Origin of the sequence: Cupriavidus sp. IK-TO18 (assembly GCF_015549295.1) — a bacterium.
GTDB classification, from domain to species: domain Bacteria; phylum Pseudomonadota; class Gammaproteobacteria; order Burkholderiales; family Burkholderiaceae; genus Cupriavidus; species Cupriavidus oxalaticus_A.
In genome coordinates this window covers 334,613-445,908 of the sequence record NZ_JADGMP010000007.1, presented here as the reverse complement: position 1 = coordinate 445,908, position 111,296 = coordinate 334,613, and the positions used below count along the sequence as shown (strand labels likewise).

At 66.1% G+C, this 111,296-nt stretch carries 112 protein-coding genes and 3 pseudogenes (2 of these 115 running past the window's edge); 36 read left to right on the top strand and 79 right to left on the bottom strand.

All coding sequences use genetic code 11. The features are described from left to right. From tadA to IPF36_RS07430, 4 genes are all read right to left on the bottom strand, one after another. Positions 1–48, bottom strand: partial view of a tRNA adenosine(34) deaminase TadA gene (tadA, locus tag IPF36_RS07445; RefSeq protein ID WP_195427664.1) — the 5' portion only. The gene continues 615 nt to the left of window position 1, outside the view; only the first 48 of its 663 coding nucleotides appear in the window; the start codon lies at positions 46–48; the stop codon falls past the left edge of the window. An 8-nt stretch (positions 49–56) separates the two neighbouring features. Further along, positions 57–533, bottom strand: a complete 477-nt coding sequence (queD, locus tag IPF36_RS07440; protein ID WP_135705302.1) for a 6-carboxytetrahydropterin synthase QueD — start codon at positions 531–533, stop codon at positions 57–59. Positions 534–662: 129 nt separating this feature from the next. Next, on the bottom strand, positions 663–1,310 hold the full coding sequence (queE, locus tag IPF36_RS07435) for a 7-carboxy-7-deazaguanine synthase (protein WP_195427663.1): 648 nt from the start codon (positions 1,308–1,310) through the stop codon (positions 663–665). Between the two features lie 344 nt (positions 1,311–1,654). Beyond that, positions 1,655–2,161: a DUF1993 family protein gene (locus IPF36_RS07430; RefSeq protein WP_133096210.1), complete on the bottom strand. Its 507-nt coding sequence runs from the start codon at positions 2,159–2,161 to the stop codon at positions 1,655–1,657. Between the two features lie 254 nt (positions 2,162–2,415). Here IPF36_RS07430 and IPF36_RS07425 point away from each other — a divergent pair, with 254 nt between their 5' ends. Beyond that, positions 2,416–2,817 carry a hypothetical protein gene (locus IPF36_RS07425; protein WP_133096211.1) on the top strand — a complete coding sequence of 134 codons (402 nt, stop codon included), beginning with the start codon at positions 2,416–2,418 and terminating at the stop codon, positions 2,815–2,817. A 57-nt stretch (positions 2,818–2,874) separates the two neighbouring features. Here IPF36_RS07425 and ppk1 read toward each other — a convergent pair whose 3' ends face one another. Next, positions 2,875–5,010 (bottom strand): polyphosphate kinase 1, encoded by a 2,136-nt coding sequence (gene ppk1, locus IPF36_RS07420; protein WP_133096212.1) that lies wholly within the window; start codon positions 5,008–5,010, stop codon positions 2,875–2,877. A gap of 147 nt (positions 5,011–5,157) precedes the next feature. Here ppk1 and IPF36_RS07415 point away from each other — a divergent pair, with 147 nt between their 5' ends. Beyond that, positions 5,158–5,463, top strand: a complete 306-nt coding sequence (locus IPF36_RS07415) for a hypothetical protein (protein WP_133096213.1) — start codon at positions 5,158–5,160, stop codon at positions 5,461–5,463. 99 nt (positions 5,464–5,562) lie between these two features. On the opposite strand, the gene IPF36_RS07410 is transcribed toward IPF36_RS07415, so the two are convergent. Further along, a complete protein-coding gene (locus IPF36_RS07410) occupies positions 5,563–7,008 on the bottom strand; it encodes an efflux transporter outer membrane subunit (RefSeq protein ID WP_195427662.1) in 1,446 nt (481 codons plus the stop codon). Positions 7,009–7,101: 93 nt separating this feature from the next. Here IPF36_RS07410 and IPF36_RS07405 point away from each other — a divergent pair, with 93 nt between their 5' ends. The 3 genes from IPF36_RS07405 (at position 7,102) to IPF36_RS07395 (ending at position 12,115) form a co-directional block, all read left to right on the top strand. After that, complete coding sequence (locus tag IPF36_RS07405) at positions 7,102–7,719, top strand: TetR/AcrR family transcriptional regulator (RefSeq protein ID WP_133096215.1); 618 nt, start codon at positions 7,102–7,104, stop codon at positions 7,717–7,719. A gap of 125 nt (positions 7,720–7,844) precedes the next feature. Then, positions 7,845–8,972, top strand: a complete 1,128-nt coding sequence (locus tag IPF36_RS07400; RefSeq protein WP_195427661.1) for an efflux RND transporter periplasmic adaptor subunit — start codon at positions 7,845–7,847, stop codon at positions 8,970–8,972. Next, on the top strand, positions 8,969–12,115 hold the full coding sequence (locus IPF36_RS07395) for an efflux RND transporter permease subunit (RefSeq protein ID WP_243736950.1): 3,147 nt from the start codon (positions 8,969–8,971) through the stop codon (positions 12,113–12,115). Before IPF36_RS07400 ends, IPF36_RS07395 begins: the two co-directional genes overlap by 4 nt. Before the next feature lie 125 nt (positions 12,116–12,240). Here IPF36_RS07395 and IPF36_RS07390 read toward each other — a convergent pair whose 3' ends face one another. Beyond that, on the bottom strand, positions 12,241–13,608 hold the full coding sequence (locus tag IPF36_RS07390; RefSeq protein ID WP_135705307.1) for an MFS transporter: 1,368 nt from the start codon (positions 13,606–13,608) through the stop codon (positions 12,241–12,243). Positions 13,609–13,944: 336 nt separating this feature from the next. On the opposite strand from IPF36_RS07390, the gene IPF36_RS07385 reads away from it, so the two are divergent. From IPF36_RS07385 to IPF36_RS07375, 3 genes are all read left to right on the top strand, one after another. Further along, positions 13,945–14,508 carry a TetR/AcrR family transcriptional regulator gene (locus tag IPF36_RS07385; RefSeq protein WP_133096218.1) on the top strand — a complete coding sequence of 188 codons (564 nt, stop codon included), beginning with the start codon at positions 13,945–13,947 and terminating at the stop codon, positions 14,506–14,508. A gap of 27 nt (positions 14,509–14,535) precedes the next feature. Then, a complete protein-coding gene (locus tag IPF36_RS07380) occupies positions 14,536–14,982 on the top strand; it encodes a helix-turn-helix domain-containing protein (protein ID WP_133096219.1) in 447 nt (148 codons plus the stop codon). A gap of 123 nt (positions 14,983–15,105) precedes the next feature. Continuing rightward, the gene (locus IPF36_RS07375; RefSeq protein ID WP_133096220.1) at positions 15,106–15,816 is read left to right on the top strand and encodes a TetR/AcrR family transcriptional regulator; all 711 of its coding nucleotides are present in this window, start codon (positions 15,106–15,108) and stop codon (positions 15,814–15,816) included. 17 nt (positions 15,817–15,833) lie between these two features. Here the strand turns inward: IPF36_RS07375 and IPF36_RS07370 are convergent, their stop codons facing one another. The 4 genes from IPF36_RS07370 to IPF36_RS07355 form a co-directional block, all read right to left on the bottom strand. Beyond that, on the bottom strand, positions 15,834–16,700 hold the full coding sequence (locus IPF36_RS07370) for a xanthine dehydrogenase family protein subunit M (RefSeq protein ID WP_133096221.1): 867 nt from the start codon (positions 16,698–16,700) through the stop codon (positions 15,834–15,836). Next, complete coding sequence (locus tag IPF36_RS07365) at positions 16,697–19,069, bottom strand: xanthine dehydrogenase family protein molybdopterin-binding subunit (RefSeq protein WP_135705309.1); 2,373 nt, start codon at positions 19,067–19,069, stop codon at positions 16,697–16,699. Before IPF36_RS07365 ends, IPF36_RS07370 begins: the two co-directional genes overlap by 4 nt. Continuing rightward, positions 19,066–19,563 carry a (2Fe-2S)-binding protein gene (locus IPF36_RS07360; protein ID WP_368671121.1) on the bottom strand — a complete coding sequence of 166 codons (498 nt, stop codon included), beginning with the start codon at positions 19,561–19,563 and terminating at the stop codon, positions 19,066–19,068. Before IPF36_RS07360 ends, IPF36_RS07365 begins: the two co-directional genes overlap by 4 nt. A gap of 121 nt (positions 19,564–19,684) precedes the next feature. Beyond that, positions 19,685–20,164 carry a carbon monoxide dehydrogenase subunit G gene (locus IPF36_RS07355; RefSeq protein WP_195427660.1) on the bottom strand — a complete coding sequence of 160 codons (480 nt, stop codon included), beginning with the start codon at positions 20,162–20,164 and terminating at the stop codon, positions 19,685–19,687. Between the two features lie 425 nt (positions 20,165–20,589). On the opposite strand from IPF36_RS07355, the gene IPF36_RS07350 reads away from it, so the two are divergent. From IPF36_RS07350 to IPF36_RS07335, 4 genes are all read left to right on the top strand, one after another. Beyond that, positions 20,590–21,774 (top strand): acetyl-CoA C-acyltransferase, encoded by a 1,185-nt coding sequence (locus tag IPF36_RS07350; RefSeq protein ID WP_195427659.1) that lies wholly within the window; start codon positions 20,590–20,592, stop codon positions 21,772–21,774. Positions 21,775–21,802: 28 nt separating this feature from the next. After that, positions 21,803–22,594 carry an enoyl-CoA hydratase/isomerase family protein gene (locus IPF36_RS07345; RefSeq protein ID WP_135705312.1) on the top strand — a complete coding sequence of 264 codons (792 nt, stop codon included), beginning with the start codon at positions 21,803–21,805 and terminating at the stop codon, positions 22,592–22,594. Positions 22,595–22,596: 2 nt separating this feature from the next. Continuing rightward, on the top strand, positions 22,597–24,534 hold the full coding sequence (locus IPF36_RS07340; protein ID WP_195427658.1) for an acyl-CoA synthetase: 1,938 nt from the start codon (positions 22,597–22,599) through the stop codon (positions 24,532–24,534). 102 nt (positions 24,535–24,636) lie between these two features. Then, positions 24,637–25,638 carry a tripartite tricarboxylate transporter substrate binding protein gene (locus IPF36_RS07335; protein ID WP_195427657.1) on the top strand — a complete coding sequence of 334 codons (1,002 nt, stop codon included), beginning with the start codon at positions 24,637–24,639 and terminating at the stop codon, positions 25,636–25,638. A gap of 48 nt (positions 25,639–25,686) precedes the next feature. Here IPF36_RS07335 and IPF36_RS07330 read toward each other — a convergent pair whose 3' ends face one another. The 7 genes from IPF36_RS07330 to IPF36_RS07300 form a co-directional block, all read right to left on the bottom strand. Then, positions 25,687–26,496: an oxepin-CoA hydrolase, alternative type gene (locus tag IPF36_RS07330; RefSeq protein ID WP_195427656.1), complete on the bottom strand. Its 810-nt coding sequence runs from the start codon at positions 26,494–26,496 to the stop codon at positions 25,687–25,689. A 37-nt stretch (positions 26,497–26,533) separates the two neighbouring features. Then, positions 26,534–27,472: a 2-dehydropantoate 2-reductase gene (locus tag IPF36_RS07325; RefSeq protein WP_135705316.1), complete on the bottom strand. Its 939-nt coding sequence runs from the start codon at positions 27,470–27,472 to the stop codon at positions 26,534–26,536. Positions 27,473–27,484: 12 nt separating this feature from the next. Further along, complete coding sequence (locus IPF36_RS07320) at positions 27,485–27,943, bottom strand: MaoC family dehydratase (protein WP_133096231.1); 459 nt, start codon at positions 27,941–27,943, stop codon at positions 27,485–27,487. A 42-nt stretch (positions 27,944–27,985) separates the two neighbouring features. Beyond that, positions 27,986–29,173 carry a thiolase family protein gene (locus IPF36_RS07315; protein WP_195427655.1) on the bottom strand — a complete coding sequence of 396 codons (1,188 nt, stop codon included), beginning with the start codon at positions 29,171–29,173 and terminating at the stop codon, positions 27,986–27,988. A 240-nt stretch (positions 29,174–29,413) separates the two neighbouring features. Then, the gene (locus tag IPF36_RS07310) at positions 29,414–31,015 is read right to left on the bottom strand and encodes a DHA2 family efflux MFS transporter permease subunit (RefSeq protein WP_195427654.1); all 1,602 of its coding nucleotides are present in this window, start codon (positions 31,013–31,015) and stop codon (positions 29,414–29,416) included. Next, positions 31,015–32,142, bottom strand: a complete 1,128-nt coding sequence (locus IPF36_RS07305) for an HlyD family secretion protein (protein ID WP_195427653.1) — start codon at positions 32,140–32,142, stop codon at positions 31,015–31,017. The genes IPF36_RS07310 and IPF36_RS07305 overlap by 1 nt, the downstream gene beginning before the upstream one ends. 107 nt (positions 32,143–32,249) lie before the next feature. Beyond that, the gene (locus IPF36_RS07300) at positions 32,250–32,738 is read right to left on the bottom strand and encodes a helix-turn-helix domain-containing protein (protein ID WP_133096236.1); all 489 of its coding nucleotides are present in this window, start codon (positions 32,736–32,738) and stop codon (positions 32,250–32,252) included. A gap of 143 nt (positions 32,739–32,881) precedes the next feature. On the opposite strand from IPF36_RS07300, the gene IPF36_RS07295 reads away from it, so the two are divergent. Continuing rightward, positions 32,882–34,372 carry an efflux transporter outer membrane subunit gene (locus IPF36_RS07295; protein WP_255519698.1) on the top strand — a complete coding sequence of 497 codons (1,491 nt, stop codon included), beginning with the start codon at positions 32,882–32,884 and terminating at the stop codon, positions 34,370–34,372. Between the two features lie 24 nt (positions 34,373–34,396). Here IPF36_RS07295 and IPF36_RS07290 read toward each other — a convergent pair whose 3' ends face one another. Together IPF36_RS07290 and IPF36_RS07285 are read right to left on the bottom strand one after the other, a co-directional pair. Further along, positions 34,397–35,698 (bottom strand): ATP-binding protein, encoded by a 1,302-nt coding sequence (locus IPF36_RS07290; RefSeq protein ID WP_133096238.1) that lies wholly within the window; start codon positions 35,696–35,698, stop codon positions 34,397–34,399. After that, positions 35,695–36,438 (bottom strand): response regulator, encoded by a 744-nt coding sequence (locus IPF36_RS07285; protein WP_133096239.1) that lies wholly within the window; start codon positions 36,436–36,438, stop codon positions 35,695–35,697. The genes IPF36_RS07290 and IPF36_RS07285 overlap by 4 nt, the downstream gene beginning before the upstream one ends. A gap of 303 nt (positions 36,439–36,741) precedes the next feature. Here IPF36_RS07285 and IPF36_RS07280 point away from each other — a divergent pair, with 303 nt between their 5' ends. From IPF36_RS07280 to IPF36_RS07270, 3 genes and pseudogenes are all read left to right on the top strand, one after another. After that, on the top strand, positions 36,742–37,545 hold the full coding sequence (locus IPF36_RS07280; RefSeq protein ID WP_195427652.1) for an SDR family oxidoreductase: 804 nt from the start codon (positions 36,742–36,744) through the stop codon (positions 37,543–37,545). A 118-nt stretch (positions 37,546–37,663) separates the two neighbouring features. Next, the gene (locus tag IPF36_RS07275) at positions 37,664–37,936 is read left to right on the top strand and encodes a DUF4148 domain-containing protein (protein WP_135705322.1); all 273 of its coding nucleotides are present in this window, start codon (positions 37,664–37,666) and stop codon (positions 37,934–37,936) included. Positions 37,937–38,096: 160 nt separating this feature from the next. Beyond that, a pseudogene (locus IPF36_RS07270) lies at positions 38,097–38,874 on the top strand (enoyl-CoA hydratase). A gap of 42 nt (positions 38,875–38,916) precedes the next feature. Here the strand turns inward: IPF36_RS07270 and IPF36_RS07265 are convergent. The 6 genes from IPF36_RS07265 to IPF36_RS07240 form a co-directional block, all read right to left on the bottom strand. Next, entirely contained in the window at positions 38,917–39,351 is a 435-nt protein-coding gene (locus IPF36_RS07265; RefSeq protein ID WP_195427707.1) for a MarR family winged helix-turn-helix transcriptional regulator, read from the bottom strand. Between the two features lie 176 nt (positions 39,352–39,527). Then, a complete protein-coding gene (locus tag IPF36_RS07260; RefSeq protein WP_135705324.1) occupies positions 39,528–40,028 on the bottom strand; it encodes a DUF1097 domain-containing protein in 501 nt (166 codons plus the stop codon). Positions 40,029–40,086: 58 nt separating this feature from the next. Continuing rightward, on the bottom strand, positions 40,087–40,506 hold the full coding sequence (locus IPF36_RS07255) for an organic hydroperoxide resistance protein (RefSeq protein WP_133096242.1): 420 nt from the start codon (positions 40,504–40,506) through the stop codon (positions 40,087–40,089). Between the two features lie 33 nt (positions 40,507–40,539). Continuing rightward, complete coding sequence (locus IPF36_RS07250) at positions 40,540–40,860, bottom strand: hydroxyquinol 1,2-dioxygenase (RefSeq protein WP_133096243.1); 321 nt, start codon at positions 40,858–40,860, stop codon at positions 40,540–40,542. A 313-nt stretch (positions 40,861–41,173) separates the two neighbouring features. Then, positions 41,174–42,238 (bottom strand): VWA domain-containing protein, encoded by a 1,065-nt coding sequence (locus IPF36_RS07245; RefSeq protein ID WP_135705326.1) that lies wholly within the window; start codon positions 42,236–42,238, stop codon positions 41,174–41,176. A gap of 159 nt (positions 42,239–42,397) precedes the next feature. Then, positions 42,398–42,868 carry a hypothetical protein gene (locus IPF36_RS07240; protein WP_195427651.1) on the bottom strand — a complete coding sequence of 157 codons (471 nt, stop codon included), beginning with the start codon at positions 42,866–42,868 and terminating at the stop codon, positions 42,398–42,400. 347 nt (positions 42,869–43,215) lie between these two features. Here IPF36_RS07240 and IPF36_RS07235 point away from each other — a divergent pair, with 347 nt between their 5' ends. Then, a complete protein-coding gene (locus IPF36_RS07235; protein ID WP_195427650.1) occupies positions 43,216–44,373 on the top strand; it encodes a porin in 1,158 nt (385 codons plus the stop codon). A 142-nt stretch (positions 44,374–44,515) separates the two neighbouring features. On the opposite strand, the gene IPF36_RS07230 is transcribed toward IPF36_RS07235, so the two are convergent. The 5 genes from IPF36_RS07230 to IPF36_RS07210 form a co-directional block, all read right to left on the bottom strand. Further along, positions 44,516–45,262 (bottom strand): SDR family NAD(P)-dependent oxidoreductase, encoded by a 747-nt coding sequence (locus IPF36_RS07230; protein WP_135705329.1) that lies wholly within the window; start codon positions 45,260–45,262, stop codon positions 44,516–44,518. A gap of 108 nt (positions 45,263–45,370) precedes the next feature. Further along, positions 45,371–46,306 carry a 3-keto-5-aminohexanoate cleavage protein gene (locus IPF36_RS07225; protein ID WP_133096248.1) on the bottom strand — a complete coding sequence of 312 codons (936 nt, stop codon included), beginning with the start codon at positions 46,304–46,306 and terminating at the stop codon, positions 45,371–45,373. Between the two features lie 166 nt (positions 46,307–46,472). After that, positions 46,473–47,042, bottom strand: a complete 570-nt coding sequence (locus IPF36_RS07220; RefSeq protein WP_133096249.1) for an alpha/beta hydrolase — start codon at positions 47,040–47,042, stop codon at positions 46,473–46,475. A gap of 103 nt (positions 47,043–47,145) precedes the next feature. Next, the gene (locus IPF36_RS07215; RefSeq protein WP_133096250.1) at positions 47,146–47,991 is read right to left on the bottom strand and encodes a TauD/TfdA family dioxygenase; all 846 of its coding nucleotides are present in this window, start codon (positions 47,989–47,991) and stop codon (positions 47,146–47,148) included. 5 nt (positions 47,992–47,996) lie between these two features. Continuing rightward, complete coding sequence (locus IPF36_RS07210) at positions 47,997–48,248, bottom strand: hypothetical protein (protein ID WP_135705331.1); 252 nt, start codon at positions 48,246–48,248, stop codon at positions 47,997–47,999. A 104-nt stretch (positions 48,249–48,352) separates the two neighbouring features. Here IPF36_RS07210 and IPF36_RS07205 point away from each other — a divergent pair, with 104 nt between their 5' ends. Beyond that, the gene (locus tag IPF36_RS07205; protein ID WP_195427649.1) at positions 48,353–49,405 is read left to right on the top strand and encodes an AraC family transcriptional regulator; all 1,053 of its coding nucleotides are present in this window, start codon (positions 48,353–48,355) and stop codon (positions 49,403–49,405) included. 98 nt (positions 49,406–49,503) lie between these two features. On the opposite strand, the gene IPF36_RS07200 is transcribed toward IPF36_RS07205, so the two are convergent. The 3 genes from IPF36_RS07200 to IPF36_RS07190 form a co-directional block, all read right to left on the bottom strand. Then, the gene (locus tag IPF36_RS07200) at positions 49,504–50,493 is read right to left on the bottom strand and encodes a tripartite tricarboxylate transporter substrate binding protein (protein WP_195427648.1); all 990 of its coding nucleotides are present in this window, start codon (positions 50,491–50,493) and stop codon (positions 49,504–49,506) included. Between the two features lie 153 nt (positions 50,494–50,646). After that, positions 50,647–51,708: a 3-keto-5-aminohexanoate cleavage protein gene (locus IPF36_RS07195; protein ID WP_133096253.1), complete on the bottom strand. Its 1,062-nt coding sequence runs from the start codon at positions 51,706–51,708 to the stop codon at positions 50,647–50,649. A 71-nt stretch (positions 51,709–51,779) separates the two neighbouring features. After that, a complete protein-coding gene (locus IPF36_RS07190; RefSeq protein WP_195427647.1) occupies positions 51,780–52,760 on the bottom strand; it encodes a quinone oxidoreductase in 981 nt (326 codons plus the stop codon). Between the two features lie 275 nt (positions 52,761–53,035). Between IPF36_RS07190 and IPF36_RS07185 the strand changes: the two genes are divergently transcribed. Together IPF36_RS07185 and IPF36_RS07180 are read left to right on the top strand one after the other, a co-directional pair. Beyond that, the gene (locus tag IPF36_RS07185; protein ID WP_195427646.1) at positions 53,036–53,884 is read left to right on the top strand and encodes a class I SAM-dependent methyltransferase; all 849 of its coding nucleotides are present in this window, start codon (positions 53,036–53,038) and stop codon (positions 53,882–53,884) included. Between the two features lie 166 nt (positions 53,885–54,050). Beyond that, complete coding sequence (locus tag IPF36_RS07180) at positions 54,051–55,016, top strand: LysR family transcriptional regulator (RefSeq protein WP_195427645.1); 966 nt, start codon at positions 54,051–54,053, stop codon at positions 55,014–55,016. Here IPF36_RS07180 and IPF36_RS35065 read toward each other — a convergent pair. From IPF36_RS35065 to IPF36_RS07105, 15 genes and pseudogenes are all read right to left on the bottom strand, one after another. Then, positions 54,939–55,112 (bottom strand): annotated as a pseudogene (locus tag IPF36_RS35065) (hypothetical protein); the annotation flags it as partial. The gene IPF36_RS07180 and the pseudogene IPF36_RS35065 sit on opposite strands and share 78 nt — an antisense overlap. 43 nt (positions 55,113–55,155) lie before the next feature. Beyond that, positions 55,156–55,449, bottom strand: a complete 294-nt coding sequence (locus tag IPF36_RS07170; RefSeq protein ID WP_195427644.1) for a YciI family protein — start codon at positions 55,447–55,449, stop codon at positions 55,156–55,158. 10 nt (positions 55,450–55,459) lie between these two features. Next, positions 55,460–55,864, bottom strand: a complete 405-nt coding sequence (locus tag IPF36_RS07165; protein ID WP_195427643.1) for a nuclear transport factor 2 family protein — start codon at positions 55,862–55,864, stop codon at positions 55,460–55,462. Between the two features lie 43 nt (positions 55,865–55,907). After that, the gene (locus IPF36_RS07160) at positions 55,908–56,627 is read right to left on the bottom strand and encodes an ABC transporter ATP-binding protein (protein WP_135705339.1); all 720 of its coding nucleotides are present in this window, start codon (positions 56,625–56,627) and stop codon (positions 55,908–55,910) included. Positions 56,628–56,629: 2 nt separating this feature from the next. Next, a complete protein-coding gene (locus tag IPF36_RS07155; RefSeq protein ID WP_195427642.1) occupies positions 56,630–57,436 on the bottom strand; it encodes an ABC transporter ATP-binding protein in 807 nt (268 codons plus the stop codon). Then, positions 57,433–58,422: a branched-chain amino acid ABC transporter permease gene (locus tag IPF36_RS07150; RefSeq protein WP_135705341.1), complete on the bottom strand. Its 990-nt coding sequence runs from the start codon at positions 58,420–58,422 to the stop codon at positions 57,433–57,435. Before IPF36_RS07150 ends, IPF36_RS07155 begins: the two co-directional genes overlap by 4 nt. Before the next feature lie 2 nt (positions 58,423–58,424). Then, complete coding sequence (locus tag IPF36_RS07145) at positions 58,425–59,312, bottom strand: branched-chain amino acid ABC transporter permease (protein ID WP_195427641.1); 888 nt, start codon at positions 59,310–59,312, stop codon at positions 58,425–58,427. A gap of 39 nt (positions 59,313–59,351) precedes the next feature. After that, positions 59,352–60,512: an ABC transporter substrate-binding protein gene (locus tag IPF36_RS07140; RefSeq protein WP_133096264.1), complete on the bottom strand. Its 1,161-nt coding sequence runs from the start codon at positions 60,510–60,512 to the stop codon at positions 59,352–59,354. Between the two features lie 70 nt (positions 60,513–60,582). Beyond that, positions 60,583–61,506, bottom strand: a complete 924-nt coding sequence (locus IPF36_RS07135; protein WP_195427640.1) for an NAD(P)-dependent oxidoreductase — start codon at positions 61,504–61,506, stop codon at positions 60,583–60,585. 16 nt (positions 61,507–61,522) lie between these two features. Continuing rightward, entirely contained in the window at positions 61,523–62,518 is a 996-nt protein-coding gene (locus tag IPF36_RS07130; protein WP_240745870.1) for a tripartite tricarboxylate transporter substrate binding protein, read from the bottom strand. A gap of 51 nt (positions 62,519–62,569) precedes the next feature. Continuing rightward, positions 62,570–63,208 (bottom strand): 3-isopropylmalate dehydratase small subunit, encoded by a 639-nt coding sequence (gene leuD / locus IPF36_RS07125; protein WP_195427639.1) that lies wholly within the window; start codon positions 63,206–63,208, stop codon positions 62,570–62,572. Between the two features lie 19 nt (positions 63,209–63,227). Then, the gene (gene leuC, locus IPF36_RS07120) at positions 63,228–64,643 is read right to left on the bottom strand and encodes a 3-isopropylmalate dehydratase large subunit (protein ID WP_195427638.1); all 1,416 of its coding nucleotides are present in this window, start codon (positions 64,641–64,643) and stop codon (positions 63,228–63,230) included. A 28-nt stretch (positions 64,644–64,671) separates the two neighbouring features. After that, on the bottom strand, positions 64,672–65,634 hold the full coding sequence (locus IPF36_RS07115; RefSeq protein WP_255519697.1) for a hydroxymethylglutaryl-CoA lyase: 963 nt from the start codon (positions 65,632–65,634) through the stop codon (positions 64,672–64,674). A 29-nt stretch (positions 65,635–65,663) separates the two neighbouring features. After that, on the bottom strand, positions 65,664–66,875 hold the full coding sequence (locus IPF36_RS07110; RefSeq protein ID WP_135705346.1) for a CaiB/BaiF CoA-transferase family protein: 1,212 nt from the start codon (positions 66,873–66,875) through the stop codon (positions 65,664–65,666). A 123-nt stretch (positions 66,876–66,998) separates the two neighbouring features. After that, a complete protein-coding gene (locus IPF36_RS07105; protein WP_195427637.1) occupies positions 66,999–67,886 on the bottom strand; it encodes a LysR substrate-binding domain-containing protein in 888 nt (295 codons plus the stop codon). A 77-nt stretch (positions 67,887–67,963) separates the two neighbouring features. Here IPF36_RS07105 and IPF36_RS07100 point away from each other — a divergent pair, with 77 nt between their 5' ends. Continuing rightward, complete coding sequence (locus IPF36_RS07100) at positions 67,964–68,818, top strand: IclR family transcriptional regulator C-terminal domain-containing protein (RefSeq protein ID WP_195427636.1); 855 nt, start codon at positions 67,964–67,966, stop codon at positions 68,816–68,818. A gap of 12 nt (positions 68,819–68,830) precedes the next feature. Here the strand turns inward: IPF36_RS07100 and IPF36_RS07095 are convergent, their stop codons facing one another. The 4 genes from IPF36_RS07095 to IPF36_RS07080 all read right to left on the bottom strand — a co-directional run bounded on the left by IPF36_RS07095 (position 68,831) and on the right by IPF36_RS07080 (position 72,595). Then, positions 68,831–69,679 (bottom strand): dioxygenase, encoded by an 849-nt coding sequence (locus IPF36_RS07095; protein WP_135705348.1) that lies wholly within the window; start codon positions 69,677–69,679, stop codon positions 68,831–68,833. Between the two features lie 22 nt (positions 69,680–69,701). Further along, positions 69,702–71,345 (bottom strand): class I adenylate-forming enzyme family protein, encoded by a 1,644-nt coding sequence (locus tag IPF36_RS07090; protein WP_195427635.1) that lies wholly within the window; start codon positions 71,343–71,345, stop codon positions 69,702–69,704. After that, positions 71,342–72,139, bottom strand: a complete 798-nt coding sequence (locus IPF36_RS07085; protein ID WP_195427634.1) for a citryl-CoA lyase — start codon at positions 72,137–72,139, stop codon at positions 71,342–71,344. The genes IPF36_RS07090 and IPF36_RS07085 overlap by 4 nt, the downstream gene beginning before the upstream one ends. A gap of 147 nt (positions 72,140–72,286) precedes the next feature. Then, complete coding sequence (locus IPF36_RS07080) at positions 72,287–72,595, bottom strand: hypothetical protein (RefSeq protein ID WP_195427633.1); 309 nt, start codon at positions 72,593–72,595, stop codon at positions 72,287–72,289. A gap of 247 nt (positions 72,596–72,842) precedes the next feature. Between IPF36_RS07080 and IPF36_RS07075 the strand changes: the two genes are divergently transcribed. Further along, complete coding sequence (locus IPF36_RS07075; RefSeq protein WP_240745872.1) at positions 72,843–73,517, top strand: TetR/AcrR family transcriptional regulator; 675 nt, start codon at positions 72,843–72,845, stop codon at positions 73,515–73,517. Here the strand turns inward: IPF36_RS07075 and IPF36_RS07070 are convergent. Together IPF36_RS07070 and IPF36_RS07065 are read right to left on the bottom strand one after the other, a co-directional pair. After that, positions 73,505–73,969 carry an acyloxyacyl hydrolase gene (locus tag IPF36_RS07070; protein WP_195427632.1) on the bottom strand — a complete coding sequence of 155 codons (465 nt, stop codon included), beginning with the start codon at positions 73,967–73,969 and terminating at the stop codon, positions 73,505–73,507. The two genes, IPF36_RS07075 and IPF36_RS07070, sit on opposite strands and share 13 nt — an antisense overlap. Positions 73,970–73,984: 15 nt before the next feature. Then, the gene (locus tag IPF36_RS07065) at positions 73,985–74,281 is read right to left on the bottom strand and encodes a putative quinol monooxygenase (protein ID WP_195427631.1); all 297 of its coding nucleotides are present in this window, start codon (positions 74,279–74,281) and stop codon (positions 73,985–73,987) included. 343 nt (positions 74,282–74,624) lie between these two features. On the opposite strand from IPF36_RS07065, the gene IPF36_RS07060 reads away from it, so the two are divergent. Continuing rightward, positions 74,625–75,263, top strand: a complete 639-nt coding sequence (locus IPF36_RS07060; protein ID WP_135705353.1) for a hydrolase — start codon at positions 74,625–74,627, stop codon at positions 75,261–75,263. Positions 75,264–75,478: 215 nt separating this feature from the next. Here the strand turns inward: IPF36_RS07060 and IPF36_RS34550 are convergent. After that, positions 75,479–75,598 (bottom strand): annotated as a pseudogene (locus tag IPF36_RS34550) (LysR family transcriptional regulator); the annotation flags it as partial. Between the two features lie 111 nt (positions 75,599–75,709). On the opposite strand from IPF36_RS34550, the gene IPF36_RS07055 reads away from it, so the two are divergent. The 9 genes from IPF36_RS07055 (at position 75,710) to IPF36_RS07015 (ending at position 83,573) form a co-directional block, all read left to right on the top strand. Continuing rightward, positions 75,710–76,765, top strand: a complete 1,056-nt coding sequence (locus IPF36_RS07055; protein WP_135706280.1) for a LacI family DNA-binding transcriptional regulator — start codon at positions 75,710–75,712, stop codon at positions 76,763–76,765. Between the two features lie 237 nt (positions 76,766–77,002). Continuing rightward, positions 77,003–77,806: a transporter substrate-binding domain-containing protein gene (locus tag IPF36_RS07050; protein WP_133096279.1), complete on the top strand. Its 804-nt coding sequence runs from the start codon at positions 77,003–77,005 to the stop codon at positions 77,804–77,806. A gap of 55 nt (positions 77,807–77,861) precedes the next feature. Next, on the top strand, positions 77,862–78,620 hold the full coding sequence (locus tag IPF36_RS07045; RefSeq protein WP_133096280.1) for an amino acid ABC transporter permease: 759 nt from the start codon (positions 77,862–77,864) through the stop codon (positions 78,618–78,620). After that, the gene (locus tag IPF36_RS07040) at positions 78,617–79,267 is read left to right on the top strand and encodes an amino acid ABC transporter permease (RefSeq protein WP_042879405.1); all 651 of its coding nucleotides are present in this window, start codon (positions 78,617–78,619) and stop codon (positions 79,265–79,267) included. The genes IPF36_RS07045 and IPF36_RS07040 overlap by 4 nt, the downstream gene beginning before the upstream one ends. Further along, on the top strand, positions 79,254–79,988 hold the full coding sequence (locus IPF36_RS07035) for an amino acid ABC transporter ATP-binding protein (protein ID WP_133096281.1): 735 nt from the start codon (positions 79,254–79,256) through the stop codon (positions 79,986–79,988). Before IPF36_RS07040 ends, IPF36_RS07035 begins: the two co-directional genes overlap by 14 nt. Next, positions 79,985–80,782, top strand: a complete 798-nt coding sequence (locus IPF36_RS07030) for a sugar phosphate isomerase/epimerase (protein WP_135705356.1) — start codon at positions 79,985–79,987, stop codon at positions 80,780–80,782. The genes IPF36_RS07035 and IPF36_RS07030 overlap by 4 nt, the downstream gene beginning before the upstream one ends. Beyond that, entirely contained in the window at positions 80,779–81,723 is a 945-nt protein-coding gene (locus IPF36_RS07025) for a sugar kinase (RefSeq protein ID WP_135705357.1), read from the top strand. Before IPF36_RS07030 ends, IPF36_RS07025 begins: the two co-directional genes overlap by 4 nt. A 20-nt stretch (positions 81,724–81,743) precedes the next feature. Beyond that, a complete protein-coding gene (locus tag IPF36_RS07020; RefSeq protein WP_195427630.1) occupies positions 81,744–82,733 on the top strand; it encodes a D-glycerate dehydrogenase in 990 nt (329 codons plus the stop codon). Positions 82,734–82,757: 24 nt separating this feature from the next. Next, on the top strand, positions 82,758–83,573 hold the full coding sequence (locus tag IPF36_RS07015; protein ID WP_133096285.1) for a shikimate dehydrogenase: 816 nt from the start codon (positions 82,758–82,760) through the stop codon (positions 83,571–83,573). Positions 83,574–83,612: 39 nt separating this feature from the next. On the opposite strand, the gene IPF36_RS07010 is transcribed toward IPF36_RS07015, so the two are convergent. The 4 genes from IPF36_RS07010 to guaB all read right to left on the bottom strand — a co-directional run bounded on the left by IPF36_RS07010 (position 83,613) and on the right by guaB (position 88,885). Then, complete coding sequence (locus IPF36_RS07010; protein ID WP_255519696.1) at positions 83,613–84,599, bottom strand: tripartite tricarboxylate transporter substrate binding protein; 987 nt, start codon at positions 84,597–84,599, stop codon at positions 83,613–83,615. A 416-nt stretch (positions 84,600–85,015) separates the two neighbouring features. Next, positions 85,016–86,635, bottom strand: a complete 1,620-nt coding sequence (gene guaA, locus IPF36_RS07005) for a glutamine-hydrolyzing GMP synthase (protein WP_135705361.1) — start codon at positions 86,633–86,635, stop codon at positions 85,016–85,018. Beyond that, entirely contained in the window at positions 86,610–87,218 is a 609-nt protein-coding gene (locus IPF36_RS07000; RefSeq protein ID WP_133096288.1) for a hypothetical protein, read from the bottom strand. The genes guaA and IPF36_RS07000 overlap by 26 nt, the downstream gene beginning before the upstream one ends. A gap of 203 nt (positions 87,219–87,421) precedes the next feature. After that, complete coding sequence (gene guaB, locus IPF36_RS06995) at positions 87,422–88,885, bottom strand: IMP dehydrogenase (protein ID WP_133096289.1); 1,464 nt, start codon at positions 88,883–88,885, stop codon at positions 87,422–87,424. Positions 88,886–89,008: 123 nt separating this feature from the next. On the opposite strand from guaB, the gene IPF36_RS06990 reads away from it, so the two are divergent. Continuing rightward, positions 89,009–89,968, top strand: coding sequence for a DMT family transporter (locus tag IPF36_RS06990; protein WP_133096290.1), 960 nt, complete (start codon positions 89,009–89,011; stop codon positions 89,966–89,968). 193 nt (positions 89,969–90,161) lie between these two features. Beyond that, complete coding sequence (locus IPF36_RS06985) at positions 90,162–90,692, top strand: DUF4124 domain-containing protein (RefSeq protein ID WP_195427629.1); 531 nt, start codon at positions 90,162–90,164, stop codon at positions 90,690–90,692. 72 nt (positions 90,693–90,764) lie between these two features. On the opposite strand, the gene IPF36_RS06980 is transcribed toward IPF36_RS06985, so the two are convergent. Both IPF36_RS06980 and IPF36_RS06975 read right to left on the bottom strand, forming a co-directional pair. Continuing rightward, entirely contained in the window at positions 90,765–91,109 is a 345-nt protein-coding gene (locus tag IPF36_RS06980) for an RnfH family protein (protein WP_133096292.1), read from the bottom strand. Beyond that, a complete protein-coding gene (locus IPF36_RS06975; RefSeq protein WP_135705364.1) occupies positions 91,096–91,533 on the bottom strand; it encodes a type II toxin-antitoxin system RatA family toxin in 438 nt (145 codons plus the stop codon). Before IPF36_RS06975 ends, IPF36_RS06980 begins: the two co-directional genes overlap by 14 nt. A gap of 178 nt (positions 91,534–91,711) precedes the next feature. Between IPF36_RS06975 and smpB the strand changes: the two genes are divergently transcribed. Further along, a complete protein-coding gene (gene smpB, locus IPF36_RS06970) occupies positions 91,712–92,164 on the top strand; it encodes an SsrA-binding protein SmpB (protein WP_133096294.1) in 453 nt (150 codons plus the stop codon). Positions 92,165–92,188: 24 nt separating this feature from the next. Here smpB and IPF36_RS06965 read toward each other — a convergent pair whose 3' ends face one another. From IPF36_RS06965 to ppsA, 3 genes are all read right to left on the bottom strand, one after another. Beyond that, entirely contained in the window at positions 92,189–93,121 is a 933-nt protein-coding gene (locus tag IPF36_RS06965; protein ID WP_029045868.1) for an SPFH domain-containing protein, read from the bottom strand. A 98-nt stretch (positions 93,122–93,219) separates the two neighbouring features. Further along, entirely contained in the window at positions 93,220–93,642 is a 423-nt protein-coding gene (locus IPF36_RS06960) for an NfeD family protein (RefSeq protein WP_133096295.1), read from the bottom strand. Between the two features lie 180 nt (positions 93,643–93,822). After that, entirely contained in the window at positions 93,823–96,207 is a 2,385-nt protein-coding gene (ppsA, locus tag IPF36_RS06955) for a phosphoenolpyruvate synthase (protein WP_135705366.1), read from the bottom strand. A 430-nt stretch (positions 96,208–96,637) separates the two neighbouring features. Here ppsA and IPF36_RS06950 point away from each other — a divergent pair, with 430 nt between their 5' ends. Beyond that, entirely contained in the window at positions 96,638–97,450 is an 813-nt protein-coding gene (locus IPF36_RS06950; RefSeq protein WP_063237857.1) for a pyruvate, water dikinase regulatory protein, read from the top strand. Between the two features lie 34 nt (positions 97,451–97,484). Here the strand turns inward: IPF36_RS06950 and IPF36_RS06945 are convergent, their stop codons facing one another. From IPF36_RS06945 to pyrH, 14 genes are all read right to left on the bottom strand, one after another. Then, positions 97,485–98,261: an RNA methyltransferase gene (locus IPF36_RS06945; protein WP_115703349.1), complete on the bottom strand. Its 777-nt coding sequence runs from the start codon at positions 98,259–98,261 to the stop codon at positions 97,485–97,487. Continuing rightward, positions 98,258–99,016, bottom strand: a complete 759-nt coding sequence (rnhB, locus tag IPF36_RS06940) for a ribonuclease HII (protein WP_195427628.1) — start codon at positions 99,014–99,016, stop codon at positions 98,258–98,260. The genes IPF36_RS06945 and rnhB overlap by 4 nt, the downstream gene beginning before the upstream one ends. Next, positions 99,016–100,224, bottom strand: a complete 1,209-nt coding sequence (lpxB, locus tag IPF36_RS06935; RefSeq protein ID WP_195427627.1) for a lipid-A-disaccharide synthase — start codon at positions 100,222–100,224, stop codon at positions 99,016–99,018. The genes rnhB and lpxB overlap by 1 nt, the downstream gene beginning before the upstream one ends. 13 nt (positions 100,225–100,237) lie before the next feature. Beyond that, positions 100,238–101,041: an acyl-ACP--UDP-N-acetylglucosamine O-acyltransferase gene (gene lpxA, locus IPF36_RS06930; RefSeq protein ID WP_133096299.1), complete on the bottom strand. Its 804-nt coding sequence runs from the start codon at positions 101,039–101,041 to the stop codon at positions 100,238–100,240. 100 nt (positions 101,042–101,141) lie between these two features. Continuing rightward, on the bottom strand, positions 101,142–101,591 hold the full coding sequence (fabZ, locus tag IPF36_RS06925) for a 3-hydroxyacyl-ACP dehydratase FabZ (RefSeq protein WP_010809590.1): 450 nt from the start codon (positions 101,589–101,591) through the stop codon (positions 101,142–101,144). 11 nt (positions 101,592–101,602) lie between these two features. Then, the gene (gene lpxD, locus IPF36_RS06920; RefSeq protein WP_135705367.1) at positions 101,603–102,694 is read right to left on the bottom strand and encodes a UDP-3-O-(3-hydroxymyristoyl)glucosamine N-acyltransferase; all 1,092 of its coding nucleotides are present in this window, start codon (positions 102,692–102,694) and stop codon (positions 101,603–101,605) included. A gap of 43 nt (positions 102,695–102,737) precedes the next feature. Next, positions 102,738–103,265 carry an OmpH family outer membrane protein gene (locus IPF36_RS06915; RefSeq protein WP_133096301.1) on the bottom strand — a complete coding sequence of 176 codons (528 nt, stop codon included), beginning with the start codon at positions 103,263–103,265 and terminating at the stop codon, positions 102,738–102,740. Positions 103,266–103,287: 22 nt separating this feature from the next. Continuing rightward, on the bottom strand, positions 103,288–105,621 hold the full coding sequence (bamA, locus tag IPF36_RS06910) for an outer membrane protein assembly factor BamA (protein ID WP_240745874.1): 2,334 nt from the start codon (positions 105,619–105,621) through the stop codon (positions 103,288–103,290). 96 nt (positions 105,622–105,717) lie between these two features. Further along, a complete protein-coding gene (gene rseP / locus IPF36_RS06905) occupies positions 105,718–107,121 on the bottom strand; it encodes an RIP metalloprotease RseP (protein ID WP_135705369.1) in 1,404 nt (467 codons plus the stop codon). Positions 107,122–107,236: 115 nt separating this feature from the next. After that, the gene (gene ispC, locus IPF36_RS06900) at positions 107,237–108,418 is read right to left on the bottom strand and encodes a 1-deoxy-D-xylulose-5-phosphate reductoisomerase (RefSeq protein ID WP_195427626.1); all 1,182 of its coding nucleotides are present in this window, start codon (positions 108,416–108,418) and stop codon (positions 107,237–107,239) included. Between the two features lie 23 nt (positions 108,419–108,441). After that, positions 108,442–109,263: a phosphatidate cytidylyltransferase gene (locus tag IPF36_RS06895; RefSeq protein WP_133096305.1), complete on the bottom strand. Its 822-nt coding sequence runs from the start codon at positions 109,261–109,263 to the stop codon at positions 108,442–108,444. A 50-nt stretch (positions 109,264–109,313) separates the two neighbouring features. Further along, entirely contained in the window at positions 109,314–110,084 is a 771-nt protein-coding gene (locus IPF36_RS06890) for an isoprenyl transferase (protein WP_135705370.1), read from the bottom strand. A 44-nt stretch (positions 110,085–110,128) separates the two neighbouring features. Next, positions 110,129–110,689, bottom strand: coding sequence for a ribosome recycling factor (frr, locus tag IPF36_RS06885; RefSeq protein WP_133096307.1), 561 nt, complete (start codon positions 110,687–110,689; stop codon positions 110,129–110,131). A 117-nt stretch (positions 110,690–110,806) separates the two neighbouring features. Next, positions 110,807–111,296: the 3' portion of a UMP kinase gene (gene pyrH / locus IPF36_RS06880; protein ID WP_063237869.1), read on the bottom strand. The gene runs 221 nt beyond the window's last position; the window shows 490 of its 711 coding nt (coding positions 222–711); the start codon falls outside the window, past its right edge — the gene reads right to left on this strand; it ends in the stop codon at positions 110,807–110,809.

Below are 111,296 nucleotides of genomic sequence, written 5' to 3'. Positions count from 1 at the left end.
GCGCGGGGCCCTCAGTGGCATCGGCGGCAGCGGCGGCGTCTCTGGCATCGGCAGGCTCAGTCTTGCGCCGGCAGCACTGCCGGGGCGCTGACTTCGGCCCAGCAATTGGGGGTTTCGAACAGCACCAGCCTGGTCAACTGCAGGTGGTGGCCGAAGCAATCCTTGAACACCGGCGCCAGGATATCGAAGGCGACCTGGGCCAGGTTCTCGACGGTGGGGATGGCATCCAGCACCACTGTCTTGTGCCCTTCCATCGATTGCAGGAAGTTCAGCAGCGCGGTGTCGCCGCGGTAGATCAGGAAGGCGTGGTCCCACTTGTTGACCAGGTGCTCGTTGGCGAGCGCCTTGATATCGCCGAAGTCCAGGATCATGCCGTCATCCGAGGCACCTTCGCGATGCAGCACCTCGCCCGACAGCGTCAGGTCCAGCCGGTAGCGGTGGCCGTGGATATTGCGGCACTGGCCGCCGTGGTTCGGGATGCGGTGGCCGGAGTCGAACTCCAGCCGGCGGGTAATGGAAACTTGTTTGCTCATGTGTAGCGGCGCCCTTTCCGTGGTCCAGGCCGCCTGCGTTGGACGGGCGCCGCGCGTGCGCCCGAAGCCTCTATTGTGTACGTTTGCCCAGCGTTGAGCAAAACCCGGGGCAAAACCCCGGAGCCGCGCTCAACGAATGCCCAGCAGCTTGTGGGTCTGCAGCGACAGCCGCCAGCGCGGATGGCGCTGGCAGAAGTCCACCGCGGCGGCCGTATTCTCGCGCTGCAGCGGGCCGTCCATGGGCTGCACCAGGAAATGCTCGAAATCAAGCTGCTCGTATGCGGCAAAGTCCTGGCCCGCCTGCGGGATCACGACCTTGAGCTCGTCGCCGCCCCTGACCACCAGCTCGGAACCCATCTTGGGACTCACGCAAACCCAGTCGATGCCGGGCGGCACGGCAATGGTGCCGTTGGTCTCGATCGCGATCTCGAAGCCCTGCTCATGCAGCGCATCGATCAGCGGCGAGTCGAGCTGCAGCAGCGGCTCGCCCCCGGTGCACACCACCAGCGGCTTGCCCAGCGGCCTGCCACCAGCGCCCTGCGGCCATTCCGAGGCGACCACCGCGGCCAGCTCCCCGGCGGTGCGGTACTTGCCGCCGCGGGTGCCATCGGTGCCGACGAAATCGGTGTCGCAGAACTGGCATACCGCGCTGGCGCGATCCTCTTCGCGGCCGCTCCACAGGTTGCAGCCGGCAAAGCGGCAGAACACCGCGGCGCGGCCGGCGTTGGCGCCCTCGCCCTGCAGCGTATAGAAGATTTCCTTGACGGCGTAAGTCATGCGTGAGGTCTCTCTGGGACCGTAAACGGATTATGGCAGCGGAATATCGGCAGCCTTCGGGCTGGCCGGGTGTATTGGTATGGTTGGGCTCGGCCAGGGGCCAGTCTTGGCGGATCGATCGGCGGGACCGATGCCGTCCAGGGCGGGCGCACGATCGTGGCTATCGCTGGCAGCGCGGGCGGGAAGCACCGGGTTCCGGCGCAGGGGTCGAATCCGCCCCGTGGCCTGTCGCAGGCTGCGTCCGGCCGCTCCGGACACGGCTCGGACAACATCTAAGTATACCAGAGGGCTAAGGGTTTTTGCCTAGGGCCGGCGTGACGCGCGCGTCGCCCGCCAGCCGCACCTTACTTGAGCCCGAGGTAGTCGCGCTTGCCGATCTGCACGCCCTTGTGGCGCAGGATGTCGTAGCCCGTGGTCACGTGGAAATAGAAGTTGGGCAGCGCAAACCCCAGCAGGTACGACTTGCCGTCGAACGTCACCGGCCCCTGCCGCAATTTCAGTTCGATCACGCGCTGTTCGCTGCCCTCGAGCTGCGCCGGCGTGATCTGCTCCAGGAACACGATGGTGCGCGCGATGCGGTCCTGCAGCTCGGCGAACGAGGTTTCGGTGTCGGCGAACGATGGCACCTCGATCCCCGCCAGCCGCGCCGCGGCGCCCTTGGCGGCGTCGCTGGCGCGCTGGACCTGCGCCGACAGCGGATCCATGTCGGCGATCAGCCGGGTCTGGATCAAGTCGGCCGGATCCATGCCCTGCGCCTGCGCGTGCGCGGCGCCCTTGTCGAGGATCGCGGCAAGGTTGCCGAGGGCGCGGATAAACGGCGGGATCGATACGTCGTACATCGAAAGTGCCATGGGGTCTCCTGGTGTGGCGTGTGTGGTCGCGGTTGTAGTGATTGCCGGGGGTCGGCAGGCTGTCCTGGCAACCTGCCGCGAGCATAGAACGGATTGGCCTTTGCCGCAGAACCTGCCACCGATTCTTGCAGCAGTGCCGGCGTCTCTTGCCGCATCCGAGGGCAACGCAACGGTTCGAGCGCCGCAGGCGGGCAACCTGATTTAACATATCTGGCCATCGCCCCGGAATCCGGCGGAGCCACCGCCGCGCCCCCATGAACGCGCCGTTCCCCCTTCGCACGGAGTGCCCGCCGGGCGCCTGCATCTGCGGGCGCGAAGCGCTGTTGAGTGATCCCGGCGCCGACCTGCGCGTGCTGCGGCTCACCCGCGCCGAGGAAAAGCGCCTGGTCGAGCGGCTCGAGAATCTGACCAGCCTGGCCGAACTGCGCCGCATGGAGGGCCTGATGCAGGCCCAGCTGAATATCGTGCTGACCATCACGCCCAGCGCGCGCGGCGTGAAGACGGTGCGCGGCATCAATATCCAGGTGCAGGAACAGCCGGGCCTGTGCCGCAAGATCCGCCAGTCCATTCCCGCGGCCATCCGGCGCAGCATGGAGCAGCATCCGGAGATCGCCTATGCGATCGTCGATGCGCACGACCTGCTGGGTGGGGCCTGAAGCGCGCGGGACGCCCCATTTCACCCCGCCCTGTTCGTCGAACCGTCGAACGGGCACTCAGGTCAGCGCCGACAGCAACATGTTCTGCGCTGCCTCGCCGTCCTGTGCAAGCTGACGTTCATAGGTCCCGCCAGGCGTCATCACCCACGTGTCGCGCCGGTCGGAAAGGTACGGCTTCAGCCCTTCGGCAATGACCCTCCCCTTCAGCCGGGGATCCAGGATGGGAAAACAGATCTCGATCCGCCGGGACAGGCTTCGTTCCATCCATTCGCCGCTGGACAGCATGACCTTCTCCGCCCCGCCGTCGTGAAAGTAGAAGATGCGCGAGTGCTCGAGAAACCGGCCCATGACCGATTTCACTGCGATGTGCTCCGACAGGCCGGCAACGCCCGGCCGCAGTGCGCAGGCGCCCCTGACGATCAGGTCGATACGCACGCCTTCACGCGAGGCATCGTATAGCGCCTGGATCAGTTCCGGCTCCAGCAGTGCATTCATCTTGGCGATAATCCTTCCCTTGCGCCCGGCCTTGGCGTGCTCGGCTTCGCATCGGATCGCCGCCAGCAACTGCTTCTTCATGGTAAACGGCGATTGCCAGATATGGGTCATGCTGTGCGTCTGCCCGCGCCCGGTCAGCTGGCTGAAGACTTGTGCCACGTCCTGCGTCAGCGCTTCGTTGCAGGTCAGCAATCCAAAATCCGTATAAGCGCGCGAGGTCTCGAGGTGATAGTTTCCCGTGCCGAGATGGACATAGCGCCTGAGCTTCCCCCCCTCCCGGCGCAACACCATGACCATCTTGGCGTGTGCCTTGAAACCGACGACGCCATAGACGACATGCGCGCCGACTGCCTCCAGTTGCGCCGCCCAGCCGATATTCGCCTCCTCGTCGAAGCGGGCCAGCAATTCCACCACGGCGGTGACTTCCTTGCCGTTGCGCGCAGCCTCGATGAGTGCCGACAACAGGACCGAGTCGTGCCCGGCGCGATACACGGTGTGGCTGATCGCCACGACATCGGGATCCTGTGCCGCCTGCCTGACGAAATCGACAACCGGTGCAAATGACTGGAACGGATGGTGCAGCAGGATGTCGCCGTCGCGCATGGCGCGGAAGACGTCGGCATGCTCCCTCAATATCTTCGGCACGCCGGGCCGGAAAGGCGTGTATTTCAGCTCCGGCCTGTCGACCTGGTCCGGCACCTGCATCAGGCGAACCAGGTTGACCGGCCCGTTGACCGAAAATACTTCGCCCGGCGCCAGCCCGAACTGTTCCTGCAGGAATGTCGTCATTGCCGGGGTGCAGTTGTCCGCGACTTCCAGCCGGACTGCGTCGCCAAGATGGCGGTGCGGCAGTTCGCCTTGCAGCGCCTCGCGCAGGTTCTTGACTTCTTCCTCGTCCACGAACAATTCGCTGTTCCGGGTCACACGGAACTGATAGCAGCCCCGTATCGACATACCGCTGAAAAGCTCGCCGACATGGGCGTGAAGGATGGACGAGAGAAAGACAAAGCCATGCTCGCACCCCGAAACGTCAGCGGGCAGTGCGATGACACGTGGCAGCGCCCGTGGCGCCTGCACGATCGCATTGCCGGAGTTGCGGCCGAACGCATCCTTGCCCTCCAGCTCAACCGCGAAGTTCAGGCTCTTGTTGAGAATGCGCGGGAACGGATGCGCGGGATCCAGCCCGATGGGTGTCAGGACCGGCATCAGCTCGGCGAAGAAGAAATCGCGAATCCAGGCCTGCTGCACGGCGTTCCACGATGGCCGTCGCAAAAAGCAGATCTGCTGCTCTGCCATGGCTGGGATCAACACGTCATTGAATAGGCGATACTGCTGATCGACCAATTCACGCACCCGCTGGTTGACCGCGGCATAGACGACCTGCGGCGTAAGCCCGTCGGGGCCGACTACCGGCGACTGAAGCGCGCACTGTTCCTTCAGGCCCGCCACGCGGATTTCGTAGAACTCATCCAGGTTGCTGCTGAAGGTGCACAGCGCACGCAGGCGCTCGAGCAGCGGAATGGCGGGATCGGCCGCCTGCTGCAGGACGCGGCTGAAAAATTCCAGCTGGCTGAGTTCGCGGTTGATATAGAACTCATTGCCATTGGGCAAGCTCTCCTCATCCACCAGAGGGCCCGGGCGCCCCGCGCCCCGAGCACCCGGCGACCCGTGCTGCATGAAGCTGGATTCGCGTTTCATGATTCCGTGCCGAAGAGAGTTCTTTCCAGATTCTAGCTGGCGTATCGAGCATATCGGCGCGATTCTGATTCTGGCGTTCGCGAAAAATGCAATCCCTGCGCAGCAGCCTCGTCCTAGAATAATCCGACCTGCCCAATGGAGTTGCCAATGACACAGGAAATATCATATGCGAGCGAGACCACGCCAGAAGGCCTGGCGAGATTAATCGAGCACATCAGGCATGCCGTGGGGCAAGGTGATCTTGACCCCGAGTTTGTCCACAAACTGGCCAAGCGGATCTGCAAGGAGTTTCAGGAGATGAAGGCCGCCAGGCCGGGAGCTACTGAACTGACAGACCTCGAGTCGAGCATCGAAACGCTGCTGCTGGCCGCGGACAGCGGGCATGGCGCCAGGCTGACCAGGTCCTTGCAAAAGTTGCGTGAAACTGAGGGCGCGAGTCCGGCTTCTCACTAGCGGCCGTATTAATGATTTCGCCGGGGCTTTTTCTTTATGTTGTTAATTCAGGAATCCCAGGCGTTGCCTGCTTGCCGGAATCCGTGCTGCAGTTATGCCTTACAAGGCGGTTGCCGGCTCCCAACCGCCGCCCAGCGCCTTGAATGCCGCCACGGCGGCGCGGGCGGATTCGGTCTGCGCCTGCGCCCTGGCATCGGACGTCCGCAGCAGGCTCTCGTCGGCTAGCAGCACCTCGATCAGGCGTACGACACCCTTCTGGTAGGCGGCAAGCGAGGCGTTTCGCGCCTGCGTCAGCGAGGCTTCGCCCTGCGCCAGCGTGCCGGCCTGGTCTTCACGCCTGACCAGGGCGGAGAAGGCATTTTCGACATCTTCGGTCGCACGCAGCACGGCCTGCCGGTATGCCGCCAGCGCTTCCGCCTCCTGGCCGCGGGCCAGGTCGATCTGGGCGTTGATGCGGCCAAAATCGAACAGGCGCCAGCGCAAGCCCAGCACGCCCGCCGCCTGGCTCGCGCCCGCGGAAAACAGGTTGCCGCCGGCCACGGTCGTGGCGCTGCCCAACAGGGCGCTGAGCGAGAACCTGGGGTAGTACTCGGCAATGGCGACACCGATGCGAGCGTTGGCCGCCGCCAGCCGGCGCTCCGCGACAATGAGGTCCGGCCTGCGTCGCAGCAGGTCCGCCGGCGAACCCGTACCGGCGAGCTGCGGCGCTGCGGGAATCGTTCCGGCACCGCCGAGTTCGGCGCGGTACGTGCCCGGCGGAACACCCAGCATCACGTCGAGCGCGTTCAACGCCGCATCGAGCCCTGTTTCCAGCACCGGCACGGTGGCGCTGACCTGGGCCAGCGCGCCTTCGGCCTGCCGGACTTCCAGCCCGGCGGCAAGGCCCTTGCCGAACAGCAGCCCAACCGTGGAGAGCAATTTCTGCTGGGTCTCCATTTGCCGCCTGGCGATGCCGAGACGGGTCTGCAATCCACGCACAGTGATGTAGAGATCCGCCGTCTGCGCGGCCACCGCGAGGCGCGTCGCGGCCGCGCCCGCGGTCGAGGCCTGGTACTCCGCCAGCGCGGCTTCGCGCCCGCGGCGCAGTCCGCCGAAGACGTCCAGTTCCCAGCCGGCGCCGAGGTTTGCCTCGTAGAGGTTGCCATACCTGTCAAAGCCCGGCGTGGCATTCAGCAGCTTGCCAAGCGGCGTCTCGACCGACTGGTAGCTCCGCCCCGCCTGCGCGCTGACGCTGCCGGACGGCAGCAAGGCCGCAGTAGCCGTGCCGAGTCCCGCGCGTGCCTGGGCGACGCGCGCCGATGCCTGCGCCAGGTCCAGGTTCTGCGCTAACGCCAGCGACACCAGGCGGGTCAGCACGGGGTCGCCGAAACCTTCCCACCACGTCGTCAGCTCGGCCGGCGGCGAGGCCTGCCTCTGTTCGACGCCGGGCTGGCCCAGGTAGCGTTCCGAAACCGGCACGTCCGGCTTTCTGTAGTCAGGGCCGACAGCGCAACCCGCCATGACGCCGGCACTCAGCAGCAGGGTTAGAGAGCGAGGAAAAAGCATGGAGGTTGGGTACTCGGAAACAATCGGAGATGTGACTATATTATAAAATGGTCACTAGTTGTCAATGATCATCTGCCACGGTAAGCTGACCGAATGACCGAAACCACACCCTCTGCCCTGCCTTCCCGCGGTCCCGCAGACCACAATGTCCGCTCCCAGATCCTTGAGGCGGCTACCGAGCACTTCAGCCTCTATGGCTACGAGAAGACGACGGTTTCCGACCTCGCCAAGGCGATCGGGTTCTCCAAGGCGTACATCTACAAGTTCTTCGGTTCCAAGCAGGCGATCGGTGAAGTGATCTGCGCCAACTGCCTGGGCGCGATCACCACCGAGGTCGACGAGACCCTTGCTGCCGTGCCGACAGCGTCGGAATGCTTGCGGCGGCTGTTCAAGACGCTGGTCGATGCAGGCGTGCGCCTGTTCTTCCAGGACCGCAAGCTCTACGCGATTGCCGCGGCGGCCGCGCAGGAGCGGTGGCAGCCGGTTCTCGCCTATGAGGACCACATCCGGGCTCTCGTGATGCGGATCATCCTGGAGGGGCGGAAATCCGGGGAGTTCGAGCGCAAGACACCGCTGGACGAGACCGTCAACGGCATCTACCTCGTCATGCGTCCCTACATCGATCCGCTGCTGCTGCAGCACAACCTCGACGTTGCCGCAGAGGCTCACGCGCAGCTTTCCAGCCTGATACTGCGCAGCCTGGCTCCGTAAGCGGCGTAAAAAAATCTCCCCAAGCGGCGTCGTCGCCGCTCCATCATTGCGACCGCTTTGTGACTATTGACTAAAGTGGTCACACGACCAATAATTCAGGTCCAGTCTCGCGTAGAGAGGACCTTATGCTTCAGCGCCGAATCGCTTCATCCGCCGCCGCGTGCGTGTTGCCACTTGTTCTAGCTGCTTGCGGCGGGCCGCCGGCGCCCGATCCCCGCGTCCAGCCCCCGCTGGTCCGGGTCGGAGTCGTCCAGGACCCGGCCGCCGCGACGCGTTCTTTCACCGGGACCGTTGCCGCGCGGGTCCAGGGCGACCTGGGCTTTCGAGTCTCCGGCAAAGTCCTGGAGCGGCTTGTCGATACGGGTCAGGCCGTCAAGCGCGGCCAGCCGCTGATGCGCATCGACCCGAACGACCTGAAGCTGGCAGCACACGCGCAGCAGGAGACGGTAGTTGCCGCGCGCGCACGGGCCAGGCAAACGGCGGAGGACGAAGCCCGCTATCGCGACCTGGTCGGGACCGGCGCGGTATCGGCCTCGGCCTACGACCAGATCAGGGCCGCGGCGGAATCGGCCAGGGCCCAGCTCAAGGCAGCGGAAGCCCAGGCCGACGTGGCAAGGAATGCCACCGGCTACGCGGTCCTGGCCGCTGACGCCGACGGCGTTGTCGTGGAAACGCTGGCCGATGCCGGGCAGGTCGTCAATGCCGGCCAGGTGGTGGTGCGCGTGGCGCATGCGGGGCGGCGCGAGGCCGTCGTCCACCTCCCGGAAACCCTGCTGCCGCCGGTGGGCTCGGTCGGCGAGGCGACCCTCTACGGCAATGACACGCTGACGGTGCCGGCAAGGCTGCGGCAGCTTTCCAGCGCGGCGGACCGGCAAACCCGCACCTACGAAGCGAGGTACGTGCTCGAAGGCGCGCTGGCCGAGGCCCCGCTCGGAGCGACCGTGATCCTCCGGATCCCGGAAGTCCGCCGCGCTGCGACGCAGGCCGACCTGCAGGTACCGATCGGCGCGATCTTCGATCCGGGCAAGGGCCCGGGCGTGTGGGTGCTGAACGGAAAGTCCAATCGCGTCAGCTGGCGCCCGGTCAAGGTACGCAGCCTGGACGACGATGCCGCGCGCGTGGCGGGCGACCTCCGGGCCGGCGACCGGATCATTGCGCTGGGTGCCCACCTGCTGCGCGAGGGCGAGCAGGTACGGATCGCGGCAATCGGGCCCCGCGCCACGCAGGCTTCGGGCGAGGGAGCGCAGCAATGAGTGGTTTCAACCTTTCTGCGCTCGCGGTGCGCGAGCGATCGGTCACGCTGTTCCTGATCATCCTTGTGTCGGTGGCAGGCGTCATCGCCTTTTTCCAGCTCGGCCGCGCGGAAGATCCCGCCTTCACGGTGAAGACCATGACCGTCATCACGGCGTGGCCGGGAGCGACGGCGCAGGAGATGCAGGACCAGGTGGCCGAACGGCTGGAAAAGCGCATGCAGGAATTGCGCTGGTACGACCGCACGGAGACCTACACGCGGCCCGGCCTGGCGTTCACCACCGTAACGCTGCTCGACAGCACCCCGCCAGCGGAGGTCCAGGAAGAGTTTTACCAGGCGCGCAAGAAAATCCGGGATGAGTCCGCCGCGCTGCCTGCCGGCGTGATCGGCCCGCTCGTCAACGACGAATATTCGGACGTGACCTTCGCGCTGTTCGCATTGAAGGCAAAGGGCGAACCGCAGCGGGCCCTGGTGCGCGACGCCGAAGCCTTGCGCCAGCGCCTGCTGCACGTCGCGGGCGTGAAGAAGGTGAACATCATCGGCGAACAGTCCGAGCGCATCTTCGTCAGCTTTTCCCATGACCGCCTGGCCACGCTGGGCATCTCGCCGCAGGACATCTTCGCGGCGCTGAACAGCCAGAACGCGCTTACCCCCGCCGGGTCGATCGACACCGCGGGTCCGCAGGTCTTCATCCGCCTCGACGGCGCCTTCGACAAGCTGCAGAAGATCCGCGACACGCCGGTGGTGGCGCAGGGCCGCACCCTCAAGCTTTCGGATGTCGCCACGGTGGAACGCGGCTATGAGGACCCGGCGACCTTCCTCGTCCGCAACAACGGCGAACCCGCGCTGCTGCTGGGCGTCGTGATGCGCGACGGCTGGAACGGCCTGGACCTCGGCAAGGCGCTGGATGCGGAAGTGTCGGCGATCAATGAAGCCTTGCCGCTGGGCATGAGCCTGGCCAAGGTGACCGACCAGTCCGTCAACATCAGCGCATCGGTCGACGAGTTCATGGTCAAGTTCTTCGTCGCGCTGCTGGTGGTGCTGGTAGTGTGCTTCGCGAGCATGGGCTGGCGCGTCGGCATCGTCGTGGCGGCCGCCGTGCCGCTGACGCTGGCCGCGGTGTTCGTCGTCATGGCGGCCACGGGCAAGAACTTCGACCGCATTACCCTGGGCGCGCTGATCCTGGCGCTGGGCCTGCTGGTGGACGACGCCATCATCGCGATCGAGATGATGGTGGTCAAGATGGAGGAAGGCTACAGCCGCATTGCCGCCTCCGCCTATGCCTGGAGCCACACCGCCGCGCCGATGCTGTCCGGCACGCTGGTCACGGCGGTGGGCTTCATGCCCAACGGCTTTGCGCGCTCCACGGCCGGCGAATACACCAGCAACATGTTCTGGATCGTGGGCATTGCCCTGGTCGTTTCCTGGATCGTCGCCGTCGCCTTTACGCCCTACCTGGGCGTCAAGCTGCTGCCCGAGATCGGCAAGGCCGAAGGCGGCCACGATGCCATCTATGGCACGCCGAACTACAACCGTTTCCGGCGCCTGCTGGGGCGCGTCATCCGGCGCAAGTGGATCGTGGCCGCGGTGGTGGTGGGCGGCTTCGTAGTGTCGGTGCTGGGCATGGACATCGTGAAGAAGCAGTTCTTCCCGACCTCCGACCGCCCCGAGGTGCTGGTCGAAGTACAGATGCCCTATGGCACCGCGATTGCCCGGACCAGCGCGGCCACGGCCAAGGTGGAAGCCTGGCTCGCCCGCCAGCCGGAGGCGAAGATCGTGACGGCCTACGTGGGCCAGGGCGCGCCCCGCTTCTATCTCGCCATGTCGCCGGAACTGCCGGATCCCTCCTTTGCAAAGCTCGTGGTGCGGACCGACAGCCAGGCCGAACGCGAAGCGCTGAAGGCCCGCCTGCGCCAGGCCATTGCCGACGGGCTGGCCCCCGAGGCGCGCGTGCGCGTCAGCCAGTTGGTATTCGGCCCTTACTCGCCCTTCCCGGTGGCATTCCGCGTCGCAGGGCCGGATCCGGACAAGCTGCGTGCGATTGCGGCGGACGTGCGCCGCGTGATGGAGAACAGTCCGCAGATGAGAACCGTCAATACCGACTGGGGATCGCGTGCGCCGGCCTTGCACTTCACGCTGCAGCAGGATCGCTTGCAGGCCGTAGGCCTGACTTCCAGCGGCGTCGCGCAGCAATTGCAGCTTCTCCTCAACGGCTTGCCGGTCACTGAAGTGCGCGAGGACATCCGCTCGGTGCAGGTGCTGGCGCGCGCCGCGGGAGACATACGCCTGGATCCGGCGAAGATCTCCGGCTTCACGCTGACCGGCGCGGCAGGACAGCGCATTCCGCTGTCCCAGGTTGGCACCGTCGACGTGCGCATGGAAGATCCGATCCTGCGCCGCCGCGACCGTACGCCGACGATCACGGTACGCGGCGATATCGCCGAGGGATTGCAGCCGCCCGATGTGTCCGCGTCGATCCGGCAGCAACTGGAGCCGATCCTCGCAAAGCTGCCGGCAGGCTACCGGATCGAGCAGGCAGGCGCCATCGAGGAATCCGACAAGGCCACCAAGGCGTTGCTGCCGCTGTTCCCCATCATGCTGGCCCTGACCTTGCTGATCATCATCCTGCAGGTGCGTTCGATCTCCGCCATGGTCATGGTGCTTGCCACCAGCCCGCTCGGACTGATCGGCGTCGTGCCGACCTTGCTGCTGTTCCGGCAGCCGTTCGGGATCAACGCCCTGGTGGGGCTGATCGCGCTGTCCGGCATCCTGATGCGCAACACGCTGATCCTGATCGGACAGATCCACCAGAACAAGCAGGCGGGCATGGCGCCGTTCGACGCGGTCGTCGAAGCGACGGTGCAGCGTACCCGTCCGGTGCTTTTGACCGCGCTGGCCGCAATCCTGGCCTTCATTCCGCTGACCCAGTCGGTGTTCTGGGGAACGCTGGCCTACACGCTGATCGGCGGCACCTTTGCCGGCACGGCGCTGACGCTGGTGTTCCTGCCGGCGATGTATGCCATCTGGTACCGGATCAGGGTGCCTGCCGATGCCAGCGAGAGGGATCCCGGCAAGCCTGCGATCGCGCTGCATCGCGCGGATATTGACGACGGTGGCGCGGGCACTCCCGCGAGCACCGCATGACCCGGGCGGCCGCGACCGTCATGGCGCGGCCGCAGGGCCGGGAGCCCGCGCCCGCCGCCCCCGGGCAAGCGGGGCAGGCCCATGTCTGTCATGCCTGGATCAATCCCCGGGGGCCAACAGACGGGTCATGCCTCGTTGGCAACAGCCGCCTGCTGCGATGGCTTCGCGTCCGCCGCCATGCCCTTGGCCGCGACGGCGATGGCCGCGAGCACGGATGGCACGGCCAGGATGCTCAGGATCGCGCTCATGCCCAGGCCCAGCTGCAACAGCGTGCCGCCGGCAACGGCGCCGAGGATGCCGCCAAAGCGCCCGATGCCGAGCATCCAGCCGACGCCGCAGGCGCGGCCCTGCGTTGGATAGAACGAGGCGGCCAGCGCCGGCATCGAAACCAGGCCCGCCCCCATGAACAGCCCGGCGACCGGCGTCAGCATCGTCAGGTATGAGCCACTGCTGGCGTGGCCCATTGCCAGCGTAAACACGCCGGCAAAAAAATAGGCCACACCGATCACGCGGTGCGGATCGATGCGGTCCATCAGCCAGCCACATGCCATGGCGCCCAGCGTGCCACCCAGCGGAAACAGTGCCGCGATCAGCGCCGCCTCGGCCGGGGTCGCGCCGGTTTCGTTGACCAGCGTCGGCATCCAGCTCGTCACCAGGTAGAAGACCAGCACGCCCATGAAATAGGTCGTCCAGAGCATGAAGGTGCCCATCCGGTATTTCTGCGACAGGATCAGCCCGAGCGGCGAGCGCAGCTTGTCGGCGTGGTCATCCGGCAAGGTGAAGCGCGATGCCTGGAATTGCGCGGAACCTGCGATGCGCCGCAACACCGAACCGATGCGCTGCGCCGGCCAGTCGCGCAGCACCATGAACCGGATCGATTCCGGCAACGCCAGCACCATGACGGCAAGGACCAGCGGCACCACGCCGCCAACGACAAAGACGCTGCGCCAGCCGAATTCCGGAATCATCACCGCGGCAAGGAAGCCGCCGCCCGCAGCACCCAGCGTGAACCCGCAAAACATGCTGTTCACCAGGAATGCGCGGCGCCTGGCGGGCGCATATTCGGCCAGCAGTGTCGTCGCGTTGGGAATGGCTGCGCCCAGCCCCATGCCCGTCAGGAAGCGCCAGCCGGACAGCTCGACCGCGGAAGCCGCCGTCGCGGTGGCCAGGCTGAACAGGCCGAAGACCGCCACCGATACGCCCAGCACGGGCTTGCGCCCGAACCGGTCGGCAAAGGGCCCGGCGATCAGCGCGCCAAGCGCAAGCCCAACCAGCGAAGCGCTCAGCACATTGCCCATCGCCAGCTTTGAAACGCCCCACTCCCTGGTCAGCGACGGCGCCACATAGCCGATCGCGGCGGTGTCGAAGCCATCCGCCACCACCACCAGGAAGCAGACGATAAGAATCATCCATTGGTAGGGAGAGAATCTCTGGCTGTCGATGAACGCCTGGACGTCAACCGTCCCCGGCGAGCTGGATTGCTGTGGTTTCATGCGCGTTGTCTCCGTTGTCTGTCATGCAATGATGCTCGTCATATCAAAGGGCGAACGATCGCAGCGGCCATGACGTTCCCCACGCCGTTCGCCGCGAAATTCCTGCATGCCCCCGCTGATGTATCCAGCGTCTACATGCTAGTCAGGCGATGCGGCAGGGTCAAGGACGATCACCCCGCCACGGCGTTGGTGCTATCCCTAGTGAAGGAGGTGGCGTGAGTCCCTCGGCAGCCACATTTCCCGGCGCGGCGGGCAGACTTCGGGAAGCACCCGATGCAATGACGATCGTAATGCTATATATTGCAGAGACTCACCTGCCGTTGCCGTCTCCCGATCATGCGCTACTCGCTCGACCAGAAAGCTGAAACCCACAAGCACATCGTGAAGGCCGCCTCGACGCAATTCCGCAAGCATGGCGTCAACGGCATCGGCGTTGCGCAGCTGATGAAAAGCGCCGGCCTCACGCATGGCGGCTTCTACGCGCACTTCGAATCCAAGGACGCGCTGGTGGCCGAGGCCATCGACGCGGCCTTCGACCAGACCATGGATTTCCTGAAGGATGCGACCTCGGTGGCCTCTTCCCGGCAGCGCAGGCAAGCCGTCGTCCAGGCGTATGTGAACAGGAAGCACCGCGACAACCCCGGAGCGGGCTGCGCCATCGCGGCGCTCGGTGCCGATGTGTCGCGGCTTGACGCGAAGACGCGCAAGCGCTTCGAGGCGCGCGTGACAGCGCTGGTCGATGCCATCGCCGGGAGCGATGACGAAGCTGCGCGCAAGGACGCCATCGTTACGCTGGCGGCCATGGTCGGCGGGATGGTGCTGGCGCGTTCGGTCAGGTCGGAAGCGCTGTCCGGCGAAATCCTGGATGCAGTCCAGGCCGGGCTCCACGCCGGCCTGTAGGCGAGCGCCTACAGCACCCGAGCCGACATGAGCCAAGCCCGCTTCCTCGCGATGCCCTGTCCCGTGGCACATGCATCGGCAGTATTGGGCGAGCGCTGGGTCATCCTGATCCTGCGCGAAGCGTATTACGGGTCGACACGGTTCGAGGAGTTCCAGCGCCGGCTCGGCATCGCTTCCAACATCCTGAGCGCCAGGCTGCAGGCGATGACCGATCATGGCCTGCTGGAGCGCAGGAGGCTCGAGGGCAGCACGCGTTGCGCCTATTTCCTGACCGACAGCGCGCGCGATTTCCTGCCGACGTACCTGAGCCTCAAGGCGTGGGCGGAGCGATGGGTCGCGGAACCCAAGCGGCGCGCCAAGCGCTTCGTCGACAAGCAGACCGGCAGCGAGATCGTGGCGCCGCCGTTGTCGCGCGCCGATGGCTCGCCGATCGTCTTCGATGACATCCAGGTCATCGACGCCCAGGTACGTTAGCGGCCCCTCTGCGGTCCTTTTGCAGCCCGCCCGGTAGCTGGCACGCCTGCGCGCCGCAACAAGCGAACACGCGACGGGTTGGCGCTAATATTGAGGCCTGACGAAACCGCGACCCGCATTTTCATGACCACCACCACCAAGCGCCCGGCCCGCCAGAGCTATCACCATGGCAACCTGCGGGAAGAAATGATCCGTTGCGGCCGCGAGATCCTCGCCAGCCAGGGCGTCCATGGATTGACGCTTCGCTCCGCGGCCAAGCTCGCCGGGGTCTCGCACGGCGCGCCGCGCAACCAGTTTTCCGACAAGGAGGGCCTGCTGGCCGCGATCGCTACAGAAGGGTTCCGGGAGCTGGTCGCGGTGCGGCGCGCCCGCCTGTCGCCCGAGATGGGCGCCGAGGCCCGGCTGCTGACGATCATGGATGGCTACATCGAGTTCGCCGTCAAGCATCCCGCGCTGTTCTACCTGATGTTCGGGCCGCAGATCGAGGATAAGGAGCGGTATCCGGAACTGCTGGAAGCAGGCAGCGCTTCTTACCAGTTGTTGTCGGGAGCCGTCCAGGACTACTTCCGCGAGAACGGTCTTGCCGAGCAGTTCGACGACATGATGGTGCGCTGCGCCTGGTCGGCCATGCATGGCGTCAGCATGTTCTTCAGTGCCAGGCCAACGGGGCCCAGCCCGCGCCCGCGCGTGGCGCTGGCCCAATGGCGGCAGAGCGTGCAGCAGTTCGTGCTGACCGGCCTGCTGGCAGCGGGCCATAAGAAAAAAGCCGCGGCGGCCGACGAGGCCGCCGCAAGCAAACCGAAGGCGAGGTCACGCAGCGCCGCGCAGACGTGACCTCTCCCTCGGGAGACTCAGGTTGTGCCCGGCGCCTTCAGCGCATCGGCAAGCGCGCGCTTCAGCATCACCCGGCCCAGTTGCAGCCGGTATGCCCCATCGGCAAAGTTGTCCTCCAGCGGGGGCACGTTGGCGAACGCGGCTTCGACGATGTCGTCGACCTTGTCCGGCAGGTCCGCGAAGCTGCCTTCCAGCAACGCCCCGGCCTCCCAGGCGCGGAATGCGGTATCGGCAACGCCGGTGATGGCAATCCTCCCCCAGGTATAGCCGTCCTTGCCGATGTTGATCGCAACGGCCGCCGCGGCCACCGCATAGCCCGACGACGGATGGCGGAATTTGCGGTAGCCAACCCGTGCCGGCGCCGGCAATGGCACATGGATGCGCGTCAGGATTTCGTCCGGCGCGACCGCAGTCGCCATGAAGCCGGCAAAGAACTCCGGCGCCGGAATGCGCCGGCTCCCGTGTGCGCCGACGACTTCCATCTCGGCGTCCATGGCAAGCACGACAGCCGGCCAGTCCGCCGACGGATCCGCGTGCACCAGCGCGCCGCCGATGGTGCCGCGGTTCCTGACGGTCGGATCGGCTATCACCGCGGCGGCCAGCGGGAACAACGGCGCCAGCTGCTTCAGTTCCGCGCTCGCCTCGAGTTCGGCGTGCGTCGTGGCGCTGCCGATGGAAATGGTTTCCTCATGGACCGCGATCCCACGCAGCTCGGGCAGTCGGCCGATGTCCACCAGCAGTGCGGGCCGCGCCAGCCTGAGCTTCATCATCGGCAGCAGCGTGTGGCCTCCGGCCAGGATCTTCGCCTCGGGATTCTGGACCAGCAGGGAGAGTGCCTGCTGCACGCTGCCGGCCCTGAGGTATTCGACTTCGTAGGGAATCATGTCGCGCTCCGGCTTTGTTGGATGGCACGCCAGACCTTCGGCGGCGTCAGCGGCATATCGAGATGGGATATGCCGAATGGCTTCAGTGCATCGCAAACCGCCGCCACCACCGCGGGCGGCGCACCGACGCAGCCCGCCTCGCCGATGCCCTTGACGCCGATCGGATTCGACGGCGCCGGCGAGACATGGAAGCCGGTGCGCATGCGGGGGATCTGCTCGATGCGCGGAAAGCCGTAGTCGAGCAGCGAACCGGACAGCAACTGCCCGGCATCGTCGTAGCTGGCTTCCTCATACAGCGCCTGGCCGATACCCTGTGCGATGCCGCCGTGCATCTGGCCGTGGCAAAGCATCGGATTGATCAGGACCCCGACGTCGTCGACCGCCACATAGTCGAGGATCGTCACGACGCCCGTCTCGGCATCGACTTCCACAACCACGGCATGGCAGCCATTCGGCGCTCCCAGGGCGACCGGCTCATAGAAGACGCGTTCATCCAGCCCTGCTTCAAAATCGCGGGGCAGCTTGTGCGCAAGGTATGCCATTCTTGCAACCTGCGAGAACGGGATAACGGTGGGATTGGCTGCGCTCGAGAAACGGCCATCTGCATAGTTCACTTCCTCTTCCGGGACTTCCAGCATGAAGGCGGCGATGCGCCTGGCCCTGGCCAGGATCTTGCCCGCTGCCATGTAGGCGGCACTGCCGCCCACGGGCATCGAGCGTGAGTTGAACGTGCCGTGGCCAGCCAGCACGCGGTCGGTGTCGCCCTGCACGACGTCGATATCTGCCATCGGCAGCTGCAAGGCATCCGCGACGATCTGCGCGAAACTGGTGGCATGGCCGTGGCCCTGCGGCATCGAGCCGCTGAACAGCGTGACCTTGCCATCGGAGTGCACGCGGATATGCGCGCTTTCCCAGCCGCCGCGGTTGAACCCGACCTTTTCCAGCATCGGCGAAATGCCCATGCCGACCAGCTCCAGATAGCAGATCACGCCAATGCCGATATATCTGCCCTGCTCGCGCAGCGCCGCCTGCTGCTCGCGCCAGCGCCGGTAGCCGATCAGCTCGGTTGCCTGGTTCAGGCAGGCTTCGTAATCGCCGGAGTCCCATTTGCCGCGCGCGCCGTCGTGCGGCAGATATGGGAACTGGTCGGGTTGCACCAGGTTGCGGCGCCGCAGTTCGACCGGGTCCAGGTCCAGTTCGCCCGCCACGGCGTCCATCAGCCGCTCGATGATGTATGCGGCTTCCGGCCGGCCGGCGCCGCGGTAGGCGTCGACCGGCGTGGTATTGGTCGTCACCAGGTTCACTTCCACGTCGACCGAGGTAATCCGGTAGTTTCCCGTGATGTAGTTGGCCGTGTTGACGGTAGGGATGCCCGTCGCCATGTTCGACAGGTAGGCGCCGAGGTTGGCGTACGAGCGCAAGCGGATCCCCAGCACCTTGCCGTCGCTGGTGACGGGGGCTTCCACATACTCGGTATGCGCACGGCCATGGGTGGTCGCGACGAAGTTCTCGCTGCGCGTCTCGGTCCAGCTCACCGGGAGCCCGAAATGCCTGGAAGCGAACGCCACCAACACCTCTTCCGCATAGAAGTGCATCTTCGCGCCGAATCCGCCGCCGATATCGGGTGCCACGATCCGGACCCGGTGCTCGGGCCAGCGCAGGGTTTCCGCCAGCCAGCGTCGCGACATGTGCGGGACCTGGGTCGGGACGATAAACGTGAGGCGCTCGTCGGCCGGGTCGAAGTTTGCGCACAGGGCGCGGGGTTCGAGCGGGCTGGGTATCAGCCGCTGGTTGACCAGCCGGATCGATACGACGCGGTCGGCCCGTTTCAATGCGTCCTCGTAGCTGCCGCCCTTGAGCCGGAAAGTGCCGATGTGATTGCCCGGCACGTTATCGTGGAGCTGGGGCGCGGAGTCCGCCAGCGCGGCTTCCGCATCGACGACCGGCGGCAATTCCTCGTAGCTCACCGAGACGAGTTCGGCCGCATCCGCCGCGATTTCCCGGCTCCCGGCAACCACCATCGCCACGGCTTCGCCGACGTACCGCACGCGCTCCGCCGCGAGGGCCGGATGAGGCGGCACCCTGGAATTGCCCACCACCCAGTTCGGCCGGATGTCGCCGACCTTGCCCTCGATATCCGCGTAGGTCAGCACGCCAACCACGCCGGGAAGCGCGCGCGCGGCCGAGGTGTCGATGCCGGTGACGCTGGCGTGGGCATATGGCGACCTGACAAAGGCGGCGTAGACCATGCCAGGGAACCGGTGGTCGTCGGTAAACCTGCCCTGGCCACTCATCAGCCGCTTGTCTTCCCGTCGCGTGACCGACTTGCCGATATACCGGGTCGTGCTGCCGTTCAGTGCTTCGCTCATCTGGAGGCCTCCACTTGCATCACGGCCTGCGCTTCCCGCAGCCTGGTCGCGGCGAGCAGCACCGCATCGACGATGTTCTGGTACCCGGTGCAGCGGCACAGGTTGCCATGCAGCGCCTCCCTGACATCGGCCTCGGCCGGCTCCGGCTGGTGCCCGAGCAGCGCGCGCGCCGCCAGCAGCATTCCCGGCGTGCAGAAACCGCACTGCAAGCCATGCAGTTCGTTGAAGGCCTGCTTGAGGGCCTCCGTCGTGCGCTCATGCTCCATTCCCTCGATCGTGCGCAGTTCGCAGCCGTCGGTTTGCGCGGCCAGCACCGTGCATGACTTCACGGTCGAGCCGTCCAGCAGGACCGTGCAGGCGCCGCATTGCGACGTATCGCAACCGATATGGACGCCGGTCAGGTGCTTCTGGTCCCGCAGCATATGCACCAGCAGCCGCCTTGGCTCGATCTCGGTCACACCGGTCACGCCATTGATGGTGTTTTCAATTTTCACGGTCGCCTCTGTGTCTCCGTTATCACCTTCAGCATCAGTCGACGCGATGCGTATAGTATTACGATCATCATACTAAAGGTCAAAAAATTTTTGGTGCACTACGCTCCATCCGGAAGCTTGCTTAGGAAGACGCTTCAAGGGAGGAGGCACTTCGCTCCATCTCCTGCGTGACCAGTCGCTCAAAGCGGGAAAAGAACTCCGCGAGGAACTTGTTCGCCACGGAACCCACCAGGCGAGATCCGATCTGTGCGAGCTTTCCGCCGATCTGGGCCACGGCCACGTAGTGCAGCGAGGTCCCGCCATCGGCGTCTTCCAGCCGGACATCGGCGCCCAGCTTGCCGTATCCCGCGACGCCACCGCTGCCGTTGCCTTCGATGTGATAGCCGATGCCTTCTTCGTGGCCGGAAAAGCGGACGGTTCCCTTGAAGCGGGCCTTGATCGGCCCGACTGCCGCGACGATGACCGCGTCATAGCTGCCATCCTCCGCTTGCCCGTACTGCTCGCATCCCGGCAGGCACTGCTGCAACGTCGCGGGATCATTCAACCGCTTCCAGACCTCTGCCCTGGAAGCATTGATTACCTGTGTGCCAGTGAATTCCAATATCTGCTCCTTTCGGCTGCTGCGATGCCGTCACCGCATGGCCGGACGCTCAATGTATCCAGCGTCTATATCGTAGGGAGCGCATCGGCCAGCGTCAAGGAACGGGACGCCATTTGCCCCTAGTGCTAACCCCTAGCGCTCCCAATCGGCTGGCGCCGCGATGCCAACGCTTTGACGGGGTGGTAAACCCGAGCTTGCCCAACGACTCCTTGACGCCGTTGCAACGGCAATCCTAGGATGTAGACAGTGGATACACTGAGTGCCCGCGCCTGACCGCACTGGCGCAACCAGGCAAGCGAAGCATCCGGCCTCTCACGCTTCCGATTGCGGTCCGACGCAACCACAGGCGCCCCAATCTATCCACTGTCTATATTCGATCCGGCGGGCCGTCAACGCCCCCTTCCATCCACTCCAAAGGAGAATCCATGTCGCGTGCAGTGATCGTTTCGTTTGCCCGCACCCCGATCGGCAAAGCCACCCGGGGCGCATTCAACATGACCCATGGCGCAACCATGGCGGGCCATGCCATCCAGCATGCCGTCCAGCGCGCGGGAATCGACGGCGCTGAAGTCGAGGACATCATCTTCGGCTGCGGCCAGCCCATCGCCGCAACCGGCGGCAACGTTGCCCGGCAAGGCGGCATCCGCGCCGGCCTGCCGGTCTCCGTCAGCGGCACCACCCTGACCCGCTTCTGCGCCTCCGGCCTGCAGGCGGTCGCGTTTGCCGCGCAGCGCGTGCTGATCGACAAGGTGCCGGTGATGGTGGCGGGCGGCGTCGAATCCATCAGCCTGTCGCAGCCGGTCACGCTGAAGGTCGCCCAGCAGGAGGCGTGGCTGGCGAAGCATCGCCCCGACGTCTACCTGCATATGATCGATACGGCCGAAATCCTGGCCGAGCGCTATGGCATGTCGCGCGAGCGCTCCGACGAGTTCGCCCTGCGCAGCCAGCAGCTCACCGTCGAAGCACAGAAGGCAGGCCGCTACGCCGAGGAAATCGTCCCGCTGGCAACGGTGAAGGCGGTGAAGGACAAGGTGACCGGCGAGACGTCGACGGTGGAATGCCTGCTCGAGGCCGACGAAGGGGTCCGTCCCGACACCACGGTGGCGGGCCTGGGTGCGCTGCCCGCCGTGAAGGGCGAGGGCTACCAGGTGACGGCCGGCAACTCCAGCCAGCTGTCCGATGGCGCCGCCGCGCTGGTGGTGATGTCCGAGCGTGAGGCCGAACGCCGCGGCCTGGAACCGCTCGGCTACTTTGTCAGCCTGGCCACCGCCGGCGTGGAACCGGACGAAATGGGCGTCGGCCCGGTGCGCGCGGTGCCGCGCCTGCTGGAGCGCAACGAGCTTTCCATCGACGACATCGACCTGTGGGAGCTCAACGAAGCCTTTGCCTGCCAGGCGCTGTACTGCATCGACAAGCTCGGCCTGCCGCTGGAGCGCGTCAACGTCAATGGCGGCGCCATCGCCATCGGCCACCCCTATGGCATGACCGGCGCGCGCCAGACCGGCCACATCCTGCTCGAAGGCCGCCGCCGCAAGGCCAAATATGGCGTGGTGACCATGTGCGCCGCCGGCGGCATGGGCGCAGCCGGCCTGTTCGAGTTCATCCACTAAGCACCCCATAGCGATAACGGAGACACCGATGACCGATATCACCGAGTACGACACCGTCTTCATCGACCGCGACGGCCCCTGCGCCGTCGTCACCATGAACCGGCTGGAGAAGTACAACGCGCTGAACACGGGACTGCGCAGCGACCTTTACGCGGCGCTGTCGTCGCTGATGGCGGACCGGACGGTCCGCGGCATCGTCCTCTGGGGCGGCACCAAGGCCTTCGTGGCGGGCGGCGACATTCCCGAAATGCTCGCGCGCCGCCCGATCGAAGCCTTCGTGCCGACCAGCGGCGCGCCCGACCTGTGGGCGCTGATCCATCACAGCACCATCCCCGTGATCGCGGCCATCGCCGGACCGTGCTTTGGCGGCGGCCTGGAGCTCGCGATGGCGTGCGACCTGCGCGTCGCCGCAGACAATGCCCTGATGGGCCAGACCGAGACCAACGTCGGCCTGATCCCGGGACGCGGGGGCACGCAGCGGCTGACCCGGCTGGTCGGCGCGACACGCGCCAAGGAAATGATCTTTACCGGCGAAATCATCAAGCCCGACGAGGCCTACCGCATCGGCCTGGTCAACAAGGTGGTGCCCGCGGACGAACTGCTGGCGGAAGCCAAAGCCTACGTGCACCGCATTGCCGAGAAGTCGCCGCACTCGATCGCGATGGCCAAGCTGATGATCAACAACGGCCAGGACGCCACGCTGGATACCGCGCTGATGCTGGAACAGCTGGCCTTTGCCACGCTGTTCAGCACCGAAGACATGCATGAAGGCGGCGAAGCATTCCTCAACAAGCGCCGTCCGGTCTATCGCGGAGTCTGATCATGACGCAGCTCACTACACGCGTGCAGGCAGCCGCCAACCTGGTGCAGCCAGACCCCTACCGGCCGAGGCTGACGGTGACGGCGCTTGCCGATATCCGCCGCTTCGAGCAGACACCGCTGGCCGAGCGCCGCCTGCCCGACAGCACCTATGAGTTGCTGCGGCTGGCGCGCGACCGCGCGCCGGAGGCGCCCGCCCTGCACTACTTCACCTCCGGCGACGAACTGGCGAAGTCGGTCACCATCACCCATGCGCAGATGTTCGGGCGCATCACGCAGACCGCCAACCTGCTGCACTCGCTCGGCCTCGGCGCCGGTGACGTGATCGGGGTGCTGATGCCGGTAACGCCGGAATCGCAGTACGCGATCTGGGGCAGCGAGGCCACCGGCATCGCCTGCCCGGTCAACTGGATGCTCGAGCCCGAGATCATCGCGGCGCTGCTGCGCAACGCCGGCGCCAAGGCGGTGATCGCCTACGGTCCCGACCCGGATATCGAAGCCTGGAACAAGGCCATGCTGGTGCGCCGCGAATTGCCCGGCGTGCAGCACTGGATCAAGGCGGGCGGCGGCAAGGCGAGCGAGCCGGGCATCGTCGACCTGGACGCCGCGCTCGAGCGCTTCGACGGCGACTCGCTCGACAGCCAGCGCGTGTTCTCCCCGGCGGACACCGCTTCGATGTTCCATACCGGCGGCACCACCGGCACGCCCAAGCTGGCGCTGCACACGCATGGCAATGAAGTGGCGATGGCGTGGATCAGCGCGATGCAGATCGACGTGCAGCCCGAGGATGTCCGCGTCTGCGGCGTGCCGATGTTCCACGTCACCGGCGTGCTGACCAATTGCCTGATGCCGCTGGCCCGCGGCGCCTCGGTGGTGATGCTGACGTCCAGCGGCTGGCGCGATCCCTCTGTCATCCGCAACCTCTGGCAGATCGTCGAACACTTCGGCGTCACCGCGCTCGGCATGGTGCCGAGCGTGGTCAACATGGCGCTGAATATCCCGGTCGGCGACGCCGACATCAGCTCGCTCAAGGCGGCCAGCTGCGGCACCGCGCCGTTGTCGGTGGCCGTTGCCGAAGCCTTCGAACGACTGACCGGCGCGCTGATCTTCGAGGGCTACGGCCTGACCGAAGGGACCGCGCTCAGCGCCACCAACCCGCGCTATGGCCAGCGCCGCATCGGCTCCATCGGCCTGCCGATGGCCTACCAGGAGATGAAGGTCGTCAAGGTGGCGGACGGGCGCATCCAGCGCGACTGCGCGCCGGGGGAACCCGGCATCGTGGTGGTGCGCGGTCCCAACATCTTCGCGGGCTACCTGAATCCCGAGCAGAACAAGGGCATCTGGTTCGACGGCGGCTGGTTCAATACCGGCGACCTGGGTTATGCGGATGAGGACGGCTACTTCTGGCTGACGGGGCGGGCCAAGGACCTGATTATCCGCGGGGGCAACAATATCGACCCGCGCATGATCGAAGAGGCGCTGTATCGCCATCCCGAGGTCTTCGATGCCGCCGCGGTCGGCCTGCCTGACGCACACGCCGGGGAGCTGCCGGTGGCGTATGTCGCGCTCAAGCCGGGCAGCACCTACCCGCTCGGCCGGATCAAGCACTACGCTTATGAGGTGATCCCGGAACGCGCCGCCGTGCCCAAGCAGTTCTACCTGGTCGATGCCATTCCCAAGACCGCGGTCGGCAAGATCCAGAAGAATGCGCTGCGCAGCGACGCCGTGCTGCGGGCGCAACGGCAGATGCTTGCCGAGGTCAATGCGCAGTCGCCCGTGCCGCTTGTCGATATCCGCATCGACGACCGGGGCGATCAGGGGCTGCTGTCCACGCTGGTGCTGCCGTCCGCGCTGAGCGCCGAAGAGCGGGAGGCCGCGGTCGCGAGCATCGACAAGGCCTTCACGACGCTGACGATCAAGTACGCGGTGGTCTACGAATAGTCCGCAGTCCGCCCGGCAGCTCTCACCAGAAGCAGTGCCTGCCGGCAGCCGCCCCATCGCGGGATGCGCTGCCGGCCAGCACAATCCATAGAGGAGACAACCATGACTATCCAGCTATCGCGCCGGCGCCTGCTGCAAACGGCCTGCGGCGCCGTGCCGGCCATGCTCGCGCCATCCTGGCTGCGCGCCGAAGGAACCTATCCGGGCAAGCCCGTTGTGATCAAGGTAGCATTTCCCGCCGGCGGTCCGGCCGATGAGTCGATCCGCGCGGCAGCCGTCGTGATGAAGCGAAGCCTTGGACAGAACGTCATTGCCGACAACCTGCCGGGGGCGAGCGGCTCGATCTGTGCCATGAACGTGCTGCGCGCCGCCAACGACGGCTACACCCTGCTGGGAACGACCGGCATCGACTTCCTGGTCGCGCCGCTGACCATCGCATCGGCCAGGTATGCGCCGGAGAAGTTCAAGCTGGCGGGCTTCAGCGGGATTTCCGACTTCATCCTGGTGTCGAATCCCACGTTGTCGTTCAGAAACGTCGACGAGGTCATCGCCTACGCGAAGAACCCGAAGAACCGCCCGTTGTCGCTGGCGCACTGGGGCCCAGGCTCGGCACCCCACCTGGTCGGCGCCGACTTCCAGGCCCGTACCGGCGTGCGCTTCCTGGAAGTCCCGTACAAGGGCGCGGCGCCGGTCACCAGCGATATCGCGGGTGCGCAGGTAGACCTGACCTTCATTCCGATGGGCGGCCCGACCTACGGCATGATCAAGTCCGGCCGCTTCCGGCCGATCGGCGTCGCCAGCAAGGCACGGCATCCGTCGCTGCCCGATGTGCCGGCGCTGTCGGAAACCAGGGAACTTGCCGACTTCGAGTACAGCCAGTGGGCAGGGGTGCTGGCGCCGCCGGACACCCCGGACCCCGTGGCGGCACGGCTGGTGGAAGCCATGAATGCCTGGGTGGGCAGCCCGGAAAACCGCACCCGGCGCTCCGTCAACCTGCAGCGCGCGATCGAGCCGATGACGATGGCGCAGGCACAAGCCTTCCTGAGCACCGAACACGCCAAGCTGACCCGTATCGCCAGGAGCCTGAAGCTCGCCGGCCAGTAGGTCGGACAGTAATGCCCGGCGGCAATGCCGGGCAGCCGTGCGCCGCGGCTATGCCGGATCGCCGCGGCGCAAGCGGGCAAAGTCCACGGGACGCTTCTCCAGGAAGGCGGCGATGCCCTCCGCGGCTTCTGCGCCGCCCTGGGCCACGGCCATCGATACCCGTTCCGCTTCGAGCTGGTCATCGAGCGTGCGTTCGTGCGCATGCCGGCACAGCGCCTTGATCGAAGCCAGCGCCTGCTGCGGGCCCTGGGCAAGCCGCGCCGCCAGCGCGATCGCCGCCGCGCCGGCCTGCCCCGCCTCCACCAGCTGGTTGACCACGCCGAACTGCTGCAACTGCTCGGCCGTGATCCGGTCGCCGCTCAACGCGAGCTGCGTCAGCACCTGCCGCGACAGGCTCTGCGCCAGCAGGCCCGTGATGCCGCCATCGGGTGTCAGCCCCACTTTTACATAGGCAATCGAGAAGGCCGCGCCGGCGGATGCCACCAGCAGGTCGCAGGCCAGTGCCAGCGAGAAGCCCGCGCCCGCCGCGCCGCCCTCCACCGCTGCGACGATCGGCTTGGGAAAGTCGCGCAGCTTGCATACGACGTCGTGCAGGTGCCCCAGCTTCTCGATGCGCTCGCCGTAAGTCAGTTCGCGCCGCTTGCTGATCAATGTCAGGTCGCCGCCCGCACAGAAGTAGTCGCCGGCGCCGGTCAGCACGATAGCGCCGATCGCCGGATCGTCCGCGGCGGCGGCCAGAGCGGCGCGGATGTTGTCATAAAGATCCGCCGCGATGGCGTTGCGCTTGCCCGGGTTGTTGATGGTGAGCACGCGCACGCTGCCTTCGGTGCGTTGCAACAGGGAGGAAAAATTCGTCATGTCGTGATTCTTGATGGCTTGAGTGGGCGGACGCGGTTCAGGCAGTAGCCTGGCTGGCAGCGCGCTGGCGCTCGTAGACCTGCAGGTGGCAATAGGCCGTGCGGCTCAACGGCAGCTCGTTCCCGTGGGCGGCGGCGCGCCGGATCAGGTCGCCGACGATGGCGTCGGCTTCGATGCGTGGCGCGCCCTGCGCAATGTCCCGCATCATCGACGCGGCCCAGGTCGAGGTTTCGTCCAGCAGCCGTGACTGCATGGCGGCCGCAACGGGTTCGGGAATGGCATGGCCGCACAGTCGCGCCACCGTGCGGCATTCGGCCATTGCATCGAGCATCAGCCGGCGGCCATCCTGCGTCTTCATGATGTCCGCCACCGAGCCGCGCATCAGGCATGTCATCACTGCCCCGGCGGCGATCATGGCCCATTTGTTCCAGAGTTCCTGCCCGATGGCGCCCGATATTTCACGCGTGCCCGCCGCTCGCGACAGCAGCGCGTGGAATTCCGCGGCAATTGCCGACGCCTGCGCGGCACGCGACCCGATCACGAGCCGGTCCATGCGGCCGGCGTGCATGACGGTTCCGTCCGCCGCCAGCGTGGTCGCAATGTAGGCGACCCCACCCAGCACGCGTTCCCTGCCAAAGCACTGGTCGAGCGAGTCATAGGCGCCGAGCCCGTTGAGCAAGGGCAGCACCGCGGTGTCCCGGCCCACGGCGGGACTGACCGCCCGGATCGCGTCGGCCAGGTCGTAGGTCTTGCATGCCAGCAGGATGAGGTCGTACTGCGCGTCTACCTGGCCCGCCAGCGCGGTCCTGACCGGGCGATGGAAGTCGCCGAGTTCGCTGCGTATGGCAAGGCCGTGGCGTTCCAGCGCCTGTGCGCGGCCGGGCCGCACCAGGAAGGTGACGTCCGCGCCCGCCTCGATCAGCCGCGCGCCGTAGTAGCCGCCCATGGCGCCGGCGCCGAGTACCAGTATCTTCATGGTGCCTCCCGACTACGCCGTGCCGCCGGGACGGCACTGCACCACCAGGTTGACGACGCCGGCCTGCACCGCTTCGTCATGCTGGTTGAAGGTCGTGATGCGCACCTTGACGATGCCCTGGTCAGGACGCGATTTGGACGTCCGCACCTCCAGGATCTCGCTCTCGACACGCAGTGCATCGCCGGGCCGCACCGGCCTGGGCCAGCGCAGCTCCTCGAAGCCCGCGCCGATGATGCCGCCCGCGGGCCGGAGCTCGCCGTCGACCAGCAGGCGCATGGTCAGCGCCGCCGTGTGCCAGCCGCTCGCGGCCAGGCCGCGGAACAGCGTGTCGCGGGCAGCGGCTTCATCGAGGTGGAACGGCTGCGGGTCGAACTCGGCAGCGAAGGACTTGATCCGCTCGGGCTCGACGGTCAGCCGCCCCGAACCATATTTCTGGCCTGGCGCCAGATCCTCGATAAATTGGATGTTCATGGTTTGCTCCTCCAGGTGTTGATTGCGACGGCAACCGACGGATCAGGCCAGGGCCTCGAGCGCCAGCGCGATTCCTTGTCCTCCGCCGATGCACAGCGTGACGATGCCGCGCCGGATGCCGTCCGCGCGCATCGCATGCAGCAGGCGCGTCGTCAGCACCGCGCCGGTCGCGCCGATCGGGTGGCCGTGGGCGATCGCGCCGCCGTCGACATTGATAATGTCGTGGGGCAAGCCCAGTTCCGCCGCCACGGCCAGCGGCACGGCGGCAAAGGCTTCGTTGATCTCGATGCGCTCGATGTCGCCCAGCGCCCAGCCGGCGCGCTGCAACGCCTGCCGCACCGCCGGGACGGGACCCAGGCCGAACATGCCGGGCTCGACGGCGCCGACCCCGTAGGCCGCCAGCCGGCCAAGCGGCTCCAGCCCGCGGGCTTCGGCCAGCGAACGCTCCGCCACGATCATGGCCGCGGCGCCGCTGTTGAGCCCGGGAGCATTGCCGGCGGTGATGGTGCCGTCGGGGCGGAACGCCGGCTTGAGCCGGCCGAGCGCCTCCAGCGTGGTATCGGGCCGGTTGGCTTCATCCACCTCGAAAGACGTCGTACCGCCCTTGCCCTTGACCGCCACGCCGGCGATCTGGCCGGCGAACCGGCCGTTCGCCTGTGCCCGCGCGAAATTGCGCTGCGAACGTTCGGCCCAGCGATCCTGCGCCTCGCGGCTGAGCTCATAGCGGGCGGCAAGGTCCTCGGTATGCCATCCGGAATGCTCGCCCGAGAAGGCGTCGTGCAGTCCGTCGTACAGCATGCTGTCACGCAGCACGGCATCGCCCATGCGCTGGCCCCAGCGGCCGGACGTCATCAGGTAAGGCGCGCGGTCCATGTTCTCCATGCCGCCGGCGACGGCGATGTCGACATAGCCGAGGCGCACCTCGTCGGCGGCCGTGGCGATCGCCTGCGCGCCCGAGCCGCAGACGCGGTTCACGGTCATCGCCGGAACCGACACCGGCAGCCCCGCGCCGATGGCGGCCTGCCGTGCCGGATTCATCCGGTTGCCGGCCTGGATCACATTGCCGAACACCACGCTGCCGACCTCGCCCGGATCGATACCCGCGCGTTCCACGCTGGCCCGGATCGCCGCGGCGCCGAGTTCGGTTGCCGCAATGGACTTCAATGAGCCGTTGTAGGCGCCAATGGCGGTCCGCACCGGCTGACACAGCACGACATCTCTTGCATGCATTGCTTTCTCCCTGCCAAAAAACCAATGATCAATCGGTCACACGCGCTTCAGTCGTGGCGCCCTGCGGCAAACGCCCGGCGGCCGGCTCCTGAAGGTTGCAATACGTATTGCCTGCCCGCGAACAGGCCACGCCGGTGTCACGCGGGCGCTCATTGCCAGCGTAAGCCAACGTCGCCCCGCCCGCGATCAGCGCGGCACACAGCACTCGTCTGAACAGAACGGCTTTCATCGCTGCCCCCATCAATGCGCATCCGCCGACGGGCCCTTCGGCGCCCCGACCTTGCGCATCAGCGGCACCATCGCCGTGGCGATGACGAAGCAGACCAGGATCACCAGGAACGCATCGCCGAAGGTCTGCGTCTGGGCCTCGCGCCAGGCCAGCCCCCACAGTTGCCTGAGCGCGGCGGTATGCGCATCGAGGGCATCGTGCCCGGCCGCCACGAACTGGTCGGTGAGCCCTTGCAGCACGCTTCCCATGGCTTCATTGCGGATATTCAGGTGCTCCGCCTCGCGCAGGAAATGCATGTTGCCGCGGTCGTTGAGCACGGTTGCGCACGCCGCGATGCCAATGGCGCCGCCCAGGTTGCGCATCAGGTTGAACAGGCCGGAGGCCAGCTTGAGCCGCTCCGGCGGCAGGCTGCCCAGCGTCAGGGTCACGGTGGGCGCCACGGCAAATTGCTGTGCCATGCCGCGCAGCGCCTGCGGCAGCAGTAGCTGCGCGGCGCCCCAGTCGTGGGTGATGGGCGCAAAGAACCACATCGATACCGCGAACATCGCCAGCCCGGCCATCATCAGCCAGCGCAGGTCGACGCGGTTGGCGAGGAAGGCATAGAACGGGATCGAAGCCATCTGGAACACGCCGGTGGAGAACACCGCCAGCCCGATGTCCAGCGCGCTGAAGCCGCGCACCCGCCCCAGGAACAGCGGCGTCAGGTAGATGGTGGCAAAGATGCCGATGCCGGTAACGAAGGAAAAGAAGCAGCCAAGTGCGAAGTTGCGATCCTTGAGCGCCCGCAGGTCGACGATCGGGTTGGCGTAGATCAGCGTGCGCCAGATGAAGGCCACGCCCGACACGCCGGCGATCCACGCCGTCGTCAGGATCACGTCATCGTCGAACCAGTCCCAGCGCGGGCCTTCCTCCAGCGTGTATTCCAGGCAGCCCAGGAACAGCGCCATCATCACGATGCCAAGGTAATCGGCTCCGCGCACCAGCGACCAGTTCGGCCGGTCGACCTTGACCAGCAGCGGCACCGCGATGGTGACGAAGATGCCCGGCACCAGGTTGATGAAGAACAGCCAGTGCCACGAGAAATGATCGGTGATCCAGCCGCCCACCGTGGGCCCGAGCGTGGGCGCCAGCGAAGCCAGCCCGCCGACGGTGGCCGCGGCGATCACGCGCTGCGGGCCGGTGAAGAACGCGAAAGCCGTGGTGAACACCATCGGGATCATCGAGCCGCCCAGGAACCCCTGCAACGCGCGGAACACGATCATGCTGTGGATATCCCACGCCACCCCGCACAGCAGGCTGGTCACGGTGAAGCCGGCCGCCGAGGCGGCGAACAGCCAGCGCGTCGACATCACGCGCGACAGCCAGCCGGACAGCGGAATGACGATGATCTCGGCGATCAGGTAGCTGGTCTGCACCCATACCGTTTCATCGGCGCCGGCCGACAACGCGCCGCCGATATCGCGCAGCGACGCGGAAACGATCTGGATGTCCAGCAAGGCGATAAACATGCCCACGCACATGGTGCCGAAGGCGAAGACCTTGGCGCCGGTGGACATCGCGTCCGGCGTCGTCGCCACGGCGGCCGCAGGGGTGGTCACGCTGGCCGTCGTCATCACTGCACCCGCGGGGTGGTCTGCGTGGCGGGATTGGCGGGATTGGTATCGACCTGCGCGATGACCGACAGGCCCGGGCGCAAGACCCCCAGCCGGGCGTCCTGGTCGTCGAGGCGGATCCGCACCGGTACGCGCTGGACGATCTTGGTGAAGTTGCCCGTAGCGTTCTCCGCCGGCAGCACGCTGAACTGCGCTCCGGTGGCGGGCGCCAGGCTCGCGACCCGGCCATGGAAGACGCGTCCGGGCAGGATATCGGCCTCCACTTCGACCGGCATGCCAGGGCGCATATGGGCCAGCTGCCCTTCCTTGAAGTTCGCGTCCACCCACAGCCCGTTGGCCGGAACGATGGAAAGCAGCTGGCTGCCCGCACCGGCAAAGGCACCGACACGTGCGCGGCGGTTGCCGACGGTGCCGTCCACCGGGGCGCGCAGCTCCGTATAGCTGAGATTGAGCCTGGCGATATCGCGCTCGGCGCTCGCCTGCGCCAGCGCGGCCTCGGCCTGCTGCTTCTGCGTGCCGATGACCTCAAGCTGGCGCTGGGCCGCCAGCAGCGCAGCGCGCGCCTTGTCGCCATTGGCCTGCGCCTGCTTGTAGTCGGAGTCGGCTTTCTGCGAGCTCTGGATCGAGACGGCTGCCTTGGCCACCAGGCTGGCGTAGCGGACCTGGTCGTCGTGCGCCCGCACCGTGTCGGCATTGGCCGCCGTGATGCCCGCCCTGGCCTGCGCGATCACCGCCTCCTGCAGCCGCGCGGTGGCATCCAGGTTGGCCAGCAGCGCCTTCTGTGCTGCCACGGCGCCTTCGGCCCTGGCCAGCGCCGCGCGATAGTCGCGGTCGTCGATGCGCACCAGCACGTCGCCGGCGTGGACCGACTGGTTGTCGGTCACCGCGACTTCGGCAATATAGCCCCCGACCTTGGCACCGATCACCGTGACATCGCCGCCGACGTAGGCATCGTCGGTGCTCTGCAGGTAACGGCCCGACGTCCACCAGTGGTGGCCATAGCCGATGGCCGCCAGACCCGCGACAACCAGCGCGCCGGCCGCCAGCAGGCGCTTGGGACTGGCTTTGGATTTCGGCTCGGGAACGGGTTCGGCACCCGCCCGGTCAGTCAGCGTATTGCTACTCATGGCACTTCCTTTCTGCTCTCTGCTCGTTGCTGTCGGGGGTCTGCGCCGCCTGTGGCGCGGCTGGGTCGGGAAATCGGGTGGTCGGAAAACTGGAAAGGGGAACGGGATCAGGCTTCGGCCGAGCGGCTCAGCCGCTGGCGCACGCGCTCGCTGGCGGCGGGGCCAGGCGTAATGTGGTAGTCGGCGCCGGTGACCGGGCTGCCGGTGGCAGGGTCGACCAGCAGGGGTTCCACGCGAGCGCCGGTGCGCCGGTCCGCCAGCTGCACGCTTTCGCCTTCGGGCGCGAGATGCTTGTTACCCCACGCCAGCATGGCCAGCAGCACCTGGCGGAAATCACGCCCGCGTTCGGTCAGGATGTATTCGGAACGCGGCGGCCGGTCGCAGTACTGGCGACGCTCCAGCATCCCTTCCTCGACCAGCGAGTTCAGCCGGCGCGTGAGCATATTGGGAGCGATCGCCAGGTTCTGCTGGAACTCGTCAAAACGGGTCACGCCATAGAAGGCCTCGCGCAGGATCAGCACGCTCCAGCTGTCGGCAACGCGGGCCACGGTGCGTGCAATGGGACATGGCATTTGATCAAGGGGCTTTTTCGGCATGATCGGCGTCCTCTGAGAATCTAGTTGCTTTCAATTTGAAAGTTAGTCTAGAGTAGTCACTATCATCATGCAAGTTAGTTTTTCGGTTGTGCAGTATCCGCCGCTGTCGAGTCGTTGAAGGTCGCCGTTGAAAGGTGTTAGCAATGCCGCAAGATCCCTCCCGTTCTGCCATCCATCCCACCACGCGCTCCCGTCTGCAGCGCCCCGGCGCCGGCATCGCCCGCGCCGTGCCGCTGCTGCTGGCGGCCGCGCTCGCCGCCTGCGCGGTGGGGCCCGACTACCAGACTCCGTCGTCGGATCTGCCGGCCGCCTACCCGCACGCCGCGGCATTGGAAGCCCGCGAAGCCACCCGCGAAGCGCCGGCGCTCGACAGTTGGTGGCAGGGCTTTGACGACCCCGCGTTGACCCGGGTGATCCGGCGTGCGCTGGAACAGAACCTCGACCTGGCAGCCGCCATCGCGCGCGTCGACCAGGCGCGCGCGGCGGCGCAGTACGCCGGCGCCGCGCTGCTGCCCGAAGGGTCGCTGTCGGGCAGCGTTGTCAAACAGCACCAATCGCTGGAAGGACCGCTGGGCAGCCTTGCCAACAGCCGGCCGGGCTTTGACCGCAACAGCACGGTGTACAGCGTGGGCGCCGGTGCGAGCTGGGAGATCGATGTGGCGGGCGGCCTGCGGCGCGGCGCCGAGGCGGCCAGCGCGGAAGCGCAGGCCGCCGAAGCCGAGCACATGGGCGTGCGCGTGCTGGTGGCCGCGGAAGCCGCCGATGCGTACTTCCGCGTGCGCGGCGCGCAGCAGCGCATCGCGATCGCGCAGCAGCAGGTGCGGACCAATGCCAGGCTGCTGGAACTGGTGCAGTTCCGTCTCGCCGACGGCGTTGGCGCGGAACGCGAACGAGCGCAGGCCGAAGCACAGCTCGCACAGACCCGCGTGACCATCCCGCCGCTGCAGATCGAGCTGGAGACGCAGCTGAACCGCCTCGACGTATTGATGGGCGCGCATCCGGGCACGTATGCAGCCGAACTGCTCGCGCCCGTCGAACGCGCCACGGTCCCGCAGATTTCCGTGGCGCAAGGCCCCGCCAACCTGCTGCAACGCCGCCCCGACGTGATTGCCGCCGAACGCCGGCTGGCAGCATCGAGCGCCCGCATCGGCGTGGCCACTGCCGAGTACTACCCGAAGCTGTCGCTGTCGGCGCTGCTCGGGTTCGAAAGCCTTTCCGCCGGCAAGCTGTTCACCGCCGCCGCGTTCCAGCCTGCCGCTGCCGCGGGGCTGCGCTGGCGGCTGTTCGACTTCGGGCGGGTGGACGCCGAGGTAGCGCAGGCCAGGGGCGCCAACGCCGAGGCGCTGGCCACCTACCGCAAGGCGATGCTGCGCGCCACCGAGGACGTGGAAAACGCGATCATCGCCCTGACCCAGCTGGAATTGCAGAGCAAGGACCTAGCCGTGGAAGTGGCCGCGCACGCGCGCGCCCGCGGCGCGGCCGAGGATGCCTACAAGGGCGGCGCCGTCAGCCTGTTCGAAGTGCTCGAAGAAGATCGCCTGCTGCTGGCCGCGCGCGACCAGCAGGCGCGTGTGCGCGCCGACAATGCCCGCGCGGCGGTGGCAACGTTCCGCGCGCTGGGTGGCGGCTGGTAGTTTGCATGTCCCGGCCTCACCGCCTCAGCCGAGCCTGAGCTGCGCCTCCAGCCCGCCGCCCTCGCGATTGCGCAGCGTCAGCGAACCGCCGATCGCCAGCGCCAGCTGGTGCGCAATGGCCAGGCCCAGGCCGGTGCCGCCGGTCTCGCGGTTGCGCGATTCCTCGAGCCTGACAAACGGCTGCACCACGGATTCAAGCTTCTCCGCCGGGATGCCGGGGCCGCGATCGAGCACGCCGATCACCACCACCGCGCCATCGCGCCGCACGCTCAGCTCCGCCGCCCCGCCGAACTTGATCGCGTTGTCGGTCAGGTTGGTCAGGATGCGGCGCAGCGCATGCGGCCGCGTCATGATGGCGCCGCCGATGTTCTGCAGGATCGTGACGGCCTTGCCGGTGTCCTGGTAGTCGTAGACCAGGCTCTCGACAAATGACCCGATGTCGATCCGCGATGCCTTCTCGCCGTCGCCATGCATGGCGCGCGCATAGGCCAGCCCCTCTTTCACCAGCGTCTCGATCTCGGCGAGGTCGTGCACCAGCTTGCGCTTGTCTTCGGAGTCCTCCGCCATCTCGGCGCGCAGCCTCATGCGCGTGATCGGCGTCTGCAGGTCGTGCGAGATCGCCGCCAGGATCTGCACGCGTTCCTCGACAAAGCGTGCGATGCGCTCGCGCATGGCGTTGAACGCGCGCGCCGCACGCACCAGTTCCGTCGGACCGGTCTCGGCCAGCGGCTTGCCCGCGGCGTTCGGGTCGAGCGCGTCGGCGGCATTGGCCAGCGCCACCACGGGACGCAGCGACAGCCGAACGGCCAGCCAGCAGCACAGCACCAGCAGCAAGAGCTGCAGCACCAGCACATAGGGCAGCCATTGCGCGACGGGTGGCGGCTTCGGATGCACGTCGATGGTCAGGGGGCTGCCATCGCTGAGGGTGAGGTGCGCCTGCAGGCGTTTGCCTTGCCCCGGGATCGACTCGACCCTGACGGGAAAGCGGCCGCCGCTCGCCTCGGTGATGCGATCGGCGATCTCCTGGGCCTGCTCGCTCATCTCCGGCATGCCTGGCAGACCCGGCCCCAACACATATTGGTAGTTGCCGCGATTGACGTACCGTAGCCACTGCGGCCGCTCCGCCGCGGGCAAGCGGTCGAGGATGGCGATCGACGTGGACACGTCGGTTTCCAGCGTGCCGAGCATCACCTGGCGCGCGGTGATGTAGCGCTCCCCAAACAGCACGCCGAACGACAGCCCATGGGCCACCACGAGCCCGGCCAGCAAGATCAGGAACAGCCGCGAGCCCAGCGTGCGGGGCCACGGCAAGGCGCGGAGATTCACTGCCGGGCCTCCCGGATCTCGACCGGCACCGAGAACACGTAGCCCTCGCTGCGCACGGTCTTGATGTAGCGGGGCTCGCGCGCATCGTCCCGGAGATGCTGGCGCAAGCGGCTGACCAGCAGGTCGACCGAGCGTTCGAACATTTCCGCCTCGCGGCCTTGCGTGAGGCTGAGCAGCTGGTCGCGGTTGAGCACGCGCTGCGGATGGTCGACAAACACGCGCAGCAAGCGGTATTCCGCGCCACTGAGCGCGACGATGATGCCATCGCGGTCGATCAAGTGCCGCGCCGTGGTGTCCAGCTGCCAGTCGCCGAACGCCAGCAGCTGGCCCGCTTCGGTGATCTGCAGGTTGGGCGGCAGCATGCGCGTCCTGCGCAGCACCGCCTTGATGCGGGCCAGCAACTCGCGCGCCGCGAAAGGCTTGGGGAGATAGTCGTCGGCACCCATTTCGAGGCCGAGAATGCGATCGGTCTCGTCGCTGCGCGCGGTCAGCATCAGGATCGGGGTGGTCTTGTGCTTGCCGGCTCGCAGTTCACGACACAGCACCAGGCCATCGTCGCCGGGCATCATCACGTCCAGCACGATCAGGTCGACGGCGTTGGCTTCCAGGATCGAGCGCATTTGCCGGCCATCCTGCGCTACGGTCACGCGCAGGCCATTCTTGGTCAGGTAGGTCGATACCAGCTCGCGGATTTCCCGGTCGTCATCGACAACCAGGACATGGTCGACGTGTGCATCCATCTCTATCCCCTCAGAAAAGTCAGGTGAACCGCCAGTCTGCGTCGACGCCATTGTATGGGTGGCGGCAATTCTCCGTGTATCTCACTGTATCCGGCGCAGCACACGCCACAATCCGGTACATATCCCGTTGCCTCCCGTACCGCACCCTCCCTCCCTGCATGAGCGCGCCGCCGGTGGCGATGGCAGAAAAGGTTGCATATATGACATTGGCGCCATGCCATTGTGCCCCTACTCTTCAGTTCACGCAGCCGGCCATTCCGGCCACGGCTTCCACCCTCCTCCCCAGCACCCCGGAGCTCAGACATGACGACTCACATCCACGCCGGCACCGCCGTCATCACCGGCGCCTCGTCCGGCATCGGCGCGATCTATGCGGATCGCCTCGCGCGCCGCGGCCACGATCTCATCCTGGTGGCGCGCAATCGCTCCCGCCTCGAAGCGCTGGCCCGCCGCATCAGCGACGACACCGGCCGCTCGGTCGAGATCGTGACCGCGGACCTTGGCCAGGCTGCCGATGTCCGCCGCATCGAAGAACTGTTGCGCAGCGATGCCAGCATCAACACCCTGGTCAACAATGCCGGCGTCGGCGCCGCGGCACCGCTGGAGGTCTCGGACGTCGACAAGATGCAGGCGATGATCGAGCTCAACGTCACGGCCCTGACCCGCCTGACTTATGCCGCCGCGCCGGCATTCGTGGCGCGCGGCGAAGGCACCATCATCAATATCGCGTCGATCGTCGCGGTGGCGCCCGAGATCCTGAATGGCGTCTATGGCGGCACGAAAGCGTTCGTGCTGGCCTTTACCCAGTCGTTGCAGCATGAGCTTGCCGGCAAGGGCGTGCGCGTGCAGGCCGTGCTTCCCGGCGCCACGCGGACCGAGTTCTGGGACACCGCCGGCCATTCGGTCGAAAACCTGCCGCAAGGCATCGTGATGAGCGGCGACGACCTGGTCGATGCCGCGCTGGCCGGGCTTGACCTGGGTGAAGTGATTACCGTGCCATCGCTGCCCGACGACGCGGACTGGAAGGCGTTCGAGGCTGCACGTGCCGCGCTCGGTCCCAATCTGTCACGTGACCGGCCCGCGGCCCGGTACGGCGTGGCGCGGTAGTTCACTGGCAGTTCTCTGGCAGTTATCCCGGGGCGCCGGATCGGCGCTCCCCGGCTGAGAAGGCTGGAGGCGGGTGTCACAGGCGACGCCCGGTACGTTTGAACAGGTCTCAAATGCTATGAAACTCATCACGATTTCTTTGCTCGCTGCAGCGCTGATGGCTTCGAGCCTCGCTTTCCCGACGCATGCGCAAGCAGCCGATACGAACGCCACCAGCCGCGCCCTGACCCGTGAAGCCGTGCGCGCCGATCTCGAAGCCTGGCACCGCGCCGGGCTGTCGGAGTACCGGCTTGGCGACCGCGCTTCCAACTTCGAAAACGCCGAGTATCAGAAGCGCCTCGCGCTGTATCAGCGCCTTCAGGCCGAACAGGCGACCGCCACGGCTCGGTGAGCCTGCGACGCACGGCGCCCAGGGCTTGCGGTTATGGACAGCGCACCTAGCCTTCATCCTTTTACTTCGCATGCGAATTATATATATACTTCGCATGCGAACTTCATTGCGATGCTTGCACGGCATCCTGCCATCCCGCAACTCACCCGGAGACCGACCAATGACCCCCGAAATCCGCATTGACCTCACCGGCGGCGTGCTGACCATGACGCTTGCCCGGCCCGACAAGAAGAACGCCCTGACGAACGACATGTATGGCGCACTCGCCGACACGATCGAGCAGGCGCAACAGGACCGGCGTATCCGGGTCCTGCTGGTCCAGGGAGACGGGGACATGTTCACCGCCGGCAACGACATCGGCGAATTCGCCGCGATCGCGGCGGGAAAGCACGGCGGCGAACGCCACGTGCATCGCTTCCTGCACGCCCTTGCCAACTCGACGGTACCGACTGTCGCCGCCGTCAACGGCAAGGCCGTCGGCGTCGGAACTACCATGCTGCTGCATTGCGACTACGTCGTGCTCGGCCAGGATTCGCAGTTGATCACGCCTTTCGTCAACCTGGCGCTGGTTCCCGAGGCGGCATCGAGCCATCTGCTCCCGCTGCGGATCGGCCACGTCAGGGCCTTCGAGATGTTCGCGCTGGGCGAGCCGCTCGACGCGCAGACCGCGGTGGCCTGGGGCATCGCGAACAAGGTCGTCGGCAATGACCAGTTGCGGCCGGAGGCGCGCCGCATGGCCGAGAAGCTTGCCACCCGGCCGCCGGGCTCGCTGAGCGCCATGAAAAAATTGATGCGCGATGCGTGAAAAACTGGTGTCGCAGATGCACAGCGAAAGCGCCAGGTTCGAGGAGCGGCTGGCCAGTGCGGAAGCCAGGGAAGCCTTCCAGGCTTTCGCCGAAAAGCGCAAGCCGGACTTCACCAGGCTCGACGGGCAGTAAGCCGGCTGCCTCGCGTCCTCGATTCGGCGCCGCTGCCCCGGGTTACTCCTGATCCTCGTCGGCGGCCGGAAATTTCGTCTGCAAACTGCCCAGCCAGCGCGCCACTACGTCGATCTCGTCCGGGGTGAAGCCCTCGGTCAGCCTGGCATTCAATACCTTCATGCTGGCCTTGGAGCGCAGGCGCGCCTTGCGCCCCGCTTCCGTCAGCCACAGGCGCGATGCACGGCGATCGCTATCGTCCGGCCGGCGCTCGATCAGGCCGGCCCGTTCGGTCCGGTCGGCCAGCCCGCTCATCCCGGGTGCGCCCAGATCGAGTGCCGCGGCGGCCTCGCTCATCAGCGCGCCATCATTCCTGCCCAGAAAGAACAGCAGCCCGGCCTGGGCGGATGTCACGCCACCGGAGGCAATGCGCGCTTGAGACCACCGCTGCAGGCGCCGCTGGCCCACGTTCAACAGGTAGACGAGGCGAGGTTCCATGTGTTCGGCGGCATTGTGAATTTGTTCGCATGCGAATATATAATGGGCCCGCCCGGCAACGGCGTAGCCGGCCGGAAGGCGCACGCGACCGCATCCGGCGCAAACCGGATACGATCGGATGCGATTGCGATGCCATCACGGCATTTCCGCACTCGCCGTGATTGCGGGTAGCAGCGCTAGCGCGCCAGGCGTCCCTGCAGCACATTGCTGATGCCACCGCCCAGCGCGCCGAGCACCCCCGCCGCGACCAGTCCGGCCAGCAACGACGGAGTCGGAGGCTGGCTCGCGGCAAAGAAGCTGATCAGCCCCAGAAAGTAGGCAAGCGGGTTGTTGATGCCGGGCAAGGCCCGCAAGCTGAGCACGAGCACCACATCGGCGAATACAGCAAGCGGCGTAGCAAGGTTCCCGACGTGCGGGGACAGCCATCCGATCAGCAGTGCCGTCCCGGCGCCAAACACGATGCCGAGCAGGAGTGCCACAAGATTCGCCAGGCCTTCGCGCACCGTCTGGCCGCGCGAGTTGTAGCCGACCCAGCCAAGGAACATGGCCCAGGCCGGCAACGCCGCGGCGAGCGTCACGAAAGTTGTCACTGCGGCCACCACGGCCCCGACCAGCGTAATGCCATGGAACGTGCCCGGCGAAATTGCCATGGCGGCAGGAGTGCTGGTGTTCGACATGGATTTCCTCCTTCGGTGAGTGGGACCGCCTGGCGAACGCAGGCGGATCCCCGGGTCTTCAGATCAGTTTGGTTTCGACATGGATGTTGCCGCGCAGGGCCTTCGAATACGGGCAAGTCTGGTGCGCGGTATCCACCAGTGCCTGGGCCACGTCGCGCTCGATGCCGGGAATCCGGACATTGAGGCGGGCCTGCAGCAGGTAGGCTTCGCCGGCCGTGCCCAGGTCGACTTCCGCGTCGACGGACAGGTCCGACGGCAGCCTGACCTTCATCTTGCCGGCAGCCAGTCCGATCGCGCCGATAAAGCATGCCGACCATCCCGTCGCCAGCAATTGCTCCGGGTTCGTGCCGGATCCGCTGGACCCCGGCGACGACAACTGCAGGTTCAGGCGGCCGTCATCGCTACGGGCTTCGCCGTTGCGGCCACCCGCGGTGATATGGACCTTGCCGGTGTACAGCACATTTTCGATGCGGGTCATGATTTGCTCCTTGATAGACGGTGATGGCGTGGGTCAGGCGTGTGCGCCGTCGAGATAGGGGTCGGCACTGCGCGCCGGTGCCGCGGAGACGCCGGTACGGTCCAGGCCGGCCAGCGTCCGTGCGCCATCGGTGAAGGGATCGAAGCTGCGGGCGCCGTCGCTGTACGCGCTGCGCGGCTCCTGCACCGAACGCGCCCCTTCGCTGTACGGGTCGCGCGCATCCAGCACCGAGCGGGCGCCGTCGGTGTACGGGTCACGCGCGCCCACATGGGACAGGCTCGCGGCCTGGGCACCTGCCGCTGCGGCGGTCAAGGCGATGGCCAGTACGAAACGGCGGGCGATGTTGGTAGTCATGATTGGTTTCCTCAAGAATCGACGTTGAACTGTGAGCGCCCGGTGCTTGCTTTCGCTGGATTTCGGCGCCGGGCCACGGAACGTATTTAAGGAGACCGGTGTATCGCGCGTGTAGTGCAGGGAGGCCGATGCTGTCACCAAGCGTATCGCCCCGGCTGCGCAATACAAAGACATACAAAATCGCTGTCAGGTCCTGATCTGGCCTGGGCCTGATGCGCCCACTGGTAGCGGGTGCCGATGCCGCCCAACGAAGTCGTCCACGACCGCTGTTGTCGCCCCGGCGCCATCCCGGCGCCGGCAGAGGTCTTTCAGTTCAGCGCCGGAACCACAGCAGCGACAGCCCGCACGCCGCCGCCAGCAGCACGGCCGAGGCCGCCGCCAGCAAGGCGCCGATCTCGATTGCCCTGCGCTCGAGCACGAAACGGGCGCTCAGCCGGCGATACACCTGCGTCAGGTCCGCGGCCGAGCCTGCCTGGAAGTACTCGCCGTCAGTGAGCGCCGCGACCGCGCGCAAGGTGGGCTCGTCCAGCTGCATGTAGAAAGACAGGCCAGACACTGCCGCACCCCCGTCCTGCGGCATGCCGAAGCCCACGGTGTAGACGCGAACGCCGCGCTGGGCCGCCATGCGCGCGGCGTCCAGGGGGTCCGGGCCGGTGGTGCGGCGGCCGTCGCTGAGGAGGATCACCGCACCGTGCCGGTAAGAGCCCGGCAGCGCCGCCGGCTGCTCCAGGTCGCGCTTGCGGACGGCGTCCGCCGCCGCGGCCTCTGTCATCGATCTGCCACCCGGCCCGGGCGCGAGCGACTCGCCACTGAAGAGGATCGCTTCCAGGTCGATGCCATCGTCGGGAAACAGCATCGCCAGCGCCTGGATCAGCCCGCTGCCTGTCGCCGTGCCGCGCTGGAGCTGGAAGCGGTCGATCGCGTCGATCATGTCCTGCCGGTTGTCGGTCGGGGGCAGCACCACGGTCGCCGTGGCGGCAAAAGAGACAATGCCCAGGCGCACGCTGGCCGGCAGCCCGACGATAAGATCCCGCGCAGCCTGCTGGGCCGCGCTGATCCGGGTGGGCGCGACGTCGGTGGCCTCCATGCTGCGGGAAGTATCCATGGCCAGCACCAGGGTGATGGTGTCGGACGGCAGCGTGACGGTCGCCGTAGGACGGGCGCAAGCCAGCAGCGCCGCGCCCAGCGCGAGCAGGAAGAGCAGCGGCGGGATATGACGCCGCAGCCGTTGCCTGCGGCCCAGCGCGGCGCGCGGCAGCGCAAGGCTGGAATACAACAGGGCGATTTTCTTGCGCCGCGCAAGCAGGTACAGGTAGGCGGCTGCCAGCAGTGGGAGCAAGAGCAGCAGCCATAGCATTTGCGGCCAGAGAAACTGCATGCCCTGCTCCTTGGCGCGTGGGTAGGACGATGTTACTACTGTAGCTTCCCGGGCGGACCGGATCCCCGAGCGATCAGACCGGGTAACCGGCAAATGCCATTTACCGCACAATTTCATCCACGGCAAGGCTCACGCGCCCGCCAGGCATCCAGGCGCTGGCTAACGACCCCACCCGCAGAATCGCTCGAGCAGTTCCGCCTCGGTTTCATGGACTTCAACCGGCAGGCTGCTTGCGCCGGCAAACGCCAGATAGCGGGCGCGATGCTGGCCGTTTCGAAACGACACCACGCCTTCACTGGCAATGCCGATCAGCCCGGATAGCGTACGGCGGCGCCGGGTTGTGAACGTTACATAGGGGACTTCCGGAATCCGCTCCTGGCCGGGCGCCAGGAACTCGCAAATGCCGCGCACCTTGCCCGCATGCCAGTACTGCGCAGCCTGAAGGACATAGTCCGTGGTATCGCGGTCGGCGCAAGCGAGCAGTTTCGCCAGGTTGATCACGACCACCTTGTGGCGCGAGTCGGGGGCATCGAAACCGCATTTCATGCGGGTGAACGTGTAAGGACTGTGACCGGGGATAGGAACTATCCAGTTCCCGTCAGGACCCCGTTGCACCTGATCTTCTGACAAGGCGACTCCGATTTCTTGTTATCCCGGCGCTTCGCCGGGGCCGGATTCGATGCGGCGCGGCTTCAACCGCCGCTGCCGTGCTATCCGTATGCCCTGGGATTATGCGTCAGCGCCAGGCCCTTGTGAACTCGCCAGTCACACGCCCCGCATCAGCGTCCGCAACGTCTGCCGCTTGCCGGGTAGGGGTATGCCCCAACGTGTCGCCAATCAGCAATTCAAAGTCGCAGCAACACAAGCGCGACGCGCCCAAGGCATCAGACACTCGCCCAGCACCCTGATCCTGCATGTCAGGGTTGCCGAGCATCACAAGAATGAAACCAGAACATGGGCCAAGGAGGAACGAGTAGATGAAAAGAACGATGATCGCCCTCGCCGCGATGGTTGCGTGTGGCGCAGTCAAAGCGCAATCCAGCGTAACGCTCTACGGCGTGATGGACGTGAACGTCGAGTACGTTAATCACGTTGGTGCCGTGCCGCAGGCGAGTAACGGATTCAATCCGGGCACGGGCGGCAAAGCATTCAGACAGGACGCCGGCGGCTACTCCGGCTCGCGCTGGGGCCTTCGCGGCAAGGAAGACCTGGGCGGCGGGCTGAAATCGGTTTTCGTTCTGGAGAGCGGCTTCTCGAGCGATACCGGTACCCTGCAACAGGGTGGCCGGATATTTGGCCGCCAGGCCTTTGTTGGCGTTGAGTCGCCATATGGCCAGATTACTTTCGGCCGGCAATACCATTCGTTGTTCTCCACGCTAGCCAACTTTGTCCCGGCGCGATATGCCAGCCAGTATGAGCCTACCGGCGTGATTGCCGGTGCCAACTTCCGCCAGGACAACGCGGTGAAGTACACCGGCGTGTTCGGGGGGCTCACGGCCATGGCAAACTGGTCGTTTGGCGTGGGCACAACACTTCCGCAAGTCGCTCCCACCCTCCCGACTGCTGGTGGCAACGGTGAAGTGCCAGGGCAGTTCCGCCGGGACACAAGCTATGGAGCAGGGCTGAACTATCTTGCCGGGCCTTTCGGGGTGGGCGTCGGCTATGACCAATGGAATCCGACGATCGGCACTGGCCACGGTACCTATAAGAAGGCTGCTGTCATGGCCAGCTACGCTCTCAATGGAACGGCGAAGGTAATGGGCGGTTATCGCTGGGGTCAGAACAAGAATCAAAATGGCACGTTGATTCAACGTGACGATTTCTACTGGATTGGCGGTCAATACCGGTTCTCACCGACTCTCGATTTCACGCTCGAGTACAACTACCAGGACGTGAAGAACCTGGGAGGGAACACTCACATTGCCAACCCCTGGCAGATTGCGCTGATTGCAGACTACGTGCTCTCCAAGCGTACCGACATCTACCTGACCACGGCCTATTCAAAGAACGCTGGCCTGGCCATGGAATCGGCGGCAAGCAATTTCGCCACCAGTCTTACGTTGAATAGTTACGCGCTCCCCAATGGCCAGACCTCGATGTTTGGCGTTGCCGTGGGTATCCGTCACGTCTTCTGAGGCCCGCATAGTGGCGACGTGTCATGCTTCTGTCGAAGTGATGGGTGGCACGTCGCCCCCCTGTCGCCCCCCTCCCGCGCCTGAACCGGATCAAGTGCGCGACTACAGCCGCGCCTGGGGGAGCGCAGGAATGCCATGAAAGCTACGCGGCTGTCTTCCCGCCGTTCACGTGAAGGATCTGGCCCGTGATGTACGTGGACTGGCCGGATGCCAGGAAGATAATCGCCTCAGCGACTTCTTCCGGTGTGCCGACGCGTCCGGCTGGGATCGTTGCGGCGACAGCTGCGACCCGATCCGCGCCGCCGGCAATGCGTCCGAGCATTTCCGTTTCAATCGGGCCCGGCGCCACGGCGTTGACGCGGACATTCGATTTGATGGCATCCAGCGCCGCCGACTTGGTGAAGCCCTCGATCGCGTGCTTGCTTGCCACATACATGGGATTGCGCGGGTTACCGCGGCTGCCCATCGTGGAAGAGAGGTTGACGACCGCCCCACGCTTCTGCGAGATCATCGCGCGCAGCTCGTGCTTCATGCAAAGGAATGTCCCAAGGACATTCGCATCGAAAATCGTCGTGTACGACTCGACGGTCTGCTCGACGATCGATCCCGGGGTTCCTTCCGTTCCGGCACTGTTCACTGCGATATCAAGGCATCCAAAGCGCTCGACGGCATGGCCGACAAGACGGATGACATCGTCTTCACGGCTGATATCGGCCGCGACGAAGTCCGCTTCCGCGCCCATCTGCCGAAGTTCCGAGATGAGGGCATCTCCGGCAGCGGCGTTCCGACCCGAGCAGACCAGTCGTGCACCTTTGGCTGCAAAGGCAAGCGCCGTCGCGCGGCCGATGCCTGCCGTCGCACCGGTAATCAAGACAACAGCATGAGACATGAGAATTTCCTTCGGGGGAGTGAAGAGGAGCTATTCGAGAGCCTGGGGAAGATGTTCAAGACGCGCGCATGCCCGGATGCTCAACTGGCCGGCACAACATTCGCACTGTCAGAATGCGACAGCGTTCCTGCCCTTCAGTTGAAGCATGTCACGCGCCTCGTCCGGCGTAGCCACCTCGAGGTTCAGCGATTCCAGAACACCAACGACGCGCCTGACCTGGTCGGCATTGCTCTTCGACAGGCGGCCCGGGCCGTCCCAGAGCGAGTCCTCCAGCCCCACGCGGACGTTTCCGCCCATGGCGGCGGCCATCGAGGCAATCGGCATCTGGCTGCGGCCGGCGCCGAGCACCGACCAGTAGTAGTCCTTGCCGAACAGCCGCTCGGCGGTGCGGCGCATGTGCATGACGTCCTCGGGATGCGAGCCGATGCCGCCGAGCAGGCCGAACACCGACTGGATGAAGAACGGCGCCTTGAGTATGCCGCGGTCAGCGAAGTGGGCGGCGGTATAGAGATGACTGGTGTCGTAGCATTCGACTTCGAAGCGAGTGCCATTGTCGGCGCACGACTCCAGGATGTAGCGGATCTCCTTGAACGTGTTGCGGAAGACGCGGTCCTCGGAACCCTCCAGGTAAGGACGCTCCCAGTCGTGCTTGAACTCCTTGTGCCGGGCGAGCATCGGGTACAAGCCGAAGTTCATTGAACCCATGTTCAGCGAGGCCACTTCCGGCTTGAGCTGCAACGCCGGCTGGAGGCGCTCCTCGACCAGCATGTTGGGGGCGCCGCCGGTCGTGAGGTTGATCACCACGTCGGAGCGCGCCGCGATGCGCGGAAGGAATTCACGAAAGAGCGCGGGGTCCTGGGACGGCTGGCCATTCTCCGGCTTGCGGGCATGCAGATGGACGATCGAGGCGCCTGCCTCGGCCGCGGCAACAGCCTCGTCTTCGATTTCCTGCGCGGTAATGGGGAGATAAGGCGACATCGTCGGAGTGTGGATGCCACCGGTCACGGCGCACGTGACAATAACCTTGCTCTGGGGAGCTGCCATGGTAGATTTCCTTCGTTCTCTGGCTGGGGAATGAACTGCTTCATGCGACGCCGCAAATGCTCGGGAACTTTGCCGTCGCCGGCTGTGACCACGCCCTGAATGTCGCCAATTGGAAAGTAGATGTTCCGGCAAGATATGCGTGGAAGCCGGCAGGAGACGTAGCCACTCAGAGTTGCTGAATCAGTTCCTCTGCCAGCGGCCACGGTCCATAGCCATCTGCCGGTCCGAGATGGCCCACTTCCCCGGCATCGACGAAACGGCTGCCCCAGGCCTGCGCCAGGTCGCGGATTCGTTCGAACTTCCCGAGCGGATCATTTCGGCTCGCCACTACGATGCTCGGGAATTGCAGAGGCCGCCGCGGGATAGGGATCCATCCTTCCTCTGCCAGCGCCTGCGGATCCTTGTATCCGGCCGGCAACGGACTGTCGTAGTCGGTCGGCCCGGCAAGTAGCACGCCCTGCACGGCGCGCGCCGTCTCCTGTGCCCAGTGAACCGTGATCAGGCAGCCAACACTATGTGCAACCAGGATGACCGGCCCTGCAATGCTGCTTACGACACGGTCAAGGTTGGCCACCCTGGCACTGCGCAACCGCTTGTCCTGATCAATCTGGGGCACAATGCGCACCGCTCGTCCCTGCTGCTGCAAACGCTCTGCCAGCAGCGATTGCCAGTGCTCCGGCATGTGATCGCGAAAGCCGGGAACAATCACAACCGTTGGCTGATTTCCGGATGTCATGGGATTCATTTTCCTCGCTTGATTTGATGATTCGCCAGCGCAGCCTGGTCCGTCGGCGAGTACGGCCGATGGTCGGAAGTGATTCTCCCGGCCCGCTTGCGGCTTAGCAGGGGATATCGCCCACGATGCCGGCGCGCTCGAGCTTGCGCGGTGCCGGGTAGTAGTCGTTGACGGCGTAGTGCTGCGTGCTGCGGTTGTCCCAGACCGCAACGTCGCCCTCCTGCCATGCCCAGCGCACCTGGTATTCGGGAATGGTGGCGCGGCTGGTCAGGTAATTGAGCAGCAGCGAGGCGCCGGGCGACTTGTCGATGCCGTAGCGCACGTTGTCCGGGGTGCTGTAATTGGTGAAGTGCGTCGTGAACGAGGCGCCGACGAACAGGATCTTCTCGCCGGTCTCAGGGTGGGTGCGTACCACCGGATGCTCCACCGGCGGATGATCCTGGGCCAGCTTTGCGCGGTCTTCCGGGGTCATGACCGCACCGAAGCTGTGCTCGATGCTGGCCCTGGCGCGCAGGCCGTCGATCTTCCTTTTGATCTCCTCCGGCAGCTCTTCGTATGCCTTGACCATGTTGACCCAGATGGTGTCGCCGCCGATCTCCGGGCATTCGATGCAGCGCAGGACTGCGCCCATGGCCGGATTGGGACGCCACAGGCCGTCGCAGTGGTAGCTGTTCTCGTAGCTGTGCGGGTTGTCGCTGCGGTAGACCTTCACGAGGCCCGGATACCCGGGAACACTGCCGACCACCGGATGGTCTTCCAGCTTGCCGAAGCCGCTGGCGAAGGCCACGTGATCGGCGCGCGTGATCTCCTGCTTGCGAAAGAAGAGCACTCTGTGCTTGAGCAGCGCCGCGCGGATCTCGGCGAAGCGCGCAGGATCGCGCGCCGCCTCGCCAAGGTTGACGCCAGAAATCTCGGCCCCGATGGCGGGGGTGATTTGCCTGATCTTCATTATTTCTACGTCTCCTGCAGGTGGATGAATCTGCGAACGGGTTCAGAGTCCGGCTGCTTGCGGATGAGCATCCGGCGTTCCAGGCTTTCCGGCGGCGCCGTCGCGAAGGAAGTCAAGTCGCGTTCACGTGACAATTCTCGATAATGACCGCTGACGCATATCATCGTGCCTGGCGACACTTCCCGCTTTGCCTTGCGCGCCTTGAACTTGGCAATTGACGACAACCATCCAATTGCACAGGAAGCCAGAGGATTCAACGCTTCTCCGCAACCTTGAGAGGATGAACGTCGCGGGTCATTCTCGCTTGACAGTACGTGACAGCGATTTATCATGAGCTGTCCATTTTCAGCCTCATTTCCCGATGTCGTTACTTGTCCGCGCTGCAGCCCTGACCAACTACAGCGAGGTCGCTCGTGCCGCCGGACTGGATCCGGTGCGGCTGATGTCTGACGCAGGAATTAGTCCGAGCGTACTTCGCGAGCCGGACCTCATGATTCCAGTCGAGCGTTTCGGACGCCTGCTCCAGGCCTCCGCAGACCTGTCGGGCAACGAGAGTTTCGGGTTGTGCATGGCCGAGTCACGCCAGTTGTCCAATCTCGGGGCGGTAGGCATGCTGATCCGCGACCAGGCGACGCTGCGCGACTCGCTTGGCACGCTGATGCGCTACCAACCGATGCTCAACGGTGCGCAGTCACTGGCAGTCGAGGAATGCGGCGAACTGGTCATCATCCGCGAGGCGCTGATCGCCGGCAGCGCGCATCAGCCAACCCGCCAAAGGGTTGAACTGGCCCTGGGGGTCATGGTGCGGTTGATACGCCAGCTTCTCAAGCCCGACTGGCAGCCGCAGCGCGTATGCTTCGAGCACCCGGCGCCGCGCGACCTGAGCGCACACCAGCGGTTTTTTGGCCCTCGCATCGAATTCGATTGTGACTTCAACGGGATCCTCTGCGCGCGGGCCGACCTCGATGCGCGCAATCCGTGGGCCGATCCGGCCATGGTGCGCTATGCGCAGCAGCTGGTCGACAAGTCCGCCATGCCGCATCGGGCGACAATGCATGAGGACGTGCGGCGCACCATCCTGCTGCTATTGCCCAGTGGGCGCTGCAGCATCGAACGGGTAGCTGATAGCCTGGGCGTGGTGTGCCGCACGGTTCAGCGCCGGCTGGCGGAAGAGGGTCAGAGCTTCTCGTCGATCGTGAACGAAGTCCGCACGGAGCTCGCGACCCGTCATGTCATCGAGAGCGATCGTCCGTTGACTGAAGTGGCGACACTGCTCGGCTTTTCCGCGCTAAGCGGATTCTCGCGCTGGTATCACGTGCAATTCGGTTGCAGCCCCAAGGAGAGCCGGGCCGCAAGCGGCAGCGTGCGCCGACAGGCAGCCCCTTCGCAGGCAAGCGCTGCCGACCGGATTTGATCATGATTCCGACCTGGCACGGATCCCGGGGGAGCCTCACCTGCCGCAGTCTTGCCTCGCCATCGGCAAGGTGAGAACGCCCCCGGTCACAACACGTTTCATTCATCGAGCCGGATCTTTGCATCGCCTGCGATCTTCGACCAGGCCTGCAGATCGTTGCTGACAGTCTCGCCGAACTGCACCGAGGTCTTCACCGGCGGCGGCCCAAAGTTCATGCTCTTCATCATCGCTGCGAGATCAGGGGACGCCTGCACCTTGTTGACTTCATCGGCCAGCCTCTTCACGATCGCCGGGTTGGTTCCCGCTGGAGCAAACATGCCGAACCACCCCACCATATCGAACTTATAGCCCTGTTCACCCATGGTCTTGACATCAGGCAGCTGCGGCGCACGCACATTGCCGGTAATGGCAATGGCGCGGACCTTTCCGGAACGCAGGAAGGGAACGGGCGCGGCCGGATCGGTCCAGCCGATTTTCACGACACCTGAGGAAAGGTCAGTCAATAGCTGATTCGAGGTCCGATATGCGACGTGATCGGTCTTCATGCCGGTCTGCTTCTTGAGCCATTCCATCGTCAGCTGCCCTGAAGAGCCGGTGGCCCAGGAAGCGTAGCTGTATTTGTCCGGATTCGCCTTCACCAACTGGATAAGCTCCTGCAGGTTGTGGACCGGCAGATCATTGCTCACCAGCAACATCACGCCACCCTCGGCCGTCTCGGCGATTGGGACAAGGCTCTTCTTAGGATCATACGGGATGGTCTTCAGAACGGCCGGGGCGATGACCTGGTTCGATGCCGTGGTGTAAAGAATCGTGTATCCGTCGGCCGGCGCCTTGACTACAGCGCTTGTCCCAATGACTCCACTGCCGCCCGGCCGGTTTTCAACAACGACTGGCTGCTTCAGGGATGCCGACAGGCGTTGCGCCATCACCCGTGCCAGGGCATCGGTTCCTGATCCTGCCGACGAGGCCACGATCATCTGAATCGGGCGCGCGGGCCAGGCTTCCTGCGCCTGCCCTGAAGCGCACAACGCCAGAAGCGCTGCGGTGCCCAGCGTGACCGCAACCAGCTTTTGAATTCGCAATGCCATTGTCTACCTCCATGTACTTGTTTTGTTGACGATTGGTCAAGCTGCGCGCCTTCCATGTGCGTCGCCCTGGCAGCAGGCGCGACGCACATGGCGGCATGAGCAACGCTGGCATCGCCAATACCGCAAATGCTGTCAAGTTCCCCCAAGGGCTACTTACATGCATTCGGCCTTGCGCAGGAAGCCCTGGTGGCCACCGTTACGATTGGGAGCGAAGCCATTCTTCTGCAGCGTCTCTTCCACCGTGTCGTAGAAGACCCCAAGCTGCAAGATCTCGCGGGTCTGCTGCGCGGTCGCGATGGGCCGACCAAATTCGCCGGCAATACGCACCAATTGCTTGATCTGCTCGACCGTGCTCATCTTTCCGGTGCGGGTCTGGTTCCAGAGTACGTCCTCGATGCCGCACCGCACATGCAGGCCCAAAGCCATGCCGATCATGTTGATGGGCAGCACGTTCAGCACCGAACTCTCCACCGTTACCACGGCTCCGTCCGGCACGGCACGCAGAATGTTGGCCAGGTTGTAGATGTTCGCCTGATCCATGCCGCCGCTGATCGCCACCCAGTTCATCACCAGCGGGCCCTTGTAGACACCGCGGCGAATCATCCGCTCAATCGTTTCAAAGCTGTTGATGTTGTAGCACTGAAACTCGCTTTGAATACCGGCGGCCGTCAGGCGTCGAACGTGCTCCTCGAACCAGCTGGGATTCGAGGGAACGACCATGTCCTTGTAGGTTTCGTAGAGGTGCGCGAACCCCCGCGAAACTCCCTTGAAATCATCCACACTGGCGTGCTCCGTCACATTCATCTGCGAAGTGTTGACGGTCACCGTCACCTGGTCCGGCTTCGGATCGAGTTCGGCCAGCATGTGCCGCGTGTCATCGCTAAGCCATTTGGCGGCCTGTCCCTCTTCAGGCGCGAAGCTGATAGAGCCGCCCACCTGGATGACCATTTCCGGACAGGCCTTGCGCACGCCGGCGATCAGTTCGTTGAACTTGGACAGCCGCTTGCTGCCCTTGCCATCCTCTTCGCGCACATGCAGGTGCAGCACTCTCGCACCAGCTTCGTAGCAATCCACCGCCTTCTGAATCTGATCCGCCATGGTGACAGGGATGTCTTCCGGGAAGTCTGACGGGATCCAGCCTGGCGCATAGGGAGCGGCGGTGATGATCAGGGGCTGCTGGTTCTCGGGATACAGGTGGCCGTCAAGGAAGTTCATATCGATGGATCTCCGGGTTGAGGTTTGAATCTTGGGAACGTCGAACTAGATGGGATGGCTGCTTCGCGCTGTCAAATCACGAAAATGGACGAGCCGGTGGTCTTTCGGGACTCGAGGTCCCGATGTGCCTGCGTGGCATCTTCCAGGGCATAGCGCTGATTGATCCCGATGTGGATGCGGCCCGCCGCCACGTGGCCGAACAGCTCGCTCACCAGTTCCGCCTTCTCGGCAGGATCGGCGATATAGTCGGCCAGGCCCGGGCGCGTCAGGAATGCCGAGCCTTTGCGGGCCAGGATCGCAGGATCGAACCCGGTGACCGGGCCGGAGGCGAAACCCACGCACACCAGCAGGCCGCGGCGCTTGAGGGAGTCCAGCGAGGCCATGAAGGTGTCCTTGCCCACGCTGTCGAAGACCACGTTCACGCCCACGCCATCCGTCAACTCCCGCACGCGCGTGGCCACGTCCTCATGGCTGTAATTGATCGTGTGGTCGCAGCCATGGGCGCGCGCGATTTCGGCCTTGGCATCGGTAGAAACCGTTCCGATCACCGTCAGTCCCTGCAGCTTGGCCCATTGCGAAATGATCAGGCCGACACCGCCTGCCGCGGCATGCAGCAGGATGGAGTCGCCCGCCTTGAAGGGGTAGATCCGGCGCATCAGGTAGGCCGCTGACAGGCCCCGCATGGTCATGGCAGCCGCGATTTCGCAACTGATCGTCTCCGGCAGCTTGATCAGCGGTGCGGCGGAGATCAACCGCTCCGTGCTGTAGGCGCCCAGCGTGTTGGTAAAGCCCGTATAGGTCACACGGTCGCCGACCGCCAGATGGGTGACGCCGGCACCGACGGCCTGGATAACGCCGGCGGCTTCGTTGCCGATGCCGCTGGGCAGCGGGACCTTATAGGTACCGCTGCGGAAGTAAGTGTCGGCAAAATTCAGACCTGCGGCCACGTGACGGACACGAACCTCCCCTGGCCCCGGATCACCCACATGCGCGTCCTCAAAACGAAGGACGTCGGGTCCGCCTGTCTCGTAAATCTTAACGACTTTCGCCATGTGGTCTCCTGTTCTTGAGTAGATGTCACGGCTTGCCTGGGGCTTGCCGCCTGGGCTCGCCGATGGACAAAATGGACAAGCCGGTGCTGGTGTGACTCAGACGGGTTGATGTCCGAGTGCACTTTGCATGACCGAATCATCGAGCCTGGCGCCGCTTTCCGCTTTCCCTTGCGTGCCTTTAACTTTTCTCTTTATGACAAGGATCCGCCGGCTCATGAGTGATGGAAATACAATGCTTCTGTACAGGCGGCGGTGGATCCTGAGGGAGTCTCCAGATGACCGACAACGGAGTGAAATCCAGTCTTCGCAATACGTGGGAGTCGGCAGCACCCGGCTGGGCGAAGTGGGAGAATGTGTTCGCCACCACTCTTTCTGGCGCCACGGACACGCTCATTGATATGGCCGGTGTCCGGCCGGGCATGCGCGTTCTCGATCTGGCTTGCGGTGCCGGCAGCCAGAGCCTCCAGGCAGCGATGCGAGTGGGTGCCGACGGCGAAGTGGTCGCCAGTGATATATCGGGCACCATGCTGGAGCATGTCCGCCGAAATGCCGCCCGTGCCGGCCTTCAGAATATCGAAACGCTGGAATGCGCAGCAGACGAATTGGACGAGACACTGGCCCCGTTCGACGCGGCGATGTGCCGATTGGGACTAATGCTTTTTCCGTCGCCTGGTGAGGCATTGAAATCTGTCCAGCGCGCACTCAAGCCTGGCGCGCGTTTCGCGGCGCTGGTCTTCACGACGCCCGCCGCCAATCCCTTTATGGCTCAGCCGATGGCGATCCTTCTACGCCACGCGGGCAAGTCTCCTCCCGCGCCCGGACAACCCGGAATCTTTGCACTGGGAGGCGATGGCGTGCTGGAACGCCTGATGCACGACAGCGGTCTTGGCGATGTGAGAACACGCCACGTCCGAGCGCAGCTCGTCTTGCCGAGCGCGTCCGATGCGCTGCAACTGATGCAGGAAGCCGCCGGGGCATACCGGGCGGTGGTAGCGGACCTCGACGTCGCGGCCAGGGTGAGGGCCTGGAACGATGTTTATGAATGCCTAAAGCAGTTCGACGTCGATGAAGGCTTCAAGACCGAGCTTGAACTCATCATCGGCTCGGGCGCGAAGCCAGGATAGTTTTCGCCCCCGTTCGAGCCTAGCGGAACGGCATAAGCGGCAAGCCGATATGGGGCTTTGTACTCCCGCCAACTGGAAGGGCCCTGACAAGGCTTCCAACCATTGCTCCTGTACAGTACCGCCCGGTATCCTTCGTGCCGAGAGCAACGAAATATGGAAGACCAGCATGCAACTCAAGACCGAGGAGATCGAGGCATACCTGCTGGTGGTGGAGTCAGGGAGCGTGAGCCGTGCCGCGCGCCACCTGGCACTGTCGAAGTCCGTTGTCAGCAAACGTATCAGCGACCTGGAGCGCAGCCTTGGCGTGACCTTGCTGCAGCGTTCCACGCGCAGCGTGCAGCCCACCGAAAGCGGCAGGCATTTCTACGAACAGGCCCGTGCTGCGATGGCGCAACTGACGCATGCGGCGGAAAGCATTTCCGAGACATCGCAGCAGCTATGCGGCGAGTTGCGCATCCTGGCGCCGATGAGCTTCGGCACGCTCTGGCTGTCGCCGATGATCGCCGAGTTTGCCAGCGCCCACCCGCGCCTGCATGTCGTGATGGAGCTGGATGACCGCTTGGCCGATACCGGCCACGAGCGCTACGACGTTGCCATCCGCATCACCCGGCTGGGCGACAGCGCGCTGATCGCGCGCCGGCTGGCGCTGAGCCGGCGCATCGCATGCTGCAGCCCGGCCTACGCCGCGCGCGCCGGGCTGCCGGCCAGCCTCGCCGACATCTCGCAGCATGCCTGCCTGTCGTACAGCAACTCCGCGCCCGGCCAGGTGTGGGCGTTCCGTGGCGCGACCCCGCAGGCCGCGCCGAAGGTCATCGCCCCGCGCGGGGTCTTCACCGCCAACAACGGCGAAGTGCTGCGCGACGCGGCACTGGCCGGCCATGGCATTGCGGTATTGCCCTTGTTCATTATCTCGGCGGACCTGGCGGCGGGCCGCCTGGTCCAGGTGCTGCCGCACGAGGTTCCGCTCGACGACGGCATCTTCGCGATCTATCCGCGCAGCAACTTCACCTCGCAGAAAGTGCGGACCCTGGTGCAATACCTGCAGCAGGCAATGTCACCGCCGCCGTGGGAGGCCCGCGCCGCGGGCGGCAGCCAGGTGCCTGAGCCGGCGCCCCTGCTGCGGCACGGTTGAGCCGCGGTCATTCATCACCGTGAGGTAGTAGTACACATCCTCCTGCTCCTGCATCATGCGGCGCAGGCCGTCCTGGATGATCACGGCGAGCTCGCAGGCAAAGTCGGGTCATAGCTGATGCAGTTATCATCGCGTCCGTTCAGTCGGGATCGCGGTTGTCTACCCGCAGCAGGAACGGATGAATCTGCACCTCCTTCCACACGCCGGCCTGCTGGAAGGGATCGCCCCTGGTGAAGTCGATGACCTGCCGCTTGTCCTGCGCACGCACCAGGAACAGGCTGCCGATCATGCGGCCGCCGTCATCGGACATCAACGGCCCGCACATGACGCACCGGACCTCCGCGGCAGCCAGGTAGGCGCGATGTGCGTCGTAGCTGTCGAGCCGGCGCTGCTGCGCATCGGCGTGGTCAAGGCAATGAATGATGAAGTCCATATCAATATATCTATTGAAATGCCTGGCCTGGGACAGCAGCAACCGGCGCGGGGATCGGCGTCGAGGCCCACGCCAGCATCTGCCACGCGCCCTCCCGCCGCTTCCACACGCAGAGGAAGCGGTTGTCCAGCGTGCGTTCCACGCCGTCGACCACGGCAACCAGCAGGGCCTTGCCCTGCATCACGGCGATGTCGTTGTAGATTTCCTGCCCAACCTCTCGTACCGACGCCTGCAGGTAGCGCACCCGCCCGCTGCGCAGCGATGCCAGGTATGCCTGCTTGTCTTCGCGCAACGCCGAGGAGTGGGTATAGCTGAGTTCATCCGCAAGCAGGCCTTCCAGCCCCGCAATATCGGCGGCGAGCATCGCGCGGTATCGCGCGGCATCCGCCTGCCTGAGCGCAGCGAGATCTTCCATATACCCTCCGGTCTTTGTGTCCGTTTTGCCCATGCCGGTGCCCTCAGCCATGCAGATACGCTTTCACCAGCGTCTTGTCGTTCAGCAGCGCCTGCCACTCTCCGCGCCGCACTTCGTGGATCACCCGTCCCACCGAAAGCACATAGGCGCGGTCGGTCATCTCCGCGGCAATCGCCACGCTCTGTTCCACCAGCACGATGCTCAGCCCGCGCTCGCGCAGCCGGTTGAGCACGGCCAGGATTTCCTTGACAATGCGCGGCGCCAGGCCCGTGGTCAGCTCGTCCATGATCAGCAGGTCGGGCTGCAGCAGCAGCGCGCGGGCGATCGCCACCATCTGCTGCTGCCCGCCCGAGAGCAGGCCAACCTGGCCGCTGCCGCGCTCGCGCAGCAGCGGGAACAGTTCGCAGACTTCGTCGTGCGTGAAGCGCATCGCGCCGCCGCGCGCGCGCCTGCCGGCCTGCTCGGCCAGCCGCAGGTTGTCGCGCACCGACAGCTCGCCGAACAGGTTGCGGTTCTCCAGCACTACGGCAATGCCATGCTCGAAGCGGCGATGCCCCGGCACGTGGCCGATTTCCACCCCGTCCTTGACGATGCTGCCCGCCATCGGCCGCACCAGCCCCGACAGCGTGCGCACCAGCGCGGTCTTGCCCGCGCCGTTGGCGCCGACCACGGCCACCGCCTCGCCCGGCCCGACCTCCATGTCGATATCATGCAGCACCGGCACCGGGCTGTAGCCGGCATACAGGCCTTTCACTTTCAGCATGGTCAGACTCCCATATAGGCTTCGCGCACGCGCGGATCCGCCTGCACGGCTTGCAGCGTGCCGCTGGCAATGATTTCCCCGTAATACAGCACGTGGGCGGTGCCGCAGATCGTCATCAGCCCCATGTCGTGCGACACCAGCAGGATGGTCATGCCTTCGCCGTTCAGGCGCAGGATCCACGCGCGCAGCAGTTCGATTTCCTCGCTGTTCAGCCCCGAGGACGGTTCATCGAGCAACAGCAGGCGGGGTTCGCCGATGCAGGCGCGCGCCAGCTCGACGATGCGGCGCTGGCCCGCGGGCAGCGCGCCGGCGCGGTGCTGCAGCAGGCCTTCCAGACCGAACTTCCGTGCGCATCCCAGCGCGGCTTCGTGCATCGACTGCAGCTCGCGCCGCGACAGCGGCGAACGCAGCATCGCATGCACCACGCCCGAGCGCGTGGCCTTGTGGCAGCCGGCCATCAGGTTTTCCAGCACCGTCATGTGCTCGAACACCTGTGGCGTCTGGAATGTGCGCACCAGCCCGGCGCGGCTGCGCTGCTGCACGCTGTCGGCGGTGATGTCGCGCCCCGCCAGCAGCACCTTGCCGCCCTTGGGCCGCAGAAAGCCGGAGATGATGTTGAAGCAGGTGGTCTTGCCACTGCCGTTGGGGCCGAGCAGGCCGACGATGCCGCCGGCCGGCACATCGAACGCAACATTGCGCAGCACGTCAAGGCCGCCAAAGCTGTGCGCGACCGCTTCGACCCGCAGCAGGGCCTGCGCGCCTGCCGCGCCCGCGGCACTGGTGCCGGATTCAGCGATGGCGGATTTCATCGGACCTCCTTCAATGCGGGGTTCTGCGTGCGGCCGAAGGTGCGGCGATGCATGCGGCCAACCATGCCCGCGAGCCCACCCATGATCCCGCCAGGCATCAACGTGACCACCAGCACCAGCACCGCGCCAAACAACACCTGGTGGAAATCCCCCAATCCGCTCAGCAGCTCCGGCACCAGCGACACAAACAATGCGCCGATCACCACGCCGCAGGTGGAGCGCGCGCCTGCCACCACCGGCACCAGCAGGAATACGATCGAGCGCTCCACCGTAAAGCTCTGCACGCTGACGAACGACACGTAGTGCGCAAACAGGCTTCCCGCCAGCGAGCCGAGCATGGCCGACAGCACGAACATCGCGGTCTTCAGCCGGTGCATGTCGATGCCGAGCACCTGCGCTGCCGGCGCCGCGTCGCGCATGGCCCGCATGGCCAGGCCGGGGCGGCCCTTGACCAGGTTGTCCACCAGCCAGAGCAGCAGCCCTACCAGCGGCCAGGCAAAGTAGTAATAGCGCTCCGGCGTATCCAGCAGGAAACCGAACAGCGACAGCTTGGGGATGCCACCGATGCCCAGCGTGCCGCCGGTCAGCCAGTCCCATTCGAAGAACAGCACATTGGCGATGCTGCCGACCGCCAGCGTCGCCAGCGCCAGGAAGAAGCCGCCCAGGCGCAGCACCGGCACGCCGATCGCCGCCGCCAGCGCCGCGCTGGCCAGCAGGCCCGCCGCGGCACCGGCCAGCGCCGGCCATCCCAGCACCGTGGTGCAGTAGGCCGAGGCATAGGCGCCGATGCCGTAGAACGAGGCCTGCGCCAGGTTGACGATGCCGCATTGCCCCAGCAGCAGGCCGACGCCCAGGCCGCCCACGGCCAGGATGGCGGCGAAGTTGAGCAGGTCGATGTGGTGGCGCGACAGCAGTTGCCCGGCCAGCGCCCACACTACCACCGCGGCCACCACCAGCCAGCGCGTGGCGTTGGATGATGCATTCATGCTTATCCTCCCTTGCGCCCCGCGCGGCCCAGCACGCCGTTGGGGAGCAGAATCATGATGACGACCAGGATCGACAGCGCGACCACGTCGCGATAGCCCGACGGAAAGCCCACCACCGCCAGCGACTCGGTCAGCCCCAGCAGCAGCCCGCCCACCACCGCGCCCAGCGGATTGCCCAGCCCGCCGAGGATGGCCGCGGCAAAGCCCTTCAGCGTCAGGCCGATACCCATCTGGTAGTTCATCGACAGCAGCGGTGTCACCAGCACCCCCGCTACCGCGCCGAAGCCGCCGCCGAGCAGGAAGGTCAGCGTGCGCATGCGGCGCACGTTGATGCCGGTGGTGGTGGCCCCGTCGGGGTCCAGCGACGCCGCCGTCATGGCTAGACCGACCAGGGTCTTCGTGTAGAACAACCGCAACGCCGCCACCAGCAGCACCGCAATGACCACCAGCGCCAGTGCGTGCACGGGCGCGGTCGCCCCCAGCAGATCCACCACACCCTCGCCGCCGATGGCCGGCAGCAGGTGCGAATCGCGCCCGCCGAAGTACAGCGCCGCGGCCGACAGCGCGAACGCCAGGCCAATGGTCAGCAGCAGGAAGCTCTCTTCGCCGGCGCCGCGCCGCATCATCGGGCGTACGAACAACGTGTCGATGGCCAGGCCGCTGGCGGCGCCGGCGGCAATGCCGCCGGCAATCGCCACCGGATAAGGCAGGCCCAGCGTCTTGAGCGCGAATACCGCAACCAGCGCGCCGATTACCGCGAACTCTCCCTGCATCGCATTGACGATGCGCGTGCCCTTGAAGATGATCGATATGCCCACGCCGATCAGCGCGTAGACGAAGCCGTTGGTGATCCCGGACAGGACCGCCTGGATAACTAGGGTGTCAGACATTGCCGATCCTTTTGCCGATGCGTTTTGCCGCTACACCGGCTAGGGCCGGGCCTTGTAGTCCAGCCGCACGAACTGGCCCTTCTGCAGCTTCGAGTAAGTAAAGCCGGCCAGCGTCATGCCGCCCATATCGGGCGCAGAAAAGTCATAGCCCATCGTGACGCCCTGGTAAGGCCGGCGCAGCGCGCTGCAGAGCTTGTCGCCGGCCACATCGGCGCCCGCCGCCTTCAGGCCGCTGGCCAGCGCCATCACCGCATCCCAGCCCACGGCGGCGAAATGCTTGGGCAGCTTGCCGTACTCCTTGCGATAAGCCTCGACAAACTCCTTCTGCCCCGGCAGCGGATCCTCGGAAACGATGAACTCGGGATGGATGATGTTGTCGGCGGCCTCGCCCATGCCCTTGACGGTCTCGTAGGTGGCGGTGCCGTGCACTGAGATGATCGGTGCGCCGACCTTCAGCTGGCGCACATTGCGGAACGGCGCAGGCGAGGTAGAGATGACGACGATCGCGTCCGGCGTGGCGGCCTTGAGCTTGGCAGCCTGCGTGGTGACGTCGGTGGCGGCGATCTCGAATTTCTCGACCTGCACGAAGGTGACGCCGTATTGGCGGTCCAGCGTCTTCATGCTGCTCCACACCACCTGCCCGTAGCCCGAATCGTGCAGCACGCCGATGCGCTTGAGCCCGTTGTCGCGCGCATAGGACAGCACCGCGCGCGCATTCAGTTCCTGCGAGGGCGTCAGGTGGAAGACGCAGGTACGCTCGCGTTCCACCGCCGGCCCGAGTCCGGAGAACGCAAACAGCGGCACCTTCTGCGCCTGCGTGATGCCGCCGATGGCCACGGTCTGCGCGATGCCGGACGGGCCGACGATGGCGCGCACCTTGTGCGTGTGCAGCAGTGCGTTGGCCTTGGCCACGGCGGTATCCGGGCTGGAGCCGTCGTCCTCGACGACCAGCTCCAGCGGCCGCCCGCCGATGCCGCCGCCGGCATTGATGACTTTCTGCGCCAGCAGCGCGCCTTCGCGCTCGGCCAGCCCCACGGCGGCGAGGCCGCCGGTGGTTGAAAACAGGCCGCCGATGCGCACCGGCTCCGCGCCGGGCCTGGCCTGGGCCAGCACCGGCTGCTGCGCCAGCCCGAACATCACTCCGGCGACAGCCGCGCACAGGACGCCGTGCGGCGTCCGGATGATTTGCTTGAGGTTCATGTCTCCATCCTTTTTGTCATGGTTCATGGGTCTTGGGCGCGCTCTCGCGGCGCGCCTCAGTTGACGGCGGCTAGCGCACCTCCCCGCCCGGCGCACTGCTCCAGGCCGGCACATCGGCCAGCGCGGCAATGTCGAGATGGCCCAGGTCGCGCTGCTGCATCATCGCCAGGTACTGCCGCACCAGCGACGAGATCGGCAGCGCCACGGCGTTGTCGCGCGCCACGGCAAGTGCCAGGTCCAGGTCCTTCACCACCAGCGAGATCGGCCCCGCGGCGCCGTATTCGCGCTGCTTGAGCTTGTCGGCCTTGGTGCGGTAGTGCGCGCTGCCGACGATGCTGTCGTTGATCGCATCGACCATCAGCGCGCGGTCCAGCCCGGCGCGCTCGCCGAAGGCCAGCCCTTCGCCGATGACCGCGGTGCTCATGAACACCATCATGTTGATCATCAGCTTGATCACGCGCGCCTCGTCGGCGCCGCCGACATAAGACTGGCGCGCGGTCAGGCAGGCCAGCAGCGGCTGCACCGCGGCGAACGCCTCGCGTGGCCCGGACACAAAGCAACTCAGCTGCGCACTCGCGGCCAGCGACACCGTGCCGGACACCGGCGCGCGCAGCCAGCTGGCGCCGCGCTGTGCCAGTGCCTCGGCCACCTCAGCCGAGGCTTCCGGCGATACCGTGCTCATGTCGACAAAGACCTGGCCCGCAGCCGCCGCAGCGGCAATGCCGCCGTCGGACAGGAACAGCGCGCGCAAGCTGCTGTCATCGAAGACGGTAGAGAACACCACATCGGATTGCGCTACCGCATCCCGCGCGGACGGCACGGCGTGGGCACCCGCGGCAACGACCGGCTCGCACCGGGTGGGCACCTTGTCGAACACCGTCAGCGCGTGGCCGGCCTTCAGCAGGTTCAGGCACATCGGCCTGCCCATGGCGCCGATACCGATCCAGCCGATGCGCGGCGATGACGAGGTGCGTTCGTGATTCACGTCTTTCATGTCCTTGCCTTCCGGCCTACTCGACCTTGACGCCCGACAGCGCAACGACCTTGCGTGTCTGCTGCGTCTGCGTTTCGATGTAGCGCGCAAACTGTTCCGGCGTCAGCTTCATCGGCACCATGCCCTGCGCCGCAAAGTGCTTCTCGACAAAGTCCTGTTCGTCGAGGATCTCGCGGATCGTGGCATTGAGCTTGTCGACCACCGCGCGCGGCACCTTGGCCGGCGCCAGCACACCGTAGACCGCCGAAATATTCATTTCCTTGTAGCCGGCCTCTTCGAAGGTCGGGACCTGGGGCAATGCGCGCGTGCGCTTGTCGCCGCTGACCGCCAGCACCTTGAGCTTCTTCGCTGTGACAAAGCTCTGGATCGTCGGCAGCGCCGGGAAGGTCATCAGGATCTGCCCGCCGACGACATCGGCCACGGCAGGCGCCGAGCCCTTGTAGGGCACGTGCACGAGGTCGGTGCCGGCCAGCTTGTTGAACAGCGCGCCCATCAGGTGCGGCTGGCTGCCAGCGCCGAACGAACCGTAGCTGAGCGCCTGCGGGCGGGCTTTCGCATAGGCCGCCAGGTCCTTGACGCTGTCCACCGGCAGGCTGCCCGATACCGCCATGACCAGCGGCACATAGCCGATCGCCGCCACCGGCGCAAAGTCGCGCGCGACGTTGTAGGACACCGATGGCAGCACCACCGGATTGAGCACGAACGTGGCGTCGTTGGTCAGCAGCAGCGTGTAGCCGTCGGGCTGCGCCTTGGCAACCGCGTCGGCCCCGATCACGGTGTTGGCGCCGCTCTTGTTCTCCACCACCACCGGCTGGTGCAGCTTCTCGGACATGCGCTGGGCCAGTTGCCGGGCGATGATGTCGGTCGTGCCGCCGGGTGCGTACGGCACCACCATGCGGATCGGTTGTGCGGGATAGGCTTGTGCCAGGGCGGCGCTTGCGCCGGCAAAGCAGGCCAGGCCGAGCGCCGCGGCACACAGCGCGCGAGGGGTGTGAGTGTTCCAGTCCATCATGTCTCCATCTATCGTTGTCGGGCTTTCCGGCTCGTGCGGCCGGATGTCCAGTCAGTTGAACAACCAGGGTTCGCGCTGCCGCCGCACTTGTTCGTAGGCGTCTATCTGCGCGGCGTGGCGCAGTGCCAGCGCGATATCGTCCAGCCCGTTGAGCAGGCAATGCTGCTTGAACGGGTCGAGCGTGAAAGCGATCACCTCCCCGGCCGGCGTGACCACCTGCTGCGCGGCCAGGTCCACCTGCAGCCGGTAGCCCGGCGTGGCAGCGACCTCGGCAAACAGGCGGTCGACCACCTCCGGCGCCGCCACGATCGGCAGCAGGCCGTTCTTCAGGCAGTTGTTGTAAAAGATGTCCGCGAAACCTGGCGCGATCAGCGCGCGCAGGCCGAAGTCTTCCAGCGCCCACGGCGCATGCTCGCGCGAGGAGCCGCAGCCGAAGTTCTCGCGCGCCAGCAGGATCGACGCGCCGCGGTAGCGCGGCTGGTTCAGCACGAAGTCCGGGTTCAGCGGCCGGGTGCTGCAGTCCTGCCCGGGCTCGCCATGGTCAAGGTAGCGCCATTCGTCGAACAGGTAGGGGCCGAAGCCGCTGCGCCGGATGGATTTCAGGAACTGCTTGGGCAGGATGGCATCGGTATCGACATTGGCGCGATCCAGCGGCGCGACCAGTCCATCCAGGGTGGTAAAGGCTTTCATTGCTCGGCTTCCTCCGGTGTTACAACGCGCGGACATCGACGAAGTGCCCCGCCACGGCGGCCGCGGCTGCCATCTGCGGGCTCACCAGGTGGGTACGCCCGCCCGGTCCCTGCCTGCCTTCGAAATTGCGGTTGGACGTGGATGCGCAGCGTTCGCCCGCCGCGAGGCGGTCGTCGTTCATCCCCAGGCACATCGAGCAGCCGGGCTCGCGCCATTCGAAGCCGGCCGCGATAAATACCTGGTCAAGGCCCTCGGCCTCGGCCTGGGACTTGACCAGGCCCGAGCCCGGCACCACCAGTGCCTGCCGGATGCGCGGCGAGACATGCCGGCCGCGCACGACCTCCGCCGCGGCGCGCAGGTCTTCGATGCGCGCGTTGGTGCATGACCCGATAAAGACCTTGTCGACCGCGACCGCTTCGATGGGCGTATTCGGCAGCAGGCCCATGTAGCGCAGCGCCGCCTCGATGCTCTTGCGGCGCACCGGGTCGCGCTCGTCGCGCGGATCGGGAATGCGCTCGCCGACGGGCACCACCATTTCGGGCGACGTCCCCCAGGTCACGTGCGGGCGGATGGTGGCGGCGTCGAGGTCCACCACGGCATCGAAGGTAGCGCCCGGATCGCTGTGCAGCGTGCGCCAGTATTCGACGGCCACGTCCCACATCCGGCCCTGCGGCGCCTGCGGCCGTCCTCCCAGATATTCCAGCGTGGTCTCGTCAACGGCCACCATGCCCGTGCGCGCACCGGCCTCGATCGCCATGTTGCACACGGTCATGCGCGCCTCCATGCTCAGGCCGCGGATGGTGCTGCCGGCGAACTCGATCACGTGGCCGGTCGCGCCAGCCGTGCCGATGCGCCCGATCAGCGCGAGCGCAATGTCCTTGGCGGCAACGCCCCTGCCCAGCTCGCCCTCAACGCGTACCAGCATCGACTTGGGCTTCTTCATCCACAGGCATTGCGCGGCCAGCACCTGCTCCACTTCCGAGGTACCGATGCCGAATGCGAACGCCGCGAACGCGCCGTGCGTGGAGGTATGCGAATCGCCGCAGGCAATGGTCATGCCGGGCAAGGTCGCGCCGCGCTCCGGCCCCACCACGTGCAGGATGCCCTGGCGCGGATCGTCCATGCCGAAATTGACGATGCCGTTCTCTTCGCAGTTGCGGTCGAGCGCGTCAACCTGCGCGCGGCTCACCGGATCTGCGATGCCCTGGCTGCGCGCGGTGGTGGGCACATTGTGGTCGGCAGTGGCCAGCACCGAGGCGGCACGCCACACCTTGCGCCCGTTCAGGCGCAGCCCTTCGAAGGCCTGCGGGCTGGTCACTTCGTTGACCAGGTGGCGATCGATATAGATCAGCGCGGGGCCGTCGGTCTCCTGGTGGATCACGTGGCTGGCCCAGAGCTTGTCGAGCAGGCTCGCGGGGCTGTTAGGCTCGGTCATGATGGTATCTCCTTGCTTATGCTTTGCTTCAGTGCTGGCGCGCGCCCACCCATTCCGGCACCGGATACAGTTCGGTGCGCTTGCCCGCCTTGACGACCTGCCCGGAAATATCGTGCCCGACCAGTGCCGGCAGGTCGCGCGCGGCGCCCAGCAGCCGGTCCAGGTCAACGCCGGTGTCGATGCCGGCCGACTCGAGCATGTGCACCAGGTCCTCCGTGCAGATGTTGCCGGTGGCGCCGGGCGCGAACGGGCAGCCGCCGAGCCCGCCCAGCGAGGCATCGAAGCTGTCCACGCCCGCGGCCAGCGCAGCCAGCACGTTGGCCAGGCCCATGCCGCGGGTGTTGTGGAAATGCAGTGTCAGCGGCACGCCCGGGAACCACTGGCGGAAGGCCTCGACCAGGTCGCTCACCTGGCGCGGGTCAGCCATGCCGGTGGTGTCGGCCAGCGTGATGCGGTCCATGCCCAGCTCCAGGTATCGCCCCGCGGCCCACTGCACGCGCTCCGGCGCCACCGCGCCTTCGAACGGGCAGCCGAACGCCGTCGCCACGCAGCCGCTGACAGCCAGGTCACCGGAGCGGGCCAGCGCCGTCACATCGCGGAACTGCGCCAGCGACTGCTCGCACGTCATGCGCATGTTTGCCAGGTTGTGGGTCTCGCTGGCGGACATGACGAGGTTGATCTCATCCAGGTCGCACTCGAGCGCGCGCTCGCATCCGCGCACGTTCGGCACCAGGGCCGTATAGATGACCTCGGGATGGCGGCGGATCTGCCTGGCCACGGCTTCGGCATCGCGCAGGTTCGGAATCGCCTTGGGCGACACGAACGAGGTGATCTCGATCCGGGCGAGCCCGGTTTCGGACAACCGGTCGATCAACGCGATCTTCTCTTCGGTGGGGACGAATTCCGGCTCGATCTGGAAGCCGTCGCGCACGGACACTTCATTGATGCGGACTCGCCGCGGGGCATGGGGAAGCCACATGGTCGTGTTCATTTTCTGTCCTTCGGTTTGGCGCCGCGGGCTCAGACCACGCCGGCCTCGCGCAGCGCGCGGAATTCGGCGCCGGCAATGCCGATGCCCGCCAGGATCTCTTCGGTGTGCTCGCCCAGCGCCGGCCCGATCCAGTTGGTTCGCCCCGGGGTGGCGCTGAGCCTGGGCACGATGCCCGACAGCGCCAGCGGCGAGCCATCGGGAAGCTGGTGCGGCTCGATCATGCCGCGCGCACTGTAGTGGGGGTCGCTGCAGATGTCCTGCGCGGTGTAGATGCGCCCGCAAGGCACCGCCGCGGCTTCCAGCGTCGCCAGCACGGTGTCGAGGTCGTGCGCGGCGGTCCATGCGGCGATGGCGTCGTCGAGCATGGTGTTGTGCTGCACGCGGCCATCGTTGTGAGCCAGGCGCGGATCCTGGCCGAGGTCGTCGCGGCCGATCGCCGTCATGAAGCGCCGGAAGATGGCGTCGCCGTTGCCCGCGATGATCACGTACTGCCCGTCCTTGCAGGGATACGTGTTCGACGGCGAAATGCCGGGCAGGCTGGCGCCGGAACGCTCGCGCACGTGGCCGAACTTGTCGAACTCCGGCACCAGGCTCTCCATCACGGCAAAGACGGACTCGTACAGGGCCACGTCCACATACTGCCCTTCGCCGTTGTTGTTGCGCAGGTGGTGCATGGCCAGCAGCGCGCCGATCACGCCGTACAGCGACGCCAGCGTGTCGCCGATGCTCACGCCGGACCGCACCGGCGGCCGGTCGGGGTAGCCGCTGACATAGCGCAGCCCGCCCATCGATTCCGCGATCGCGGCAAACCCCGGGCGGTCCTTGTAGGGGCCGGTCTGGCCATAGCCGGAAATGCGCACCATGACCAGGGCCGGACTCACCTTGCGCAGGTCTTCCCAGCCCAGGCCCCATTTCTCCAGCGTGCCGGGGCGGAAGTTCTCGATCACGATATCGGCGCCGGCGACCAGCTTGCGCACGATGTCCTGGCCTTCCGGGCTGCGCAGGTCCAGCGTCAGCGACTTCTTGTTGCGGCTCTGGCTATACCACCACAGCGAGGTGCCCTCATACAGCTTGCGCCATTTGCGCAGCGGATCGCCTTCGCCCGGCGCTTCGATCTTCAGCACCTCGGCGCCGAACTGGGCGAGCAGGCCGCCGGCATACGGGCCGGCGATCAGCGATCCCAGCTCCAACACGCGCACGCCTTGCAGCGGCATCTTTTCCTTGTTCGCTTCGTTGACCATGACGGTTTGCTGCTCCTGTCGAAATACGGTGACTGCCATGCAAGATTGGAAGAACCGGCGCGCGTGGTAAAGCAGTGATTGGCGAGCCTGCCATCGCATAGCGCGATGGCAGGCGCGTCTGTGCTACGCGGCGTCGAGCAGGCGGTCGACCAGCAGCCGCGCCACCGCCGAGAGGCTGTCGTAGGCGCGCACGCCGATCACCAGTTGCCGCGCGGCCCAGGGCTCGTCCAGCCTGACGGTACGGATGCCGAGGGTGTCCTGGTAAGGCGCCGCGCTGGACCTCGGCAGGATGCCCAGCCCCATCCCCGCCTGCACCATCAGGCACAGCGCGTCATAGCCAGGCACGTGTATGCGCGGCTTGAACACGAGGCCGGCCTCGCTGGCGGCCCGCACCAGCTGCAGATGAATCTGGCTGCCGGCATGCATGCTGACCAGATCAAAGTCCAGCGCCTCGCGGATCGACACCGACTGCCGCGCTGCCAGCGGGTGGCCGTCTGGCACCACCACCACCAGTTCGTCGCATTGGTAGGGAAAGGTCTCGAGTTCCGCGCCTACCGCGCACGCGGTGAAGATGCCGATATCCGCGGCGTTCTCGGCCACGGCGCGCACGATGGCGGTGGAGACGCGCTCATCAAGGCGCACGTCGACACGCGGATAGTCCGCCAGGAACGACTTGAGCTGCGCCGGCAGGAACTGCGTAATGGCGGAGACGTTGGCGAATACCCTGACCTGGCCGCGCAGGCCTCCGCCGAAGTCGCGCATGCGCGTCACGATGTCGTCAAGGTCGTGCAGCACGCCGCGCGCCAGGTGCACCAGCTCGATGCCGGCCGTGGTCGGCTCCACGCCCTTGTTGCTGCGCCGGAGCAGGGCCGTGCCCAGGCCTTGCTCCAGCTCGCTGATGCGCTTGCTGACCGCGGCGGCGGCCAGGTGCGCACGCTCGGCGGCGGCTGCGATGGAGCCCTCTTCCGCCACGCAGACAAAGAGCCGCAGCGAGGTAGGATCGAGTCTCATGTTGCTATGTCTCCCGGGCGCCGGCCATGGCGCCCTCCTTTCTGTTCCAGCCTGGGCGTTGCGGATAAAATGCGTGCATGACCTCCGCCGCCAAACCCACCGCCCCCGTCGACCAGGACGCCCCGCCCAAGCTCGAAGAAGGCCACCGCGACTACGTCGCGGCGCTGGCGCGCGGCCTGGCGGTGATCCAGGCGTTCACCGACACCACGCCGGAAATGACGCTGAGCGAAGTCGCCCAGGCCACCGGCATGACGCCCGCCACCGCGCGCCGTGCCTTGCTGACGCTGCAGGCGCTGGGCTACATCGGCACCAACGGGCGGCGCTTCGTGCTGCTGCCCAAGGTCCTGTCGCTGGGCGCCGCATTCCTCAGCTCGATGAACCTGCGCGACATCGTCCAGCCCTTCCTGCAGGAAGTGGCCGAGCGCTTCCGCGATTCGGTCTCGCTCGCCATCCTCGACGGCGACAGTGTGGTCTACCTCGCGCATGTGCCCAGCCAGCGGCGCATCGCGTTCCGCGCCTCGGTCGGCTACCGGCTGCCGGTGCATTGCACCTCGCTCGGCCTCGCCTTGCTGGCGCATGCGACCAAGGCCCAGCAGAACAAGGTCCTGGACAAGGCACCGTTCCAGAAATTCACGCCGATGACGCTCAGCGATGCTGATGCGCTGCGCGCCGCGCTGGCACGCACGCTTGAACAGGGCTATGCGATCCAGCACGGCCAGCTCGAGCTCAACGTCCTGTCTATCGCCGTGCCCGTGCGCGACCCCCAGCAGCGCGTGATCGCCGCCATCAACTGCTCCACCGAGACCGAGCGCGCCAGCCCCGAAGAACTTGTCGCCACACGGCTGCCGGCACTGCGCGAGGCGGCCGCGATGATCGAGGCCGCCATCCGGCGGGCGCCCACGCTGGCGCATTCGATCCTGGCGGCCTCCTGAGCTGCGCGGGGCTCAGGCCGCCACTGGCGCCGCCTCGGGCTCGATCACCACATCCAGCGTCAGCAGCTGGTAGCCGTCACGCTGCGGATGTGGCCCCACCTCGACGATGTGGTCATCGATGGTCGAGAAGATGCAGTCGACCGGGTTGGCGGGGTCGCCCTTGAAATAGATCTGAGAGGTCAGCGTGCGGTATCCCGGCTGCACCACCCGGTAGTGGATATGCGGCGCGCGCTGGCGGTTGCGGCCCAGGCGCCTCATCAGCACGCCCACCTCCGTGTCCTCGCGCCCGATGATGTAGCCGCCCGGCCGCACCGTGAAGATCTGGAAGCCGCCCTCCACATCGCAGCGCAGCTTGCCGCGCAGGTTGTCTTCGGACTGGGAGTCGTCTTCGTTCTCGTAGCGGCCGAACTGGTTGGGCTGCCACACGATCAGCGTCGCACCCGGCACCGGCTGGCCCGTGCGCGCATCCAGCACGCGGCCGCGCACCTCGAGCCGCTGCCCGGGCTCCTCCGCCGTCGCCAGGTGGCAGGGGTTGCTGCCTTCGGCCACCTGGTCCTTGGGGAACGGGCCGGTCACGTTCTGCGGCGTGGCTTGCTCGCCGGTGCGCGCCAGGTCCAGCGCGCGCATGGTCAGGCCCATCATGTCGCACAGCATGATCAGTTCATCCTGCGCGGCCACCCGGCCCAGCCAGGCGGCAATGCGATAGAGCTGCGCATCGGTCAGCTGCAGCTCGTCCAGCATGGCGTGGAAATGCCGCAGCGCCACGCCGAATTGCGCCTGCAAGGTCTCGTCCGAGCCGGGTGCGCCGGCGCACATGGCGTCCAGCGCGCGCTGGAGGGTGTAGTTGTCCTGGGTGCTCATGGTTGTCTCCTTTTGTTCTGGCTTATTGGCTGGCGGCCGACAGGTCGACCGCGCGCGCCAGCAGTGTCCGGTCAGCCTTCAGCTTGTGCTTGGCAGGCTTGTGCGTCGGTGTGTGCGGGATTGCGTCGACGGTGGCGATATAACGCGGCAGCTTGTGCACGGCCAGGCGGCCGCGCGCCCAGGCGAGCAGCTCGGCCGCATCGGCCGACTGGCCCGCGCGGAACTGCACCGCCAGCAGGATTTCTTCCTCGCCAAGTTCCGCGGGCACGCCGATGGCCGCCGCTTCTTCCACCGCCGGGTGTTCGCCGAAGATGCGATCGAGCTCGGCGCCCGACACGTTCTCGCCCTTGCGCCGGATCACATCTTTCTTGCGCGCAACAAAGACGTAGTAGCCGTCCTCGTCCTGGCGCACCAGGTCGCCGGTGGCGAACCAGCCGTCGCGGAACGCCGCCTCGGTCTGGGCCGGGTCACGGTAGTAGCCTTGCATCAGCGTAGGCGTGCGGATCAGCAGTTCGCCCTCGCCGCCCGGGGCCACGTCGCTGCCTTCGTCGTCGACGATGCGGGCCTGCGGCACCGGCACCGCCGGATCCGGGTGGGGCGAGATCAGGCCCATGGTGCCAAGCTTGTGCGGGCCGTCGAACGGGTTGGCAATCACGCCCGGGATTTCCGTCATGCCATAGCATTCGATCAGCCGCGGCACGTGGAACTCCTGCTTCATCACACGCACCATTTCCTGGGTCTGCGGCGCGATGAACATCTTGGTGATGCGGTGGCCAGGCACGAACTCCGCACGCGGGCGCCGGGCCAGGATGCTGCCGGCCGCCGCCACCAGGTTCACCTCCGTGGCGCCGGTCTCGGCGGCGAAACGCCAGAACGACGACGCCGAGAACCTGCGCACCAGCACCAGGCAGCCGCCGCAAGCCAGCGACCCGCCCACCGAATACATCAGCGCATTGATATGGAACAGCGGCATCACGCACATCACGCGCTCGTCTGGCTGCAGCTGCAACCGGCCGACGAAGGCTTCGGCGGTCAGTACGTAGCCGCGATGGCTGTGCATCGCGCCCTTGGGGAAGCCCGTGGTGCCGGACGTATAGATGATCAGTGCGGTATCCCGGTCGCCGCCGTCGTCGGCAGGTTCGGCCGCAAGTTCGCCCGCCGACGCCATCGACTGCTCCAGCGTCGGCACGCCGTGGTCGCCAGGCTCGTTGGCGCGCAGCCAGACCCCACCGCCCAGCGCCCGGGCGATGGCCGCACCGGTGTCCAGCGTAGCCGGTGCACACACCAGCCCGCAGACCTGCGCATGCTGGAACACGTACAGCGCCTCGTCCAGCCGGTATTCCGGGTTGGCCGGCACCATGGTCGCGCCGATGCGCGCCAGCGCAAACATCAGCACGACCGTGGACGGATGGTTGGGGGACAGCACGCCGACGCGGTCGCCGCGGCGCACGTGCATGGCCCGCGCCAGCCATTGCGCGGCTTGCGCGATCCGTCCCTCGAGCTCGCGATAGCTCCAGGTCTCGCCCTCGAAAAGCAACGCCGGCTTGTCCGGATGCGCCGCCACGCGGGCCGCGAGGAAACCGGTCAGCGTGAAGTCATGCGCCGGATACTGCCTGAGCACGTCGAGCGGCGCCATCGTGCCGGTGCAGGTGGCCGGCGCGCTCATGATGCTTGCGCCGGCGCGGCGCTGTAGGCGATGGCCTGTTCGGCGGCATCGGCCAGGATGAAGCCAATCGGCTGGCGGCGTTCCTCCTGCAGGTGGGCGATCAGGCTCGCCACGCGCGCCAGCAACGGCACCCCCTTGAGCGCGGTGGCGGGATAGCCAGCGTCGAGCAGGACGGCGGGGATTGCGCCCGAAACGTTCAGCGGCAAGGGCTTGCTGTAATGCTCGGGCACTGCGGCGGCTACCGCTTCCAGCGCGGCCACGTGGTCGCCGGCAACGCCCAGCTCCCGCGCAATGGCCAGCAGCCGGTGCGCGCGCGGATCCCCCAGCTTGTGCGTGGGATGGCCAAAGCCTGGCAGTGGCTTGCGCGCCTGCCGCACGGCCCTGACCACCAAGTTCGCGCTCTCGGCCAGCGTGCCGTGTTCCCGCCCGGCGAGCACTTCCGCCAGCAGCTGGCCCGCGGTTTCCGATGCGCCCAGGATCACCGAGCCGCAACCCAGCACGCCAGCCGCCACGGCGCCTTGCAACGCATCCGGCGCGGCGGCCAGCGTCATGCGGGCTGCCTGCACCGAGGGGACCAGGCCATGCTCCGCGATCGCCACGAGGCAGGCATCGGTGATCGCCACCAGCTTTGCGCCGGGCTCGCGGCCGGTCAGCAGGAACAGGAAGTAGGCGGTGAAGCCGGTCTTGCCGATCAAGGCCTCGCTCAGGTCTTTGCCATGCACCGACACGCCGTGGATATCCACATGCGCGATGCTGGTCTGACCGGCAGCCCGGGGGTGTTTCGCTTCCGTCACGTTGTCTCCGTTTTTGCGCTACGCGCAATCTAATGCGATATGCGAATTATTTTAGGTGGGGGTGCGAGCCTCTGCAAGAACGGTAAACCCGCACCCCGACGTCAACTTGCGGCCGGCACTGCATGTGGCGCAGGACCGGCTTGCCGTTCAGGCGCCATCCGTGAACCGGTCGGCACACCCAATTCTCGCGAGTGCGCCGTCGGCGAACGGATCCACCTGGCGCAGTGCGCCGTCGGTGAACAGATCTACCTGCCGCAGTCCGCCGTCGGTGAACGGATCCGCCTTGCGCACGGCAATCCGGCGGAATTGCTCATCGGCCAGGCGGCCGGATTGCGAACGCTGCAGGGCCTCGGCAACATGCGCCCCGTCTGTATAGACGTCCGCGGTGCGCACCGCGGCTTGCGCCCCGGCCGCCATCACCACCATCAGTATTGCGCCAATCGATGCCTTTTTCATCACTTGCTCCTTTCCTACCAGGAAGAACCTTGTGTCGACCGGGGCAATCTGCCCCGCACGTCTCACGATCCAAGTATAATCAAACCGTACCGTATGGTACTAAATAAATTGAAAAACCTCACTCGAATTTTTTGAAGAAAGGGGCGACGCCTGGGCTGCCACTTGGATCACGCAAGCATTTGGTAGACTGCGCGGGGCGCCAGCGCCCCTTGTCCCCTGTTACTCCTCGCTACCGATGGCATCACCCGTGAGCGTTACCGACACTCCCCTGCACCGCCCGCCGCAGCGCATCACACGCCGTGGCGAAGAGAAGCGCGCCCTGATCCTGAGCACCGCCGCCGACATGTTCCTCGAGCACGGCTATGACGGCGTCAGCCTGGACGACATCGTCAAGGCGTGCGGGGGCTCCAAGACCAACGTCTACAGCTATTTCGGCGGCAAGGACGGTTTGTTCGTGGCGGTGGTGGAGCGGCTGTGCGACCGCTTCCTGGAAAAGACCGAGAAGGGCGTGGATGTGTCGCGCTGCGATGCGGCGCAGGGACTCGGCAAGATCGCGCACAGTTTTCTGCAGTCGCTGCTGGAGGAACGCCACCTGGCGTTCCTGCGGCTGATCTTCGCGGAATCGCGGCGCTTCCCCGCGTTGGGGAACGCCTGGTATACGCGCGGCCCGGCGGCGACCTGCGCCTATGTTGCGGCCTTCCTTGGCAGCCAGCAGGCGAGAGGCACGCGGCTCTCGGCAAGCCCTGAGGTCAGTGCCAGGCTGTTCCACGGCATGGTGCTGGCCAGCGTCCTGCACCGTGCGCTGGCTACCGGCGTCCGTCCGGACGACGCCGAGATCGATGCGCTGGTCCGCGACGCGATCGCGGTGATCGTGCCGGCCCTTGATGCCGGCACGCCCTCAGAAGCGCGTCAGAAGCGATAGCGGATGTAGCCCATGCTGAAGTTGACGCCCGGATTCGGCTCCTGAATGCCGGCGTTGGACAGGTGCTGGAAGCGGTAGCCGATGGTCAGGCGCCGCGCCTCGCCGAAGGCAACCCCGACGCCGACCATGTCTGAGAACTGGAACGCCGATCCCATGCGGTGGCCGCCGGCGATCTCGGTGTGGCTGAGCACGCGCAAACCCACTGACGCCTCGATAAACGGCGTGGCAAATTCCGCGGCATAACCCAGGCGAAAGATTGGCGAGATGCCGTACTCCATCAGCTGGCTGGACGGCCGGTTAGACAATGCGCGCCAGTTCGCGACATTGACCTCCCCATCCAGCGAGAGCGTGAAGCGGCTGGACAGCTGCCATTGCACGATGTCGTCCCAGCGCGCGGCGATTTCATGCTTTTCCACGCCGTGGTCGTTATCGCCGCCATAGCCTCCCTGCATGGAGAACGCTGCCACTCAGGCCACAAGCTTCATCCGATAGAACAACTCCATCCTTTCCACCGCATCGCTGCCATCTTCCTGGAAGCGGCGGATGTGCTCGGTCTGCGTATGGTGCGCCTCCTGCGCCGCGGGACTGTCCCAGTGCTCGACGAAGACAAAGCGCCGCGGATCATCCTGTTGCTCGAACAACTCGTAGCGCAGGTTGCCTGCATCGCGGCGGGAAGGCGCTACCACGGCCCGCAGTTCTTCCCGTAGCTCCGCCTCGCGCCCGGGCTTGGCATACAGGATCACCAGCACATAGAAATCGCCCATCGTTCGTGTCCTCCGCACATATGGTGTCAGCAAAGACTAGGCAAATACCACGGCGCAAGCAAGCAGGACACGGAGGGCGCGCGGATCGTTCTATCAGCGCGAACAGCATGTTTGGCAGATGGCTATCACGCTCGCCCCAATGCATGGCTTATGCTGCAAGGGCTCGTTGCGACGGCCGACCGCAACGCATGCGGGACGGCATCAGAACCGCATTTCCGGTTTGCAGTGTCCGGCAATGCCGGTACCGTCGCGGGGCAGTCGGGCCAGCGTCGCGCACAGTACATGCAGCGCCGGCCCGGGAACGCCGAGTAGCAGAAACCCACCCATTGTTCTGGAGATAACCATGGCGAGCGAACCCATTCGCGATCCCGCAAACGACCACCTGCTGACTCCGCAGAACGCAGCCTTCGTGATCATCGACTACCAACCGGTCCAGGTGAACTCCATCGCCTCCATGGACCGGCAGTTGCTGATCAATAACATCGTCGGCGTTTCGCGTGCCGCGGTTGCGTACAAGCTGCCGATCGTGCATTCCACGGTCAATGTGAAGACGGGCCTGAACAAGCCGCCAATCCCGCAGCTGCAGAAGGTGCTGGGCGACTTCCCCACCTATGACCGCACCTCGATCAACTCCTGGGAAGACGTGGAGTTCCGCGCGGCAGTGGAGGCGACGGGGCGCAAGAAGCTGATCATGACTGCCCTGTGGACGGAAGCGTGCCTGACCTTCCCGGCGCTGGACGCGCTCAAGGAAGGCTATGAGGTCTATGTCGTGGCCGACGCCGTAGGCGGTACTTCCGTGGCGGCGCACGAGGCCGCGCTGCGCCGCATCGAACAGGCTGGCGGCAAGCTGATCAGCGTGGCTCAGCTGTTCTGCGAACTGCAGCGCGACTGGGCCCGCAGCGACACCGTCCCGGCCTTCATGGATCTCTTCATCCAGACCGGCGGCACGGCTGGCATCCAGTTCTCCTACGACCGCACCTGAGATGCGGGCGGGCCGGCATGCCCGCCCCCAACTTCATGCGCCACGCGCCCCGCGCCACGACGGGGCGCGATTCCTTTGTTCTCTCGCTTAACACCGCCCCGACCGGAGCCGGCATGGCCGACTACTACCTCCTTTCCGGCCGTGTAAAGCAATCAATAGTTATCGTGCCATCGCATTCTGTGATGACAAAGCTAAAGACAAAAACACATGCTCGATAACTGAACGATACCTACGCCATGCCTTGCCGCTCGACACAACGCCGTCATATCGTCGGTGATGTAGCGGGGGTGATGCCGTACCTGCGCTTCCCACTCCTCAGGGCCGTCCAGTGCCCATCGTCCCTGCCGTTAAGTGACGACTTGTGCACTACTACACTACTGAGCCCGGCGTGCTGGCGATCGTGGCAGTCGCGAGGCATAATCGTGAAACTGGTTTCATCCAACTTTATGCCGCCGCCCGTGACCCGACCGAAGTCCAACCCGAATCCCGCAGAAAAGCTCACCATCCAGGATGTAGCCGACTATGCGGGCGTTTCCAAGGCAACGGTATCGCGCTACCTGAACCGGGGTGGCCAGCAATTGTCCACGGAGGTGGAGGAGCGCGTGGCATCGGCCATCCGCACACTTGGCTATAGTCCCAGTCCCATGGCGCAGGGACTCAAACGCGGCAAGTCTCGCCTGATTGGGCTGGTGGTGGCGGACGTGTCCAATTCGTTCTCGGTAGCAGTGCTGCGTGGCGTTGAGAAGGCCTGTCGCGATGCCGGCTATATGGTGATGCTGTTCAACCTGGGCAACGACGAGCAACTGGAGCGCGAAGCCATTCGCTCGCTCTCGGCTTACCGCGTGGAGGGTTTCATTCTGCATACACTGGGCCACGACGCCGGTGCCCTGACCGATGCCGCGCAGCTGGGCAAGCCCGTCGTCCTGGTTGATCGCAAGGTCGGCGATGCGGAAGTCGATCTTGTCGCCCTGGACAACCTGACTGCCGTCCATGAAGCGGCCGGCCACCTTGTCGAAGCCGGTTATCGGCACATCCTCTTTATCAGCGAGCCGATCAAGGCCATCAGCTCGCGCAACGAGCGCGCCCGCGCATTTCGAAGCTTTATCGCCGAACACGCGGACACGGTCAGCGGATCTGCTTTTGAAGCCCACAGAGGTGACGACGATGCCCTCGATGAAGCGCTGCGCGAGCTGCGCCGGCGTGCCGGCCAGGCGCCCGTTGCCGTGCTGGCAGCCAACGCAGTGATCTCGCTGCGCGTGGCCGCGTCGGCCGCCCGACTGGGGTGGCAACTCGGTACCGACCTTGGCCTGATAGGCTTCGATGACCCCGAATGGGCCGCGTTGGTCGGCCCGGGCCTCAGCGCCATTTCCCAGCCGACCGACGATATCGGGCGCGTTGCCACCAATTGCCTGATCGAGCGCCTGCAAGGCGGCCAGCTGCCGCCGCGGCGGGTGCTGTTGCCCGGCACGCTGGTCACACGCGGTTCCACCCGCCGCGGCTGATCACTCCCCCTCCGCCGTCCGGCGTGCGCGCGCAAGCCACGCATAGAGCCGCCGCACCAGCGTAGCGGGTGCGCAAGCGCACCCATTTCCCCGTCGGAACAACCTCGGCGCGCCCGTAAGGGTTTCCACTGCTGTATCTCTGAAACCGGTTTCCTATAATCCTGAAACCGGTTTCAAATCCGGCATGCAGATCGCTGCCGCCAGCGACACCTTTCATATCCGTGCAGGAGACATCCAATGAACGCCCAACACCTGTTGCGCCGCTTTGCCACGCCCGTACTGGCTTTGCTGATCCTGGCCAGCGCCGCTGTTACCGCCCAAGCCCAGACCGTCGCCGAGATCGTCAAGAAGGGCAAGGTCACCATCGGCGTGGTGACCGGTGCTCCGCCTTTCGGCACCACGGACGCCACCGGCAAACCCGCCGGCTATGACGTCGACGTGGCCAACCTGCTCGGCAAGTACCTGGGCGTGCCGGTCGATATCGTTCCGCTCACCTCGCCCAGCCGGATTCCGGCGCTGGAAGCGGGCAAGGTCGACTTCCTGGTCGCGACGCTGGCGCCGACGCCGGAGCGGGCGCGTGCCATCATGTTCAGCTCGCCCTACAGCGCATTCGAGCTGACCATCTTTGCGCCTACCGCTGCCAAGTACGCCAAGCTGACTGAGCTCGGCAAGAAGAAGGTGGGCGTGACGCGCGGCACCACGCAGGACACCGCGCTGACCCGCCTGGCGGTGCCCGGCATGAATATCGTCCGCTTCGAGGACGATGCCACCTGCGCGCAGGCGCTGATCAGCAACCAGGTCGACGCCATTGCGCTGCCCAACACCACCGGCAACGAAATCATGAAGGCGCGCGGCGCCGGCAAGTTCGACGCCAAGTTCGCGTTCTCGGTGCAGCCGAATTCGATGGCCGTGCGCCGCGACGCCTTCGAGCTGCGCCAGTGGCTCAACACTACCATCTCCTACGTCAAGCTCAATGGCGAACTCGATGCCATTGCGCAGAAGTGGACCGGCAAGGCGCTGCCCGCGCTGCAAACGTTCTGAACCAGGCCGTCTGAGGTTGCGCGCCGGCGCCCCGCCGGCGTGCCAGGAGACCCGCATGCACTACCAATTCGAATGGACCCCGGTGCTGTCGCAGCTGGATCGCTTCGCGGAAGGCGCCGCGATGACGCTGGCACTCAGCTTCGGCTCGATCCTGCTTGGCACCCTGGTCGGCACCGCCGGCGCCATTGCCGCCGCTTTTGGCGGCCCGTGGCTGCAGCGCGTCACCAGGGCCTATGTCGAGGCGATCCGCAACACGCCCTTCCTGATCCAGCTCTTCATCATCTTCTTCGGCTTGCCGACCGTGGGCCTGCAGATCGATGCCGTCACTGCCGCGGTGATTGCGATGACCGTCAACCTCGGCGCCTACTCGACTGAAATCATCCGTGCCGGATTGCAGGCGGTACACCGCTCGCAGCTCGAAGCCGCCGCCGCGCTGGGCATGACGCGCTGGCAGCTGATCCGCCACGTCGCGCTGGTACCGGCCTTCGAAAAGGTCTATCCCGCCCTGACCAGCCAGTTCACGCTGATGATGCTGACCTCGAGCGTGGTGTCGACGATCTCGGTGGAAGAGCTGACGGCGGTCGCCAGCCAGGTCGATTCGCAGACCTTCCGCACCTTCGAGAGCTACATCCTCGTCATGTTCCTCTATATCGGGCTGGCACTACTGCTGCGCGCCATGTTCGCCCTGATCGGCAACCTGGTGTTCAAGCGGCGCCGCGTGGTGGCGCGCGCACGAAAGCTGGCCCGCACGGCGCCGGTCGTGCCGCTGGCGCGCGCCGAACTGACGGCAGCGGTTGCCGGGAGCACGAAATGATCACCGAGTTTTCCTGGAATCATCTTGAAATCCTGCTGCTGGCCGCACGCTGGACGCTGTGGGTGACCTTGCTGGCCTTCGTCGGCGGCACGCTGGCCGGTTTCCTGGTCGCGCTGGCGCGTACCTCCAGAAGCCCGCTGCTGCGCCTGGCCAGCACGGTCTATATCCAGGTCGTGCAAGGCACGCCGGTGCTGATCGTGCTGTTCCTGAGCTACTACGGCCTGTCCGTGCTCGGGCTCAAGCTGTCGCCGATGGTCGCGGCCATGCTGGCGATGTCGATCTACGCCAGCGCCTATCTTGGCGAGATCTGGCGCGGCTGCATCGAGGCCGTGCCGCAAGGACAGTGGGAAGCCAGCGAGGCGCTTGCCCTCACCCGCTGGCAGCAGCTGCGCTACGTGGTGCTGCCGCAGGCGGTGCGGCTGGCCTTGCCGCCCACCGTGGGGTTCTCGGTCCAGCTGGTCAAGAACACCTCGATCACTTCCATCATCGGCGTCATCGAGCTGACCCGCGCCGGCCAACTGATCAACAACGCGACCTTCCAGCCCTTTGCGGTCTTTGTCGTCGTCGCACTTATCTACTTCGCGCTCTGCTTCCCGCTGTCCGCGGCGGCCCGGCGCATGGAAAGGAGGCTCCATGTCAATCGTTGAAGCACAAGGCGTGCACAAATCGTATGGCTGCGTCGAAGTCCTGAAAGGCGTGTCGTTTGCCATCGAGCCGGGCCAGGTAGTCGCCATCATCGGCCGCAGCGGCTCCGGCAAGAGCACCATGCTGCGCTGCCTGAACGGACTGGAGACGATCAATGCCGGCAATATCACCGTCGCCGGCCACAAGCTGGATCACGACCGCAAGCGCTTGCTCGACCTGCGCCGCGACGTGGGCATGGTGTTCCAGAGCTACAACCTGTTTCCGCACCTGACCGTGGGCCAGAACATCGCGCTGGCGCCGGCCATCGTGAAGAAGATGGCCGCAAGCCGGATCGACGGCATCGTCGCCCAGGTGCTGACCCAGGTCGGCCTGCTCGACAAGAAGGACTGCTACCCCGAGCAACTCTCGGGCGGCCAGCAGCAGCGCGTGGCCATCGCCCGTTCGCTGGCGATGGAACCCAAGGTGATGCTATTCGACGAAGTCACCTCTGCGCTCGACCCCGAGCTGACGGCGGAAGTGCTTCGTGTCATGGAGAACCTCGCTGCCTCCGGCATGACCATGGTGCTGGTCACGCATGAGATGGAATTCGCGCGCCGCATGGCGCATACCACCATCTTCATGCACCAGGGCAAGGTCCACGAGGCGGGCCCGTCGAAGGCGCTGTTCGCGCAGCCACGGACGCCGGAACTGCAGCAATTCCTCAGCGCGGGAGCACTGAAATGAGCCAGTGGCAACCAGAAGGCGCAAATGGAGCCTCGCGCCCGCCGGTCCTTATCTCGCTGACCGCCTATGGTGCCGACCTCGCGCTGCGCGACGGCCAGGCGGCGCTGGCGCGGATTGCCGCGGCAGCGGGCGCAGATGGCGTGGAATTCCGCGGCGAACTCCAGCGCGGGCACAAGGAGGAAGTCATCGAACAGCGCGAGGTTGCTGGGGAGCATGGACTGGACGTGGTCTGGTCCAGCCCGGAAGGCCTCTGGAATGACGCAGGCAGCCTCGATGCCGCCGCGCTCGACCGTGCCTTCACGACCGCGCTGGCGCTCGGTGCGAGCCGGGTCAAGATGTCGCTTGGCGGCTATCGGGCAGGCACGGCACTGGCAGCGCTGCTTCCCTGGCTGCGGCACGACGGCATCGAACTCGTCGTGGAAAACGACCAGACCGCCCGCGCCGGCACCGTACCGCCGCTGCGCGACTTCTTCGCGCGTATCGCGGCGCTCGGCGAGACCGTGCCGATGACCTTCGACATGGGCAACTGGCACTGGACCGGCGAAGACCCGCTCGACGCCGCGCAAGTCTTCGGCGCCAACGTCGGCTACGTGCACTGCAAGGGCGTGCAGCGCACGCCCGCCAAATGGATCGCGGTACCGCTCGACCAGTCGGCGGCACCCTGGCGCGGCGTCTTGCGCCGCCTGCCCACGCAAGTTGCGCGTGCGATCGAATTCCCGCTGCAAGGCGAAGACCTGGTACAGGTCACGCGCCATCATGTCGAACTGCTGCGTTCGGTGGAGGTCCCCGCATGAGTCCCGATCTTGACGTGGTCACGCTGGGCGAGGCCATGCTGATGCTGGTCGCCGGCGAAGCCGGGCCGCTCGAAGGCGCGCAGACCTTCCACAAGCGCACCGCCGGCGCCGAGACCAACGTGGCCATCGGCCTGTCGCGCCTGGGCCTGAAGGTCGGCTGGGCCAGCCGGCTGGGCGACGACTCGATGGCCCGCTACCTGCTCGGCGAAATGCAGCGCGAAGGCGTGGATTGCAGCCAGGTGGTATGCGAGCCCGGCGAGCGCACCGGCTTCCAGTTCAAGGGCCGGGTCGACGACGGCAGCGATCCGCCCGTCGAATACCACCGCCGCGGCTCGGCGGCGAGCCGCATGAACCCGGAGCACCTGGACGACAAATGGCTGCGGCGCTCGCGGCACCTGCACGTCACCGGCGTGTTCCCCGCGCTGGCGGCAGGCACGCAGGCCGCCACGCGCCAGGCCATCGCCACCATGCGCGCCGCCGGCCGCACGATCTCGTTCGATCCCAACCTTCGGCCCACGCTGTGGGCCACGCCCGAGCTGATGCGGGAGACGCTGAACGACCTCGCGCAGCAAAGCGACTGGGTACTGCCCGGCATCGAGGAAGGCCGCTTCCTCACCGGCCACGCCGAGCCGGAACGCATTGCCGCCTTCTACCGTGCCCGCGGCGCGAAGCTGGTGGTGGTGAAGCTCGGTGCCGACGGCGCCTACTTCGATGGCGAGGCCGGCAGCGGCCATGTCGAGGCCTTCAGCGTCGAGCGCGTCGTCGATACCGTTGGCGCCGGCGACGGCTTTGCCGTGGGCGTGATCAGCGCGCTGCTGGAGGGCCGCCCGGTGGGCGAAGCCGTCCGGCGCGGTGCCTGGATCGGCGCCCGGGCGGTGCAGGTGCGCGGCGATACCGAAGGCCTGCCGACCCATGCCCAGCTGGCGGCCGCCAGCCTGTGAAGCCACAGCAAGGACTACCCATGCGCAAGAATGTACTGGTGTTCCGGCCGATTCCTGACGATCTGCTCGCCAGGATCGAGTCGGAGCATGACGTGATCGTGGCTGACCCGCGCCAGCCGGCACAACGGCCGGCCTTCCGCGCCGCGCTGGCATCCGCCCATGGCCTGATCGGCTCCAGCGTGAAGCTGGGCGCGGCGGAGCTGGCCGAAGCCGGCCGGCTGGAAGTGATCTCGAGTATTTCGGTGGGCGTCGACAACTATGACCTCCCCTGCCTGCACCAGCGCGGCATCACGCTGTGCCATACGCCGGGCGTACTTACCGAGACCACGGCCGACACCGTCTTCGCCCTCATCATGGCCACGAGCCGCCGCCTGGTCGAGCTGGCGGCCCACGTCAGCGAAGGCCGCTGGACCGCCAATATCGGCGACAGCCTGTTCGGCTGGGACGTGCACGGCAAGACGCTGGCGATCCTGGGTTTCGGGCGTATCGGCCAGGCCGTGGCGCGGCGCGCGGCGCTCGGCTTCGGCATGGAGGTGCTCTACGTCAACGAGACTGCCATGGAGCCGCCCGACCTGGTGGGGCGCGCCACCCGGACGGAACTCGACGACGCCTTGCGCCGCGCCGATATCGTCGCCATCACGCTGCCCCTGACAGACAGCACCCGAGGCCTGATGGGCCCGCGCGAGTTCGCGCTGATGAAGCCGGGCGCCATCTTCGTCAACGGCGCGCGCGGCCAGATCGTGCAGGAAGACGCGCTGCTCGCGGCGCTGGCAAGCGGCCACCTGCGCGCGGCCGGGCTGGACGTCTTCGCCACCGAGCCGCTGCCTCAGGATTCGCCGCTGCGCCGCCATCCCAGGGTGACCGCCCTGCCCCATATCGGCTCGGCCACGCATGAGACCCGTCGTGCCATGGCCGAACTGGCCACGCGCAACCTGCTGGACGCGCTCGCCGGGCGGCAACCTGCCGCGCGCTTCGACCTGGCGGCCTTTGCCGCCCAGGCAGCCGCCTGATTTTCCTCGCAAGGACACCCCGCAATGCCCGGTTCCATTCCCACGCTGTGCGGCTCGATCATGGGCGAGCCCTTCACCTTCAATGTGCGCATCCACAATGCCGCCTATCGGGCGCTCGGGATCGACTACACCTTTGTGTGCTTCGGGGTGCAGGACGTGCCCGGCGCCGTGCAGTCGATCCGCACGCTCGGCGTGCGCGGCATGAATGTCTCGATGCCGCACAAGCAGGCCGTGATCCCCCACCTCGACCATCTCGACGAGACCGCGCGCGCCATCGGCGCGGTCAACACCATCAACAATCTCGATGGCGTGCTGACCGGCTACAACACCGACTGCATCGGCGCCGTCCGGGCGTTCCAGGAGGTGACGGATGTGGCCGGCCAGCGCATTGCGCTGCTGGGCGCGGGCGGCGCGGCGCGGGCGATGGCCTATGGCTTGCGCGAGGCCGGCGCCAGCGTGACCGTGTTCAACCGCACCGCGGCGCGCGGCGAAGAACTGGCCGGCTCGCTCGGCCTGCGCTTTGGCGGCGGGTTGACGGACTTCCGCGCGGCGGATTTCGACATGCTCGCCAACGCGACCGCGGCGGGCTTTCGCGCCCCCGATGTCAACCCGGTCGCCGGACAGCTCGCCGCGCACCTGATCGTCATGGACGCCGCCTTCATCCCGGTCAGGAGCAAGCTGATCCGCGATGCCGCAGCGCTCGGCTGCCGCACCATCGACGGCACGCGCATGATGCTGCACCAGGCGTGCGCCCAGGTCGAGTTCTACACCGGCTGCGCGCGCGCGCCGATCGAGGCGATGGAGGCGGCGCTGCTTGAGGAGATTGCCCGCCTGTCATAAGCCCCCGTCAGCATCATCGGGACCAGCGAATGCGCTGCCTCACTTCTTCAGGTTGGTCCTGGCCACCAGCGCCTTCATCACCGCGTTGTCAGCCGCGATCATCGCCTTGAAGGTCGCTGCGTCGGCATAGGCAATGCCCAGGTTCTGCCGGCTCAGCGCCGCCACAAAGACTGGATCCGCCACCGCCTTGCGGCTGGCGGCCGCAAGGGTTTCGAGCACCTCGGGTGGCGTGCCTTTGGGCGCGGCCAGCCCGCGCCATGTGCCGATCGAGAGGGCGATACCCCGCTCACGAAGCGTCGGCACATTCTCGAAACCGCTGACACGCTGGTCGGCCATCACCGCGAGCGTCTTCACCTTGCCCGCGGCCACATAGGCCGATACCTCCGCGGGACTGACAGCCACCGCGTCGATATGCCCGCCCATCAACGCCACCAACGCCGGCGCCGCGCCGGTGAACGGCACGTGATTAAACTTGACGTGCGACTTGTCCTCCAACGCCGTCGCCGCCAGGTGCCAGATCGAACCCGGACCGGAATTCCCGACCTGCACCTCACCGGGGTGCGCCTTGGCGAATGCCAGGAACGCCTCGATGGTATTCCAGCGCGAATCGGCCCTCACCGTGATCGCGGACGGATCGGCATTCAGGCGTGCGATCGGCACCAGCTGGGCGGGGTCGAACGTGGTCGGCCCGACATGCGGGACGATCACGGCTTCCGCGATGATTATGCCGAGCTTGTAGCCATCCGGCCTGGCGCGGGCCACTTCCGTCATGCCGATTGCGCCACTGGCGCCTGGCTTGTTCACCACGGTCAGCGGCTGCGGCAGGTACTTTCGCATGGCTTCGCTGAAGGCTCGCGCAACCGTATCAGTACCACCGCCCGCTGAGCTTGGCACCACCAGTTCGACAGCGTGACTCGGGTAAGTCGCCGCAGTCGTCTGGCCCATCACGGGAACTGCGGCAAGGAATCCGGCCAGTTGAGCGGCCAGCAATAAAGCTGTTTGAAGGTGCTTGCGGGGTAGTCGCATCTATGACTCACACGTTTAGCTAGCCGGCGGCATTGCAAGCATTGGGGCACTGTCAGGGACAGAACGTGAAAGACTAGCACCATTTGCCGCTTGCCGGATTTGTCGTGCTGGCGAACGGCATGGAAACCACCTTCGCCTGTCTCCAGTTTTTTTCTCTAGCGCAGTCCGCAAGGGATGGTCATGGTGAGGAACACCGCGAAAGAGGTCTATCACGTGGGGCGCTGCATTTGATCCCGAATCGCCCGGTAGAGCCATCCCGAAGTTGATAGGAACGGCCACACTGGCGGCCTTGCTACCGACCCCAGAGTCCGATTTCAGTCGATAGCCATCGATAGCCAAAAACACGAAACCCGCGCAGCGGCGCGGGTTTCCGGGAGATTTCCGATCGTCAGCGATAGACTTCGGAGGACGTCAAATCACTCCCACTCGATCGTCGCCGGCGGCTTGCCCGACACGTCATACACCACCCGATTCAGGCCGCGCACTTCGTTGATGATGCGGTTCGAGCAGCGGCCGAGCAGCGCGTACGGCAGGTGCGCCCAATGCGCCGTCATGAAGTCGGTGGTCTGCACAGCGCGCAGCGCCACGACGTAGTCGTAGGTGCGGCCGTCGCCCATCACGCCCACCGACTTGACCGGCAGGAACACGGCAAATGCCTGGCTGGTCAGGTCGTACCAGCTCTTGCCGACCTGGTTCGGCTCGCACAGGCCAGCGGCAGCGTCCTGCTCGGTGGCGATGGTCTTGCGCAGTTCTTCAATGAAGATGGCATCGGCACGGCGCAGCAGGTCGGCATAGTCGCGCTTGACTTCGCCGAGGATGCGCACGCCCAGGCCCGGGCCCGGGAACGGATGGCGGTAGACCATTTCCGGCGGCAGACCCAGTTCCACGCCGAGTTCGCGCACTTCGTCCTTGAACAGGTCGCGCAGCGGCTCGAGCAGCTTCAGGCCCAGCGTTTCGGGCAGGCCGCCGACGTTGTGGTGGCTCTTGATGGTGGTGGCCTTCTTGGTCTTGGTGCCGCCCGATTCCACCACGTCGGGGTAGATCGTGCCCTGCGCCAGCCACTTGGCCTTGCTCAGCTTCTTCGCCTCGGCCTGGAACACCTCGACGAACTCGCGGCCGATGATCTTGCGCTTCTGCTCGGGGTCGGTCACGCCGGCCAGGTGGCCGAGGAACTGCTCGGAAGCGTCGATGTGCACGACCTTGGCGTGCAGGCGGCCGGCGAACATTTCCATCACCATCTTGCCTTCGTCGAGGCGCAGCAGGCCGTGGTCGACGAAGACGCAGGTGAGCTGGTCGCCGATGGCGCGGTGGATCAGCGCCGCGGCCACCGACGAATCGACGCCGCCCGACAGGCCCAGGATCACCTCTTCGTCGCCGACCTGTTCGCGGATCTTGGCGACGGCTTCTTCGATGTGGTCGCGCATGACCCAGTCTGCCTTGCAGCCGGCGATCCCGAGCACGAAGCGCTCGAGCATCTGCCGGCCCTTGACGGTATGCGTGACCTCGGGATGGAACTGCACGGCATAGTAGCCGCGCGCTTCGTCGGCCATGCCGGCGATCGGGCAGCTCGGGGTGGACGCCATCAGCTTGAAGCCCGGCGGCAGGCCGGTGACCTTGTCGCCGTGGCTCATCCAGACCTTGAGCATGCCGTGGCCTTCCGCAGTGCGGAAATCCTCGATGTCCTTGAGCAGCGCGGTATGGCCGTGGGCGCGCATCTCGGCGTAGCCGAACTCCCGCTGGTCGCTCCACTCGACCTTGCCGCCGAGCTGCACGGCCATGGTCTGCATGCCGTAGCAGATGCCGAGCACCGGCACGCCCAGGTCCCACACCGCCTGCGGCGCGCGCAGCTGGTGGTCTTCATAGGTGCTGGCGTGGCTGCCCGACAGGATGACGGCCTTGGGCGCGTACTCGCGCACGAAGTCGTCGGAGACGTCGTTCGGGTGGATTTCGCAGTAGACGTGCGCCTCGCGGACGCGGCGGGCGATCAGCTGCGTGACCTGCGAGCCGAAATCAAGAATGAGGATTTTGTCGTGCATGATGGGCCGATGGCGTGTCTTCCGTTGCGGGCTCGGTCACTTCCGTGCCGGGGCCATAGCCCGGCGGCGGCGTGATGACCGGCTCGCGCCGGTATTCTGGGGTATTCGTTGGGCGTGCCGCGGGGGCGACGCCGGGTTCCTTCCGGGTTTCCTGTTCCTTCAGCGCGCGTTCCATCTTCAGCTGCTGCTCGCGCACGCGCACGCGTTTCGCCGCGGGGATCTGCACCGCGGCAAAAAACAGCAGCACCACGGCCATGGTCGGCAGCCAGATCTTGCCGGCGCCTTCGAGCGGCAGCTCAAGGAACACCATCCAGGCAATGATCAGCATCGCGCTGGCGAGGTTCACATAGCCGGCCGTGCGTGCCACCGGTACCGTCAGCTGGCCGTTGAACGCGGCCTGCCACAGCAGCACCGACAGGCCGGCCAGCGCCACGCCCAGCAGTTGCCCGAACAGCGCGGGTTGTGGCTGCGGCAATTGCAGCGCCGCGTACAGCGTGGTGAATGGGGACATCAACAGCAGGACGCCCAGCAGCAGGTCCACCAGGGCATCGAAAAACAGCACGGCTCGCAGCAACACCTTCATTGGCGCTCCTCGTCTGGGCCCCGCCGGTGATGCGGCTGGCAGCAAGGCACGCCGGGACAGGCAACACCGGCGTGGCGCGCGGCCGGGGCCACGGTCGGGGCCGGATTGGAATCCGGTCGGACCAGGGCGGCGCTCGCCCTCGTCCCGCTGATCGCGGGCAGCGCACCGCCGCCACTGCGGACGGCGGGCGCGATCGCTGCGCGTCAGTCGATATGGTAGTTCGGCGCTTCCTTGGTGATCTGCACGTCGTGCACGTGCGATTCACGCATGCCGGCTGCCGTGATCTGGACGAACTGGGCACTCTCATGCCAGTCGGCGATCGACTTGCTGCCGCAGTAGCCCATCGAGGCACGCACGCCGCCCGTCAGCTGGTGGATGATGGCCATCACCGAACCCTTGTACGGCACGCGGCCTTCAATCCCCTCGGGGACCAGCTTGTCGACGTTGGCGGTGTTGTCTTCCTGGAAGTAGCGGTCAGCCGCGCCGTCCTTCATCGCGCCTACCGAACCCATGCCGCGGTAGCTCTTGAACGAGCGGCCCTGGTACAGGAACACTTCGCCCGGCGCTTCTTCGGTGCCTGAGAACATCCCGCCCATCATCACGGTGTGGGCGCCGGCCGCCAGGGCCTTGGCCACGTCACCCGAATAGCGGATGCCGCCGTCGGCGATCAGCGGCACGCCGGTGCCCTTGAGCGCCTCGGCCACGTTGGAAACGGCGGTGATCTGCGGCACGCCCACGCCAGCCACGATACGGGTGGTGCAGATCGAGCCGGGGCCGATGCCGACCTTGACGCCGTCGGCGCCATGCTCGACCAGCGCACGGGCGGCGTCGCCGGTGGCGATATTGCCGCCGATCACCTGCACTTGCGGGAAGTTCTGCTTGACCCAGCGCACGCGATCCAGCACACCCTGGCTGTGGCCATGCGCCGTATCGACCACAATCACGTCGACGCCGGCCTTGACCAGCAGCTCGACACGCTCGTCGTTGTCCGGACCCACGCCGACCGCGGCGCCTACGCGCAGCTGGCCGTGGTCATCCTTGCTCGCCAGCGGGTTCTCGACCGCCTTCTGGATGTCCTTCACCGTGATCAGGCCGCGCAGCTCGAAGGCCTGGTTGACCACCAGCACGCGCTCCAGGCGGTGGCGGTTCATCAGGCGCTTGGCTTCTTCCAGCGGCGCGCCTTCGGCCACCGTCACCAGCTTCTCGCGCGGGGTCATCTTGGCGCGCACCGGGGCGTCGAGTTCTTCCTCGAAGCGCAGGTCGCGGTTGGTGATGATGCCGACGACGATCTTGCCTTCCAGCACCGGGAAGCCCGAAATGCCATGCTGCTGCGACAGCGCGATCACATCGCGGATCTTCGCGTCCGGCGAAATGGTGATCGGATCACGCAGCACGCCCGACTCGTAGCGCTTGACGCGCGACACTTCGCGGGCCTGGTCGGCGGGCTTCAGGTTCTTGTGGACGATGCCGATGCCACCGGCTTGCGCCATGGAGATCGCCAGGCGCGCCTCCGTCACCGTGTCCATGGCAGCGGACACCAGCGGAATGTTCAGTTCGATCGAACGGGACAGGCGAGTGCGGAGGGAAACATCCCGGGGAAGGACGGCCGAATAGGCCGGGACGAGCAGCACGTCATCGAATGTGAGTGCTTTCTGGACAAGACGCATAGCAAATCCTCTAGGCGCAAAAGCGAATTATACAGGAATGCGCGGCTGGCTGATGAACGGCAACGGGTTTTCCGGCGTGTCGTCTGCTATGCTCGTCGTCCTTTTAACCGGGCGTTGAAAAGCATGGGGATCGGCGTATTGTGCGGGCTGCTGGCGGGCGCGTTCTGGGGCATGGTCTTTATCGCGCCCAAGCTGCTGCCCGTGTTCTCGCCGTGGGAGCTGGCGATCGGGCGCTACCTGGCGTATGGCCTGGTCGCGCTGGTTGCCGCCCTGCCGCTGATCAAGCGCATCGCCCGCAAGCTGACCCGCGCCGATTGCGTGGCGCTGCTGCGCCAGGCCTTTACCGGCAACCTGCTCTACTACGTGCTGCTGGCCTTCGGCGTGCAGCTGGCCGGGGTCGGGCCGACTTCGCTGATTATCGGCATCCTGCCGATCACGGTCACCATCATGGGCCGGCGCGACCACGGTGCGGTGCCGCTGTCGCGGCTGCTGTGGCCGCTGCTGGTGGTGGCCGCGGGCATCGCCTGCATCAACATCGACCTGTTCGGCGGCGGCCAGAGCGCACATGCCGCCGCGGCCGGTGACGCCGTGCGGCCGGTCTGGCAGAAGATTGCCGGCGTCTGCTGCGCCGCCGGCGCGCTGGTCTGCTGGACGCTCTATGCGGTCGACAACGCGCGCTACCTGCAGCGCAACCCGCACTACAGCGGCAATGAATGGTCGGCGCTCTATGGGCTGTCGACCGGCGCGGTATCGGCCGTGCTGGCCATAGTCGGCTGGCTGGTGGCGGGCGATGCCCTCACTTCCGGCGACAGCGGCCGCGACTGGCAGTGGTTCTGGATGGTCAACGCCGCGGTGGCGCTGGGCGCGTCGCTGATCGGCAACAACCTGTGGAACATCGCCAGCCGGCGCCTGCCGCTGACGCTGTCGGGCCAGATGATCGTGTTCGAGACGCTGTTCGCGCTGGCATATGGCTTTGTCTTCGACCACCGCTGGCCGCGGCCGCTGGAAATTGCCGCCATTGTGTTGCTGATGGTCGGCGTGGCCTGGTCGGTGCGCTTGCACGCCAGCGACAAGTCTGCGTAGACTAGCGGACGATGGCGCGGGGGTCACACGCGCCACATCAGAACTGAAGTACCAGGGTCAAACCGGCGCCATGCCCTGGCGCCAAGCCATCGCCCGCGGCAGGCCTGCCGCGGCATTGCCTCGCGCGCAGCCGGCGGCCCAGCAGTTCTCCAGCCGCATCCGTTCCTTACCAGCCACTTTGAGACGCCGCGCCATGAAACGATCGTCCGTGCTGTGCCTGCTTGCCGCTGCCGTCACCGCTGCCGCCTCGGTCCACGCCCATGCCTACTGGCAATGGCGCGATGCCAACGGCCGCATGGTCTACAGCGACGTGCCGCCCTCCGGCGCCGCCGCCAGGGTGCTGCGTGCCCCTGGCCGCAGCGCCGGCGAGTACCAGCCGGTGGAGGCCGCCAACACGGAGACCGCCAACGCCCCCGTGGCTGCACCGGCCCCTGCCAGGGCCGCGGGCAAGGCGAAGGAGGCCCCGCCGCCCACGGCCGAAGAGGCCTTCCAGAAGCGCCGCGACTCGCGCCTGAAAGCCGCCGCGGAAGAGGCGCGCAAGGAAGCCGAGGCTGCCGACCGCGAGGCCCGCTGCGCCCAGCTGCGCAACTACGCCACCGGCCTGCAGCAAGGGATGCGCGCGGCGGTAGCGGGTCAGGACGGCTCGCTGCAGCACCTGAACAGCGAGCAGCGCCAGGCCGAACTGGTCAAGACCAGCGCCAGCCTCGAAAAGAACTGCAACTGAACATAAGCAAAAACGGGGCATCACGCCCCGTTTCGCGGTCAGTGCTGCGGCCGGTGGCGCAAGCCTTGCGGCTCAGCCATTGCCACGCAGCCATTTCTGGCCTTCCCGCGCCCCGCCCTCGCGCAGCTTCTGCACGCGCTTGCGCCGCGCCTGCTTGGGGTCGGCAGTCAGCGGCCGGTACACCTCCACGCGGTCGCCCTCGCGCACCACGGTATCGGGCGTCTTGAGCTTGCCGAAGATGCCCACCCGCATGGTCGACGGATCCACTTCCGGGCACGCCTGCTGCAGCCCCGAGCCGACGATGGCCGCAGCGATCGTGGTGCCCGCGGGCACGTCGATCTCCTTCAGGAATACCGCATGGGGCCGCGCATAGCACACCGTGACATGCACGGTGCCCGCGCCTTCAACTGGCGCCATAGACCACCTCGGCGCGCTTGACGAAGGCATCGACGAAGGTATTCGCGATCATGCTGAACACCGGGCCGATGAGCTTTTCCAGCAGCAGGCTCGAAAACTCATAGTGCAGGTGGAATTCGATCTTGCAGGCGTCCACGCGCAGCGGCGTAAAGCGCCACGCGCCATTAAAGGTCTTGAAGGGCCCGTCGGCGAAGGTCATGTCGATGCGGGTCGGGCGCTCCTGCGTATTGCGGGTGTGGAAGAACTGCTGGATCCCCTTGAAATGGATATGGATCTTGGCGTCGAGCGTGGTTTCGGTCTGCTCGAACACCTCCACGCCGCCGCACCATGGCAGGAACTTGGGATAGTCCTCCACGCGCGTGACCAGGTCGTACATCTGCGCGGCGGAATAGCCGAGCAGCACGGATTTATGGACGTCTGCCATGTATTGGAAAATCTGGCTCCCGGCCATGCCTGGCGCATTGCGCCAGGACACAAGCCGGTACCGGGGCTGGTTTGCTAAAATCCCAATTTTAGCCGACGCTGGTCGCTGGCGGCACTTCGCCATGCGGCGCTGCAGCGATCCGGCCCGCTTTCACCACATTGTTCCCCTACCCGCACGCATGACCATCGCAGACAACAAGAAGGCCTTTTTCGACTACTTCATCGAAGAGCGATATGAGGCCGGGATCGTGCTGGAAGGCTGGGAAGTGAAGGCGATCCGCGCGAACCGAGTACAGATCAAGGAAGGCTACGTGGTGGTGCGCGACGCCGAGATGTTCCTGATCGGCGCCCATATCAGCCCGCTGCAGAGCGCCTCCACCCACGTCAACCCCGATCCGGTGCGCACGCGCAAGCTGCTGCTGAAGGCCGACGAGATCAAGAAGCTGATCGGCAAGGTCGAGCAGCGCGGCTACACGCTGGTGCCGCTGAACCTGCATTACACGCGTGGCAGAGTGAAATGCGAGATCGGCCTGGCCAAGGGCAAGAAGCAGTTCGACAAGCGCGAGACCGAAAAGCAGCGCGACTGGCAGCGCGAGAAGGCGCGCATCATGAAGGGCGACACCAAGGGATAATGCCGCCCGGCGGCGCCTGCGTGCTCAGGCGCCGGCCTTCTGCCCCTTCACGATCTGCAGCGCTGACGCGATCATGCTGCTCATCTCGCTCATATTCCCGGGCACGATCAGCGTATTGCCCTGCTTGGCCAGGTTGCCGAACGCAGCCACGTATTCCTCGGCCACCTTCAGGTTGACCGCGTCCATGCCGCCTTCGGTGCGGATCGCGTTGCCCACCTTCTGGATCGCCTGGGCATTGGCGTCCGCCACCGCCAGGATCGCCGCCGCCTCGCCCTGCGCCTTGTTGATGGCGGCCTGTTTCTCGCCTTCCGACTTCTGGATGGCCGCTTCCCGCGCACCCGTGGCCAGGTTGATCTGTTCCTGGCGCTTGCCCTCCGACGCGGCGATCAGCGCGCGCTTCTCGCGCTCGGCGGTGATCTGCGCCTGCATCGCATGCAGGATTTCCTTCGGCGGCGTCAGGTCCTTGATCTCGTAGCGCAGCACCTTGACGCCCCAGTTGGCGGCGGCCTCATCGAGCGCGTTCACCACGCTGTGGTTGATGAACTCGCGCTCCTCGAAGGTCTTGTCCAGCTCCAGCTTGCCGATCACCGAGCGCAGCGTGGTCTGCGACAGCTGCGTGATCGCCACCACGAAGTTGCTCGAGCCGTAGGACGCCTTCATCGGGTCGGTCACCTGGAAGTACAGCACGCCGTCCACCTGCAGCTGCGTATTGTCCTTGGTGATGCAGACCTGGCTGGGCACGTCCAGCGGGATTTCCTTGAGCACGTGCTTGTAGGCAACGCGGTCGACGAACGGCACCACGATCGACAGCCCCGGCGTCAGCGTCGCATGGTAGCGGCCCAGGCGCTCCAGCACCCAGGCGTGCTGCTGCGGCACGATCTTGATGCCCCTGGCGATCAGCACGATCACGGCAATAAGGATGATCAGCGGCAACAGGCCAAGCTGAAAAGCGAGCATGTAACAAACCTCCGGTCAGGAAACAGCGGTACGGCGCCGCCGGAACGGCGGCAGGCGGATGGTTGCGCGGCTGGCACCGGGCAACCCTTGGATGCGGCTCAGCGCGGCGAAACCACCAGCGTGCTGCCGCGCACTTCGACGATACGGTAGCGGCCCGGCGCCGCGGCGCAGTTCGGCGCAAGCTCGACGGTCCAGTCTGCGCCCCGGTACGGCACGCGCGCACGGCCGTTGGCGTCCCACGCTGCAACGTCGAGTTCCTGGCCGATGTCGAGATTGACGTTGGGATCGGCGGCGGCATTGCCGCGCCGCAGCTTGCCGAAACGGGTACGGCGCAGCCCGGCGATCAGCACCGCGGCGACCAGCGCCGCGGTCACCGTCTGCGCGGCGGGCGACAGGTCCAGCAAGGCCGCGACGCCGCCGGCGGCCAGCCCGACGGCCACCATCAGCAGGTAGAACGTGCCGGTATTCAGTTCGACGATCACCAGCGCGACCGCCGCCACGAACCAGATGTAGTACGCCATCCGAAATCCCCCCGTCCGATCGGTTCCCGGCAGCGAATGCCCGGAATCGATTCCCGAAAAACAAAAACCCCGCAGCGCCAGGGGCGCCTGCGGGGCCGATGCAACACCTGACGCAGGGGCCGGTGCCAGCCGGCTGCCGAAGGCGCGCCGGCGAATGTCGTTATTGTGACGTCAAAAGCCTCAGGAAGCCAGCTTCTGCCAGGTGTCGACCACCGAATCGGGGTTCAGCGAGATCGACTTGATGCCTTCCCTGGTCAGCCATTCGGCAAAGTCCGGGTGGTCCGAAGGACCCTGGCCGCAGATGCCGACGTACTTGTCCAGGCGGATGCACGCCGAAATGGCGCGCGACAGCATGAAGCACACCGCCGGATCGCGTTCGTCGAAGTCCTTGGCCAGCAGCTCCATGCCCGAGTCGCGGTCCAGGCCCAGCGTCAGCTGCGTCAGGTCGTTCGAGCCGATCGAGAAGCCGTCGAAGTACTGCAGGAACTCTTCGGCCAGGATCGCGTTGGACGGCACTTCGCACATCATGATGATGCGCAGGCCATTCTCGCCGCGCTTCAGGCCGTGCTTGGCCAGCAGGCCGATGACCTTCTCGGCCTGGCCCAGCGTACGCACGAACGGCACCATGATCTCGACGTTGGTCAGGCCCATTTCATCGCGCACGCGCTTCATGGCCTTGCATTCCATCTCGAACGCTTCGGCGAAGTCTTCGGCGATGTAGCGCGAGGCGCCGCGGAAGCCCAGCATCGGGTTTTCCTCGTCCGGCTCGTAGCGCGAACCGCCGATCAGCTTCTTGTACTCGTTGGACTTGAAGTCCGACAGGCGCACGATCACGGGCTTCGGGTAGAAGGCCGCGCCGATGGTGGCGATGCCCTCGGCCAGCTTGTCAACGTAGAACGCGCGCGGGCTGGCGTGGCCGCGGGCCACGCTTTCCACGGCCTTCTTCAGGTCGGCATCGACCTGCGGATAGTCGAGGATGGCCTTCGGGTGGACCCCGATGTTGTTGTTGATGATGAATTCCAGGCGGGCCAGTCCGACGCCGCAGTTCGGGATCTGCGCGAAGTCGAAGGCCAGCTGCGGGTTGCCCACGTTCATCATCAGCTTGACGTCGATTTCCGGCATGTCGCCACGCTGGACTTCGGTCACTTCCGTTTCGAGCAGGCCGTCGTAGATGCGGCCTTCGTCGCCCTCGGCGCACGACACGGTTACCAGCGTGCCATCCTTCAGGATGTCGGTGGCATCGCCGCAGCCGACCACGGCCGGCACGCCCAGTTCACGCGCGATGATGGCCGCGTGGCAGGTACGGCCGCCACGGTTGGTGACGATCGCCGAAGCGCGCTTCATCACCGGCTCCCAGTTCGGGTCGGTCATGTCGGCGACCAGCACGTCGCCGGGCTGCACGCGTTCCATCTCGGACGGATCGTTGATGACGCGGACCGGGCCGGTGCCGATCTTCTGGCCGATGGCGCGGCCGCTGGTCAGCACGGGGGCGGTGCCCTTGAGCTTGAAGCGCTGCTCGGCCTTGCCGGCCGACTGGCTCTTCACCGTTTCCGGGCGGGCCTGCAGGATGTAGATCTTGCCGTCCTTGCCGTCCTTGCCCCACTCGATGTCCATCGGGCGGCCATAGTGCTTCTCGATGATCACCGCGTACCGGGCCAGCTCGGTCACGTCTTCGTCGGTGATCGAGTAGCGGTTGCGCAGCTCGGCCGGCACATCGACGGTCTTCACGCGGCCGGCTTCGCCCGGCTTGGTGAATTCCATCTTGATCAGCTTGGAGCCGATCGAGCGGCGGATGATCGGGTACTGGCCGGCTTGCAGCGTCGGCTTGAAGACGTAGAACTCGTCCGGGTTGACCGCGCCCTGCACCACCGTTTCGCCCAGGCCGTAGCTGGAGGTGATGAAAACCACATCGGGGAAGCCGGATTCGGTGTCGATGGTGAACATCACGCCGGAAGCGGCCAGGTCCGAACGGACCATGCGCTGGATACCGGCGGACAGTGCCACCACGTCATGGGCAAAACCCTTGTGCACGCGGTAGGAGATAGCGCGGTCGTTGTACAGCGAGGCGAACACGTGCTTGATCTTGTCCAGCACGTCGTCGATGCCGCTGACGTTCAGGTAGGACTCCTGCTGGCCGGCGAACGAGGCGTCGGGCAGGTCTTCGGCCGTGGCCGACGAACGCACCGCGAACGAAGCCTCGGCGCCTTCGCGCTCGGACACGCGGGCATAGAACTCACGGATTTCCTGTTCCAGGCGCGGCTGGAACGGAGCGGTGGCGACCCAGTCGCGGATCTCGGCACCGGCCTCGGCCAGGGCCTTGACGTCGTCGACGTCGAGCGTCTTCAGGCGCTGGGAGATGCGCTCGGTCAGGTTGTTGTGGGCGAGGAAGTCGCGGAAGGCAAGCGCGGTGGTGGCAAAACCGCCGGGAACGCGCACGCCGGCCTCCGCCAGCTGGGAGATCATCTCGCCCAGCGACGAATTCTTGCCGCCGACGATTTCCACGTCAGCCATGCGCAACTGCTCGAACGGCAACACGTAGGCGCCGTTATCTGCCTGGTTAGTCATGAGAGCCTCAAAACAAAGTAGAAAACTTGTTGCGCATGCCCGGTATGTTGTTCGCGTTCTGTTCCCGGACCGATCGCTTGGCTAAGCAAGCCCATGCTCATGGTGCTGCAATGTTGCGGACACGGCGCTACGGCTCTCATCGCGCAGCGCACATTGTCGACAATTCCGGGCCTGGATTGATGCAAAGCGGGCCCCTCGCGGAATTGCTTAGCGAAAAGATCGCCGCTATTCTACCGTGCTGCGCCGCACTTTTCTGCGGAAGATTGAATCTATTTATTTGCGCAACCCCATGTCCCAGCCAGAAGCGCCCGGTACAGCGGATTCCGGGACCCAGCCTGGAACGCAGCCCGCCTCCCCGTCCACCCAAGCGACCGCGACAAGACCTGCGATAACGCCCGCTGCAGCCGCCCAGACCGGCGACCGGCCGCCGGTGCGTACCGTCTTTATCGTCTCGGATGGCACCGGGATCACTGCGGAAACGTTCAGTCACTCGATCCTGGCGCAGTTCGAAATGCGCTTCCGCAAGGTGCGGATGCCCTTCGTCGATACCCCGGAAAAGGCACATATCGCGGTCGGCAAGATCAACGAGGCCTTCCACAACGAAGGCGTGCCGCCGATCGTCTTCACCACGCTGGTCAACCAGGAAGCGAACAAGGCACTGCGCCGTGCCAAGGCGATGATCCTGGACATGTTCCAGACCTTCATCGAGCCGCTCGAGAAGGAACTGGGGCTCAAGTCCACCCACGCCATCGGCCGCTTCCACCAGAATGCCGATACCGAGGCGTACAAGAACCGGATCGAGGCGATCAACTTCTCGCTGGCGCACGACGACGGCCAGTCGCACAAGAACCTCGAAGAAGCCGATGTGATCCTGGTGGGCGTGTCGCGCAGCGGCAAGACCCCGACCAGCCTCTACCTGGCGATGCAATACGGGCTGAAGGCGGCCAATTACCCGCTGATCCCGGACGATTTCGAGCGCGGCAAGCTGCCGTCGGCGCTGTACGCGTTCAAGAGCAAGATCTTCGGGCTGTCGATCGACCCGCAGCGCCTGACCGAGATCCGCAACGAGCGCCGCCCCGGCAGCAAGTACGCGGCGGTGGAGAACTGCCGCTACGAGGTCAATGAGGCCGAGGCGATGATGCGGCGCGAAGGCATCAAGTGGCTGTCGTCGACGCACAAGTCGATCGAAGAGATTGCGACCACGATCCTGCAGGAGATCAAGGTCGATCGCGACAACTACTAGGCACAAACAAAAAGCGGCCGCCCGGCCGCTTTTTTCATCGCCGCTGCCGCACCGCCTCGAACAGGCAGATCGCGGTGGCGGCCGCCACGTTCAGCGATTCCAGGCCGCCCGGCTGTGGAATGCCGACCTTGCGCTTGACGTGCTGCATCCACGCGTCGCTGACGCCGGCGCCTTCATTGCCGACCACCCAGGCCACCGGCGCGCGCAGGTCCGTATCGAACACCGCGGCGTCGGCATGCGACGACGTCGCCAGCAATGGCAGCGCCAGCCGCGGTGCCAGCGACTCCACGGTGCAGTGCTCGACGATGTTCAGGTGGAAGTTGGCGCCCATGCTGGCGCGCAGCGTCTTCACCGACCAGGCGAACGCGCATCCCGTTGCCAGGAAGGCATGGCGAATGCCCGCCGCGGCGGCGCTGCGCAGGATCGAGCCGACATTGCCGGCGTCCTGCACGCCGTCGAGGATGATGCAGTCCTCTTCGATGCGCGCCGGCAGGTGGCCAGCAGGCGTTTCGATCACCAGCATCAGGTCGATGCCGTTGACCACGCCGGAAATCTGCGTGAACAGCGTATCGGCCAGCACTACCAGCCGCTCCGCGTCGACGCGCGCCAGCAGCGGCGCAACCTCGGCATGGTCGTAGTGGCGCTCGGACACCACGCAGGTGACTGGCTGGCCCAGTGCATCCACATAGGCCTGGGCCAGGTGCACGCCGTCGAGCAGCGACTGCCCGGCCTTGCGGCGCTGGTGGGTGGAGGTGGCCAGCGCCTTCAGGTGCTTGAACAGCGCGTTGTCGCGCGAGGTGACGTGCTTCACGGTGCGTCGGTTTGCAGGGTGCCTGGGGACGCGGCCTGGATCGGGGTGGTGAGTTCGGCGACTTCGATGCCGTCAATGCCCCCGGCAGCAACTGCCGTCACCGCGGTAAACAGCGGACGCTGTGCCAGCGCCTCGCGCACCGGCGCGAACGAGCGGCGGTGATGCGGCGTGGCGCCGAACTCGGCCAGCGCGGCCATGTGCTGCGGCGTGGCGTAGCCGACGTGCGAGTCGAAGCCGTACTGCGGGTAGGTTGCGTGCAGCTCCATCAGGGCACGGTCGCGCGCCACCTTGGCCAGGATCGACGCTGCGGAAATCGCCTTGACCAGCGCGTCGCCCTTGACGATGGCCTCGACCGGGAACGGCACCTGCGGGCAGCGGTTGCCATCGACCTGCACCAGGTCCGGCACGATTCCCTTGGCGGCCAGGCCCTGCACGGCGCGCTGCATCGCCAGCATGCTGGCGTGGAAGATATTGATGGTGTCGATTTCCTCGACCGTGGCGAAGGCGATATGCCAACCCAGCGCTCGCTCGCAGATCTTCTCGTACAGCGCCTCGCGCTTGGCGGCGGTCAGGATCTTGGAATCGGCCAGCCCGCGGATCTGGCGCTTGGGGTCCAGCACCACGGCGGCGGCATAGACCGGGCCTGCCAACGGCCCCCTGCCCGCCTCGTCCACGCCGCACAAACGTTGCACGGGGGATGCGGAAGGAGCCAGGTCCAGTCCCATCTGCAGGGATACGGCATTGCGGCGGGCCATCAGACTTTGCCCCGGCTATGCATCAAATCGACCACCACATCGGCGGCAATCTGCGCGGTGTTGCACTTGAGCGTCTCGTGCATGCGGGTGAAATGCTCGTACAGGAAGGCGGTATTGCCCTCGTCGTTGAGCTGCAGCAGCGTTTCGCGGGCCAGCGCCTCGGGCGTGGCATCGTCCTGCAGCAGCTCGGGCACGACAAAGCGCCCTGAAAGGATATTAGGCAATCCCACGTACGGCAGGTAACCCTGCCGCTTCATGATCTGCGCGGTCAGCCAGGGCACCTTGTACGAGATCACCATCGGCTTCTTGTACAGCGCCGCCTCCAGCGTCGCGGTACCGCTGGCCAGCAGCACCACGTCAGCGGCTTCCATGGCCTGGTGCGACTTGCCGTCGACAATGGTCAGGCGCAGTTCCGGATACTGCCGGTGCAGGTCTTCGACGATGGCGCGCAGCGGCGCGCTTGCCGCCGGCAGCACGAACGCCAGGTTCGGGTCCATGCGCTGCATCTGCGCCATCGCGGCAAAGAAGGTGGCGCCAAGGTTGCGCACCTCGGACTGCCGGCTGCCAGGCAGCACCGCGACCACGCGGTGGCCGGCAGGCAGCCCCAGCTCGGCGCGCGCGCCGGCCACGTCAGGCACCATCGGGATCACGTCGGCGAGCGGGTGCCCGACGTAGGTGGCGGGAATGCCGGCCTTGGCGTAGATCTCGGGCTCAAACGGGAACAGGCACAGGATGTGGTCCACCGCGCGCGCGATGGTGCGGATGCGCCCGCCGCGCCAGGCCCAGATCGACGGGCTGACGAAATGCACCACCGGGATGCCGGCGCGGCGCAGCGGCACTTCCAGGCCGAAATTGAAATCCGGGGCGTCGACCCCGATAAAGCACTGCGGCGGCTCGGCCAGCAGCCAGTCTCGCACCTCGCGCCGGGTGCGCAGGATCTCTCGCAGCGAGCCCAGCACCTCGACATAGCCGTTGACCGACAGCGTTTCCATCGGCCAGCGCGAGACGAAGCCCTGCGCCATCATGCGCTTGCCGCCGATCCCGGCGTACGCCATGGTATCGCCCAGGCGGGTCTTGAGCCCGCCCATCATCAGCGATGCCAGCAGGTCGCCGGAGGCCTCTCCGGCCACCATGGCGATGGTGCCGCGCCTGGCGGCGGCAGAACCGTTGCCCGTGGGCAGGCCACCCCGAATCGCGGCGTCGACCATGTGCAGCCCGGTCTCAGCGCACGATGCCGCGCTGGGTGGCGGCAAGGAAGTCGACGAACGACTGCAGCGGCGCCGCGGTGCCGGCATCCGACTGGGCCAGCAAGGCGGCGATCTCGTTGCGGGCCTCGTCGAAGCTGAGGTCGGACTTGTAAAGCAGCTTGTAGGCCTGGCGCAGCGCGGCGATCTGGGCCGCATCGAAGCCGCGGCGGCGCAGCCCCTCCACGTTGACGCCATGCGGCGTCGCCTTGTTGCCGCCCTTGTCGCTGGCGGCGATCACGAACGGCGGCACGTCCTGCACCAGCGCCGAGGCACCGCCCAGCATCGCGTGGGCACCGATGCGCACGAACTGGTGCACGCCGCTCATGCCGCCCAGGATGGCCCAGTCGCCCACGTCGACGTGGCCGGCGATCTGCGCGTTGCTGGAAAACACGGTGTGGTTGCCGACCGAGCAGTCATGCGCGATATGCACGTAGGCCATGATCCAGTTGTCGCTGCCGATGCTGGTCAGGCCGCGGTCCTGCACCGTGCCGGTGTGGATCGTCGTGAATTCGCGGATGGTGTTGCGGTCGCCGATCTCGAGCCGGGTCGGCTCGTTGCGGTACTTCATGTCCTGCGGCACGCCGCCGACCGAGGCATAGGGACCGATGTTGTTGCCCTCGCCGATCGTGGTATGGCCCTCGACCGTCGTATGCGAGCCGATCCGGGTGCCGCTGCCGATCCGCACATTGGGGCCGACGATGGAGAACGGCCCGACGGTCACGTCGGCTGCAAGCTCTGCCTTCGGGTCAACCAGGGCGGTGGGGTGGATTTGCGTCATACGTCCTGTCCTGTGGTGTGTCTGGTGAAGAATGGGCCCCTGCGCGCGGCAAAGGTTCCCGTCCGCGCCGCGCGCCCGTCCGGGAGCGCGGCAGCCGGCCTCACTCGGCCTGCTTCACGGTGCACATCAGTTCCGCCTCGCAGGCGACCTTGTCGTCCACGGTGGCGAACGCCTTGAATTTCCAGATGCCGCGGATATAGCGCTCGACCGTCACATTCATGTGCAGCTGGTCGCCCGGGTACACCACCTGCTTGAAGCGGGCGCCGTCGATGCCGACAAAGTAGTACAGCGCGCCTTCCTTGCGCTCCATGTCGGCGCCGAAGGTCAGCAGGCCGGCCGACTGCGCCAGCGCTTCCAGGATCATCACGCCCGGCATCACCGGCTGTTCCGGGAAATGGCCCTGGAAGTAAGGCTCGTTGATGGTGACGTTCTTCAGCGTCTTGATCCGCTTCTGCGCTTCGAACTCCAGCACGCGGTCGACCAGCAGGAACGGGTACCGGTGCGGCAGCAGCTTGAGGATCTTGCGGATATCGATTTCGGCCGCGCTCATGATGATTTCTCTTAGTCTTGTGTGGGTTGGGACCCGGCGGACTGGCCGCGCAGGCGACGTTCCAGCGCCACCACGCGTTCGCGCAGCTTGCTCAGGCCGCGCACGATGGCTGCGTTGCGTTCCCACTCGCCGTGCGGCAGGAACGGGAAGACGCTGGTGAAATGGCCCCCGGGCTTGGTAATGGATTTGGTAATCGACGTACCGCCGGACACTGTGGTCCGGTCGGCGATGGTCAGGTGGCCGGCAAAATTGGCGGCGCCCCCGATCACGCAGAAGCGGCCGATGCGCGTGCTGCCCGATACCGCGGCGCAGCCGGCAATGACCGTATGGGCGCCGACCCGTACGTTGTGCGCGATCTGGACCTGGTTGTCGATCTTGCAGCCGTCCTCGACCACGGTGTCGGCCATGGCGCCGCGATCGATCGCCGTATTGGCGCCGACCTCCACGTCATGACCCAGCACCGCGCGTCCCGTTTGCGGGATCTTCACGTATTCGACGCCGGTGGCGCTGATATCGGGAGCGAAACCGAAGCCATCGGCGCCGATCACCACGCCGCTGTGCAGGATGGCGCGCGCGCCGACCACGCAGTGGTGGTAGATCGAAACATTGGCGTACAGCAGCGAATCGTCGCCGATCTCGGCACCGGCACCGACGTAGCCGTTGGCCAGGATGCGGACGCGCTCGCCCAGCCGCGCGCCGCGCTCGATCACCACGTTCGGGCCGATGAAGCACGACGCCGGCACCACCGCGTCGGGCGACACGCTGGCACGCGGGTCGATGCCGACGCGGGGATCGTGGTTGGCTTCGCGATCGAAGCGCTGCGCCACGCGGGCAAAGCAGACGTAGGGATTGCGCGCCACCAGCCAGTTGCGGCCGTCGGCCCGGCCCTCGGCGCGGATGCGCTCGAGGTCGGCCGGCGACACGATCACGGCGCCGGCTTGCGAATCCAGCGCCTGCTGCAGGTAGAGCGGATTGGACAGGAACGAGAGCTCGCCCGCCGAAGCCTGGTCAAGGGGAGCCAGGCCAACGATCGCCAGGTCGGGATCACCCACAACCTGCGCGCCGTTCTCGGTGGCGAGCTGACCCAGTGTGGGTGTCTGCATGGCGGTACTTCCTGAAAAAAGGGACGAAACGAACAGCGGCGGCTTAGCGGGCGCCGGCGTTCAGCGCCTTCATCACGTCGTCGGTGATGTCGATGCGCGGGTTCACGTACACGGCTTCCTGCACGATCAGGTCGTACTTGCGCTGCTCCGCCAGCTGGCGGATCACGCGGTTGGCGCGCTCGAGCACCTGCGCCAGCTCTTCATTACGGCGCTGGTTCAGGTCCTCGCGGAACTCGCGCTGCTTGCGCTGGAACTCGCGATCGAGGTCGGCCACCTCGCGCTGGCGGCGCTGGCGGTCGGAGTCGGCCAGCACGGCGGTGTCCTTGTCGAGCTTGTCGGCCATGCCCTTGATCTTCTGGGCCATGTCCTGCAGCTCGCGGTCGCGCTTGGAGAACTCCTGCTCGAGCTTCACCTGGGCCTGCTTGGCCGGCTGCGAATCGCGCAGGATGCGCTCGGAATTGACGGCGGCAATGCGCGCCTCCTGGGCCATGGCCGGCATCGCGGTGCACAGCGCGGCGGTGGCGAATGCGGCGGCGCCCAGGGATTTGACCAGTTTGGATGTTGTCATCATGAAAACAGATCCTTTTACAGAATCAGAATGCCGTCCCGATCTGGAACTGGAAGCGCTGGACCTTGTCAGTTTCTTCCCGGTTGAGCGGGAAGCCCATGCTGATCTTCAGCGGGCCGATCGGCGACAGCCACGACATGCCGAAGCCGGTCGAGTACTTGAGGTCGCTGAACGAAATCGGCGCGCCTTCCTGGTAGACGTTACCGAAGTCGAAGAACGTGAACAGGCGCAGCGTGCGGTCGACACCCGAGCCCGGCAGCGGGAAGATGAATTCCACGTTACCGATCATCTTGGATGCACCGCCCACCGGGTTGCCGTTCTGGTCCTTAGGACCCAGCGTGCTGGTCTGGTAGCCGCGCACCGAGCCGATACCGCCGGCGTAGAAGTACTTGAACACCGGGAACGGCGTGTTGCCGTAGCCGTGGCCGTAAGCGACTTCACCGTTCAGCGCCAGCGTGAACGACTTCGAGATCGGATAGAAGTACTGCTGCTGCACGCTGGCGCGGTAGTACTGCGTATCGCCGCCCGGCAGGCCCACTTCCAGGTTGGCCTGGGTGTACGGGCCCTTGGTCGGGACCAGCGCGCTGTCGCGGCGGTCACGTGCCCAGCCGATCGTAAACGGGAAGTTGTTGATGCCGTCGCCGCTGTTCTTGCCGATCGCGTTCAGCCACGCCGTGTACTGGCTCGGCGTGTTGACCGAGGTATAGACCTGGGTGCGCTCGTAGCCGATACCGAAGAACACGGTGTCGACTTCCGAGAACGGCACGCCGAACTTGAAGCCGCCGCCGGCGGAGACGATCTTGTAGTCCTGGTCGCCGGTGTAGTACAGCGGACGCGAAGTGCGGTAGTAGATATCGGTCGAGCGGCTGATGCCGTCCACCGTGAAATACGGGTCGTACTGCGTCAGCGCGATGGTACGGAACGACTTGGCGGTGTTCACGTCCAGGCCCAGGCTGGTACCGGAGCCGAACACGTTGTCCTGGCGCAGGCCGGCCTGCAGCACCAACTTGTCGGTGGACGAGAAGCCCACGCCCAGGCTGATCTGCCCGGTCGGTTTTTCGGTCACGTTGACGTTCACATCGACCTGGTCGGGCGCGCCGGCCACGTCCTCGGTGGTGATGTTGGTGTCGGTGAAGTAGCCGGTCCGGTTGATACGCGCCTGCGACTGCTGCAGCTTCTCGCTGTCGAACCACGAGCTTTCCATTTGGCGCATCTCGCGGCGCACCACTTCGTCGCGGGTCTTGCTGTTGCCCACCACGTTGACGCGGCGCACATAGACGCGCCGTCCCGGGTCGACCATCAGCGTCAGCGCGACCTCGCGCTTTTCCTGGTCGATGTTCGGCTGCGGGTTGATCGTGGTGAAGGCGTAGCCATAGGTGCCGAGCAGGTCGGTAATGGCCTTGGTGCTGGCGGTCAGCTTTTCGGACGAGAAGATGTCGCCCTTCTTCAGCTGCAGCAGTTTTTCCATTTCCTCCTGCTTGCCCAGCAGTTCGCCGGCCAGGCGGATGTCGGACACCTTGTACTGCTCGCCTTCCTTGATGTTCAGCGTCAGGTAGATGTCCTTTTTGTCCGGCGTGATCGAGACCTGGGTCGATTCGATCGCGAACTCGAGGTAGCCGCGGTTCAGGTAGTAGGAACGCAGCGCCTCCAGGTCGGCGGTCAGCTTCTGCTTCGAGTACAGGTCATTCTTGGTGTACCACGACAGCCAGTTCGGCGTGGACAGCTGCATCTCGTCGCGCAGCGTGCTTTCCTTGAACGCCTTGTTGCCGACGATATTGATCTGGCGGATCTTGGCGACCGGGCCTTCCTCGACGTTGAACACGACCGAGACGCGGTTGCGGTCCACCGGCGTAACCGTGGTCTGCACGTCGGCGGCATAGTAGCCGCGCGCGACATACTGGCGCTTGAGCTCCTGCTCCGCCTTGTCGATCAGCGCCTTGTCATAGTAGCGCGCTTCGGCGACGCCGACCGCGCGCAGCGAGCGGCGCAGCGTGTCCTTGTCGAATTCCTTGATGCCGACGAATTCCAGTTGCGAGATCGCCGGGCGTTCTTCCACCTGCACGACCAGCACGCCGTCTTCGGCGCGGATCTGCACGTCCTTGAAGAAGCCGGTATTGTAGAGGGCACGGATCGCATCGGCGCCCTTGTCGTCGGTGAACGTTTCACCGACGCGCACGGGGAGGTAGCCAAACACCGTACCCGGCTCGACGCGCTGCAGGCCCTCAACGCGGATGTCCCTGACGACGAACGGATCGGCAGCCCAGCCCGCCGGGCTCCAGGCTGCAATAACGGCACTCGCCAGCAAGCCCAGCGAAATGCGCTTATGTCTGATCAATGTTGATCCCCTCTTTGATTCCATCCAGGATTTTCCATGCCTCGTGGGACTGCGCATGGCAATGGCGCCCCCTGGCGACGGTGTCCGACGACACGACCGCCCCCTTGCCGACAAGCGTTTCTAGCCGTTCGCCAGAAACATTCGGCTGACGTCATTGAACAAAGCGAGCGAGGTCAGGAGCAGGATGCAGGCAATGCCAACCTTCTGCAGCATTGCCTGCCAGTGGTCTGGTACGGGCCGGCCAGTCAAAAATTCCACGCAATAATACAGCAAATGCCCCCCATCCAGAACCGGAATAGGTAACAAATTCAGTACACCGAGGCTGACGCTGACCAGCGCCAGGAAGCTGACAAAAGCCTGCAGGCCGAGGTTTGCGGCACGCCCGGCGTAGTCCGCCACTGTCAGCGGTCCGCTCAGGTTCTGCAGCGACGCCTGCCCCACCAGCATCTTGCCCAGCAGCTTCAGCGACAGCGCGCTGGTGTCCCACACCTGGCCGAACGCGCGCGCCAGCGCCTCGTCCGGACGGTAGCGCACCGTCTCCATCTCCACCGCCTGGCTGAGCGCCGCGCCCAGCTTGCCTGCGGGCGGCGCCGGCGCGCCGCTGGCATCCTTCTCGCCGTCGCGCGGGGCGGCAGCGTCCAGCGTCACCGGCACGTCCAGCCGCTTGCCGTCGCGCTCGATGCCGAGCGTCACGGTCTGGCCCGGCTGGCTGCGCACCGCCTTGATCAGCGCGCTGGCCTGGGTCATCGGGGTGCCCTGCCAGGCGACGATGCGGTCGCCCTTCTTCAGCCCGGCGCGCTCGGCGGCCGAGTCCGGCAATACCTCGGTGATCGTGACCGGCCCGCCTTTCAGATTCAGGCCCAGCGTGCTGAGCGGATCCTGCTCCGGGTTGCCGCCGGTATTGGGCAGGCGCGCCAGCGTGACGTCGCGCTCGGTGCCATCGGCGGCGCGCACGCGCAGCACGGCGCGCGCATCGCCGAAGCCCCCGGCGAAGACCGCCATGCGCAGGTCGTTCCAGGAACGCACCGCTTCGGTATGGCCGTTGGCGGTCAGCGACAGCACCCGGTCGCCTTCGCGCACGCCGGCCTGCTGCGCCATGGTGCCGGCCGCCGGCGCGGCGACGATCGGCGCGGGTTCGCGCATGCCGCCGGCGAACAGCGCGAAGTACAGCACGATCGCCAGCAGGAAATTGGCCAGCGGCCCGGCCGCGACAATGATGAAGCGCTTGCCGACCGGCTGGCGGTTGAACGCGCGCGGCAGGTCGGCCGGATCGATCCGGGCGTCGCGCTCGGGGTCGAACTCGCGCTCGTCCAGCATCTTCACGTAGCCGCCCAGCGGGATGGCCGCCACCGTCCATTCGGTGCGGTCGCGGCTCTTCGAGATCCAGCGTAGCAGCGGCCGCCCGAAGCCGATCGAAAAGCGCAACACCTTCACGCCGCAGGCGCGCGCGGCGAGGTAATGCCCCATCTCGTGCACGTAGATGAGTACGCACAAGGCAACAATGAAAGCGAGTACGGTTTGCATGGCGTCGGGACGTCAGTAACAGTGGCTGGACTGGCGCGCCGGATCCGGGGGTACCGGCATGTCCGGGGCCGCCGCAACCGCTATTGTCGCAGATGCGGCGGGCCGGTCCGTCGGATCAGTGGCGCGGCGCCAGCCCGGCAACGGCCGCGCGCGCAGCCGCGCGCGCCATGCGGTCGGCATCGAGGATGGCGTCTAGCGTGTCCGCCGCGCCGGCCGGTGCAGCCTGGAGCACCTGAGCCACCAAACGCGAAATGTCCGTGAAGCGCACTTTTCCGCCCAGGAATGCTTCGACCGCCACCTCGTTGGCGGCATTGAGCACGGTCGGCGCCACGCCACCGGCGCGCAGCGCGTCGAAGGCCAGCCCCAGGCACGGGAAGCGCTGCAGGTCCGGCTTCTCGAAATGCAGCCCGCCGGCCAGCGTCAGGTCGAGCGGCGTCACGCCGGCATCGATGCGCTCGGGATAGGCGAGGCCGTAGGCGATCGGCGTGCGCATGTCCGGGTTGCCCAGCTGCGCCAGCACCGAGCCGTCGTGGTAGGCCACCATCGAATGCACGATGCTCTGCGGGTGGATCAGCACCTCGATGCGCTCGGCCGGCGCGCCGAACAGCCAGTGCGCCTCGATGACCTCGAGGCCCTTGTTCATCATGGTGGCCGAGTCGACCGAGATCTTGCGGCCCATGACCCAGTTCGGGTGGGCGCAGGCCTCGTCCGGCGAAATGTCATGCAGCGTGTCGGGATCGCGGGTGCGGAACGGCCCGCCCGACGCGGTCAGCAGCACCTTGGCCACGCCACGGCCATAGCGCGGGTCGTCGGCAGGCAGGCACTGGAAGATGGCATTGTGCTCGCTGTCGATCGGCAGCAGCGTGGCGCCATGCTCGCGCACCGCGTCCATGAAGATGCGGCCGGACATCACCAGCGCTTCCTTGTTGGCCAGCAGCACGCGCTTGCCGGCACGCGCAGCGGCCAGCGTCGGGCGCAGGCCGGCGGCGCCGACGATCGCGGCCATCACGGCGTCCGTCTGCGCGTCGGCGGCGACCGATTCCAGCTCGGCCTCGCCGTGGCTGACTTCGGTATCGACACCGGCATCGCGCAGCAGCGCCTGCAGCTCGCCGGCCGCCTCGGCACTGCCTACCACGGCGCGGGCCGGGCGGAACGCAATGCATTGCTCGGCCAGCTTGCGCACTTGCCGATGCGCCGTCAGCGCGTGCACGGCGTAGCGGTCGGGATGGCGGCGGACGACATCGAGCGTGCTTTCGCCGATCGAGCCGGTGGCGCCAAGGATGGTAATGCGCTGCATATCAGACCGCTTCAGAGAAGGCTTCAGAGAAAAATCAGCATCAGTGCCGCCAGCGGGAACACCGGCAGCAAGGCATCGATCCGGTCCAGCACGCCGCCATGGCCCGGCAGCAGCCGGCTGCTGTCCTTCATGCCGACCTGCCGCTTGAGCAGCGACTCGAACAGATCGCCGATCACGCTCGCCGCGACCAGCAGCGTGGTCAGCGCGGCCACGTAGCCCAGGCCGCCGCGGTCGCCCAGCACCGAGAACCACGTCGGCGCGAAGGCATGGGTGGCGGCCAGCGCCAGGCCGATGACGAGCGCCAGCAGCCAGCCGCCGATGGCGCCCTCCCAGGACTTGCCCGGGCTGATGGACGGTGCCAGCTTGCGCCGGCCGATGGCCTTGCCGGTGAAATAGGCGCCGATGTCGGCCGCCCACACCAGCACGGCCGCCGTCAGCAGCACGCCGATGCCGGCGCCGCGCAGGATCATCGTGGCATGGGCAAACGCGGGCAGCATGACCAGGCCCAGTATGGCCCCCAGCACGGCAAAGCCCGGCGTGGCGGTGCGCACGCCGCGCGCCAGCAAGACCAGCGCCACGCCCCAGCACACCACCGCCGCTTCCAGCAGCCAGGTGGTGGCGTGGCGCAGCGGCATGTCATGCCAGGTGATGGTGGCGATCAGGCAGGCCAGCGCATAGACATAGGGCCAGGGCCCGCGCAGTCCGATCAGGCGTCCGAATTCCCAGCCCGCCAGCAGCACGATCACCCCGAGCAGGCCCGCCAGGCCGGCCGGCGGCGCCAGGAACAGGATCGGAAGAATCAGCAGCAACAGGCACAGGGCGGTGATGACGCGGGTGAGGAGCATGCGCTGCGGTCCCGTGGTAGTTATTGGAGTAGCCCGGATCGGCCAGGGTGTCAGGCGGTGCCCGATAGTCCCGGCGCAACCAGTTGCGCGCTGGTGCGGCCGAAACGGCGTTCGCGCTGGCGGTACGAGGCAAAGGCCTTGTCCAGCTCGGCGGCGTCGAAATCCGGCCAGTACACGTCGGTGAAATACAGCTCGGAATACGCGAGCTGCCACAACAGGAAATTGCTGATGCGCTGTTCGCCGCCGGTGCGGATGAACAGGTCGGGCTCCGGCGCATAGGCCATGGCCAGGTGCGGGGCGAGCATCGATTCGTCGATCGACTCCGGATCGAGCATCGGCGAGCGCGCCAGCATCTTGCGCATGGCCTGCAGCAGGTCCCAGCGGCCACCGTAGTTGGCGGCGATGGTCACGGTCAGGCCGGTGTTGCCTGCGGTGCGGGCCTCGGCGTCCTTGATCAGTTTCTGGATGCGCGGGCTGAAGCGGGCCAGATCGCCAACCACCCGCAGGCGGATGTTGTTGGCGTGCATCTTCACCACTTCGCGCCGCAGCGACATCATGAACAGCCGCATCAGGAACGACACCTCGTCCGCCGGCCGGCGCCAGTTCTCGGAACTGAACGCGAACAGCGTCAGGTACTGCACGCCGCGCGCGGCGCAGGCTTCCACCACCGCGCGCACAGCATCCAGCCCCCGGGAGTGCCCGGCAACGCGCGGCAGGTGCCGCTGGGTCGCCCAGCGGCCGTTGCCGTCCATGATGATGGCAACGTGACCGGGCACGTAGGAGGTATCGGGTACGGCGAGTGTTGAACTGATGTGCTGCATGATGGCAGACGGTCGCGGCAGCCCCGGCAAATGCCGGGACGGCGTCAGACCGTCATGATCTCCTTCTCTTTTTCGGCGACCATCTTGTCGATCTCGGCCACGTACTTGTCGGTCAGCTTCTGCACCTCGTCCTGGCCGCGGCGCTCGTCGTCCTCCGAGATGGCCTTGTCCTTGACCAGCTTCTTGAACTGCTCATTGGCATCGCGGCGCAGGTTGCGCACCGCAACCTTGGCACCCTCGGCCTCGCCCTTGACGACCTTGGTCAGCTCCTTGCGGCGCTCTTCGGTCAGCGCGGGCATCGGCACGCGGATCACGTCGCCCATGGTGGCCGGGTTCAGGCCCAGGTCGCAATCGCGGATGGCCTTCTCGACCGCCCCCACCATCTTCTTTTCCCACGGCTGCACCGTGATCGTACGCGCATCGGCCAGGCCGACGCTGGCGACCTGGCTGATCGGCACCATCGAACCGTAGTAATCCACCTGAACGTGGTCGAGCAGGCCGGTGTGGGCACGGCCAGTGCGGATCTTCGCCAGATCGGCCTTGAAGGCTTCGATCGACTTCTGCATTTTCTGCTCGACGCTCTTCTTTGTGTCGGCGACGCTCATGTTAACCTCCGGAAATCAGCCAACCATGATCCCGCCGGGCGGGATCGAAAATGAATCATTCTACTCTTTGCCCGGCCAGACACCAGCGCCGTGGCGCGGCATCGGGGGGCGCCGGACTCAGACGTGGACCAGGGTACCCTCGTCTTCGCCCAGGATCACGCGCTTGAGCGCGCCCGGCTTGACGATCGAGAACACGCGGATCGGCAGCTTCTGGTCGCGGCACAGGGCGAAGGCGGTAGCGTCCATCACCTGCAGGTTCTTCGAGATCGCCTCGTCGAAGCTGATGGTGGTGTAGCGCGTGGCGCTCGGGTCCTTCTTGGGGTCGGCGGTGTAGACGCCGTCCACCTTGGTCGCCTTGAGCACAACCTCGGCACCGATTTCCGAGCCGCGCAGCGCGGCGGCGGTATCAGTGGTGAAGAACGGGTTGCCGGTGCCGGCGGCGAAGATCACCACCTTGCCCTCTTCCAGCTGGCGAATCGCGCGCGGGCGGATGTACGGCTCGACCACCTGGTCCATGCGCAGCGCGGACTGTACGCGGCCTTCGATATTGGCGTGGCGCATCGCGTCCTGCAGGGCCAGCGCGTTCATCATGGTGGCCAGCATGCCC

Coding starts and splice junctions, on each gene's coding strand:
- IPF36_RS07035 (WP_133096281.1), top strand. CDS start 79,254: ATGTCAATCGTTGAAGCACAAGGCGTGCACAAATCGTATGGCTGCGTC.
- IPF36_RS07280 (WP_195427652.1), top strand. CDS start 36,742: ATGACGACTCACATCCACGCCGGCACCGCCGTCATCACCGGCGCCTCG.
- IPF36_RS07150 (WP_135705341.1), bottom strand. CDS start 58,422: ATGAATGCATCATCCAACGCCACGCGCTGGCTGGTGGTGGCCGCGGTG.
- IPF36_RS07060 (WP_135705353.1), top strand. CDS start 74,625: ATGGCGAGCGAACCCATTCGCGATCCCGCAAACGACCACCTGCTGACT.
- ispC (WP_195427626.1), bottom strand. CDS start 108,418: ATGCAGCGCATTACCATCCTTGGCGCCACCGGCTCGATCGGCGAAAGC.
- IPF36_RS07395 (WP_243736950.1), top strand. CDS start 8,969: ATGAGTGGTTTCAACCTTTCTGCGCTCGCGGTGCGCGAGCGATCGGTC.
- IPF36_RS07430 (WP_133096210.1), bottom strand. CDS start 2,161: ATGGCACTTTCGATGTACGACGTATCGATCCCGCCGTTTATCCGCGCC.
- IPF36_RS07390 (WP_135705307.1), bottom strand. CDS start 13,608: ATGAAACCACAGCAATCCAGCTCGCCGGGGACGGTTGACGTCCAGGCG.
- IPF36_RS07000 (WP_133096288.1), bottom strand. CDS start 87,218: ATGAAGGTGTTGCTGCGAGCCGTGCTGTTTTTCGATGCCCTGGTGGAC.
- IPF36_RS07090 (WP_195427635.1), bottom strand. CDS start 71,345: ATGAGCGCGCCGGCCACCTGCACCGGCACGATGGCGCCGCTCGACGTG.
- IPF36_RS06960 (WP_133096295.1), bottom strand. CDS start 93,642: ATGGCGTACTACATCTGGTTCGTGGCGGCGGTCGCGCTGGTGATCGTC.
- IPF36_RS07285 (WP_133096239.1), bottom strand. CDS start 36,438: ATGGATGCACACGTCGACCATGTCCTGGTTGTCGATGACGACCGGGAA.
- rnhB (WP_195427628.1), bottom strand. CDS start 99,016: ATGGCCCGCCGCAATGCCGTATCCCTGCAGATGGGACTGGACCTGGCT.
- lpxA (WP_133096299.1), bottom strand. CDS start 101,041: ATGACGCAAATCCACCCCACCGCCCTGGTTGACCCGAAGGCAGAGCTT.
- IPF36_RS07190 (WP_195427647.1), bottom strand. CDS start 52,760: ATGGCGAAAGTCGTTAAGATTTACGAGACAGGCGGACCCGACGTCCTT.
- IPF36_RS07025 (WP_135705357.1), top strand. CDS start 80,779: ATGAGTCCCGATCTTGACGTGGTCACGCTGGGCGAGGCCATGCTGATG.
- IPF36_RS07300 (WP_133096236.1), bottom strand. CDS start 32,738: ATGCCGAAAAAGCCCCTTGATCAAATGCCATGTCCCATTGCACGCACC.
- IPF36_RS07040 (WP_042879405.1), top strand. CDS start 78,617: ATGATCACCGAGTTTTCCTGGAATCATCTTGAAATCCTGCTGCTGGCC.
- IPF36_RS07425 (WP_133096211.1), top strand. CDS start 2,416: ATGAACGCGCCGTTCCCCCTTCGCACGGAGTGCCCGCCGGGCGCCTGC.
- IPF36_RS07155 (WP_195427642.1), bottom strand. CDS start 57,436: ATGAAATCCGCCATCGCTGAATCCGGCACCAGTGCCGCGGGCGCGGCA.
- IPF36_RS07380 (WP_133096219.1), top strand. CDS start 14,536: ATGAGCCAAGCCCGCTTCCTCGCGATGCCCTGTCCCGTGGCACATGCA.
- IPF36_RS07055 (WP_135706280.1), top strand. CDS start 75,710: ATGCCGCCGCCCGTGACCCGACCGAAGTCCAACCCGAATCCCGCAGAA.
- IPF36_RS06915 (WP_133096301.1), bottom strand. CDS start 103,265: ATGATGACAACATCCAAACTGGTCAAATCCCTGGGCGCCGCCGCATTC.
- IPF36_RS07405 (WP_133096215.1), top strand. CDS start 7,102: ATGACCGAAACCACACCCTCTGCCCTGCCTTCCCGCGGTCCCGCAGAC.
- IPF36_RS06990 (WP_133096290.1), top strand. CDS start 89,009: ATGGGGATCGGCGTATTGTGCGGGCTGCTGGCGGGCGCGTTCTGGGGC.
- IPF36_RS07325 (WP_135705316.1), bottom strand. CDS start 27,472: ATGAAGATACTGGTACTCGGCGCCGGCGCCATGGGCGGCTACTACGGC.
- IPF36_RS07260 (WP_135705324.1), bottom strand. CDS start 40,028: ATGTCGAACACCAGCACTCCTGCCGCCATGGCAATTTCGCCGGGCACG.
- lpxD (WP_135705367.1), bottom strand. CDS start 102,694: ATGCAGACACCCACACTGGGTCAGCTCGCCACCGAGAACGGCGCGCAG.
- IPF36_RS07020 (WP_195427630.1), top strand. CDS start 81,744: ATGCGCAAGAATGTACTGGTGTTCCGGCCGATTCCTGACGATCTGCTC.
- IPF36_RS07195 (WP_133096253.1), bottom strand. CDS start 51,708: ATGAACTTCCTTGACGGCCACCTGTATCCCGAGAACCAGCAGCCCCTG.
- IPF36_RS07345 (WP_135705312.1), top strand. CDS start 21,803: ATGACCGATATCACCGAGTACGACACCGTCTTCATCGACCGCGACGGC.
- IPF36_RS07310 (WP_195427654.1), bottom strand. CDS start 31,015: ATGACGACGGCCAGCGTGACCACCCCTGCGGCCGCCGTGGCGACGACG.
- IPF36_RS07185 (WP_195427646.1), top strand. CDS start 53,036: ATGACCGACAACGGAGTGAAATCCAGTCTTCGCAATACGTGGGAGTCG.
- queE (WP_195427663.1), bottom strand. CDS start 1,310: ATGACTTACGCCGTCAAGGAAATCTTCTATACGCTGCAGGGCGAGGGC.
- IPF36_RS07045 (WP_133096280.1), top strand. CDS start 77,862: ATGCACTACCAATTCGAATGGACCCCGGTGCTGTCGCAGCTGGATCGC.
- IPF36_RS07225 (WP_133096248.1), bottom strand. CDS start 46,306: ATGGCAGCTCCCCAGAGCAAGGTTATTGTCACGTGCGCCGTGACCGGT.
- IPF36_RS07340 (WP_195427658.1), top strand. CDS start 22,597: ATGACGCAGCTCACTACACGCGTGCAGGCAGCCGCCAACCTGGTGCAG.
- guaA (WP_135705361.1), bottom strand. CDS start 86,635: ATGCACGACAAAATCCTCATTCTTGATTTCGGCTCGCAGGTCACGCAG.
- IPF36_RS07070 (WP_195427632.1), bottom strand. CDS start 73,969: ATGCAGGGAGGCTATGGCGGCGATAACGACCACGGCGTGGAAAAGCAT.
- frr (WP_133096307.1), bottom strand. CDS start 110,689: ATGAGCGTCGCCGACACAAAGAAGAGCGTCGAGCAGAAAATGCAGAAG.
- IPF36_RS07370 (WP_133096221.1), bottom strand. CDS start 16,700: ATGATTCCCTACGAAGTCGAATACCTCAGGGCCGGCAGCGTGCAGCAG.
- IPF36_RS07165 (WP_195427643.1), bottom strand. CDS start 55,864: ATGGAAGATCTCGCTGCGCTCAGGCAGGCGGATGCCGCGCGATACCGC.
- IPF36_RS07160 (WP_135705339.1), bottom strand. CDS start 56,627: ATGCTGAAAGTGAAAGGCCTGTATGCCGGCTACAGCCCGGTGCCGGTG.
- IPF36_RS07065 (WP_195427631.1), bottom strand. CDS start 74,281: ATGGGCGATTTCTATGTGCTGGTGATCCTGTATGCCAAGCCCGGGCGC.
- IPF36_RS07235 (WP_195427650.1), top strand. CDS start 43,216: ATGAAAAGAACGATGATCGCCCTCGCCGCGATGGTTGCGTGTGGCGCA.
- IPF36_RS07250 (WP_133096243.1), bottom strand. CDS start 40,860: ATGACTACCAACATCGCCCGCCGTTTCGTACTGGCCATCGCCTTGACC.
- IPF36_RS07410 (WP_195427662.1), bottom strand. CDS start 7,008: ATGCTTTTTCCTCGCTCTCTAACCCTGCTGCTGAGTGCCGGCGTCATG.
- ppk1 (WP_133096212.1), bottom strand. CDS start 5,010: ATGAAACGCGAATCCAGCTTCATGCAGCACGGGTCGCCGGGTGCTCGG.
- rseP (WP_135705369.1), bottom strand. CDS start 107,121: ATGCAAACCGTACTCGCTTTCATTGTTGCCTTGTGCGTACTCATCTAC.
- smpB (WP_133096294.1), top strand. CDS start 91,712: ATGACCATCGCAGACAACAAGAAGGCCTTTTTCGACTACTTCATCGAA.
- IPF36_RS07135 (WP_195427640.1), bottom strand. CDS start 61,506: ATGAAAGACGTGAATCACGAACGCACCTCGTCATCGCCGCGCATCGGC.
- IPF36_RS06895 (WP_133096305.1), bottom strand. CDS start 109,263: ATGCTCCTCACCCGCGTCATCACCGCCCTGTGCCTGTTGCTGCTGATT.
- IPF36_RS07375 (WP_133096220.1), top strand. CDS start 15,106: ATGACCACCACCACCAAGCGCCCGGCCCGCCAGAGCTATCACCATGGC.
- IPF36_RS07010 (WP_255519696.1), bottom strand. CDS start 84,599: ATGCGACTACCCCGCAAGCACCTTCAAACAGCTTTATTGCTGGCCGCT.
- IPF36_RS07230 (WP_135705329.1), bottom strand. CDS start 45,262: ATGTCTCATGCTGTTGTCTTGATTACCGGTGCGACGGCAGGCATCGGC.
- IPF36_RS06980 (WP_133096292.1), bottom strand. CDS start 91,109: ATGGCGCCAGTTGAAGGCGCGGGCACCGTGCATGTCACGGTGTGCTAT.
- IPF36_RS07385 (WP_133096218.1), top strand. CDS start 13,945: ATGCGCTACTCGCTCGACCAGAAAGCTGAAACCCACAAGCACATCGTG.
- IPF36_RS07215 (WP_133096250.1), bottom strand. CDS start 47,991: ATGAAGATCAGGCAAATCACCCCCGCCATCGGGGCCGAGATTTCTGGC.
- IPF36_RS07400 (WP_195427661.1), top strand. CDS start 7,845: ATGCTTCAGCGCCGAATCGCTTCATCCGCCGCCGCGTGCGTGTTGCCA.
- IPF36_RS07335 (WP_195427657.1), top strand. CDS start 24,637: ATGACTATCCAGCTATCGCGCCGGCGCCTGCTGCAAACGGCCTGCGGC.
- IPF36_RS07015 (WP_133096285.1), top strand. CDS start 82,758: ATGCCCGGTTCCATTCCCACGCTGTGCGGCTCGATCATGGGCGAGCCC.
- bamA (WP_240745874.1), bottom strand. CDS start 105,621: ATGGAATCAAAGAGGGGATCAACATTGATCAGACATAAGCGCATTTCG.
- fabZ (WP_010809590.1), bottom strand. CDS start 101,591: ATGAGCGCGGCCGAAATCGATATCCGCAAGATCCTCAAGCTGCTGCCG.
- IPF36_RS07115 (WP_255519697.1), bottom strand. CDS start 65,634: ATGAACACGACCATGTGGCTTCCCCATGCCCCGCGGCGAGTCCGCATC.
- IPF36_RS07295 (WP_255519698.1), top strand. CDS start 32,882: ATGCCGCAAGATCCCTCCCGTTCTGCCATCCATCCCACCACGCGCTCC.
- IPF36_RS07305 (WP_195427653.1), bottom strand. CDS start 32,142: ATGAGTAGCAATACGCTGACTGACCGGGCGGGTGCCGAACCCGTTCCC.
- IPF36_RS07050 (WP_133096279.1), top strand. CDS start 77,003: ATGAACGCCCAACACCTGTTGCGCCGCTTTGCCACGCCCGTACTGGCT.
- IPF36_RS07180 (WP_195427645.1), top strand. CDS start 54,051: ATGCAACTCAAGACCGAGGAGATCGAGGCATACCTGCTGGTGGTGGAG.
- IPF36_RS07350 (WP_195427659.1), top strand. CDS start 20,590: ATGTCGCGTGCAGTGATCGTTTCGTTTGCCCGCACCCCGATCGGCAAA.
- IPF36_RS07220 (WP_133096249.1), bottom strand. CDS start 47,042: ATGACATCCGGAAATCAGCCAACGGTTGTGATTGTTCCCGGCTTTCGC.
- IPF36_RS06975 (WP_135705364.1), bottom strand. CDS start 91,533: ATGGCAGACGTCCATAAATCCGTGCTGCTCGGCTATTCCGCCGCGCAG.
- IPF36_RS07170 (WP_195427644.1), bottom strand. CDS start 55,449: ATGGACTTCATCATTCATTGCCTTGACCACGCCGATGCGCAGCAGCGC.
- leuC (WP_195427638.1), bottom strand. CDS start 64,643: ATGACCGAGCCTAACAGCCCCGCGAGCCTGCTCGACAAGCTCTGGGCC.
- IPF36_RS07100 (WP_195427636.1), top strand. CDS start 67,964: ATGACCTCCGCCGCCAAACCCACCGCCCCCGTCGACCAGGACGCCCCG.
- IPF36_RS07140 (WP_133096264.1), bottom strand. CDS start 60,512: ATGAACCTCAAGCAAATCATCCGGACGCCGCACGGCGTCCTGTGCGCG.
- IPF36_RS07095 (WP_135705348.1), bottom strand. CDS start 69,679: ATGAGCACCCAGGACAACTACACCCTCCAGCGCGCGCTGGACGCCATG.
- IPF36_RS07200 (WP_195427648.1), bottom strand. CDS start 50,493: ATGGCATTGCGAATTCAAAAGCTGGTTGCGGTCACGCTGGGCACCGCA.
- IPF36_RS06965 (WP_029045868.1), bottom strand. CDS start 93,121: ATGCTCGCTTTTCAGCTTGGCCTGTTGCCGCTGATCATCCTTATTGCC.
- IPF36_RS07205 (WP_195427649.1), top strand. CDS start 48,353: ATGTCGTTACTTGTCCGCGCTGCAGCCCTGACCAACTACAGCGAGGTC.
- leuD (WP_195427639.1), bottom strand. CDS start 63,208: ATGAAAGCCTTTACCACCCTGGATGGACTGGTCGCGCCGCTGGATCGC.
- IPF36_RS07265 (WP_195427707.1), bottom strand. CDS start 39,351: ATGGAACCTCGCCTCGTCTACCTGTTGAACGTGGGCCAGCGGCGCCTG.
- queD (WP_135705302.1), bottom strand. CDS start 533: ATGAGCAAACAAGTTTCCATTACCCGCCGGCTGGAGTTCGACTCCGGC.
- IPF36_RS07365 (WP_135705309.1), bottom strand. CDS start 19,069: ATGAGCGAAGCACTGAACGGCAGCACGACCCGGTATATCGGCAAGTCG.
- IPF36_RS07255 (WP_133096242.1), bottom strand. CDS start 40,506: ATGACCCGCATCGAAAATGTGCTGTACACCGGCAAGGTCCATATCACC.
- ppsA (WP_135705366.1), bottom strand. CDS start 96,207: ATGACTAACCAGGCAGATAACGGCGCCTACGTGTTGCCGTTCGAGCAG.
- IPF36_RS07110 (WP_135705346.1), bottom strand. CDS start 66,875: ATGGTCAACGAAGCGAACAAGGAAAAGATGCCGCTGCAAGGCGTGCGC.
- IPF36_RS07080 (WP_195427633.1), bottom strand. CDS start 72,595: ATGAAAAAGGCATCGATTGGCGCAATACTGATGGTGGTGATGGCGGCC.
- IPF36_RS07105 (WP_195427637.1), bottom strand. CDS start 67,886: ATGAGACTCGATCCTACCTCGCTGCGGCTCTTTGTCTGCGTGGCGGAA.
- IPF36_RS07245 (WP_135705326.1), bottom strand. CDS start 42,238: ATGCAGTTTCTCTGGCCGCAAATGCTATGGCTGCTGCTCTTGCTCCCA.
- IPF36_RS06890 (WP_135705370.1), bottom strand. CDS start 110,084: ATGCAGCACATCAGTTCAACACTCGCCGTACCCGATACCTCCTACGTG.
- IPF36_RS07030 (WP_135705356.1), top strand. CDS start 79,985: ATGAGCCAGTGGCAACCAGAAGGCGCAAATGGAGCCTCGCGCCCGCCG.
- IPF36_RS07145 (WP_195427641.1), bottom strand. CDS start 59,312: ATGTCTGACACCCTAGTTATCCAGGCGGTCCTGTCCGGGATCACCAAC.
- IPF36_RS07275 (WP_135705322.1), top strand. CDS start 37,664: ATGAAACTCATCACGATTTCTTTGCTCGCTGCAGCGCTGATGGCTTCG.
- IPF36_RS06985 (WP_195427629.1), top strand. CDS start 90,162: ATGAAACGATCGTCCGTGCTGTGCCTGCTTGCCGCTGCCGTCACCGCT.
- IPF36_RS07330 (WP_195427656.1), bottom strand. CDS start 26,496: ATGACGAATTTTTCCTCCCTGTTGCAACGCACCGAAGGCAGCGTGCGC.
- IPF36_RS07315 (WP_195427655.1), bottom strand. CDS start 29,173: ATGCATGCAAGAGATGTCGTGCTGTGTCAGCCGGTGCGGACCGCCATT.
- IPF36_RS07320 (WP_133096231.1), bottom strand. CDS start 27,943: ATGAACATCCAATTTATCGAGGATCTGGCGCCAGGCCAGAAATATGGT.
- IPF36_RS07130 (WP_240745870.1), bottom strand. CDS start 62,518: ATGATGGACTGGAACACTCACACCCCTCGCGCGCTGTGTGCCGCGGCG.
- guaB (WP_133096289.1), bottom strand. CDS start 88,885: ATGCGTCTTGTCCAGAAAGCACTCACATTCGATGACGTGCTGCTCGTC.
- lpxB (WP_195427627.1), bottom strand. CDS start 100,224: ATGGTCGACGCCGCGATTCGGGGTGGCCTGCCCACGGGCAACGGTTCT.
- IPF36_RS07415 (WP_133096213.1), top strand. CDS start 5,158: ATGACACAGGAAATATCATATGCGAGCGAGACCACGCCAGAAGGCCTG.